The sequence below is a fragment of the Chryseobacterium kimseyorum genome (assembly GCF_025971945.1).
Lineage (GTDB): Bacteria > Bacteroidota > Bacteroidia > Flavobacteriales > Weeksellaceae > Chryseobacterium > Chryseobacterium kimseyorum.
Genome location: NZ_JAPDHW010000013.1, coordinates 1 through 87,672 on the forward strand (window position 1 = coordinate 1; position 87,672 = coordinate 87,672).

General features: G+C 35.0%; 96 protein-coding genes. 52 read left to right on the plus strand and 44 right to left on the minus strand.

Annotated features, from left to right (window positions below):
* Positions 1 to 1,418 precede the first annotated feature (1,418 nt).
* From asnS to OMO38_RS15865, 4 genes are all read right to left on the minus strand, one after another.
* On the minus strand, positions 1,419 to 2,867 hold the full coding sequence (gene asnS, locus OMO38_RS15850) for an asparagine--tRNA ligase (protein WP_264751163.1): 1,449 nt from the start codon (positions 2,865 to 2,867) through the stop codon (positions 1,419 to 1,421).
* A gap of 125 nt (positions 2,868 to 2,992) precedes the next feature.
* Positions 2,993 to 3,592 carry a CDP-alcohol phosphatidyltransferase family protein gene (locus OMO38_RS15855; RefSeq protein ID WP_264751164.1) on the minus strand — a complete coding sequence of 200 codons (600 nt, stop codon included), beginning with the start codon at positions 3,590 to 3,592 and terminating at the stop codon, positions 2,993 to 2,995.
* 21 nt (positions 3,593 to 3,613) lie between these two features.
* Positions 3,614 to 4,246, minus strand: coding sequence for a hypothetical protein (locus tag OMO38_RS15860; RefSeq protein ID WP_264751165.1), 633 nt, complete (start codon positions 4,244 to 4,246; stop codon positions 3,614 to 3,616).
* Between the two features lie 3 nt (positions 4,247 to 4,249).
* Positions 4,250 to 4,927: an LA_2272 family surface repeat-containing protein gene (locus tag OMO38_RS15865; RefSeq protein ID WP_264751166.1), complete on the minus strand. Its 678-nt coding sequence runs from the start codon at positions 4,925 to 4,927 to the stop codon at positions 4,250 to 4,252.
* A gap of 88 nt (positions 4,928 to 5,015) precedes the next feature.
* Here OMO38_RS15865 and OMO38_RS15870 point away from each other — a divergent pair, with 88 nt between their 5' ends.
* Entirely contained in the window at positions 5,016 to 5,963 is a 948-nt protein-coding gene (locus tag OMO38_RS15870; RefSeq protein WP_264751167.1) for a helix-turn-helix domain-containing protein, read from the plus strand.
* Positions 5,964 to 6,072: 109 nt separating this feature from the next.
* Complete coding sequence (locus OMO38_RS15875) at positions 6,073 to 6,474, plus strand: GlcG/HbpS family heme-binding protein (RefSeq protein ID WP_264751168.1); 402 nt, start codon at positions 6,073 to 6,075, stop codon at positions 6,472 to 6,474.
* Between the two features lie 67 nt (positions 6,475 to 6,541).
* Here OMO38_RS15875 and rimM read toward each other — a convergent pair whose 3' ends face one another.
* From rimM to OMO38_RS15915, 8 genes are all read right to left on the minus strand, one after another.
* Entirely contained in the window at positions 6,542 to 7,084 is a 543-nt protein-coding gene (gene rimM, locus OMO38_RS15880) for a ribosome maturation factor RimM (protein ID WP_264751169.1), read from the minus strand.
* Positions 7,085 to 7,245: 161 nt separating this feature from the next.
* Complete coding sequence (locus OMO38_RS15885) at positions 7,246 to 7,809, minus strand: 30S ribosomal protein S16 (protein WP_264751170.1); 564 nt, start codon at positions 7,807 to 7,809, stop codon at positions 7,246 to 7,248.
* Between the two features lie 93 nt (positions 7,810 to 7,902).
* Entirely contained in the window at positions 7,903 to 8,487 is a 585-nt protein-coding gene (locus tag OMO38_RS15890) for a hypothetical protein (RefSeq protein ID WP_264751171.1), read from the minus strand.
* A 1-nt stretch (position 8,488) separates the two neighbouring features.
* Positions 8,489 to 9,004: a nitroreductase family protein gene (locus OMO38_RS15895; protein ID WP_264751172.1), complete on the minus strand. Its 516-nt coding sequence runs from the start codon at positions 9,002 to 9,004 to the stop codon at positions 8,489 to 8,491.
* Positions 9,005 to 9,570: 566 nt separating this feature from the next.
* On the minus strand, positions 9,571 to 10,020 hold the full coding sequence (locus tag OMO38_RS15900; protein WP_264751173.1) for a hypothetical protein: 450 nt from the start codon (positions 10,018 to 10,020) through the stop codon (positions 9,571 to 9,573).
* An 84-nt stretch (positions 10,021 to 10,104) separates the two neighbouring features.
* Positions 10,105 to 10,305, minus strand: a complete 201-nt coding sequence (locus OMO38_RS15905) for a hypothetical protein (RefSeq protein WP_264751174.1) — start codon at positions 10,303 to 10,305, stop codon at positions 10,105 to 10,107.
* A 146-nt stretch (positions 10,306 to 10,451) separates the two neighbouring features.
* Positions 10,452 to 10,982: an SRPBCC family protein gene (locus OMO38_RS15910; protein WP_264751175.1), complete on the minus strand. Its 531-nt coding sequence runs from the start codon at positions 10,980 to 10,982 to the stop codon at positions 10,452 to 10,454.
* A gap of 191 nt (positions 10,983 to 11,173) precedes the next feature.
* Positions 11,174 to 11,524, minus strand: a complete 351-nt coding sequence (locus OMO38_RS15915; RefSeq protein WP_264751176.1) for a nuclear transport factor 2 family protein — start codon at positions 11,522 to 11,524, stop codon at positions 11,174 to 11,176.
* 269 nt (positions 11,525 to 11,793) lie between these two features.
* Between OMO38_RS15915 and OMO38_RS15920 the strand changes: the two genes are divergently transcribed.
* Positions 11,794 to 13,866: a M3 family metallopeptidase gene (locus OMO38_RS15920; protein WP_264751177.1), complete on the plus strand. Its 2,073-nt coding sequence runs from the start codon at positions 11,794 to 11,796 to the stop codon at positions 13,864 to 13,866.
* A 25-nt stretch (positions 13,867 to 13,891) separates the two neighbouring features.
* Here OMO38_RS15920 and xerA read toward each other — a convergent pair whose 3' ends face one another.
* Entirely contained in the window at positions 13,892 to 14,716 is an 825-nt protein-coding gene (gene xerA / locus OMO38_RS15925; protein ID WP_264751178.1) for a site-specific tyrosine recombinase/integron integrase, read from the minus strand.
* Positions 14,717 to 14,926: 210 nt separating this feature from the next.
* Between xerA and OMO38_RS15930 the strand changes: the two genes are divergently transcribed.
* The 31 genes from OMO38_RS15930 to OMO38_RS16080 all read left to right on the plus strand — a co-directional run bounded on the left by OMO38_RS15930 (position 14,927) and on the right by OMO38_RS16080 (position 37,984).
* Complete coding sequence (locus tag OMO38_RS15930; protein WP_264751179.1) at positions 14,927 to 15,922, plus strand: leucine-rich repeat domain-containing protein; 996 nt, start codon at positions 14,927 to 14,929, stop codon at positions 15,920 to 15,922.
* Between the two features lie 172 nt (positions 15,923 to 16,094).
* Entirely contained in the window at positions 16,095 to 16,592 is a 498-nt protein-coding gene (locus tag OMO38_RS15935; RefSeq protein ID WP_264751180.1) for a hypothetical protein, read from the plus strand.
* Complete coding sequence (locus tag OMO38_RS15940) at positions 16,592 to 17,275, plus strand: restriction endonuclease (protein ID WP_264751181.1); 684 nt, start codon at positions 16,592 to 16,594, stop codon at positions 17,273 to 17,275. Before OMO38_RS15935 ends, OMO38_RS15940 begins: the two co-directional genes overlap by 1 nt.
* 195 nt (positions 17,276 to 17,470) lie before the next feature.
* The gene (locus OMO38_RS15945; RefSeq protein ID WP_264751182.1) at positions 17,471 to 18,643 is read left to right on the plus strand and encodes a hypothetical protein; all 1,173 of its coding nucleotides are present in this window, start codon (positions 17,471 to 17,473) and stop codon (positions 18,641 to 18,643) included.
* A gap of 174 nt (positions 18,644 to 18,817) precedes the next feature.
* The gene (locus OMO38_RS15950; protein ID WP_264751183.1) at positions 18,818 to 19,573 is read left to right on the plus strand and encodes a DUF6348 family protein; all 756 of its coding nucleotides are present in this window, start codon (positions 18,818 to 18,820) and stop codon (positions 19,571 to 19,573) included.
* 183 nt (positions 19,574 to 19,756) lie between these two features.
* The gene (locus tag OMO38_RS15955) at positions 19,757 to 20,305 is read left to right on the plus strand and encodes a hypothetical protein (protein ID WP_264751184.1); all 549 of its coding nucleotides are present in this window, start codon (positions 19,757 to 19,759) and stop codon (positions 20,303 to 20,305) included.
* Positions 20,306 to 20,491: 186 nt separating this feature from the next.
* Positions 20,492 to 21,172, plus strand: a complete 681-nt coding sequence (locus OMO38_RS15960; RefSeq protein WP_264751185.1) for a hypothetical protein — start codon at positions 20,492 to 20,494, stop codon at positions 21,170 to 21,172.
* Positions 21,173 to 21,317: 145 nt separating this feature from the next.
* A complete protein-coding gene (locus OMO38_RS15965) occupies positions 21,318 to 22,166 on the plus strand; it encodes a hypothetical protein (protein WP_264751186.1) in 849 nt (282 codons plus the stop codon).
* Between the two features lie 271 nt (positions 22,167 to 22,437).
* Complete coding sequence (locus OMO38_RS15970) at positions 22,438 to 22,860, plus strand: glycosyl-4,4'-diaponeurosporenoate acyltransferase CrtO family protein (RefSeq protein ID WP_264751254.1); 423 nt, start codon at positions 22,438 to 22,440, stop codon at positions 22,858 to 22,860.
* A gap of 199 nt (positions 22,861 to 23,059) precedes the next feature.
* Positions 23,060 to 23,515, plus strand: coding sequence for a hypothetical protein (locus tag OMO38_RS15975; RefSeq protein ID WP_264751187.1), 456 nt, complete (start codon positions 23,060 to 23,062; stop codon positions 23,513 to 23,515).
* A 184-nt stretch (positions 23,516 to 23,699) separates the two neighbouring features.
* Positions 23,700 to 24,290 (plus strand): DUF6624 domain-containing protein, encoded by a 591-nt coding sequence (locus OMO38_RS15980; protein ID WP_264751188.1) that lies wholly within the window; start codon positions 23,700 to 23,702, stop codon positions 24,288 to 24,290.
* Between the two features lie 578 nt (positions 24,291 to 24,868).
* Entirely contained in the window at positions 24,869 to 25,561 is a 693-nt protein-coding gene (locus OMO38_RS15985; RefSeq protein ID WP_264751189.1) for a hypothetical protein, read from the plus strand.
* A gap of 36 nt (positions 25,562 to 25,597) precedes the next feature.
* Positions 25,598 to 26,380, plus strand: a complete 783-nt coding sequence (locus OMO38_RS15990; protein WP_264751190.1) for a hypothetical protein — start codon at positions 25,598 to 25,600, stop codon at positions 26,378 to 26,380.
* Between the two features lie 337 nt (positions 26,381 to 26,717).
* Positions 26,718 to 27,158 (plus strand): hypothetical protein, encoded by a 441-nt coding sequence (locus OMO38_RS15995; RefSeq protein ID WP_264751191.1) that lies wholly within the window; start codon positions 26,718 to 26,720, stop codon positions 27,156 to 27,158.
* A 152-nt stretch (positions 27,159 to 27,310) separates the two neighbouring features.
* A complete protein-coding gene (locus OMO38_RS16000; RefSeq protein ID WP_264751192.1) occupies positions 27,311 to 27,865 on the plus strand; it encodes an SMI1/KNR4 family protein in 555 nt (184 codons plus the stop codon).
* 138 nt (positions 27,866 to 28,003) lie between these two features.
* On the plus strand, positions 28,004 to 28,210 hold the full coding sequence (locus OMO38_RS16005; protein WP_264751193.1) for a hypothetical protein: 207 nt from the start codon (positions 28,004 to 28,006) through the stop codon (positions 28,208 to 28,210).
* A gap of 422 nt (positions 28,211 to 28,632) precedes the next feature.
* Positions 28,633 to 29,061 (plus strand): hypothetical protein, encoded by a 429-nt coding sequence (locus OMO38_RS16010; RefSeq protein WP_264751194.1) that lies wholly within the window; start codon positions 28,633 to 28,635, stop codon positions 29,059 to 29,061.
* A 179-nt stretch (positions 29,062 to 29,240) separates the two neighbouring features.
* The gene (locus OMO38_RS16015; RefSeq protein WP_264751195.1) at positions 29,241 to 29,570 is read left to right on the plus strand and encodes a hypothetical protein; all 330 of its coding nucleotides are present in this window, start codon (positions 29,241 to 29,243) and stop codon (positions 29,568 to 29,570) included.
* 104 nt (positions 29,571 to 29,674) lie between these two features.
* On the plus strand, positions 29,675 to 30,208 hold the full coding sequence (locus tag OMO38_RS16020; RefSeq protein ID WP_264751196.1) for a hypothetical protein: 534 nt from the start codon (positions 29,675 to 29,677) through the stop codon (positions 30,206 to 30,208).
* 107 nt (positions 30,209 to 30,315) lie between these two features.
* On the plus strand, positions 30,316 to 30,753 hold the full coding sequence (locus tag OMO38_RS16025; RefSeq protein WP_264751197.1) for a hypothetical protein: 438 nt from the start codon (positions 30,316 to 30,318) through the stop codon (positions 30,751 to 30,753).
* Positions 30,754 to 30,833: 80 nt separating this feature from the next.
* A complete protein-coding gene (locus tag OMO38_RS16030; protein ID WP_264751198.1) occupies positions 30,834 to 31,283 on the plus strand; it encodes a hypothetical protein in 450 nt (149 codons plus the stop codon).
* A gap of 23 nt (positions 31,284 to 31,306) precedes the next feature.
* Entirely contained in the window at positions 31,307 to 31,666 is a 360-nt protein-coding gene (locus OMO38_RS16035) for a hypothetical protein (protein ID WP_264751199.1), read from the plus strand.
* Between the two features lie 26 nt (positions 31,667 to 31,692).
* On the plus strand, positions 31,693 to 32,583 hold the full coding sequence (locus tag OMO38_RS16040) for a hypothetical protein (RefSeq protein ID WP_264751200.1): 891 nt from the start codon (positions 31,693 to 31,695) through the stop codon (positions 32,581 to 32,583).
* Between the two features lie 52 nt (positions 32,584 to 32,635).
* Positions 32,636 to 33,277: a hypothetical protein gene (locus tag OMO38_RS16045; protein WP_264751201.1), complete on the plus strand. Its 642-nt coding sequence runs from the start codon at positions 32,636 to 32,638 to the stop codon at positions 33,275 to 33,277.
* Positions 33,278 to 33,361: 84 nt separating this feature from the next.
* On the plus strand, positions 33,362 to 33,805 hold the full coding sequence (locus tag OMO38_RS16050; RefSeq protein WP_264751202.1) for a TonB C-terminal domain-containing protein: 444 nt from the start codon (positions 33,362 to 33,364) through the stop codon (positions 33,803 to 33,805).
* Between the two features lie 52 nt (positions 33,806 to 33,857).
* A complete protein-coding gene (locus tag OMO38_RS16055; RefSeq protein ID WP_264751203.1) occupies positions 33,858 to 34,364 on the plus strand; it encodes a hypothetical protein in 507 nt (168 codons plus the stop codon).
* A gap of 61 nt (positions 34,365 to 34,425) precedes the next feature.
* Positions 34,426 to 35,382, plus strand: a complete 957-nt coding sequence (locus tag OMO38_RS16060; RefSeq protein WP_264751204.1) for a DUF2157 domain-containing protein — start codon at positions 34,426 to 34,428, stop codon at positions 35,380 to 35,382.
* Entirely contained in the window at positions 35,372 to 36,448 is a 1,077-nt protein-coding gene (locus tag OMO38_RS16065) for a DUF4401 domain-containing protein (protein WP_264751205.1), read from the plus strand. The genes OMO38_RS16060 and OMO38_RS16065 overlap by 11 nt, the downstream gene beginning before the upstream one ends.
* Positions 36,435 to 36,923, plus strand: coding sequence for a GDYXXLXY domain-containing protein (locus tag OMO38_RS16070; protein WP_264751206.1), 489 nt, complete (start codon positions 36,435 to 36,437; stop codon positions 36,921 to 36,923). The genes OMO38_RS16065 and OMO38_RS16070 overlap by 14 nt, the downstream gene beginning before the upstream one ends.
* 27 nt (positions 36,924 to 36,950) lie before the next feature.
* Positions 36,951 to 37,511 carry a GNAT family N-acetyltransferase gene (locus OMO38_RS16075; RefSeq protein ID WP_264751207.1) on the plus strand — a complete coding sequence of 187 codons (561 nt, stop codon included), beginning with the start codon at positions 36,951 to 36,953 and terminating at the stop codon, positions 37,509 to 37,511.
* A gap of 41 nt (positions 37,512 to 37,552) precedes the next feature.
* Entirely contained in the window at positions 37,553 to 37,984 is a 432-nt protein-coding gene (locus tag OMO38_RS16080) for a GNAT family N-acetyltransferase (protein WP_264751208.1), read from the plus strand.
* A gap of 24 nt (positions 37,985 to 38,008) precedes the next feature.
* Here the strand turns inward: OMO38_RS16080 and OMO38_RS16085 are convergent, their stop codons facing one another.
* From OMO38_RS16085 to panD, 3 genes are all read right to left on the minus strand, one after another.
* Positions 38,009 to 38,584 (minus strand): TerD family protein, encoded by a 576-nt coding sequence (locus OMO38_RS16085; protein ID WP_264751209.1) that lies wholly within the window; start codon positions 38,582 to 38,584, stop codon positions 38,009 to 38,011.
* Positions 38,585 to 38,708: 124 nt separating this feature from the next.
* Positions 38,709 to 39,740, minus strand: a complete 1,032-nt coding sequence (locus OMO38_RS16090; protein WP_406567331.1) for a lysylphosphatidylglycerol synthase transmembrane domain-containing protein — start codon at positions 39,738 to 39,740, stop codon at positions 38,709 to 38,711.
* 3 nt (positions 39,741 to 39,743) lie between these two features.
* Positions 39,744 to 40,094, minus strand: a complete 351-nt coding sequence (panD, locus tag OMO38_RS16095; RefSeq protein WP_264751211.1) for an aspartate 1-decarboxylase — start codon at positions 40,092 to 40,094, stop codon at positions 39,744 to 39,746.
* A 398-nt stretch (positions 40,095 to 40,492) separates the two neighbouring features.
* Between panD and OMO38_RS16100 the strand changes: the two genes are divergently transcribed.
* Positions 40,493 to 40,783, plus strand: coding sequence for an HU family DNA-binding protein (locus OMO38_RS16100; RefSeq protein ID WP_129536153.1), 291 nt, complete (start codon positions 40,493 to 40,495; stop codon positions 40,781 to 40,783).
* A gap of 90 nt (positions 40,784 to 40,873) precedes the next feature.
* Here the strand turns inward: OMO38_RS16100 and pdxH are convergent, their stop codons facing one another.
* Complete coding sequence (gene pdxH, locus OMO38_RS16105) at positions 40,874 to 41,515, minus strand: pyridoxamine 5'-phosphate oxidase (protein ID WP_264751212.1); 642 nt, start codon at positions 41,513 to 41,515, stop codon at positions 40,874 to 40,876.
* 24 nt (positions 41,516 to 41,539) lie between these two features.
* Between pdxH and OMO38_RS16110 the strand changes: the two genes are divergently transcribed.
* Both OMO38_RS16110 and OMO38_RS16115 read left to right on the plus strand, forming a co-directional pair.
* A complete protein-coding gene (locus OMO38_RS16110) occupies positions 41,540 to 42,088 on the plus strand; it encodes a YqgE/AlgH family protein (RefSeq protein WP_264751213.1) in 549 nt (182 codons plus the stop codon).
* Between the two features lie 110 nt (positions 42,089 to 42,198).
* Positions 42,199 to 42,774 carry an N-acetylmuramoyl-L-alanine amidase family protein gene (locus OMO38_RS16115; protein ID WP_264751214.1) on the plus strand — a complete coding sequence of 192 codons (576 nt, stop codon included), beginning with the start codon at positions 42,199 to 42,201 and terminating at the stop codon, positions 42,772 to 42,774.
* Between the two features lie 77 nt (positions 42,775 to 42,851).
* Here the strand turns inward: OMO38_RS16115 and OMO38_RS16120 are convergent, their stop codons facing one another.
* From OMO38_RS16120 to OMO38_RS16165, 10 genes are all read right to left on the minus strand, one after another.
* Positions 42,852 to 43,667, minus strand: a complete 816-nt coding sequence (locus OMO38_RS16120; RefSeq protein WP_264751215.1) for an aminotransferase class IV — start codon at positions 43,665 to 43,667, stop codon at positions 42,852 to 42,854.
* A 77-nt stretch (positions 43,668 to 43,744) separates the two neighbouring features.
* Positions 43,745 to 44,131: an START-like domain-containing protein gene (locus OMO38_RS16125; protein WP_047444457.1), complete on the minus strand. Its 387-nt coding sequence runs from the start codon at positions 44,129 to 44,131 to the stop codon at positions 43,745 to 43,747.
* Positions 44,132 to 44,327: 196 nt separating this feature from the next.
* Positions 44,328 to 45,503, minus strand: coding sequence for an aspartate aminotransferase family protein (locus tag OMO38_RS16130; RefSeq protein ID WP_264751216.1), 1,176 nt, complete (start codon positions 45,501 to 45,503; stop codon positions 44,328 to 44,330).
* Between the two features lie 81 nt (positions 45,504 to 45,584).
* Complete coding sequence (locus OMO38_RS16135) at positions 45,585 to 46,250, minus strand: hypothetical protein (RefSeq protein WP_264751217.1); 666 nt, start codon at positions 46,248 to 46,250, stop codon at positions 45,585 to 45,587.
* Between the two features lie 150 nt (positions 46,251 to 46,400).
* Entirely contained in the window at positions 46,401 to 48,137 is a 1,737-nt protein-coding gene (locus OMO38_RS16140; RefSeq protein ID WP_264751218.1) for an OstA-like protein, read from the minus strand.
* Positions 48,138 to 48,140: 3 nt separating this feature from the next.
* Entirely contained in the window at positions 48,141 to 48,614 is a 474-nt protein-coding gene (locus tag OMO38_RS16145) for a Fur family transcriptional regulator (protein WP_047444463.1), read from the minus strand.
* Between the two features lie 77 nt (positions 48,615 to 48,691).
* A complete protein-coding gene (locus OMO38_RS16150) occupies positions 48,692 to 50,680 on the minus strand; it encodes a KUP/HAK/KT family potassium transporter (RefSeq protein ID WP_264751219.1) in 1,989 nt (662 codons plus the stop codon).
* Between the two features lie 106 nt (positions 50,681 to 50,786).
* Positions 50,787 to 51,770 (minus strand): pyruvate dehydrogenase complex E1 component subunit beta, encoded by a 984-nt coding sequence (locus OMO38_RS16155; protein WP_264751220.1) that lies wholly within the window; start codon positions 51,768 to 51,770, stop codon positions 50,787 to 50,789.
* 109 nt (positions 51,771 to 51,879) lie between these two features.
* Positions 51,880 to 52,299 (minus strand): DUF2147 domain-containing protein, encoded by a 420-nt coding sequence (locus OMO38_RS16160; protein WP_264751221.1) that lies wholly within the window; start codon positions 52,297 to 52,299, stop codon positions 51,880 to 51,882.
* A gap of 228 nt (positions 52,300 to 52,527) precedes the next feature.
* Positions 52,528 to 54,456, minus strand: a complete 1,929-nt coding sequence (locus tag OMO38_RS16165) for an LTA synthase family protein (protein ID WP_264751222.1) — start codon at positions 54,454 to 54,456, stop codon at positions 52,528 to 52,530.
* 320 nt (positions 54,457 to 54,776) lie between these two features.
* Here OMO38_RS16165 and OMO38_RS16170 point away from each other — a divergent pair, with 320 nt between their 5' ends.
* The 5 genes from OMO38_RS16170 to OMO38_RS16190 all read left to right on the plus strand — a co-directional run bounded on the left by OMO38_RS16170 (position 54,777) and on the right by OMO38_RS16190 (position 58,188).
* Entirely contained in the window at positions 54,777 to 55,505 is a 729-nt protein-coding gene (locus OMO38_RS16170; RefSeq protein WP_264751223.1) for a CDP-alcohol phosphatidyltransferase family protein, read from the plus strand.
* 105 nt (positions 55,506 to 55,610) lie between these two features.
* The gene (locus OMO38_RS16175) at positions 55,611 to 56,375 is read left to right on the plus strand and encodes a 3'-5' exonuclease (protein ID WP_264751224.1); all 765 of its coding nucleotides are present in this window, start codon (positions 55,611 to 55,613) and stop codon (positions 56,373 to 56,375) included.
* A gap of 3 nt (positions 56,376 to 56,378) precedes the next feature.
* The gene (locus OMO38_RS16180) at positions 56,379 to 56,780 is read left to right on the plus strand and encodes a DUF2007 domain-containing protein (protein WP_264751225.1); all 402 of its coding nucleotides are present in this window, start codon (positions 56,379 to 56,381) and stop codon (positions 56,778 to 56,780) included.
* Positions 56,781 to 57,080: 300 nt separating this feature from the next.
* Positions 57,081 to 57,686, plus strand: a complete 606-nt coding sequence (locus OMO38_RS16185; RefSeq protein ID WP_264751226.1) for a fumarylacetoacetate hydrolase family protein — start codon at positions 57,081 to 57,083, stop codon at positions 57,684 to 57,686.
* A gap of 64 nt (positions 57,687 to 57,750) precedes the next feature.
* Entirely contained in the window at positions 57,751 to 58,188 is a 438-nt protein-coding gene (locus tag OMO38_RS16190; RefSeq protein ID WP_264751227.1) for a universal stress protein, read from the plus strand.
* Between the two features lie 69 nt (positions 58,189 to 58,257).
* Here OMO38_RS16190 and OMO38_RS16195 read toward each other — a convergent pair whose 3' ends face one another.
* Entirely contained in the window at positions 58,258 to 58,491 is a 234-nt protein-coding gene (locus OMO38_RS16195) for a DUF6341 family protein (protein ID WP_264751228.1), read from the minus strand.
* A 42-nt stretch (positions 58,492 to 58,533) separates the two neighbouring features.
* On the opposite strand from OMO38_RS16195, the gene OMO38_RS16200 reads away from it, so the two are divergent.
* The gene (locus tag OMO38_RS16200; RefSeq protein ID WP_264751229.1) at positions 58,534 to 59,439 is read left to right on the plus strand and encodes a DUF6427 family protein; all 906 of its coding nucleotides are present in this window, start codon (positions 58,534 to 58,536) and stop codon (positions 59,437 to 59,439) included.
* 10 nt (positions 59,440 to 59,449) lie between these two features.
* Entirely contained in the window at positions 59,450 to 60,034 is a 585-nt protein-coding gene (locus tag OMO38_RS16205; RefSeq protein WP_264751230.1) for a DUF3109 family protein, read from the plus strand.
* Positions 60,035 to 60,472: 438 nt separating this feature from the next.
* Here the strand turns inward: OMO38_RS16205 and OMO38_RS16210 are convergent, their stop codons facing one another.
* From OMO38_RS16210 to OMO38_RS16220, 3 genes are all read right to left on the minus strand, one after another.
* Positions 60,473 to 63,325: a M16 family metallopeptidase gene (locus tag OMO38_RS16210; RefSeq protein ID WP_264751231.1), complete on the minus strand. Its 2,853-nt coding sequence runs from the start codon at positions 63,323 to 63,325 to the stop codon at positions 60,473 to 60,475.
* Positions 63,326 to 63,558: 233 nt separating this feature from the next.
* On the minus strand, positions 63,559 to 64,245 hold the full coding sequence (locus tag OMO38_RS16215) for a hypothetical protein (protein WP_264751232.1): 687 nt from the start codon (positions 64,243 to 64,245) through the stop codon (positions 63,559 to 63,561).
* A gap of 106 nt (positions 64,246 to 64,351) precedes the next feature.
* Positions 64,352 to 65,314 (minus strand): T9SS type A sorting domain-containing protein, encoded by a 963-nt coding sequence (locus OMO38_RS16220; RefSeq protein WP_264751233.1) that lies wholly within the window; start codon positions 65,312 to 65,314, stop codon positions 64,352 to 64,354.
* A gap of 352 nt (positions 65,315 to 65,666) precedes the next feature.
* Between OMO38_RS16220 and OMO38_RS16225 the strand changes: the two genes are divergently transcribed.
* Positions 65,667 to 66,851 carry a pepsin/retropepsin-like aspartic protease family protein gene (locus OMO38_RS16225; protein ID WP_264751234.1) on the plus strand — a complete coding sequence of 395 codons (1,185 nt, stop codon included), beginning with the start codon at positions 65,667 to 65,669 and terminating at the stop codon, positions 66,849 to 66,851.
* Positions 66,852 to 67,349: 498 nt separating this feature from the next.
* Here OMO38_RS16225 and OMO38_RS16230 read toward each other — a convergent pair whose 3' ends face one another.
* The 7 genes from OMO38_RS16230 to OMO38_RS16260 form a co-directional block, all read right to left on the minus strand.
* Positions 67,350 to 67,904: a hypothetical protein gene (locus OMO38_RS16230; RefSeq protein ID WP_264751235.1), complete on the minus strand. Its 555-nt coding sequence runs from the start codon at positions 67,902 to 67,904 to the stop codon at positions 67,350 to 67,352.
* Positions 67,905 to 68,095: 191 nt separating this feature from the next.
* Positions 68,096 to 69,430, minus strand: coding sequence for a trigger factor (locus OMO38_RS16235; protein WP_264751236.1), 1,335 nt, complete (start codon positions 69,428 to 69,430; stop codon positions 68,096 to 68,098).
* A 140-nt stretch (positions 69,431 to 69,570) separates the two neighbouring features.
* Positions 69,571 to 70,131 (minus strand): hypothetical protein, encoded by a 561-nt coding sequence (locus tag OMO38_RS16240; RefSeq protein WP_264751237.1) that lies wholly within the window; start codon positions 70,129 to 70,131, stop codon positions 69,571 to 69,573.
* A 28-nt stretch (positions 70,132 to 70,159) separates the two neighbouring features.
* Positions 70,160 to 72,544: a TonB-dependent receptor gene (locus OMO38_RS16245; protein WP_264751238.1), complete on the minus strand. Its 2,385-nt coding sequence runs from the start codon at positions 72,542 to 72,544 to the stop codon at positions 70,160 to 70,162.
* A gap of 421 nt (positions 72,545 to 72,965) precedes the next feature.
* Positions 72,966 to 73,322 (minus strand): hypothetical protein, encoded by a 357-nt coding sequence (locus OMO38_RS16250; RefSeq protein WP_264751239.1) that lies wholly within the window; start codon positions 73,320 to 73,322, stop codon positions 72,966 to 72,968.
* A gap of 497 nt (positions 73,323 to 73,819) precedes the next feature.
* Entirely contained in the window at positions 73,820 to 75,745 is a 1,926-nt protein-coding gene (locus OMO38_RS16255) for an ABC-F family ATP-binding cassette domain-containing protein (RefSeq protein WP_264751240.1), read from the minus strand.
* An 80-nt stretch (positions 75,746 to 75,825) separates the two neighbouring features.
* The gene (locus OMO38_RS16260) at positions 75,826 to 76,443 is read right to left on the minus strand and encodes a DUF5715 family protein (RefSeq protein ID WP_264751241.1); all 618 of its coding nucleotides are present in this window, start codon (positions 76,441 to 76,443) and stop codon (positions 75,826 to 75,828) included.
* Between the two features lie 233 nt (positions 76,444 to 76,676).
* On the opposite strand from OMO38_RS16260, the gene aqpZ reads away from it, so the two are divergent.
* Positions 76,677 to 77,393, plus strand: coding sequence for an aquaporin Z (gene aqpZ, locus OMO38_RS16265; RefSeq protein ID WP_264751242.1), 717 nt, complete (start codon positions 76,677 to 76,679; stop codon positions 77,391 to 77,393).
* Positions 77,394 to 77,442: 49 nt separating this feature from the next.
* Here the strand turns inward: aqpZ and OMO38_RS16270 are convergent, their stop codons facing one another.
* The 4 genes from OMO38_RS16270 to OMO38_RS16285 form a co-directional block, all read right to left on the minus strand.
* A complete protein-coding gene (locus OMO38_RS16270; protein ID WP_264751243.1) occupies positions 77,443 to 77,988 on the minus strand; it encodes a hypothetical protein in 546 nt (181 codons plus the stop codon).
* Between the two features lie 108 nt (positions 77,989 to 78,096).
* Positions 78,097 to 79,086, minus strand: a complete 990-nt coding sequence (locus OMO38_RS16275; protein WP_264751244.1) for a LuxE/PaaK family acyltransferase — start codon at positions 79,084 to 79,086, stop codon at positions 78,097 to 78,099.
* 197 nt (positions 79,087 to 79,283) lie between these two features.
* Positions 79,284 to 80,057, minus strand: coding sequence for a UDP-2,3-diacylglucosamine diphosphatase (locus OMO38_RS16280; RefSeq protein WP_264751245.1), 774 nt, complete (start codon positions 80,055 to 80,057; stop codon positions 79,284 to 79,286).
* Between the two features lie 24 nt (positions 80,058 to 80,081).
* The gene (locus OMO38_RS16285; RefSeq protein ID WP_047445211.1) at positions 80,082 to 80,528 is read right to left on the minus strand and encodes a 6-pyruvoyl trahydropterin synthase family protein; all 447 of its coding nucleotides are present in this window, start codon (positions 80,526 to 80,528) and stop codon (positions 80,082 to 80,084) included.
* Positions 80,529 to 80,624: 96 nt separating this feature from the next.
* Between OMO38_RS16285 and OMO38_RS16290 the strand changes: the two genes are divergently transcribed.
* Together OMO38_RS16290 and OMO38_RS16295 are read left to right on the plus strand one after the other, a co-directional pair.
* Positions 80,625 to 81,278, plus strand: a complete 654-nt coding sequence (locus tag OMO38_RS16290; RefSeq protein WP_264751246.1) for a ComF family protein — start codon at positions 80,625 to 80,627, stop codon at positions 81,276 to 81,278.
* Positions 81,279 to 81,388: 110 nt separating this feature from the next.
* Entirely contained in the window at positions 81,389 to 81,958 is a 570-nt protein-coding gene (locus OMO38_RS16295; RefSeq protein ID WP_264751247.1) for a DUF3267 domain-containing protein, read from the plus strand.
* Positions 81,959 to 82,128: 170 nt separating this feature from the next.
* Here OMO38_RS16295 and upp read toward each other — a convergent pair whose 3' ends face one another.
* Positions 82,129 to 82,779, minus strand: a complete 651-nt coding sequence (upp, locus tag OMO38_RS16300) for a uracil phosphoribosyltransferase (protein ID WP_264751248.1) — start codon at positions 82,777 to 82,779, stop codon at positions 82,129 to 82,131.
* 104 nt (positions 82,780 to 82,883) lie between these two features.
* Entirely contained in the window at positions 82,884 to 84,194 is a 1,311-nt protein-coding gene (gene der / locus OMO38_RS16305; protein ID WP_264751249.1) for a ribosome biogenesis GTPase Der, read from the minus strand.
* Between the two features lie 227 nt (positions 84,195 to 84,421).
* Here der and OMO38_RS16310 point away from each other — a divergent pair, with 227 nt between their 5' ends.
* The 4 genes from OMO38_RS16310 (at position 84,422) to murA (ending at position 87,400) form a co-directional block, all read left to right on the plus strand.
* Entirely contained in the window at positions 84,422 to 84,886 is a 465-nt protein-coding gene (locus OMO38_RS16310) for a heme-binding domain-containing protein (protein WP_264751250.1), read from the plus strand.
* 8 nt (positions 84,887 to 84,894) lie between these two features.
* Positions 84,895 to 85,308 (plus strand): thiol-disulfide oxidoreductase DCC family protein, encoded by a 414-nt coding sequence (locus OMO38_RS16315; protein ID WP_264751251.1) that lies wholly within the window; start codon positions 84,895 to 84,897, stop codon positions 85,306 to 85,308.
* Positions 85,309 to 85,424: 116 nt separating this feature from the next.
* On the plus strand, positions 85,425 to 86,093 hold the full coding sequence (locus tag OMO38_RS16320; RefSeq protein ID WP_264751252.1) for a DUF4290 domain-containing protein: 669 nt from the start codon (positions 85,425 to 85,427) through the stop codon (positions 86,091 to 86,093).
* A complete protein-coding gene (gene murA / locus OMO38_RS16325; protein WP_264751253.1) occupies positions 86,093 to 87,400 on the plus strand; it encodes a UDP-N-acetylglucosamine 1-carboxyvinyltransferase in 1,308 nt (435 codons plus the stop codon). Before OMO38_RS16320 ends, murA begins: the two co-directional genes overlap by 1 nt.
* Positions 87,401 to 87,672: the final 272 nt, after the last annotated feature.

The window sequence follows — 87,672 nt, forward strand, 5'->3', positions numbered from 1 at the left end:
TTAAGTAACCCTAATCTCCTTTTTCAACACTTAATCCATCCACTCCTGCGCTCCCCGTATCGGGACTGCAAAGATAAAAACTTTTTTTATTCCCACAAATTTTATTTGATTAAAATTTATTGGAATTTTTAAAGTTAATTCCTATTCAGAGTTTTTGTTCCTGCCTATCTAAAGGCTCTTCTGCGCTACTGACTGACTCTCGTTTTTCAGTGGGGCAAAAGTAGTACGTTTACCCCTCTACTTCCAAATATATTTAACATAATGTTTACTTTTAATTCATATTTGTTGGTAATTAACTGAAAGCGTGGGAGAAAAATTTTGGGAGGTTGAGTGGTGGGTGATCGGCGTTGGATGCTGGGTGAAGGATGCTAGATGATGGCTGGTCTGTGTGTGAGTTTGAGAGTGAACGTGTGGGATGGAGGTGTTTCATATTAAAAGATTTGTGACATACTGGGAAGCTTAGAGTTAGCAAGTGTGGTTCGTGCGCTATGAGTAATGGGTTTTATGTGTTGAACATGCGTTTGTAATTTGCTCTGCTCTTTGTGACGGTCTTACGGAGCTCTTTCTTATATACAGAATGATGATGCTACAAACATGGCGCTCCTATGGAGCTTTTTCTTCTCTCGGAAATCTGAAGCTACACACATTCCGCTCCTACGGAACTCTCTTTATATACAGAATGATTACGCTACAAACATGCCGCTCCTATGGAGCTATTGTGCAATGCGGAAAGATTTTGTACTTGACGTTTAGCTTTCTAAAGCTCTAGTAGTTACAACATCTTTAACCTGCAGACATTGTACCCCTAAGGAACTCTTATCAAATAAGAAATGATTGAGTTATTAATATTTCTCTTGCATAGAGCTATTTATACTTTTTGGAATTAATGGTAAAGACATCCCGCTTCCAACAATCTATAAACATTTGCGCAAAATCCTAATCTGTAAATATGCAGCTCCTACAGAGCTCTAACTTTTCTCGGGAATCTAAAACTACACACATGGCGCTTTTTATATTCAGAAAGATTATCCTGTAAACATAAAATAGAAATATTGAATACGAAAAAATATTATTAGACTGGAACTAAACAATTACAAACATATAATTGGGCAAAATAATGATCTACCGACCACTACCCTAGCCCAGATTGAACGGCATGTTTGAGCTCTTTTTGTAAGGCAGGGGAAGAAATGGCGCAAAAAAGCGAGTAGAGAAAGCTGGAATAAGCTCCTGATCGGGGTTTAAGTGTTTCAGGGCGAGATTATGCTCGAAAGTTGGAGTGATTGAGCGTTATAGTGGCAGAGTGTTAGAGTGTTAGAGTACAATTTTGCGTGATTATAATTCATCACACATCACATCCATATCACAAAAAAATACCCCTGAAAATTTCAGAGGTACTATATATTATATGATGCAGATTAAAATTCTGCGTTCTTTGGAGTTCTTGGGAAAGGGATGACGTCACGAATGTTGGTCATACCTGTTACGAAAAGAACGAGTCTTTCTAAACCAAGTCCGAAACCCGCGTGAGGAACCGAACCGAATCTTCTGGTATCCATATACCACCAAAGTTCGTGCTCGTCTACGTGCATTTCTGCCATTTTGGTTTTCAGGACGTCTAATCTTGCTTCTCTCTCTGATCCGCCAATGATTTCACCAATCCCTGGGAAAAGTACATCCATTGCAGCAACGGTTTTGTTATCGTCGTTCAGCTTCATATAGAATGCTTTGATCTCTTTTGGATAATCGAAAAGAACAACAGGACACTCGAAATGCTTTTCTACCAAGAATCTTTCGTGCTCAGACTGAAGGTCTGTTCCCCAGCTTTCAACAGGATATTGGAATTTTCCTTTTTTGTTTTCTTTTGAGTTCATAAGAATCTCAATTGCTTCGGTATAGCTCACACGTTTGAAACGCTTTGCGATAACATTTTCCAATTTTTCAATCAATCCTTCTTTTGCTCGGTCTTTTTCAGGTTTTGATTTTTGTTCTTCTTCAAAACGCTTGTCTAAGAATTCCAGATCGTCTTTACAGTTATCTAAAACATATTGAATCACATATTTCAGAAAATCTTCTGCCAAATCGATGTTATCTTCAAGGTTATTGAAAGCAACTTCCGGCTCAATCATCCAGAATTCTGCTAAGTGACGCGTTGTGTTTGAATTTTCTGCACGGAAAGTCGGGCCGAAAGTATAAATTCTTCCCAATCCCATTGCCGCAGTTTCACCTTCAAGCTGTCCGGAAACCGTTAAGTTGGTTTTTTTACCAAAAAAGTCCTGAGCAAAATCGATATCTCCCTGCTCGTCTCTTGGAATATTGTTTAAATCAAAGTTGGTTACGCCAAACATTTCGCCAGCTCCTTCCGCATCTGCTCCGGTAACAATCGGCGTGTTGATGTAAAAGAACTGGTTTTGGTTGAAAAAAGAGTGAATTGCAAAACTCACCGCGTGACGTACTCTGAAAACCGCTCCGAATAGATTGGTTCTGAATCTCAAATGCGCCTGCTCTCTCAACACTTCCAATGAGTGTTTTTTTGGCTGAAGAATAGTTTTATCTCTTTCTTCTGTAAAATTATCTCCTAAAATTATAATTTTTTTGGCGATAATTTCTACAGTTTGTCCGGCTCCCTGGCTTTCTACCACTTCACCTACAACTTTTAGCGAAGAAGCCGTACTGATTTTACTGATAATTTCAGCATCGAAATTTTCGAAATCAACAACAATTTGCAAATTATTAATCGTAGAACCATCATTAAGCGCAATAAAGCGATTTGAACGGAAGGCTCTTACCCAACCGTAAACTGTAATGTCATGATGTAATACTTTTTTGTAGTCTTGTAGGACTTCTTTAATCGTCTGCTTTTTCATTTGTTGATTGATAAATTTTTGTATAAAAATTAATGTCTGCAAATCTACAAAAAACAGTGTAATTTTTCTATGATTACACTGTTTGATTTAAAAATGATCATTTAATTCAGAAAATCTGTTTTAATTTAATTAAAAAGTGTACTCTTTTTTCTCTGTTTACCTTTCCTGATATTCCACGCGTGATAACAACTTGGTATATCGTATTGCCATTTTGGAAGAATTAAAATAATCAGGATGACATCAACGTGAGAAACAATCCCCAAAAATATTGCCAGATAAAATGCCCAGCCAGCCTGTTGAAAACCTATTAAGTAGGTAAAGGCAATCAGCAAACTCAAACCCCACATCTTCGAAAGCCATGCGTGAGTGCAGGTCTCTTTTTTAAATTTAATAATACTTATGATATAGTATAATGCTTCCATAATAAAAATCAGCGCTATACTCTGCCAATGATTTTTTATCACTTCAGGATTAATGAAATATGCTGCAAATCCCAATGAAAGCCAGAACACCAAATCTACCTGACTGTCTAATCTCCTCAGCTTTTCTGAAGAAACCCCTACTTTTCTGGCAATGATGCCGTCAAAAATATCTGTCAGTAATCCGATAAACATCAAAGTTAAAATTACAAATTGGGATTTTTCTCCATTAAAATAAGCTAAACTAAAAATAACCGGAGCAAAAATAAACCGTGTTGCGATTAAGAAATAAGGTATTGTTTTCATATTTAGAATTTTTGATCATGTTTAAAATTTAAAAATTAAGCTGGTTTCAACTGAAAAAGAATTAAATCCTTCCGGTGCAGTTTGTTTATACCACAACCTGTAAGGCACATAAGAAGCCTGAACACCAATTCCCACATTGTTTTTCCAGAACCGAATTCCCTGACCGATTTTCAGAGATGAAAATGTTTCACCTCCCAGATCAGTATAAAGTGTATTTTCATCATTGTTATCAGTATTCCGAGACTCATCTTTTGGGATATTTTGATCATTAAAAATCAAATTGTGAATACTTAATTCTGAAACCCATTCTATTGTAAGGTTTTTAAAATGATATTCTTTTACCATTTTTGCACCCACATTCCAAATAAATTCTTCTGTGCGAACAGGATAAAGCAAACCGTTTTTTCCATAATTAAATTCATAAAAACTTGTACTGTATCCTAAACTGCTTCCCAGTTCCAGATGAGTTTTGGTTTCGTCTGCCGGAAATCTGTACCAGTAACCAGCCGAAATACCTGCGTTGCTTTTTGTTTTAAATTTGTTGAAATTCAGAAATGATCCGACTTCAATCAGAGATCTCTCAGATTTTTCAGCGTTGACGTTTTGTGCAGAAAGATTCACACACAAAAACAGGAGTGTAATAAAAGTTCTCATGACTTAAAAATTGATTAATGGGAGTGCTCTCTTTCCGTTTTTATTCCAGAAGCCGATCTGAAGGCCTTTCATTCTCTTCGATTTGTTGACCAGCCCGATCTGCAAACCTTTTCCGTCTATATTATGATTGACCAATCCGATTTGTACACCTCTCAGAATTTCTGCATCATTGAATGCTGCTAAACTCAAACCTGTCATCTCTCTGGAAGAAACACCGAGTACTGCGACGAAGACTCCATTTCCTTTTTCGATATCAAAATTTGCAAGCGAGACCATCGCGCCATTCATTGTGTGACCATAGTTGTAAAGCGAAATACCCGCTCCGTTATGACTGATTCCTCTCAAATATCCTGCGGGAGAAATATTTAATCCATTGACCTGAACAGTTTCCACATTTTTAATTCTTGAGGGATCGTGAAAAAACCAAAACAAAATCCCCAGTGGATTAACCTCTAAATTAAGTCCGTTCACCTTCTGTAATTTTAAAGCAGTTTCTTCCTTAAAAAGATATTGTGAATCCAGACCCAAACCGAAAGCCAATCCGTTGACTGTGCTGACTTTATTATTTAAAGGTGTAACAGCAACCAATCTTGTTTTTTGATGGGTAATTTCTAAACTGTCCTGAGAGAACATAAAACTGCTGAACAAAACCGCAGCGATTAAAAATATTTTCGTTTTCATAACATTTAATTTTAAATTATACTTCAAAGCTAAATTTGAAAACGACTTTGACGAATGCGAAAAAAAATTAAAATAAATTGATACATTTGTGAAAATCGCAAAAACCATGAATCAGGAAATTCTACTGAAGCAGATTAGAAAAAAAATCGGAGACAAATCTTTGAATGACGAAATTGCCAATATCCTGAACATTAGTTACGATGCTGCACACAGAAGAACTTCGATGAAGGCGAAATTCAGTTTTGAAGAAGCCGTGGAACTGGCAAAATATTATCAGATCTCACTTGATCAGTTTTTAGGAACCGAGAACCAGCTTGTTGTGAAAAGAACAAAACCTGTAAAAACGCAGGAAGATTTACTGTATTTCTTTGAAAGTTCCCTGAAGATTTTAGACGTTTTTCAGAATATCAATCAATCGAAGGTGTACTATTCTGCGAAAGATATTCCGTTTTTTTATACCATTTCAAATACTATTCTTTCGAGATTTAAATTTTATGTCTGGATGAATCTCTTAAACGAAGATAAATTTCTCTGTTCTTTTGAAGATTTTGACCTTCCCTACCATTCGCCGAAAAATGAAATGCTCAAAGATCTCTATGAAAATCAGAATGTGACCGAAGTTTGGAATGACACCACTATAATGAGTATTCTGATGCAGATTTCTTTCTACTCAGAGATGGGACTTTTAAAATACAAAGACATCGAATTGATTTTAGAAGAAGTAAGAAATGTTCTGCAGAAAATTGAATTTAAAATTCAAAATAAACCTGACTTTAATTTTTATGTCAACGATCTGGTGATTTTAAGCAATAATATTCTGTTTAAAAATGAATATCAATCGTCATTTTTCATTCCCTTTAATATGTTTGGCTATATGATGACGAATGATGAAAATACTTGCAATGACACATTAACCTATTTTGAACATGAAATTAAAAATTCAAAATCATTAAATACGTCCGGAAACAGGGAGAGAAAAATGTTTTTCAATAAAATGTATCAGCAGATTGATGATTTGTTAGAAAAGTTAAAGTAACCCAAAACTACGGTTATTAATTATTCATTAATTTCAGTGCTGAAGCCAGTAAAAATTAATGCATCGGCATGATTTTATATAGATGTAGTGTATCATTAAACCAAATATTATGAACATTACATTAGAACAGGCTCAAAAAGCTATTGAAGCCGCACTTGAAAAATCAAAGGAATTAGGAGTAAAAATGAATATTGCTGTGATGGACAGCGGTGTAAATCTGGTAGCATTTGCAAAAATGGATGACGCCTGGCTCGGTTCGATCGATATTGCCCAAAAGAAAGCAAAGACTGCAAGATTTTTTAATATGAACAGTGGTGAAATTGGAAAACTTTCACAACCAGGACAGCCTCTTTACAACATTGAGCATTCCAACAACGGACTGATTACTTTTCCTGGCGGAGTTTTAATTAAAGATTCTTCCGGAACTGTCATTGGATCAATTGGTGTGAGTGGAAGTACCGTAGATGACGATCATGAAGTTGCCACTGCAGGAGCAGAAGCTATAAAATAAATTTAATTTAAATATTTTTGAAAGTTGGTTTTAAGAGCCAGCTTTTTTTGTGAAATTAATCGAGGAATTATTCGTCTTTCTTCGAAGGCACCAGAAAAACATCAAGCAAACCTTCAGGAACCTGCATTTTGATAAACCTTTCTTCACGGTTAACTTCAATAATCCAGTCTTTGATCAGAGGAATTACAACTTCTTTCCCTTCAAGATTGGTTACAAAATAATTCTGTGCGGTCTGATCATTTATAGATCTGATTACTCCACAATTATTGTCATCCTGATCAAGAATTTCGTAGCCGATCACTTCATGATAATAAAACTGATTACCTTTCAATTTTGGCAAACTCGTCAGCGGAAGGTAAACATCTTTATTCAAAGACTGATCTACCAGGGCTTCAGAAGAATTTTTAAATGCAATGTTCACAGCATCGAGTTTACTCCACGATGTTTTTTCAACAAAAAAAGGAACCAGCAAACCGTTGATTTCAACAAAAATAGAATCAAGGTTTCTGTAAAGTTCGGGCTGATCTGTATCTAATTTAAGGATTACATTTCCGGCAAGACCGTGTCTGCGGGTGATTTTTCCTAATAAATAGCAGTCTTCTTTTTTCATAATGTCAAAATTAGCAAATTTCCAATTAATTTCTTCTTCCGGGAATCTATAGAAAGGAAGAAAATGAATCTATTTCTTTAGGGACGAGAAACAAATTTATTTATTTTTAAAACAACAAAGACACGAAAAAATCGTGCCTTTGCTTTGTATTTTTAGAAGAACTAAGCCTGAGTTTCTTCAGTTCCTTCTGCATCAGCAGTTGGCTCTTCAGTAGTTTCAGTAACTTCTTCAGCAGGTGCGTTAGCAGCTTCTTCAGCAGCTTTAGCATCAGCTTCCAATTGAGCAGCCGCAGCAACTCTAGCTTCGTTTACTTTAACTTCAGCTTCTAAAGCAGCTTTTTTAGCATCAGCCTTAGCTGTAGATAAACCTTCTACTTTACCTTGTACTTTTTGTTCTTTAGATTCTAACCAAGCACCAAATCTTTTTTCAGCTTCAGCCTCGTCAAAAGCACCTTTAGCAACACCACCTTGTAAGTGTTTTTTGTAAAGTACACCTTTATAAGAAAGAATAGCTCTTGCAGTATCAGTAGGTTGAGCACCGTTGTTTAACCACTTTACAGCAGAGTCAACGTTCAAATCGATAGTCGCAGGGTTAGTAATTGGGTTGTAAGTACCTAGTTTCTCGATGAATCTACCATCTCTTCTAGCTCTAGCATCTGCAACCACGATATGGAAAAAAGGTTTTCCTTTTGATCCGTGTCTTTGTAATCTGATTTTTACTGACATAATGTATGAATTTTAAGGGAACTCGTCCCGATTAAATATTTAAGTGTGCAAAGATAGTAAAATTTTCACAATTAGTTTTTAAATAACAAAAATTTAGGTAAAAAAAACGAACGGTAATAAAGTCGAAATAATGACAGAAATAAAAACGGCCAGAAAAACAATCAAATTATCTCTGGTTTTGCCTGTTATCTGCCTAATTAAAAAATAGTTAATAATGTAGAGAGGAACAAGTAAAAAAAAGGAAAATACACCAGTGATTAAAATTGTTGTCAAAAAAAATAATAAACCAATAACTGATGAAATAAAAACTCCCAAAATACTTTTGAAAATTGTATCTCTATCTATATTCCTATTCACTTTGACTGAAGAAAATTCATTGAATTTTAAAATTATAAAATTTTCAAGTTCCTGATTATTTAGTACAGTTGAAGAAATATTTTCAAAAACAGAATCCAGATCTGAACCTTGTACTACCAGTTGATAAATTTCATACGATATCCTTCCCTTTTCTTTGACCAGCAACGTTTTATTATCTGCTTTACTTATAAAATCATTATAATTAAATTTTTGATTTATGGCTTCAGTCATCTCTTCATTTATTTCTCCAGTATGTTCCTTCATATAAAGATAAGCGGCAATCAAATCTTCTTCATTAAAATTTTTGTAAAAATTTTTCATCTTAAATATTAACCACTCCCATATAGAAAAGCCCCAAACACTTTTGGTTTTCCTCTATCGTTAGAGAGTTTTTCAGATGGTCAACAATTTTCGGTGAACTCCAATAGCACCCTACCCCATTTGCGGTACAGGTAAGATACATATTCTGAACTGCCATTGAAACGGCTGCAATTTCTTCCCATTCAGGAACCATTCCGCTGAAATTGACAACGATGGAAACCACAGCATCTGCTTTATTGATTTTAAAACCAATATCATTATATTTTTTCTCTAAAAAAACTTGGGGAGCCTGCGTCGACTTGTAGATTTCCTGCATTTCAAAAGCAAGATTTGCTTTTTCTTCGCCCTTGAAAACTTTAAAACGCCAAGGTTTTGTTCTCTTATGATTGGGAGCCAATGTGGCTGAATTCAGGATTTCTTCCATAATCTCCTGTGAGATTTCTGTTTCAGCATAATCTTTTGGAAAAATACTCCTTCTCTGTTCTATGATTTCTTTTAAAACTTCGGCTTTATTCATGTAGACAAATTTACGGAAAAAGCATGAAGATGGAAGCTTGGTAGTGAAGATTTTGGATGTATATTGTGATTGTGATTGGTGATTGGTGATGATGAATGATGAATGATGAATGATGAATGATAGATGATGGATGATGGATGATTGATGATGGATGATGGATGATGGATGCGTAGCAAAATTAATGATTGACGTATGATCTACTCTTTTTCTCTTGAAAATATTTAAAAATCAAAAATTTTGGATGATGAGATAAATTTTAGCTCAGCGACTGATTTTAAAATTTAACAATGTTTAGAAGGTTTTTTATAATATGCGACAATCAAGGAATTTCATCTATGATTATTTTAATTCAGCCACTTCGTGGCTGTTTCATGTTAGTTAGAAAATTAAAACGCTTTTGTGCGATTATCCATGGGTTTCACCCATGGCTACTTTTGTTCAGTTCCTGACTGTGATTACCGAAATTCTTTTCGATAATGACAATCATAAAAGCATTGATTTATTATAAATTTTCTGTTGAACCCGTCCACTTTATTCTTTAAACTTTTTAATTGCTCTTTCAAAACCTATAAAACCTCAACAATTTCCTGATGAATTTTATTTAAAGTAAAATCCTGCCCTGATTTCATCCCCATCATCTTTTTCGCCATTGGACTTTCTGCAGAGATGGCATAGAAACGGTCGCCTTCAAAAAAGAATTCGCCCAGAGAAACGGATATGTAAAATCTTGCTTTATTGGTGATAACCAATGAACCCAGCTGTACTCTTTCGGTAGCTGCCGGAAGCACTCTTGCCATATTGGTTTTCAGATCATTCAACGCAGCAAGCTGTCTTTGCATCTGGTAGATTTCCTCCTGCATCTCTTCGCGCATGCTGTCATATTTCGGCGTTTTCTTGATATCTCGGCTGGCTTCTAAAGTAAATTCTATAAAATTCTTAAGTTTTTCTATTTTTTCTGAAATCACGGTTTTTACATAATTTCTTATGTTATTTTTCTCAAATACTGTCTTCTCCATGTATCGTAATCTTTACATAAAGATAATATTTTTTTTAAATAATAAAATGAAAAAACCGTCTCATTACGAAACGGCTGTAAACTTTTATTTTGGTCTGAGATCTTTATAATCCATAACATCAATCTTTCTTTCATCAGCGTCACGTCTTTTTTCAAGCTGCTCAACATTTCTGTCTAAAGGGCTTTGCTTTCCTTCCATATAATTTTCATTCTGGTTGTCGGCATTTGTTTCTACTCCATACTTCGATGCACATGAGGTCAGCAAAAAGGTCAGAAAAACTGACATAAAGAAAAGCTATTTATTTCTCATCATTTTTTTTCAAAGATATATTTTTCTGATATTTCAGTTTGAAAATTTAACTAAAAATTATCAGTTTAAAATAGCTTACTAATATATCTCAACAGAAAAAATAGTGAAATTCACAAGTTTTTTTATTGTTCAGCTATCTTTTTGAGATCTCCAAAACCCTGCTCAAACATTTTACCCATCTGCATATCCATAAAGGGTTTCATTATTTTCATGGGAGTGGTTAATTCATTATCCATTGTCCAAGTTACTTTGGTTGAGTTTCCTTCGGAAGACATTATTAAATTTGAAGTTGCATCACCTTCCCACGGCTGGATAAAATGCAATTTGCTCGTCGCTTTTTGATAAGGAACAATCGCAACAATCTCCTGTTCGCCTTCTCCAACATCTTTATTTCCCCTCCAGTGATAACCGTCGCCGACTTCTCCCGGATCACCTTTGTAAGTGATTACGACACTTTTATCAGCCTTCGCAAAAGGATTCCAAACATTGAACGCTCTTGTCGAACTGATATGAGGCCACACTTTCTCTTTAGGAGCATCGATGACGACAGATTTCTCAATATGATAATCTTTGCTGAAAGCCAACATGGCAATAACAGCGTACACAATGATTAAAAGGATAATTCCCCCGATGAATTTTAAAATTGTTTTCATGATTAAGTTTTAATATTTTTTTAAATTAAGTTATAGGCTCTGAAATTCCTGTTTAAATATTTGCCAACTAGATGATTTCAGCGTATAATATTGAGTTTTTGTAAAATGTAAGATTATATATTAAATGCAGTTGATCGAAATTTACAGATGAGTACACAAGCCACGAGCAAGAACCACCTGCCAAAAGCCTTTTACTTTTTCTGCATTAAATAAGACACCAGCTTTTTAATCAATCCGTTTTCCATTTCGAAGACATCGCAGAAATCGGCGTTGAGAACATCTCCGTTTTTAAACTTTCCAATGACATTTCCTTCTGCAATGACCACATTATTTTCTTCCGTCATTCTGAAAACCGTAATTTTCGGCTTTCCGGTGAAGTTTTCATTTTCAATTTCCTTATCGAATTCTCCTTTTCCGTGGTGTTGATAAACTCCCGGCATTTCCCAGATGACGTCTTGGGTGAGACAGCTCAGGATTTTTTCATGGTCTGTTTCCTGAAAAGCATCCATGTACTTTTGCACTGTTTCTTTATTTGTAGACATGGCTATTTTTAATAATTTAGTTGTAAATGATTTAAACGCAAAGTTCGCAAAGATTTTTTGACTATAAACGGTTTTTAAGTTCGCAAAGGCGTTTCACTTAGCAAAGAACTCAAAGTAAAATTACTGAAAACCAAAATTAGCAATTTGAAATGAAGCAAATCTTTTCCTATGACAAGTTATTTGATGAATAAGCATTTTTGTCACAAATTTTCGCAAGGCATCGTTTTTGAGAATTAAATTCTAATTAAATTTAACCTAAAAATAATTCAATGTCTATTTTAACAGAAAAATTCAATACACCATATCATTCAGCGCCCTTTGATCAGATTAAAAATGAAGATTATCTTCCGGCTTTTAAAGAATTGATTCAGAAATCTGAAGCAGAAATCAATTCCATTGTTAACAATTCAGAGGAGCCGACTTTTGAAAATACGATCGAAGCCTTGGCTTTTTCGGGTGAGCAACTGGACAGAGCTTACAATATTTTTTTCAATTTAAATTCAGCTGAAACGAGTGACGAATTACAAAAAATCGCGCAGGAAGTTTCTCCAATCTTAACTGAATATTCTTCAAAAATTTCTCAAAACGAAGCCTTATTTAATAGAATTAAAAAAGTTTACGACCAAAAAGAAAAGTACATTCTGAACGAAGAACAGCAGATGCTTTTGGATGAGACGTATAAAGGTTTTGTAAGAAGCGGAGCCCTCTTAAATGAAGAAGACAAAGAGAAATTAAAGAAGATCAGCATGGATTTATCTTTAAAATCGCTTCAGTTCGGACAAAATGTGTTGGCTTCAACAAACAACTATTTTAAACACATCACCAACAAAGAAGATTTAGCAGGAATTCCCGAAGCGATTATCGAACAATACGCAGAAGAAGCCAAGGAAAAAAATCTCGAAGGCTGGGTGGTCACTTTGCAGTATCCAAGTTATATTCCGTTTTTGACGTATGCTGAAAACCGAGAATTGAGAAAAGAACTGGCTTTGGCCAATGGTAAAAAATCTTTCGACGGCGGGGAATTTGACAATCAAAACCTCATCAAAGAATTGCTGAATTTAAAACAGCAGAAGGCTGAGCTTTTAGGTTATTCAAATTACGCAGATTACGTTCTGGAAGAAAGAATGGCTAAATCTCCGACTAAGGTTCTGGATTTTCTGAATGAACTTTTAACGAAAGCAAAACCATACGCAGAAAAAGAGATTGAGGAATTAAAATCTCTGGCAAAAGGTGACGGAATCGAAGAAATGCAGGGTTATGATCATGCTTTTTACGCAGAAAAACTCCGTAAAGCAAAATTTGATCTGAATGATGAAGAACTGAAACCTTACTTTCCACTGGAGCAGGTTCAGGAAGCAGTTTTTGGATTGTCTAAGCAACTTTTCGGACTGACTTTCGTGGAGAAAAATGACGTTCCAAAATATCATGAAGATGTGAAAGTATATGAGGTCTTCGAAAACCAGGAACCAGGTGCAAAGAATCAAGAACCAACAATTAATAACGATCAGCCATCAACCAGCTTCAAAGCCTTGCTTTACGTTGACTATTTCCCGAGAAAAGGCAAAAGAGCCGGCGCCTGGATGACGAGTTATAAAAATCAGTATCAGAAAGATGGTGAAAATTCACGTCCGCATATTTCTATTGTCTGTAATTTCAGCAAGCCTACGAAAGATACGCCGAGTTTACTGACGTTTCAGGAAGTGACGACCTTGTTCCACGAGTTTGGTCATGCACTGCACGGAATGATGGCAAATACACAATATCCGAACCTGTCAGGAACGTCTGTAAAATGGGATTTTGTGGAATTACCTTCTCAGTTTCTTGAGAATTTCTGTTATGAGCCGGAATTTCTAAAAACATTTGCTAAACATTATAAAACCGGCGAAGTTCTTCCCGATGAAAAGATCGAAAAAATTGCTTTGTCTAAAAACTTTATGGAAGGTTACCAAACGATGAGACAGCTTGGTTTCGGGATTCTGGATATGAACTACCACACGAAAGTTGGAGATCTGGAGAATTTGAGTGTTAAAGAGTTTGAAGACTCTTACACAAAAGCGACACAGCTTTATCCTGTAAATCCTGAAACAGCAATGAGCCCGAGTTTCTCACATATTTTTCAGGGTGGATATTCTGCGGGATATTATTCTTACAAATGGGCAGAAGTCTTGGATGCCGACGCTTTCCAGTATTTTAAAGAAACCGGAATTTTCAATCCTGAAACGGCAGCAAAGTTTAAAGTACTTCTTTCTTCGGGCGGAACTAAAGATCCGATGGAACTGTATAAAAACTTCAGAGGAGGTGAACCGAAGGTCGAAAGTTTGCTGAAGAGGGCATTTGGGTAAAAACTAATTTCAAAGTTCCCAAGACTTACATATCAAGGGGACTTTGAATTTTTCTCATTTTTAAATCTGTAATGTGAGTGTAAATTTGAGTTGTAACAACACTGTTGTGACCTAAAAGCTCCTGAATATATCTAATATCTGTACCATTTTCTATTAGATGCGTTGCAAAACTATGTCTCAAAATATGAGGAGTCACTAACTTTTGTATCTCGGCTCGTACCGCAGCTTGCTTAACAATTTGCTGAACGCTTCTTGCCGAATATTTTTCATTTTCATTTCCTTCAAAAAGATATGTTTTTGGTGAACATTTTTTGAAATATTCTCTTAGCAATGGTAAAACTAACTGCGGAAGCATCACATACCGATCTTTTTTTCCGTTGGATTGTGAAATTGATATTCTGCCGGATTTTGAATCAATATCTATAATTCTCATATTAATCAATTCACTTACTCTGAGACCACAACCGTACAAAAGACAAATTATCGATTTGTGTTTAAGATTTTCGGTTAGATTAATCATTTTTAAAATATCTTCTCTGCTGAGATATTTTGGGAGTGTATGTTCTACCCTTTTCGGATAAAGATGAGAAAGTGATAATTTTTTATCAAACATTATTTCATAAAACAATCTGATACTGCCCAAGACATGCTTTCGAAATGATTGTGAAATATTCTTTTCTTTTATCTGATTATAGATATATTTTTCAACAATACTTTCATCAACATTTTCTATCTCAATGTGATTAATTGCTTTGAAGAATGTAGCCAAAGTAGAGACGTAAGTTTTGATTGTAGATTCACTATATCTGGCAATTTCAAGTTTCTGTCTGAAAATATAAGAATATTTCATTGCAGTGTGTTTTTATCAAAACTACAAAACATTCGTCAATCCAAAAAATGTTTATTAAAAATAATTTTGTAAACTCCATTTAATCAATCTAATCAAAGCAATAGTTAATCAATTCAGAAAAACAGCTTTGCGAAAGTTATATAACCTGGATTGACGCAATGCGTAAATTTGGAAGTTAGCCACAATAGCACAAGCGACACAACACAGACAATGAAACATCACTTTGGAGACTTTTTAGACAGAACAGGCGACTATTGGACGACAATTCCAAATAGAGAAAGATTTGCATTTATTGCCGACTTTGAAATAGTAAACAAGGAAGAAGTAAAAATATTGACAATAAGCAAAACCCAAGACAAAAATCATTGGGAACAAATTTTTGACTGTCCGAACCTTGAAGAACTGACACTTCACGACCCAAGCAAAGAACAAGTTCAAGCAATTCGCAGACTGACGAACGTAAAACGTTTAAGAGTAACTTTTTTCAGAGCAGCCGACATTGAGTTTATAGGCGACTTACATAATTTAGAAGAATTAATTCTCGAATATGTTTCAGGATTTTCCGATTTGACACCTCTTGCAAAACTGACTAAATTAAAATCGGTACATTTTGAAAATCTTCGCAAAGTTTCAAATTTTGACGGACTAAAAGGAACTAACAGTTTACGTTATTTATATATCAACGGGACACTTGATTGGAACCAACCAATCGACAATTTTGAGTTTTTAAGTGGACTTCCAAATCTTGAAGTATTCTCATTGGGTTGGATTATTAACAAGTCGCCATTCCCAGCACTCATATCTGTTTTGACTTTAAAAAAGTTGAAAAAAATTAGACTAATAAGCAAAACACTTCCAACCCAAGAGTTTGCATTTTTGGAACGGGCTCTACCAAATGTTCAAGGTGCTAACAATGAAATTTGTCGAAGATTTGCATATAGTAGTTCAAAGTTGACAAGAGATGATTATCGTTCTCAACTTTCGGACGAAGTAATCAAAGAAAAACATCCAGAAGTTAGAATAATTTATGACGGAACAAGAGAAATAAACGACCCAAGTACAGAATGGTTTGAGTTTATAGGAAAAGGAGCAGGACGTGTAAAATGTAATAGCCCAAAAGCAGACGAAAAAATTGAAGAATTTAGGCAAAAATATGAACAATATAAAATTGAAGCAGACAGAATTATCCAAAGCTACTGTGGCTAACATCGGTTTGGCAATAGTGGGGCTGAACTGCTAAATTTGAACTTCGGTAATTCTAATCAACTTCGGTGCTAATTTGAGCTGAAGTGCATCAAATTCCCCACCATCGCCAAGCCGTAAACCGTTAGCGGTCAGGCTATGAACGACCGTACTAAAACAAACTAACGGACAAAAAATGAACTTTAACAACATTGAAGACATCAAAAAAGCAGGGTTTACGGGCTTTAAGAAAATGAGTGAATTATTCATTGACAGTTCTTCTATTCCTAAATCTAAAGGTGTTTATCTCGTCTTAAATCCTAATTTTGAAAAAGCTGAATACTTACAAATTGGTACAGGAGGACACTTCAAAGGTAAAAACCCAAATGTTACACTTGATGAACTCAAATCGAATTGGGTTGACAACTCACTCGTGGTTTACATTGGAAAAGCAGGAAGCGAAACAAGTAGTGCCACACTGCACTCAAGATTAAAACAATATTTTGGTTTTGGTCAAGGCAAAAATATTGGACATTGGGGAGGCAGATTAATTTGGCAACTTAAAAACTCAGCCGATTTAATTGTTTGTTGGAAGCCTTTGCCAACTGATGATCCAAGAACTTATGAAAATCAGTTAATCAAAAAGTTCGTTTCCGAATTTTCTAAACGCCCATTTGCAAATCTTGCTGACTAATGAATCCAAGACAATTTGAAGAATTTGTTTGCGAACATTTTCGCCAACAGGGATATGAAACAGAACTTACAACTTATAGCAATGACTATGGTATTGACGGCTTTGCAATAAAGGGAAAAGAAAAAATAGCAATTCAATCAAAAATGTATGGACATACAACAAGAAAAATAAATAGACAAACGGTAATGGAACTTCACGGAGCAAAAGATTTCTTTGATTGTACTAAAGCTGTTATCGCTACTGACGGAGTTTTTCTACCTGACGCATTGACTGTTGCCGAAAAATTGAAAATTGAAATTCTGTACATTAATCATTTACAACCAAACAAGCTAAAACCAAGTTCAACGAACAAAGGTGATAAAAATTTTGAGCATATTTGGGAGAATTATATTATTCCGCTTCAAAACAAAACATTGACAAGAAATAACGGAGAAACAAACCAAATATTAAAAGTAGATTGGAGTGGCATTGAAAGACTTACATCAAATGGTAATAAGGGAAAAATAAAGATTGAAATATTTAAGCAAGCTGTAAATAAACTATTGACAGACGGCTCAATAACTCGTGATTATATAAACCAAAATTATGTTGGACGAGCATCATCAGGTATTATATTAGTTTTATCACAAGTTCCATTTTTCAAATTAACCGACAAACCAACAGGACTAAAATATGAGAAATGACGACAAACAAGAAGCCCGAACCGCTAACAAGGTATTGCCAAAAGCGGGGCTGAACGTCTTCGATTGGACATATGTACAAGGTTCAACATTTGTTCTTCGATTGAACTTTAGTGCTAAAAATCCCCGCCTTCGGCAATACCCAAACCGTTAGCAGAAATTTTAACTGCCGAACAAACAAACACTAATCCGAACAAAATGGACAGAGAAAAACCAATAAATATTTCGTTGACAAGTACAAATAGTCACATTTTTAAAATCCCTCCTGGACAAGGGAGCTTCTCAATAGGCCTAGTTGGTATGGACAAGAAAAAATTTGATGTTCTTGTCGAAAAAGATTTACCAATCAATTGGAATGCCTTCGACGAATTTACAACACCAGCAGGTGGACATTGGCCAAGGTTTTTCTATTATTGGGGTAATGATATTGGTTTTATTGAATGGTCAGAAAAGAGAGCAATAGAGGATTTTTTTTGGTTTCCTACGAAAGAACTTTCGATTAATTTAACTAATGTCCAAATTCGTAGCTTTTCCATTGAGGCAATTGAAAATCCAATAAAACTGATTTTAGGAAATCAAAGTTTTGAGAATCAATTCGGTTTGAAATCACTTAATTTATCAGGAAATATTGAGAATTTTGAAATAATCGATACAAATTCAAATCCATACATTAGAATTGAACCCATTACTCAAAAAGGAAAAACAGAATTACCATACAAACTTCCTACATTAAAAAACTTAGAAACAATTACTTCCCTTGATATAACAGTTGAACCATTAGGACAGCCTTTTGATTGTGAAAGCTTATTACAATTTCCAAATCTGAAAAATTTGAATTTAACAGGCAACATTACAAATGTCAATTGTTTAAGTGAGTTTTTGAATTTGGAACGTTTAGGAATTAGATACGCCCCAAACTTAGAAAATTTTCCATCCTTAAATTCTTGGAAAAACTTAAAATCATTTATTGGGTGGAATATTGACGAAATAACAGGAAAAAGTTTAAATACAGAATTAAAGCAACTAACAAAAGTAAAAGAGTTAGATTATTCTTCGGTTTCTAAATTGAGAAGTTCAATTTGGTTTACGACAGAATACGGAATTCCATTTACAAATTGGGAAACCAAAAATGCAAAAATTGCAACAAAAGCGTATAAGACGGCTTTGAAAGAAATATCAAAAGCCAAAACAGAAAATGAAGTAAAAACTTCTATTGTAAAACTTGTAGAAATCATAAATAAGTTACCAAACATAGAAACTGTTGAAAGAGAAGACTCAGGAACGGCAATTATTCAGTTAGTTGAAACATCTAAATTGGAAATATCTCACGAAACAGCAAATAATTGGTTTGACGAAATTCGAGACTTTTAAAAAAACTTCTGCTAACAAGGGTTTTGCAATAGTGGGGCGAAACTGCAAAGTTCAACGGTATTTCTTCGATTGAACTTTTGTGCAAAATTGAAGATTTGTGCTTCGATTGCCCCACCATCGCAAAGCCCCGAAACGTTGGCGGTAAGTTTAACAAAGTAACACAGACAAACACAAATGGGACTATTTGACTTTTTTAAGAAAAAAACTTCTGAAAACAAACAAGCAGACAGACAAAAATCAGAACCTATTGACAATAATTCGTATTTAATTGATGCGCTCAAAAATCGACTGATAGAATTAGGCTATAAAGTCGAAAAAAATCCTCAATATCTTGCTCTTATCGTTAATGATGAAATAGAAATTGCTACCGTCATTATCGACAATCCAAATAATCATCCAAGTATTTTACATTTGATGATTTTGACAATACATCCAAAATACTTTCCAAATGGCATCGAAGAAAATATCGTTGGTATTGGAGTAACAATTGAAGAAAAAGTAAAATCAGTAATAAGCAATTATATTGACACAACTTTTTCTCCAATCATTGACAGCTTCACGGACAGTCATAATCCGGACTTGGATTTTAAAGCAATAATGAATGATAAAGAAGTTCTTTGGCATCCAAAATTAGGAAATCTAACTTTTCAAGGACAATGGAATGAACATCCTCAAAACGAAACATTTTTTGAAATTATCAAAGACAAACTATCGAACAAACTGACATCTAACAAAATAAATTGGTTGAAACTTTACATTTCAAAACGTTCTGATGATACAATCATTGGAGAATGTCTTTTTAACAACGAACCTTGGGAAGACGGATTAAATGGAATAACCGAATATGCAAAATCTTGGAAAATGAATAGTGACTTTCAAGGTCTAAAGCAGTTTATTGTATTTCGAAAATGTGACATAAGCGATGAATAAAAAACCTACCGCCAACAAGGGTTTTGCAATAGTGGGGCGAAACTGCAAAGTTCAACGGTAGCTCTTCGGTTCAACTTTTGTGCAAAGTTGAAGTTTTGTGCTTCTTTTGCCCCACCATCGCAAAGCCCCGAAACGTTGTGCGTTATGCTAACCCGACATTACCCGAACTGAAATCATAAATTTATGGATATAGTAAAATACATTAAACAACATACAGAAAACTTGCAAAACGGACTTGCTCACACTTCGACTGAACAAAGGCAGGATTTAAAAGTGACTACTTTAGGTTTTTACGCTCTACTACCAAACTTTCAAGAAGTTGTTAGCAAGTACATCAAAATTGACTTTGACATTAAGCAGTTGATTTCTGACATTAAAAATGAAAATGTAGAAAATTACAGAAAACAGTGTGAAAAAAGTAACGCTGAAATTGACGTGTATTCAGAGGATTATGAAGAACCTGAACAATTAGAAATTTTCATATTAGACGCATTTGAGAACTCAGTTTCTGAGACAAAAAATATCGAAAGTTTAGTTGGACTACTTATTGGAGTTATTGACACGCTGGACTATTATGAAAATTTTTCAGACGAACCCGAATATTGGAATGATTTGTTAGAGAAAGAAGTGGGATTTCAGAATGAAATATTGACCATATTAAAAACAAAAGGCACTTTTAACACTTCAATTTATCAAAATCGATATGAAAATGTTGAATTTAGCGAGCTGTAAACAAGCACAAACGCACAACAAGGGTTTTGCGTCAGGCGGGCTGAAGTACAAAATTCAACAGCAGTTTTTCAATTAAACATTAGTAATAAAACCAACTTTTGTGCTTCGATTGCCCGCCCGAACGCAAAGCCCCGAAACGTTGTGCGTTATGCTAAACCGACACAACAGACAAAGAAAAACTTATAAATGGGAGTACAAACAATAGTTCACGGTCGAATTAGTTTAAAAGGAGACTTTGAGAAAAGCAGACAATTTATAAAAAGCCTTAGTAACGATGATAAATACCCTTGGATAAGGACAGAAATGTTTAGTATAGGTGCAAGTGAACGACCATATTTCTATGATGAACCCATAATTGGATTTGCTTCAAGCTACAAAGGACTTGAAAATGATTGGACTTCTTTTATTCTCAAATTTGAGAATGTTTTGAGAAATGTTGAATTCGACACAGCAAAAATTCAAATGGAAACAGAATTTTATGGAACGTATAATTTCTTTTGGAAGTCTAAGACGAGCAATGACAAGTTTGAAGAAAAAGAAAAGCTAATAGAAACTAATGAATGGTATTTTGGCTTTGGGTATAGGTGTCGTTGGGGACTTTTAGACGAAGACCTTAAAGATGAGCATATTTTTAGTATGGACTTTGATTATCCCATAAAATTTGACACTGAAACTTTGAATGAATTTAATGAAGCGACAAAGGAAATGGAAATTAATCAAACTATAGAACTTGGTAACAAAGTAAAAAACTACGATAAACTTTATTCAATTCTGACATTCGGCTACATAAACAAAATGTTTGACTATGGTTTAGAAAGTGGAAAAGGATACTGGATAAAAAAACTTAGGCAAATTGAAATAAAATAACGAACGCACAACAGTAGTTTGGCAAAATGGCGGGTTTAGTGCTAAATCCAACGGTAGTTCTTCGATTAAACTTTTGTACAAACCTGAACATTTGTGCTTCGATTTCCGCCACTTCGCAAAGCCCCGAACCGTTAGCACCAATTTTATGAAGACACGTATAGCAACAATATTCACGACATTAACTCTGACATTTACGACAGTTTATGGACAGAAATACGCACCACTTGACTTAGCAAAAAAAATATTTGCAAAAGAAACTTTACCAAACATTGAAAATTATATTTCTGGCGAATATGAAGGCAAACCAAACGGGAAAGATTTGCAAAACGGTTCAATTACAAAATTTGCGTTACTCGGACAAACAGACAAAACAGCAGTTGTAGGAATGACTGTGTTGGACTCAATTGGAAAAGGACTTGACACGTATTTGCACTTTGAAAAAGATACGTCTTGGAAAATGACTGCATTCAGAGCATTAGCAATGACAGGAATGATTGAGCAGATAAAAATTGAACTTGAAAAAATGACACCACAACAAGTGGACGAAATGATTGAAGAGTCAAAAAAGAATAAAAATGACGACTTTGAAATGTTTAAATCAAGAGAAGATTACCATTTTCAGTTAGGAAATACAAAACTAACACTTGAATTAGACGAAAATATAATAAACCATTTTCTGACAAACCAAGCAGAATTTGACCGTCTTAAAAACCTCGCTTTAACTCAACTTGAAAAAGAAAAAGTAGATGAAGAAAGAAGTTTGAAACTAATTGAAAGCTCTAAAACTGACTATAATAAACTTTTCATTTCCTCAGTTTCGACAGGTGGTTACGAATTAGGAAATTGCATTAATTTTTTAATTGGTGGAATGCTTGACAACTCTGTTGGATATTTGTATATAAAAGACAAAAAAGATTTACCCGAAATGAACCCAAGTAGAATAATTATGATTAAAGAAATTGGAAACGGATGGTATATTTACAAGACAACATAAAAAAAACTGGTGCTAACAAGGGTTTTGCAATAGTGGGGCGAAACTGCAAAGTTCAACGGTAGCTCTTCGGTTCAACTTTTGTGCAAAATTGAAGATTTGTGCTTCGATTGCCCCACCATCGCAAAGCCCCGAAACGTTGCCAGCAGTTTTGTGAAACCGACAGAAACCAATAGACTGAACAAGCACAAACCAACCATAATTATGAATCGATATGATATTTAAATATTTAAGTTTTAGTTTTTCAATTGTATTCCTTTCGTTTATTGTTGGAATGATTTTGACAGCATCAATAAGAAAGACGAATTTCTATAATAAAAATTTATCGAATCTCAATTTTGTTAAAAATGAAATGATAAATAAAATTATTGGAGTAGGTGTAGTTAAATGGATTGTCAAAAACACATTTTTTAAATTCTTAAATCAGAAACTAAAATTTGACCGTAAAATGAATATTTCAGACGTGAAAAATATCCGAAATGAAATGAATAAATCTGAAATTGACCACTTATTCGCATTTATTTTTGTTGTCATATTTGTTATTGTGCAACTTTACAACCAAAAATATTTACTTGCTTTTATAATATTATTCGTAAACATCATTATGAATTTATATCCATCTTTATTGCAACAACAAAATAAAAGGAGAATTGACAAATTAATTTTTAGATTTGAGAAATCAAAACCGACAAAATAAACTTAAATAAAAACTTCTGCTAACAAGGGTTTTGCAATAGTGGGGCGAAACTGCAAAGTTCAACGGTAGTTTTTCAATTAAACATTAGTAATTATATCAGCTATTGTGCTTCGATTTCCCGCCCGAACGCAAAGCCCCGAAACGTTGCCTGCAAACGTAGTGCTACCCATATCAAAACACAAGACTGTAATCAAGCTGTATGGACAAAGCAAAATTGAAGTCATTTTTAGAATTGGAAATAATTTGGAAAGACTATGATATGTTTGAATTAAAAGTTACTGCATCAAATGGTCGTTATTTTGGGACAACAGAAATATATGACACGACAGAATCATTATTAAGTTTTTCACAGACATTAATTGGTTTTCCAAACGACAATAAAACGACACTTCACGAAGCAGGAAATAAAGACGGTTATGCATATTTCTCTATGAATTTTTATTGTATTGACAACGTAGGACATATTGGAGTTGAAATAAATTTAGAAGATAACGTAGCGACAGAATTTAGACACGAAGAAAAAGATAAATTGAAACTTGAAATTATTGTTGAGCCAAGTGCTATTGATAATTTTCAAAAATCATTAAGCCAACTTGCAACTACCCAGAAAGGATTAGCAATTCCTTATGGTAGAGACAATAGGCTTGACAACTAATTTTAGCCCAGCGGACAAAAACGCCAGCAGGCAACATTGCGTTGGCAATATGGCGGCTGATGAATATAGGCTCAACTGTTGTGGTACTATTTAGCTTTTGTACTATATTCGGCTGACGGAATGCTATTTCCGCCACATTGCAAAGCCCCAAAAACATTATGTATAATATAAACCAAATATAGAAATGAAAATAAAAAAAATAGTATTCAGCATATTAGCTGCTCTTGTTTTAATAATATCAATATTCCTTTATATGAATAGAGATAAATTTGTCTATGTAGGTTCAGTAGATATTATTGAAGTTGATTGCAGTAAAAAACGTCAAATCTTAAGTGAAGTTTTAGAAAGTGACCAAAGGATTAGAAAATCAAATAAACCCATTAAATACGCTAAAGAAGATCATAGGAATCAAGAATTAGTGATTAGTATTATTGAAAAGTGTGGAATGCCAACATTAAAGGAGGTGGATCAAAGACAAATGGACGCAATCTGGTTGGGACTGCAACATAGTACAGAAGAAATCAGAAAAAAGTATTTTCCACAAATAGAGAAAGCGGTTAAAAATGGAGACTTATCTAAAGGACAGTACGCATTGATGAAAGATAGGATTTTAATGGACGAAGGAAAACCTCAAATATATGGTTCACAAATAGAAAATGGCAAATTGTATAAATTAGAAAATCCTGAAACTGTGAACGAAAGAAGAAAAGAAATGGGAATGCAACCAATAGAGGAATATTTAAAGAATTTCAATATTCAGTTCAATCCGAATTAAAATACTACACATAACTTAGTATTGGTAAAATGCGGGGTTCAGTCTGAGTTGAAATTGTCATTGTTTTATTCGCAACTGCTTTTCAACTGCGTATTTTTATGTAACTTTATTTCATTGAAAAAGCATTGGCTTCGCTGGGTCGAAATTGAACTTTCAGTCCATTTTTAGCCCGCATTTCTGCAATACTCGAAACGTTACCTGCAAGCTTAAAAAAAAGAGAATATTCGGCACGGGAAACGCAGATGACAAAAAAGATTTTTCTATTAAAGTTTATGATCACGAATACGGTGCCGACTTGGACGGTTTAAGCGAAAAGACAATGATATTGGCACTACAACATACATTCAACTTTATTTGTATCGCCCAAAGAATAGCGGGGAACTGCAAGCGTATTAAATAATACCGAAAAAGGGTTTGGCACCAGCAGGCGGAAAGTCTGAAATTCACATTTTGCTCTTCGGTAGAAATTTGTATTTTAGTTCAAGGTTTCTGTTTTGGTTTTGCCTACCATCGCCAAGCGGCAAAACGTTGGTGAAAATTTTATCAAACCGAACCGATAATTAAAGAACACATTGAATATGAATGAAGATTTTGAAGAGTTTAAGAAAAATATTTCTTGGTTTATTAGCCAATCTGACAAGATAGACTTTTTAAATACTGAAACCGAAATTGAGTTAACCGAAAAGTTTTGCAATACATTTCCTATTCTTTCAAATCTAATAAGCAAAGCCCGAATTTTGACATTGAAAATAAACAACCAGTTATACAAACTTTTCTCCTGGACAAATAAAAACGGTTTGAGTTGTGGTTGGCTAAACAAAATTGAACAGAATACAAGTTCTCAATTACCCATAATTGAAGAACACAAACTTTTACTAAATGAAATAGGAGGAATCCAGGAATCCTATAACCAACCCGAACCAAGTCTTTCTAACAACCAAAATTTTATGTTTATAGAATCGGAATGTTCACTTGGGATTAATGATTGGGATGATTATTATAAAGAGTTGTGTGAAGAAGAGAATGTAGAACCAATAAACTACAAAAATCTCGTTTGTTTTGTTGTAGAGGCAAATGGAGATGCTAATACTTATGATCCTAAAACAAAAGAAATACTTCTTTTTTCTCACGACCATTGCTTTGACAATGTTGAAGTATTAGAAAATCAGCCCGAATATACATTCCATACAATAAACGGTGTTGTGAATTTTGTAGATTATGTTGAAACGTTGGCAGCTGAATGGAAAAATGAAATAAAAAAGCACGGCTAAATCAATCATCTTTCAAAAAGAAAAACAGAAAACTATATGAAAAAAATAATTACGTTTCTACTATTAAGCTTAATGACTAGTTCTCTCTATTCACAAGGGAAAGTAATATTATCCCAAACATTGAAAATGTATAACGGAATTGAAGTAAGTTTAGAAGTTGAAAATAAGCCAAATGACAATTTTCATTTTATTAAAATTGACACTCTAACTTTAACAGATGATAAGGGACAAATACTTACGAAGAATTTAATTAAAAACATTTTCAGAAGAGCCAATGTCTTGGCACGATATGAAATTGATGAAAAGAAAAAATACAAATATTTTCATATTAAAGGTGTTATAAAGTATTTCAAGCCGTCAGAAAATAAAAATTCATATTTCAATTTGGGCAAAATCAAAAATTTAGAAAAAAATATCAATCTAATCGATAAAAGTATCACAATAAAAAATCCTAACCTTTTTTTTAGTATTGTTGATTCTGCAACGTTCGAAAAAGTATTTCCAAATTTTAAATATAGAACTAACGATAGAGATGAGTACAAAAAAATTGACCTTGGGTCTTATGATTTAATTTATGCTTACAGAAGTGACAAAAAACAAGATTTTATAACAGCAGTAAACGAAGAATTTGAGCACGGTTTTAATAATTTAACGTTGAATGATCATAAAACAGGAATTAATTACAAGCTTATAAAGTTGAAAAAAGGCATGACTGCTAGTGAAAAAGAAGAAATCAAAATCGAATTGATGATTGAAAATAAAAATTCAATCACGTTAATTCCTTTTGATTTCAAAAATATTGAGCCTAAAGCTTTGTGAGTAAGCAATTAAAAGCCTCGAAACATTAGAGGTAATTTTGCAGAATGACCGTAAATCAGAAACAATATAGATAACCTAAATTATGACCAGAATATTATTACTGTTAATTTTAGTGCTACATGTTACTTCCTGTAAAGGACAGGAATATGAAGACGAAAAATTCGACTTATCAAAATTGAATTTCAATTTAAACGCTGATAAGTTCTATTCAAAATCAATGAATCGGGAAAATATCAAATTTTCAAGCTAAAAGCAGTACGTCGAAAAGGATACAATTAATGAATATGATTTAGATTGGAATGGTGATAAAAATAAGATTTTTGGAGTCCAATTTAATGTGAAAAGTTATTCAAGAAAAGATACCGTTGCTCTTTATAAAAACTTAACTTTTTACAAGCTTGAAGCAATGACAACTGAAAAAGGAGATTTAATGTTGGTATCTGCAACCGGAATGTGTTCAGACCATGACTTTCAGGTTATAGCACAAAAAAACACTGGCGAATACGGAAAACCATTAATAGAACAAAAAGAATTTTCATATTTTAAAACATACCATTATACTTGGAAATTAAGTGATAGAATTATACAGTTAGTAAGTAAAGCAAAGATAGATTTTAACCAAACGCCTCATAATATCTTTACGGAACAAGATAAAAAAGTGATAAAAGAAACATCAAAAGACAGACTTGATGAAATACACCTCTTCATTTGTAAAACAGAATGTGAAAAAAAATTGAAAGGAAAAATGATCGCAGGAGATTGGTCTGACTTTAAATAAAAATTACAGCCACCAAGAAGCTTTCATTAGGCGGGCTGAAGTACAAATGAAACGGTAATTTTCAATTGAATTTCGCTAGTGGCTTTTGTTCCTCGAATTCTCCCTGTCAAAAGCAGCGAAATATGGGTCTTAATGCTATAAAACCGAAAGAAATGGAAGAAATAATTCAAAAATTAGACAAATATTTATCGATACAAAGACCTGATTATTATTCTGAACTTAATGAACCGTTGGACGACTCTCAATTAGACAAATTAGAAGAATATTATAAAATTGAAATACCAAAGGATTTACGAACCCTTTACAAGTGGAAAAACGGACAGAAGCCAACCTGTTATGAAGCTTTCGTTAATAATTCTTGTTTTATTCCTTTACATCAAGCACTTTACGACGCTTCCGAGTTGACATCAATGACTGGGTTAGACTTTGATATTGAAAATTGGTGGAATAAATACTGGATACCAATATTTCAAAATGGTGGTGGCGATAGTATTTGCTTCGACTTGGAGGGAATTTTTACAGAGCAAAAAGGACAACTAATAGAATTCTGGCACGCAGATAACGACCGAAATGTAATTTCACCAACACTTGAAACTTTTCTTTCTAAAATAATCGACCTTTATGAAACCAAAGATAAAGAGGACTTCGATGAATACTTTGAAATTGAAGAAATCGAAAACTATCCAAAGAAATTCTTTTTAGAATAATCCGAAAAAGAATTACTGCCTACAAGGGTTTCACAATGAATTCAACTAATCAGTCATTTTTAAATTTAAAGTAAAATCACTCCAACAATAATTAGCTAAAAGCGCGTTCACTATATATTGACATAATAAATAATAACTATGAAAAAGATACTCACCAATCTTCTGATTATCTCATTTATTCTCACCACTGTCGGATTTTTAATGGATGGCGATGTGAAAGAACCCAGCATGAGCATTAGGTTTACAGAATATTTTGCGATGACAGGAATGATTTTCACAGCGATTTCTCTGATTTATTTTTCAGTAACTTTCATTTTAAGAAAACTTCAGCAGACCCTTAGCTAATCCTTTAAAAATATTCAAAAAGCAGTTCTATACTTTAAGAGTAGAGCTGCTTTTTTGTTTAAACTGTTTTAAGAATTCAGAATAATTAATTATCTTTATTCTCGTTATGATGATTAAATCTCCTGTTCAATCTATTTAAAATCAAAAAGTTTCGGACTGGAATTTACAGGAAACTGGACCTGAAAATTATGGGATGATTAAAACGCACATAAGATTTAGATTGATCCGTAACTTAGCTAATAACTTAGGATTCGATAACGAATATGATGCAGATGTTGAAGATAAAAAAGCTGATTATTAATGACGGAAAAGAAAATATTGAGTCTTTAAAATTTGGTAAAGCCGAATTAGCAATTGTAGAAGCCAAAATATCGGATTATTAAAGTACACCGCATTATTTAAAAATCTAAGCAACATTTAGAATGAAAACAGTAGCACAAAAAATGGGCGTCAAAGCAGGCTCCAGCGCATATTTTCATGAAGCGCCTTCCGAAGCTGTTGCTTCGATAGAATTGCCTGAGATAAACTTAGCTGAAAGACTGTCTGGAGAATTTGATTACATTCACCTGTTTGTTAAATCACAAAGTGAGCAGGAAAGCATTTTTCCGAAATTAAAAGAGCATCTGAAAATAGACGGGATGCTTTGGGTCTCATGGCCGAAAGGTGGACAGCTAGGCACTGACCTCAGTTTACCGAAAGTCATCAAAACAGGATACGAATTCGGACTTGTAGAAAGCACCTGTTTAAGTATTAATTCTGTATGGTCGGCTATAAAATTTACTCATCCTAAGAAAGGTAAAACCTATAATAACAGCCATGCAGAACTGAAATCAAGAACAACAAACCGCTAAAAAAATCATCCATAAATAAACTTTACAGCAAAGCTCAATAGTTTTTTTCTTCATAGAAAAAGCTTTTCAAAATACCTTTTAAAATAAATTATTAGAGAATTTTATGTTTAGATCACTTTAAATTCTTTTTCATAATTTCGATCTATCCCTTTCATCGTCACTAAAATACACACACAACTATGTCTGAAAATCGTCCCGAAAAATTCACTCCAGAAAACCCACAAACTGGTCACACAAATACGCAAACCATCATAATCAGACAGGATGAAAGTAAAACCAATGGAATTGGAATTGCCGGATTTATCATTTCTCTCATCGGGCTTTTTGTCAGCTGGATTCCTTTTTTCGGATGGTCTATTTGGTTTGTAGGTCTTGTTCTGTCTTTTATTGGGCTATTCAGAGCTCCAAGAGGTCTGGCCATTGCAGGCCTGGTGATTTCATTTATTGGTGTGATTATCCTGATCCTTTTTGTAAGTGCTATTTTCGTTGCTTCTGAAATGAATCCGTAACAGCATAATTTGTGCTTCAGAAATTTCATTATTTATCGTGACATGATTTGTTGAATTTCACTTTAATATTTATAGTTAGCAATAAAATTAAAAGAAACAATCTGATGAAAACCTCCAAAACAAATTACATCAGGCCAAACGATGTCACTATTTATTTCATATTTTTTGTAGTTGCATTGAGCCTGTATCTTATTTTAATTGGAGAACATCGGGAGTTTCTCAACAAAATCTGGAATGACCTTCCGGCCACCCGAAAAACAAACATCCATAGATTTCCATTCTTTGCAATCTTTGCATTTATGGTACTTAATGGAGTGATCGCAAGTTTACTGTCAAATTATTTAGGACAGGTAAAATATATTAAGCTCCACCCTACTTTTATAGAAATAAGAACCGCTTTCTTACATAAAATACCTAAGTTAAAAATCACAGAAGTCAGTATTACCGAGAAAGATAAAAAACTTTTACAGATTGCTTTTAATAAGCGAAAATATATCTACCCCATACACCATCCTGATGAGGATACCGTCAACAAAATCAAAGATTATTTTTACTTACAAAAACCTGATAGAATAACTCAGGATGACAAAGAAATGACGGTTACAAAAACCTATAAAGTTAAAAATATGGGGCAGTGACTTCTTTAAATGGTGATCAAAATAAATTCTTTAATCTCTTTCTGATTGCTATTCTAATGTTTTATAAATTTATATAAACGAAATGATCAATTTAAGCTGAATACCAAATGAAAAAAATACTTTTTAAATACTGGCTTGCTAACTTTTTGCTGGGCTTTTTGCTTTACGCAGTCCACAGAACTATTATTTCCATAACTGACACGACAGCTGAAACCGATTTTAAAAAATTTCTATCGCTGTTAGAAATACTTCTGAATTTAGGATTTTCACTTCTCTATCTCGCAGTCGTGTTCGTTTCATCAATTACTTTATTCCTGAATCTTTTTGCAAAAATCAGAAATAATTTCTATGCATCACTGCTTACATTTTTGGGTATTCCTATGGCAGGATTAATTTTCCTGTTGTTTATTAATTTTCAGTTAGAACATGATTCACACTATCCTACCTCAACTCTGATCATTATTTCCGTAATTTATATACTGTTTACCGGTATACAGTTTCTAATGTTCAGAAAAAAAATTGGGTCGCAGGTATACCTGCAATAAATTTCTTACTTTTATAATAATTCAAAGAACAAGGATTCATTTAAAATAATGAACAAAGAAATATTATAAAGAACTAAAATATGACTCTCAATGAAATCGCATGGAGTTTCTCCTCCAAAGTTTATCGCAGCTCAGAAGAATTTAATGAAGCAGTGTCCAATTATCAGAAAACCATTTACAAAACAGATCAAAATTGGAAACCTGATGAAATTGTCTTTGATTTCCCTGAACTGCAAATTCAGTATGAAGCCTGGATTTCCGACGCCTCGCAGTTACTGGAAAACGAAACTCTTATCGACGAAGAAGACGCTTTCGACGAAGATAACAGTGACGAAGGAATGTATCAGGTAGAGATTTTATCGCATCTGAAAGCCGACAATGGCAGGAATTTTACGGCATTAGAGTTTTTATTTAAAACCCATAATCAGCAGGCCAACAAAGAACTTGGCGATCATACATTTTTCGAAGGCACAGATGAAAATAACCTAACGACTGTTTTGCCAACTTTTTTCATCGCTTGCGGAAGCTGATTTTTATAAAAAAATAAAATAATATGAGTTACAGCATTCATTTATACAGAAAAGAAACTAAAGAACGTGAAATAGAAAGTCACTCTGACAACTTCTTTGAAAATGAAAATAATTTAGAACCCTTCACACCAGAACAGTATAAATACCTGAAGAAGCGGTTGCTTGCGTATAAGTACATACTGAGTCGGGAAAATCATGATGGGTTGCAATTTGAGCATCCTGAACATTCTGTCATCGCACTCTTGACCGACCGTGGTTTATACTTCAGTGCCGGTTTTAAAGGCGACAGTATTTTTGAAGCCGGAATGACTGCTTCCGAGTTTACAGATACAGAAGAATTTGTAAAGTACGATCCACAAAACGGTGGTTGGGAAGAATTTTAAAAACAAAAAAATAAAATACATCTGATATGAAAAATATTGAAAACAGCTTAGGCGAATATCTGCACACTGCCGAAAAAACTATTCAGGAAGTTTTGTTTGTCCCAGTTGATGAACATCCGGTTTGGGAAGATCATTCTGACATTCTTGAATTGGCCAGTAAACAAATCTTACAGCCTGTAGGAATTCTTCCCGATGAAAATATTTTCGCTTACATTGGAGTGCATTCACAAACTATTATTACCGGAAAAAGAGATAGTGTAGGTTTCCTTATCACTAATTTCAGAATCCTCACGCAAACCGATTTTTCCATAATCGGAACGGCCGAAGTTGCAGAGCAGACACTTTTTACCCAAAATATTAATCCTCAGGAGCTGTTGCCAAAAGTTTGGGAAAGTTTTATTGCTAAAAATAAATTGTCAATTCCAGGTGAACAGTTATTGGCAATGCATTCTGCGTTAAAAAATGTTCTGGAAATTATAGTTCCTCAATTGCAGCAGCTTCATTATTTGCCTGGTGAAATTGTCAAATCTGATTATATTACCGGTAGAATAAAAGAACTCGGCCTGGAAAAATCATTGAAAGCCTATGAACAAGACGAGAAAAGACTGAAGAAATTTGCCGAAAAATATAATCTTTCAGATATCCTTTTTGGGATTGTAGACAAGCCTTTTTTCGGCGGAGTTTACGGTTTGGTGATAACGCAGAACGGTATTGTAAGCAGAGACCTGATGGAAGACAGCTTCTCCAGCACCTGGCAGGAAATAAAAAACAATCCCGCTACCCTCGGAGAAAAAAATGATGTTATTCTGGCAGGTGAAAAAAGACATATTATTCCATCCCATGCTGCAGATGCTGTACATTCTCTTATAATTCTGATGAATGAACTGGCCAATGGTGAAATTAAAATTCAGAAGTAAAATACGTTGATCAACAATCATTTTTGGTAGCTAAACCGACATCAATGAAAATTTGTCAAGAGCTTTAAGTGAGATGAGGAAAAATAAATTAAAAAAATATCCTTTTTACTGCGCTTTGATGATCTGTACTGCACTTTTCGGAAATTCCTGTCAGAAAAAAGATGAAGATTCTCTTTTGTATAATTTGTTTAACGCAAAATATAAGAACGATACGGTCCGTACGGTCAATATGCCCGACAATCTTTCTGTCATAAACAATTTAACGAGAGAACTGACAAGAAATCAGATGGAAATCAATGCTTATAATGTGGATAAAACAGAGCCCGAATACAATTTCCTTAATGACTGTGTAAATCTCGTAACATATTATATAGAAAGGACCGGAATGCGTATGTATGCTGTAAAAAGTGAGAAACAAAAAGTCAGTTACAGAAGGAGATCCCAATCAAACAAACGGATTCGGGGTTACTATCAGGAATTTAAGATCTGTGTTTATGAATTTGAAAATGAGGAAACAGCAAAAGTGAATTATGAAATACTGCAAAAAGCCGCCAGTTCTGGTGACGGAAAATGCAACAGTATATTTAATACTGAATTTATACTTAAGAAAAATGAGATTTTTGAATTCTGGACGATGGACCGCAAATCTTTAGGACGTATGAGGGAATATATCAATTTTGTTGACAGACAGTAATTCACGATCATTCAGATGTTTTTTATTTTAAAGCATTCGGCAGAAATTGTATATCTTTATTCTCAATCTGTTGATTAAAACCAAATGAGAAAATTATTAACCTTTTGTAGCCTCTGTATTTTTACAATAGTGGTTTCTCAAAAAAACAATATTGAAAAAAACATCAAAGAAGAACACGAGCTAAGACAGCCACAAGATCTTAGCGTTCCTCCTCCGCCCATCAATATATTCCCAGCTCAATATTCTGGCGGAAACAGACTGTTTCTCGAAAACGTAAAAAATAATTTAATAAAGTCCAATTTTAAAATAGCTGACAAGATTTTAAAAACTAAAATTATTTTAAAAATTGATCAGAAAGGAAATGTTCTGAATATCTCAACCTACGGGAATAATACCGATTTCAACAGTGCAGTGAAAAAAGCTGCTGAAACAACGACAATGGACACCCTGTGGGAACATGCAAAGAACAAAGACGGAACCGCTGTTATTGACATTGTGAATTTGCCTTTTGAATTTAAAAATAACTAATTCCGGTGAAAATTTTCGTACAAAACCCGATCTAAATCTTTAAACTGATACTATGAAATTCTTTTACTACTCACTGATCTTTTTTTCCTGTTTTTTATCCGCAAAATTCAATGCGCAGGCTCCAAATGATACCATTGCCAACGGAATGGCTTTTAAACTAGGTTCAAAATTAACCTTAAAACTGGTGAAAAATACTCAGAATTCTTTTGATTATAAAGTGATCAAATACTCGGAATTTTCGGAGCAGTTTAAAATTTTTGAAACAGAAAAATTATTTGATAAAAGTCCCGAAAAAGAAACCATTGAAGTTATTTTCGGAATTGGATATTACAGGGAAGGGAAAGAAGATAAAGATTACCAAACAGTGATGTTATCAAGAAACAATTACAGCTTTCCGCTACAGTTTGATGCTGAAATAAAAATCTGGAACAAAGAGGAATTTGAAAGAACCTCAGTCACTCCCTTAAATCCAGGCACCAGACATACGGAACTGTGGCCGTACAAAATAGATTTTCTGGCATTAATCAATTTCAGAAATTATTCTTATCAACCAAAATAACAACCAAACACAGGCAGATATTGGCTTTGAACTGCAGAACCGAATGATAAACAAAATACAAATGGAAGACATCCAACGGGAAGACATCCACATTATCAGCCGCCACAGCGACATCGATGAACAAGGAATTTCACAGGTCCTCACAGAAAACATCTATAATGACAGAGAAGCATGGCAAAAATTTCTGCGCTTATTTTTTGTCACGCTGGGCGTCGGGTTTACCGTTTCCGGAATTATATTCTTCTTCGCTTACAACTGGGCAAACCTCAACAAATTCGCAAAAATCGGACTTACAGAATTAGTGATTATCGCAACAACATCTGTCGTCCTGTTTGCGAAAACCAGCAAAATGACACGCAATATAATCCTTACCGGAAGTTCAGTTCTGGTGGGTGCACTGTTTGCGGTTTACGGACAGATTTACCAAACGGGAGCTGACGCCTATGATTTCTTTCTTGGCTGGACTTTATTTATCGCGCTTTGGGTTATCATTTCAGATTTCGCGCCGCTGTGGCTTCTTTTTCTTTTGTTGATTAATACCACATTTATACTGTACACCGAGCAGGTGGCCAAAGACTGGTCTGTAAATTTCGTCTGCACTTTTCTTTTTTTGGTGAACGCTTCTGCAGCGATTTCGGGAATCTTTATTTCAGAATCAAAAAAAGGCGTGTCAGTTCCGAGATGGTTTTTAAATATTGTTTCACTGGCCGCGATTTCTTTCGCAACCATGGGAATTGTGCATGGATTCTTAGATGAACCAGACGCTGATTTTCATTTTCTCCTCATTTCTGCAATAATCCTCTTCGGATTGGGAATTTGGCAGTCATTAAAAGAAAAAAACGGATTTTATCTGGCAGTCATTCCCTTAAGTATCATCATTATCGTTTCCACATTACTTTTTGAAATTTTGCAGGAAGACGCAAGCTTTTTATTGGTTAGCTTATTCATTATTACGAGTATCACCCTGGTCATCTGGAATTTAATATCACTTCAAAAAAAATGGAAAAATGAGAAGTAAAGAAAATATTGATGAGCTCCTTTCTTACATTCAGAAAAAGAGCAGCAGAGAACTTTTATTTAACAAAGAAAATATACAGAAAGCTTACATAGGTAAAGAAGATCACCAATCATTGGCGATAAAAATATTATCCGTGTTTGGTGGTTTGATGTCGGGTATTGCATTTGTCGGCTTTTTATTTCTTATTGATTTTTTCGATTCTGTTGAAGGGTTAATGCTTTTCGGAAGCTTCTGCATTATCGGATCGCTTTTTCTAAATAAAGTAGCCAACAAAATCATTATTGATACGATCAGTGTGACTTTTTACTTAATTGGTTTAGTTTTACTCGGAATTGGTCTTGTGGACTCGGTGGTTAATGACGAAAGTATTATGTGCTTCATCTTTATGCTGATTGCACTTTTTTCGCTGCTTATCGTTCAGAACTACATTATGTCATTCGTTTCAATCTCTCTGTTTAACATCAGTATCGCCGCAGTACTCACATTTAATGATCTAACCTCATGGATATACATTTATACAGCCATCGTAGCGGCCTTCCTCACTTTTCTTTTTCTGAATGAAGCCAAAATACTTTCGCTGAAAAATATGCTTTCTAAACTTTATGAGCCCGTTCGCTCGGCGTTTGTTTTTACTTTTCTATCGCTTTTTCTTTACATGGATGAAGCCAGATTCACCACTTTCTCCTACAGCTATTTAGTAGTTGCATCGGTCATGATTGTTCTATCGATACTTTGTATTGTATATTATCTTTTTAAAATTTTAAATATTACAGAAATCAGACACAAAGTAATCCTGATGGTTGCGACAACAGTTATACTGATTCCTACGGCCTATTCTCCTGCGATTTCCGGAGCGATACTGATTATTTTGCTGAGTTTTATGGCTAATTATAAAACAGGTCTGGGCTTAGGAATTATTGCTTTTGTCTACTTTATCTCTATGTTTTATTATGATCTGCAGTTTACTCTGTTAAACAAATCGATTATTTTATTTTCATCAGGAATTCTTTTCCTTGCCATCTATTTATTCACCCGTAAAAAACTGACATCTCATGAAAAAATATAAGTGGCTCATTATTCTGCTCAATCTTATTCTGCTTTTGGTTTATTTTAACTGGTCGGTTTTTAAGAAAGAAAAATTGCTGCAAAACGGACAGTTGGTTTTGCTGAAACTGGCTCCGGTCGATCCTCGTTCGTTAATGCAGGGAGATTATATGACTTTACGGTATGCGATTTCCGAAAATCTGAATATTGATAAAATGCCTAAGCGTGGCTATTGCATCGTTAAATTAGATCAGAAAGGCATCGCACAGAGAGTAAGGTTTCAGAAAGAACCAATTCCTCTAAAACCAGGTGAACATCTGATACAATACAATGCTCCTGACAGTTGGAATATCAATATCGGTGCAGAGTCTTATTTTTTTGAAGAAGGACAGGCTGAAAAGTACGAGAAAGCGGAATATGGCGGCATAAAAATAGACCAAAACGGCAACAGCATTCTGATTGGGCTGTATAATAAAAATTTAAAACCGATTAATTAGTTTCATCAAAATATTATTTTTGTCAACATGAAAAAACTCCTTTTGGAAACCGACAGATTGATCATCAGAAACCTGAATCCTAAAGATGTGGATGACTTCTATTTTTACCGCTCAAATCCTGAAGTGACAAGATATCAGAGCTTTGATGTGATGACCAGAGAGCAGGCTGAAAAATTCATAGAATCGCAGAAAGACAGAACTTTCGGGAAACCGGGCGAATGGGTACAGTATGCAATTGAAAAGAAAGAAACAGAAAAATTAATTGGCGACTGCGCCATAAAGCTCGACCATTATGATCAACGTATTGCAGAGATAGGCATCACACTTTCGCACACCGAGCAGAAAAAAGGTTTTGCAAGAGAAACCATGAATGCTGTATTACAGTTTTTGTTCAGTCTGGAAGACTTCCATCGTGTTGTAGAAATTGTTGATGCAGAAAATGAAAGTTCAGTTAAACTTTTAGAAAATTGTGGTTTTAAAAAAGAAGGTCATTTTATAGAAAATATTTTCTTTAAAGGCAAATGGGGAAGTGAATTTCAGTATGCGATGCTGAGAAAAGACTGGGAAGCTTTGGTTGCAGAAGATTAAATTATATTTCACAGAGTCGACATCATTTTAAAACAGATTGATTGAAAATAACATTTAGGAAAGCCACAGAAGAGGATATTGATTTTCTATTCAATTTAAGAACAGAAACAATGACCGAGCATTATGAAAGTTCACATCTTGCGACTGATAAAGAATCCACGTTAAAACGAATACAGTATAAGTTTGATAAAGCTCAAATTATTTTATTGGATAATCAGCCTGTCGGACTGTTAAAAATCAACAGAACAGAAAGCCTAATAGAAATTCTTCAGATCCAGATTAACCCTAAATTGCAAGGTAAAGGAATTGGCAGAAGGATTCTGACGGATATACTTCGTGAAGCAGCTTCGCTTCAGAAGAGCACCAGGCTCAGTGTTTTAAAAACCAATCGAGCAAAGAATTTGTACGCAGGTTTAGGATTTAAAATTACAGATGAAGACCAGCATTCATTTCATATGGAAATAGTTCACTGAAAAAAAATTTGTCAACATTTCCCCTTACTTTATGATCTGTCCGTTATAATATTTCTCTAAAAAGAAACCTAAATCAGCGCGATAGCCAATACCTGAAGCTTCAAATTTCCAGTTGCCGTTTTTTTTATAAAGTCTTCCGAACTCAATTCCTGTTTCAATAGAGAAATCTTCGTCAAGTTCATACTTTGCAATTTCCTGATTATTGTTCTGATCAACAATTCTGATGTATGAATTTCTTACCTGCCCAAAATTCTGTCTTCGTCTTTCAAAATCTTCAATGGTTACCACAAAAAGAATTTCTTCAACTCTCTGATCTACTTTTTCGAGATCGATCATAATGGCTTCGTCGTCATCGCCATCACTGTTTTTCCCACTCGGATCGTCACCGGTATGCGCCAGGGCTCCGTCCGGGGAATTCAGGTTATTGTAAAAAACAAAATAATCTTCACTTACCAGTTTCCTTTGAGAATCGATCATAATGGCAGAAGCATCAAGATCAAAATCGTAGCCTGTTCCTTCGTTGGGATCCCAACCGAGGCCGATAGTCATTTTCGTGAGTCCGATATCAATTCTCTGTCCTTTCTGTAAGTTGATTGCCATAGTTCTGTACTTTATGCCTAAGATAGTTTTGATTTGTCACTTCTCCAAATATTCAGATTAAAAAAACATTAAAAAAGCCCGATCCATAAGATCGGGCAGTATATTTTAATTAAAATTCTAAAATTTAAACAGATTTTACTTCCGTGTCCTCTGCCAGTTGAGTTCGTGCCTTGGCCAGCATTGGGATAGACAGCAAACCGGTCGTCAACATAATGACAATTTGTAATGGGAGCGAAATAAATGAATAGGTCAAACCCATTTCGCCGCCAAATTCCGCGCTTTTTCCCATTGAGATAAACAGTGCCATAAAGCCGTACTTCATCGCCAAATTAAATGCTCCAATACCTCCACTCGCCGGGACAATCATACCCAAAGTTCCTACTACGATAATGAAAAAACCATCAGCAATGGTAAAGTCTGAAGTTTCTGGCAGAGCAAAACACACAAGATATGCTGCCATATAGTAACAAATCCAGATTCCTATGGTGTAGAGAATGAAATTTACTTTTTGTTTTAGCTTAAATATCGAAGTTAAACCTTGAAGAATTCCATCAATAAACCCGATAATTTTTCCTAATACAGGTACTGTTGCCAATTTCTTTTTAAATACAAAAAAGAGAATCGCACATAAAACCAACAGGGAAACTATTAAGATAACTTTATTCGGATTAAATTTGATTCCTGAATTTTCATAAAATGAAAGGATGGCATCATATTTAAAAACAAAAGTTAATCCTAAAAATACCATCATACAAACCAAATCTACTACCCTTTCTAAAATAATCGTTCCGAAAGACTTATCTACAGGCACTTTTTCCACACCGTATAAAGCTGTCGCTCTAGCAACCTCACCACTTCTCGGAATTGTTAAATTCATTAAATATCCAAAAGAAATTGTCCAGAATGCGTTAGAATTTGAAATATGGTATCCCATTGGTTCCAATAGCAGATTCCAGCGAACCGCTCTTAACCAGTAAGCCAAAACACCGAACACTGCAGCGATTGCTACCCAGAGATAATTCGCTTTTGACAGGGATTTCTGAACTTTTTCAAACTCAAAACCCTTCAATGCCAGCCAAAGAAAAAAGCCTGCAAATGCAAGCGAAATAACAATGGTAAGAATTGATTTTAAAGGACTGTTAGATTTCTTTTCCATCAATTAGGTAAGAAGATTAGTTTTCTCGTCCGGGAAAACGATTTTTGGCTGAAACTCTCTTGCTTCCTCAGGCGTCATCTGCGCGTAGGCGATCACGATAATAATGTCGTCACGCTGAACTTTTCTTGCCGCAGGGCCATTCAGACAAACTTCTCCGGATTTTCTTTTACCTTTGATCACATACGTATCAAAACGTTCTCCGTTGTTTACATTAACGATATAAACTCTCTCTCCCACTACCAGTCCTGCTGCATCAATAAGATCTTCATCTATGGTAATACTTCCGATATAATTAAGGTCTGAAGCTGTAACTCTTACCCTGTGAATCTTCGATTTGAATACTTCTATTAACATGGTGCAAATTTATTAATAATATTTAATAAATTGATTTTAAAATTGATTTAAGAACATGACTTAAAGACCAATTTTTATTTCATACAAATTAATATAATTCCTTACTGATTATCAAGTCAATAAGCATATTAGGAAAAAAATATAAAGTAAGCATTAAATTTAGGATTTAATAAATAGCAAATTGAATATTAATTTTTCAACAAAACCAATAAACATAAGCAGTTGGCATGATTTTAGATGCTCAAAACGTAGGTTTTTCGTGAAAACTTGAATTATGATATATTGATTGATTTCAGGGTAAATCAAAAAAAATTCACAAGTTTTTAGAAAAAATTTGCACAATTTGAAAATTGTTTTATATTTGCTACAATTACTAACTAACTTTTAATATAAAAATTATGAACAAGTCTGAATTAATCGACGCAATCGCTAAAGATGCAGGAATTACTAAAGTTGCAGCAAAGGCTGCTTTAGAATCTTTTATTTCTAACGTTACAACTACTCTAAAGGCAAAAGACGGAAAAGTGTCTCTAGTAGGGTTTGGAACTTTCTCAGTATCTGAGAGAGCTGCAAGACAAGGGATCAACCCTGCAACAAAAAAACCAATTAAAATTGCTGCTAAAACGGTAGCTAAATTTAAGGCTGGTGCTGATTTGGCAACTGCGGTTTCAGGTGTTAAAAAGAAGTAATCAATCTGATTATAAAAATGCAAACCTCATCTTTCGATGAGGTTTTTTATTTCCTGTATATTTAGTTAGTTATGATAAGAGCTACTATGATTATGGCGCCAAACGTGAAATTTCCCAGTCCATACCTTTCAGGGTATAAATAATTCGGTCGTGTAATCTGTTGGGTCTACCCTGCCAAAATTCAATCTCGTAGGGCTTAGCAATATAACCGCCCCAATTTTCAGGCTTAGGCACTTCAATATTTTCAAATTTTTCTTCTAATTCTTTTAATTTTACTTCCAAATATGCTCGGTCAGGAATCACTTCGCTCTGTGGGGAAACTGCCGCGCCAAGCTGACTTCCTTTAGGTCTTGAATGAAAGTATCCGTCACTCAGATTTTCAGCAATTTTTTCTAAATCGGCTTTAATGATAATCTGCCTTTCTAATCCCGGCCAGAAAAAATGCAGACAGGCTTTATGCGTTTTTGCAATAGCTTTCCCTTTTCTGCTGTCATAATTGGTGTAAAAAATAAATCCTTCATACGTATATTCTTTCAGCAAAACCATTCTTGTTCTAGGACAACCATCATCCTCTAAAGTGGAAACCGCCATAGCATTAGCCTCAGAAACGGTAGGATTTGATGACGCGTCCAAAAACCAATCTCTAAATTGCTCTAAAGGATTCTCTTTAATCTCACTTTCAATAAGTTGAGATTTTTCGTAGATTTTTCTCTTGTCATGAAGGTTTTCCATAAATAATTTTTATTAAATTTGAGTATGAATTACTCATACAAAGGTAAAATATTAATTTCCACGCCTGATATTTCCGGAGATATTTTTTCCAGATCAGTAGTACTTATCATAGAACATAATGAAAACGGTGCTTTTGGTCTGATCCTGAACAAGAAAAATTCTAAGATGAGTAGCAGATTCAAAAACTTTTTTGACTTTAAAATAGAAGTCTATGATGGCGGTCCCGTAGAAAACGAAAAAGTATTTTTTATCATCAAAGGAAAAAAAGTATCAGAAGTGGATACCGAAATCAATCAGGAGTTTTATCTGACCGAAGATGTGGAAAAAGTAATTAATTCTGTCCTAAGTGCTGAAATAAGCATCGATGATGTTAAAATTTTCTCAGGATATTCAGGATGGGGCGCATTGCAGCTTGACAGTGAGATCAAACGTAAGGTGTGGACGGTTGTTGATGTGTATAACCTTGACTATACCCTGCCTAACGACCAGACTCTGTGGAAATCAATTATGCAAAACCTTGGCGGTGAATATCTTCTGTGGGCCAATGCACCTGAAGATATTTCTCTAAATTAATCATTACTTCACAACGAAGCGATATACATTTAACAAATTTTAAGTATTCTTTACATAATTTTTAACATACTTTTCACGTTCTTTGAAAAACTAAAACCAAAGTTATGAATATGAAAAAATTATTTTTTGCTCCCCTTCTAGCAGTTCTCTTTTTATCCTTCAAACCTTCTGATAAAAAAATCATCGTTATAGACGCCGGTCATGGCGGCAATGACAAGGGCGCAACTTATGAAGGTATTTCAGAAAAACAGATTGTTTTAGCAGTCGCTTCCAATATCAAACAATACAACAGCTCTCAGGATGAATTTGAAATCGTTCTCACGAGAGATTCTGATCAAAATTCAACTTTGACAGACAGAACTGATATGATCAATAAGCTGAATCCGGAAATGGTGATTTCGCTTCACATCAATACCAGTACTTCTAAAGAATCAGCAATCAAGGGACACGAAATTTTCACTCAAAAATCTGAAGCTTCAAAAGCTTTGGCAGACAGAATTTCGAAAAAATTAGGAACATGTAATATTGAAGAGAAAAATCTTCACATTTTAAGAGCATCGAACGCTCCGGCAGTTCTGGTAGAGTTAGGATATCTTAATAATACAGAAGACCGTAAATATCTGACGAGTGAAAAGGGACAGAAAGAAGTCGCTCAGAAATTCATTGAAATTATTGCCGAAAAATAAAGAAAAATACACTTTTCTGATTGTATCAGAATAAAACCCGGTAAAGGACGTTATTGTTGTTTACCGGGTTTGTCAATTTAATTCGAAAAACTACTCTTCCAGCCCTCTACCAATGCGGTAAAGCGGGCGTTTTCAAAAGTTTTATTTCTAATCTTTCCAACAGAGAAAATTCCTTTCTCGTCAGAAATCATTAATATCTCTTCAGCTTTCTGAGATTCAAAAGCAATAATTTCATGCTCCTGAATATCGGCGAGATTATTTTTATGCAGATAAGTCACAAAGTTTTCGAGCAAAGGCGAAATATATGCTCCCTCCGAATGTTTTGGAACTTTAATAATATTCCCTTCCAAAAACAAAAGATTACCTGAAGTAGAGCGTGCAATTCTCTTATTTGGATTTAAAAGAATCACATCATCCAGATCATTTTCCTGTGCGTAAATTCCAGCATAGATATTCTCCGGGCAATGCACTCTTATATTGCTTAATAAGTTATTATTGACATTGATCTCTTTAATTAAATCTAATTCCAAAGGTCGTTGATGTACATTCAGAACATCATCCATCTCATCAACTTCAAAGAAATAGGAAATGGTTGACTTCGACAACGTGATTCCATCTGAATTCCGGTAAACCAAGAAATTGATAATTCCGTCTGTAACACCCTTTTGCTGAATTACCTTTTCGTTAAAAAGAGTCTGAAAAAATTCTAAAGTATAGGTCAGAGGAATATTCATCCTCATTTTTCTCATCGAAGCCATTAGAAAGAAGTAGCATTCTTCATCCATGATTAGCCGAGAATTTCTTACAAAAAATGAAACCTTCACAGCATCTCCCAAAAGAAATGCTCTGTTTTTTAACTCAAGCTCTTCTGAAGTAAAATATGTTTTGTCCAAAGTATGATTGTTTATAAAAAAATAATGAACGATAAATCGTCCATCAGTTTTACCATTAAGTCAGTACCGCTTACTTATTAAGCTGCACCTAATTTTATTCTAAGGTTTTCGATTAGATTCTCCCAGTACAAAGCATTTTCTTCTTCGTCACCTTCTTCACAGAAATCTGTAATGTTAAGAGCTAAATCTTCCGTGATATCGTCAATCGTGATGGTCATTTCAAAGAAGTTTTTGGTACCTTCATCTTCCTCCCATCTGAAACGCACGAAACCTTCAGGCTTATATCTGATCAAAGTCGCTTTTTCTTCAGAACCGCCGCCCCAACTAAAATAGAAATCGTCACCTTTCTCTATCACATCATCTGCAAACCATTCGGATAATCCCTCAGCACTAGCCAAATATTCATACAAAATCTCTGAAAGACAATGCATTGGGAATTCGTAATGGACTTTATGTTTCGCCATATAACTTATTTTTAACGTGACGCAATATATAAATTAATTTTTTTATTACACAAAAAACTAAATAGATTTTTATGCAATATGAATGATATTTATCAGAAAAATAAATTTAAATTTTCTCGCCTGGGTTTTTGTTTTTAAATTGATGATATTAATAAAAAAACCTCTTTCTCAAGAGGTTTCTGTTTATTTAAATATTTTAGTTTTCGTTTAATACATCAAGAATAATCTGGCAGCCTTCTGTAATTTCTTCTTTTGAAATCGTCAATGGTGGTGAAATTCTTAAATATTCGTTTCTGTACAGTTGCCAGAATACAATTAATCCTTTCTCCATGCATCTCTTGGCGACATCTAAGGTAAATTCCGGTGATCCGAGATTCACGGCTAACATCAAACCTTTACCATTGATATTTTTAATTTTTGGATGTACCAGAAGCGTTCGGAACAGTTCTTCTTTTTCGGCAACTTCATTCATCAAACCGCTGTCTAAAACTTCCTTTAAAGTAGCATGAGAAGCGGCAGCTATTAATGGATTTCCTCCGAAAGTCGTGATGTGTCCTAATTTAGGGGAATGAGATAATGTTTCCATAATTTTTTTTGAACTCATAAAGGCTCCTACAGGAACTCCGCCACCCATTCCTTTTCCCATCACCAAAATGTCAGGTACAATCCCGAAATGTTCAAAAGAGAACAGTTTACCCGTTCTTCCGAAGCCCGGCTGAATTTCATCTAAAATTAAGAGGGCGCCGACTTCCTCACATCTCTTTTTCAGTTTCAATAGATAACCATCATTCGGAACTAAAAAACCTGCCGCTCCCTGAATGGTTTCCAGGATAACACAGGCTGTTTTTTCTGTGATTTTTACGAAGTCATTTTCATTATTAAATTCAATAAAAGAGACCATCGGCAATAAGGGACGGAATTCTCTTTTATGAAACTCATTTCCGGAAACACTCAAGGCTCCATGCGTATTTCCGTGGTAGGAATTTTTGAACGAAACAATCTCTTCTCTGCCTGTATATCTTTTGGCTAATTTTAAACTTCCGTCGATGGCTTCTGCACCACTGTTCACTAAATATGTAATTTCTAAAGGATCAGGTGTAGCCTCTGCCAGTAATCTGCATAATTCTACCGGTTTTTCCTGAGCATATTCCCCATAAACCATCACGTGAAGATATTTGTCGGCCTGCTCTTTAATCGCAGTGACAATTTTGGGATGAGAATGCCCCAGTGTATTGGCTGAAACTCCTGCTACAAAGTCCAGATATCTCCTGCCGTCTTTTCCGAAAATATAGCTCCCCATTGCCTTTTCTACTTCAAAACCTGCTGCAAACTGCGTGGTCTGTGCCTGATATTTAAAAAAATCTTTTTGCATTTCTATAGATGAAAATTTAGGCAAAGCTAAAAAAGATAAGTCAGATAGGGAAATTTTATAAAGCTGAAAATTGAATTGCAATTAATATTCAAATAACTTTCTGTCAGCATTCCAGACATATCTTTTTTCTCTAAACTTAAGATACTTTGCATAGTTTTTTTCGAAAAAATCGGGTGAAGACATTCCATTTTCTTTGAATGATATCAGTAAATCTCTACCATTTTTAGGAAGCTCAATCGTGAATTGTGCATAAATTAAATCATCGATAACCGATTGCTTTACATTTTTATTGGTGAATTCACGAACAAGACTGTTCATAAAAACATCAAAGTTTGAACTGTAGCTTTTTAAATATCCGGTTTTCAATTCGGTTAAGACATTATTTTTATGTTCAAACAGTTTAAAATTATTTTGGAAAAAACCTCCGTTACTTCCTCCTACACTCGAAAGTGCAACTAATTTTTTGTTTTCCAGACTCCAGTAAGCCATTTCAAAAATTTGATATCCGGACTGACCTTCGGTGTAATACTGTTCCAATCTTAGATATCCATTTTTCTCATCAATTTTCAGTGTATAAGAAATATCATCATTAGTGAATGTTTTAGTTTTTACTAACTCTTTTCTTTCCAAAACACTAAGATTATCTGTATATTCAGACGGCATATTACAGAAAATATTTGCCATAGTCTGAGCATTTAAAATTCCTATTGAACTCACAACGATGATTATTAAAAGAATTCTTCTCATTATAAAACGACTTTTTTTTTAGACATTCAAAGTTCAAATACACAGACCATTAAACGCTCACTATAATGAATTAACGATCAAGAATTTTAATCACTTTCTTTAAAACACTCAACAAAAAAAAGACCAGCTTTACAACTGGTCTCTTTATATTTATTTCCTAACCCTTTTAGGTTTCTTAGCTTCTTCAGCAGCTCTCTGCTTATCGATGATTTCCTGAGCCTGATTAAACAGTGCATCTCCAGATTCATATTTGATCTCCTCATAATTCGGAGTATCGACGAGGATATCCTGCCACTTCCGTATCCGGTCTTTGGTATTCCAGTTGAAGTCGGGGAATTTCTTTTTATCGGGACCAATCTTACTCATAGGATATGTGGAAGACAGCGCTCCAATACTGCAGGAAATAATCTGCATCTCCTGTTGCTCGAAAAATGCTCCAATAATACCGCATGAGGAAAGTGTAATTCCTAATCTTTCATTCTGCTTGGTCTTTTCGTTGTAATCATCATCAAAAGTGATTGCCTGTGCATTTCCTATTACTTTGATGTCTCTGATGTTTTTACCTTCGTAGTAAACCGCCATAAGCTTACCTTTTACCTGGTTAAACTCGTCTTTCATATTCAGAGAATCTGCTTTGCTGATAGCAAAACCATTCCCGATGACTTTTATAGAATCTATATTTTCAGTCTGTGTATTTGAATAGAGCTCAACTTTATCTCCGGTTACCTGCTTTTGACCGCTCCAAAGAATTGGATCTTTATACATATGCATCACACCGTCGGTTTCGTTGAAAGCAATAGAATCGGCTCTACCCTGAGCATTAGACTTATAAATTCTGGCTTTTTTAAATGCTCTTAAATAACTTTTTTTAATGTTCACAGAATCTAATTTCTGATAAGAAAGAATTTTTTCAGCAGCAAAATATATAGAATCTTTCTCAAGAATTTTAACTGCGTAAGGACTTTTCGTCATCATCGCCGAATCTTTCTTTTCAAAGATTTCACCGTAACCGCCTTTAAGATATCTCTTCTCAAGAGGATCATCTAAAGTAACATTTCCGGTGGCAGTACCAAAACCGGTAAGCTGATTAAAGTACATTACATCCCCCGTAAGAATCTTGTCATTATAATTGATTCGTGAATTTTTATTTAAGAAAGATTCTTTGGTGTTCAGGTTGTGCGTTCCTTTTTCGGTAAAGATTCTGTTTTTAGGATTCTTTCTGTTCGTTATCGTAGTCGGGCCATTGATGTCTACAATATTGGTGTTCTGATTCTGCACAACATTAATTCCGTCAAGGATATAATCTTTGTCTTCAATTCTTACGTTATCAGTCAGATTGATCGTTCGGTTGGTCAGATTATACGTAGCAGATTTTGAGTAGGTTGTACTTTTTCCATCATTGATGGTTCCTCCAGTATTGTAGTAGGCAAGATTTGAACCTCTGTCATAATACATAGTTTCTGTTTTTATCACCGTACCTTTAGGATCGTTCAGCACTACATTTTTTCTGGCAACACCTTTCTGAGTGTTTCCGTCATACTCCATTTCTGAAGCAGTAATTACCGAACCATCTGTATTCTGAAGTCTTGTATTTCCAACTGCTTTCACAAAGTTTTCCGCATCATACATAACCACCAGGTCAGCTGTAAGAATAGAACCCTGATGCTCAATCTGTACATTCCCCACTAAATATCTGTTTCCGTCATACTTGGTGTCTTTTTTAATCTCATCAGCATTGATGATTTTCACCTTGTTATTAAGATTCGATTTCTGTGGTTGATTTTTAACGGGATTCTGTAAAAATGGATCCCTCTGCACAGGTTTTGGATTATCCTGCGCAAATGTAAGTGTAGAAAGAAAGAGAAATAGAAAAAAAAATATTCTCATTGATTAGTCATTCTTTGTGCCATAAAAATACAGCGAATGAGAATCAATTTTTACGCCAAAAGCCTCTTCAATTGCCTCTTTAATCCCCTGAATTCTAGGGTCGCAAAACTCTATAATCTCTTCAATTTCCTTGTCTGAACCTTTTTTGTAGATCACCAAATGGTCATGCTGCTTATCAAAATATGATTTCTCATAAGAAGATGACGTCAGCGTTTTTTCGCCAAACTGGTGCTTACGGATTAAACCGGCATCTAAGAAGATCTCTATGGTGTTATAGATTGTTGCTTTAGAAACATGGTATTTCTTCTGCATCATCAAAAGATACAGGTCATCTACATTAAAGTGGTGATCCATATTATAGATCTCCTCTAAAATAGTGTATCGTTCAGGTGTATTACGAAAGCCTTTCTCTAAAAGGTAATTTCTTAAAACATCTTTAATTAAAGTAATATTTTTTTCTTTTTGTAAAGTATCCATCAAAAAATTTATACTACAAATTTATCGATTTTTATTTAAATACAATATACCACTTCAGAGAGTGTACGGCTGATCTGCTAAAAATTATATCCCTTAAAATTAGACTGCTGAATTCGGTTTGCTGAAATAGTCTCTTCAGTCAAAGGTGCAGATTCTACCTCTACGTTGTGCATCGTGACACCCCACGCTTTGAAATCATCACTTCCGATATACTTCACAAAGTTGTATAAACTTAGGGTAATTTTCTGTTTTACCGTTAAAAGAATATCGTTGATATAGGTGTTATCAATAATCACATACTTCAAATCCGGCGGAATATTGTGCGCTCTCAGAGAAGGGTGACTGCTTCGTGAAGGAATGGTACCTTCTGCCATCAGATCTTTCAGAACCATGTTGAAATAATCATTGATTCTGCGGTCTACTTTAAATCCTAAAAGGAAATTTACTTTATAGATAGTCCCCGGCAAGATTTCGTCGACACTGTATTTAAAAGTATAAGGATCTTCCTGATTCACAATACTTAAAATAAAATAATGATCAGCTCTCTTAGGCTGTTTTTTAATGATCGAATAAATAATTTTCGCCTCGATCTCATCATTTCTCTTTGCACGGCTTAGGTAAGCAAGGTTTGTACAGTACTTCGGAATGGTTTCATCCAGTTTCATGTCTTTGATGATAGAAACGTACTTATCAATTTTAACGAAATTAATGAAATTCGCCTTAATCATTCTGCCGTTATACCAAGCGTACATACACACTGCGATAAATCCTCCCAATACCATGGTCAGCCATCCGCCATCCATGAATTTTATAACATTGGCATAGAAGAATCCTGATTCTAAGAAAATATAAACCATCCCAAAACCGATGATGAAAATTCTGTTGACACGGCTTCTGCTTAACCAATAGATCAATAATATCGTGGTCATTAACATCGTAATGGTGATCGTAAGACCATAGGCAGCTTCCATTTTACCGGATTCCTTAAAGAATATTACCACTCCGAAACACAAGGCCATTAATCCCCAGTTAATCCTTGGAATATACATTTGCCCTTTGATCCCTGAAGGATATTCAATATGTTGGTTTGGCCAGAATGAGATTGACATAGCCTCGGAAAACATGGTAAACGAACCGGTAATTACCGCCTGACTGGCAATAATTGCTGCCAAAGTTGCCAGGATTACGCCCGGTAAAACTGCCCATTCCGGCATAATTCCGAAGAAAGGATTAACTCCTGTAAAAACCTGTTTATAATTGGTTAAAAGCCAAGCACCCTGACCTAAATAATTTAAAATCAACATTAATTTTACAAAAATCCAGCTTACTCTAATGTTTTTTGCACCACAGTGTCCTAGATCTGAATACAGCGCCTCGGCTCCCGTTGTACAAAGGAAAACGGCTCCCATAATAACAATGGCACTTGGCGAATGGGTAATCAGATTGTAAGCGTAAACAGGATTGAATGCTTTTAAAATTTCAATATGCTCTACAATATGTACAGATCCGAAAATTCCTAATGCAAGAAACCACGTCACCATAATAGGCCCGAAAAGTTTACCGATAGATGCCGTACCAAATTGCTGAACGACAAATACAATAAATAAAATAAAAATAGTAATAACGACAACCGGAGTTTCGGGATTGTAAATTTTTAGACCTTCAATGGCAGACATTACAGTCAGAGACGGCGTAATAACACTATCGGCAACTAAGGTTGAAGCACCAATGATAGCGACGACGTATAGCCACTTTTTCTTGAGTTTTTTGACGAGTGAATAAAGAGCTAAAATCCCACCTTCACCTTTGTTGTCAGCCCGTAATGCAATAATAACATACTTGATGGTGGTTTGCAGGGTAAGCGTCCAGATAATACACGAGATCGCGCCTTCGATATAAGCATCAAAAGGCATCGTAGAATCTTTGCTTGCATTCACAATCGCTTTCATTACGTAAAGCGGTGAGGTACCGATATCACCGAAAACAATTCCCAGTGAAACAAGAACTCCCACAAATGAAAGTTTTTTCAGGTCTATATGATGACCTCCTTCTGTAACTTCTGCCATGTCAGCTAATTATTTTGAAAGCGCAAATGTATACTAAATTTATGACCCTCAGCTCAAATAGTGATACATTGTATAAATGAAAAAACTTCCTTTCGGAAGTTTTTTTCTATGATTTAACGTACATTGCTTTTTTAATTTCCTCTTTCACTTTTTCAAGTTTCGGGAACCAATCTGCAAATAATGCTGCTGAATAAGGTGCAGGAGCATCCGGAGTCGTAATTCTCTTAATTGGAGCATCTAAATAATCAAATGCTTTTTGCTGTACCATATAAGTAATCTCTGAAGATACTGAACCAAATGGCCAAGCTTCTTCTAAAATAACCAATCTGTTTGTTTTCTTTACTGAAGCTAAAACGGTATCGAAATCTAAAGGACGAACTGTTCTTAAGTCGATTACCTCAACAGAAATACCTTCTTTAGCTAAATCTTCAGCTGCCTGAATTGCTAATTTCATAATCTTTCCGAAAGAAACCAAAGTTACATCTGTACCTTCTTTTTTGATATCCGCTTTTCCTATTGGTAAGTAATATTCTTCTTCAGGAATTTCCATTTTATCTCCATACATCTGCTCAGATTCCATGAAGATTACAGGATCATTATCCTGAATTGCAGTTTTCAATAACCCTTTCGCATCATAAGGATTTGAAGGAACTACTACTTTAAGACCAGGAATGTTTGCATACCAGTTTTCAAAAGCCTGAGAGTGTGTTGCTCCCAGCTGACCTGCAGAAGCTGTAGGACCACGGAAAACAATCGGACAGTTCCACTGACCACCACTCATCTGACGGATTTTTGCAGCATTGTTGATGATCTGATCGATCCCAACAAGGGCAAAGTTGAACGTCATATATTCTACAATTGGTCTGTTACCATTCATTGCAGCACCCACAGCGATCCCTGTAAAACCAAGTTCAGCAATAGGTGTATCGATTACACGTTTAGCACCAAACTCATCCAACATTCCTTTAGAAGCTTTGTAAGCACCGTTGTATTCTGCTACTTCTTCTCCCATTAGAAAAATGGATTCGTCTTTACGCATTTCCTCGCTCATTGCCTGCGCAATCACTTCACGAAAAGTATATTCTGCCATATTTATTTGAAAAATTTAGAGTACAAAAATAGTAATTATTTATTATTTACATCATAAAAAAGACAACTCATTGCTGAGTTGCCCAATATTTAATATTATTTTAAATTGATTAGTTAACTTTCTGCCAAACCTGAGTTCTGCCTAAAAGAGAAACTCCCATATAACCTCTTACATTCAGCTTATCACCAGATCTTGTGATGGTACATTTGTAAGTTTTACCGGTTTTAGGATCTGTAATGGTTCCGTCAGTAAATTCATCGCCGTCTTTCACCAAGCCTCTGATGATTTCCATCCCCATAATTGGCTTTCCTTTACGGTCATCTTTACAGCCTACGCAATTTGGATTTGCCGGTCTGATTAATAACTGAGAAACTTTACCGTAGTATTTACCATCAGATTTTTTCCAGATTTCAACAATAGATTTTGCCTGTTTTGTTTCGTCATCAATGGTTTTCCATTTTCCTTCGATTTGTGCAAATGACATCACGCTGAATAGAGAAAGTACGAATGTTGCTAATAATTTTTTCATAAGTAGATTTTTATTTATTTTTTGACATCTGAAATCACTGTACTTTAAAAGTATTTTAAACTTATTAAGTCCCGCGATTTTATATTATATAAGTTTAATTTTATTTATAGATTGTTTAAATGTTGATTAGTTAAAAATAGAAATAATTTTTAAAAATGCAAGAATTTTTATTATCCAAAGCATAGATATTAGTCTGAGGACTGATTTGAAGAGTTGGCGACCTTTAAATTAATTAAGCTTTCTATTCATCACCCTGTTCATATAATCCTGATACCAGGCTTTTGCAATAAGTTTTCCTTTTTCGGTTTCAGGAGTTTTCACTTTGTCGATTACATTATTTTCGAAGCCCAAATCATTTTTATCATAGATTCCAATAATTTCTTTACCGTCGAAGCGATAAATATAGTTTCCGATAATGAACTGCTCCGAAGAACCGTCAGAATTAACGATCAGTGGAGAATACTTTTTTTCACTCACCAGACTTCTTCCCCAGCTTCTTATCTGCCTGTTGTAGCCGATTAAATCTGCTAATGTCGGATAAATATCAATCTGCTGTGCAACTTCATTATTCACACCTTTTAAATTTAATTGAGGATTCGGAGAATAAAAAATCAACGGCACGGCAAAGCGGTTCATGGCTTTCTCATACTCCGGATAATAAATCTGGTTGGGATGATCTCCTGTGAAAACAAATATCGTATTATTGAACCAGGGTTGCTTTTTAGCTGTTTCAAAATATTTTTTAATTGAATAATCGGTGTACTGCATCGGTTCATGCATCTCAATATTTCCTTTTTTAAATTTTCCATTATATTTCGCAGGAATTTTGAAAGGATGATGCGAAGAAGCCGTAAATACCGTTGCCATGAAGGGTTTCGTTTTTCCTACATTTTTAGCAAAGTACTGAAGAAACGGATCGTCCCAGATTGCCCACATTCCATCGAAATCTTCGTTGTGATTGTACTCGTCTTTCCCAAAATAGTGTTTGAAACCCAAAATATTTCCGAAGCCCAAAAACCCCATTGATCCATTCGGTGCACCATGATAAAACGATGTATCGTAACCCATTTCGTTGCAAACCGAAACGATCGACTGAATTTTCTGGTTAGAATATGGCGAACTGGTAAAAGCATCCGTTAAACTCGGAATTCCCGCCAATATACTGCTCATCCCATGAATCGACTGTCTACCGTTGGCAAAAGTGTTCGGAAAAATCAGACTTTCGTTGGCTAAACTGTCGATAAAAGGAGTGTAAGAAACATAATCTTTAATGTTTTTATCTTTATTAAAAGCACCGGAATATTCCCGGCCGAAAGATTCTACAATAAAAATTACAATATTAGGTTTATCCGGAACCTGTCTGTCATAGATTTTATAAGGCTCAATATTTTCAGTGATAAATTTCTCATCAACAAAATGTACCTCTTTGAAATTATTGCTTCCCAACGTTCTGAAAAACGAAAAAGTACTGTTCAGAACAACATTGCCCTGAAGCGGAGTTTTTACAAATTTGTTGGCATCAACAAGGTTAATCGGCCGCGTACTGTGTTTGAAATCACCACGGATTCCTCCTACGATTAATACTGCGGAAAGGCAAATCGTCAGCACAGAAAGAATAAAATATGGAATGAGTTTCGCCGGCTTTCTTTCCTCAACTTTAAATCTTTTATACAGAAAAACCCACAACACCATCAATGCAATGAACCAAAAAATCACAAATGGATGTTCTTTGGTAGAAACTGTAAACACTTTTAAAATATTGGTTTCATGTTTTGCGACCTGAAAAGCGGCAGAAGTCAGTCTGGTCTGAGAAAATTTGTAATAAATAAAATCTCCGAAATTCATCATATATGCAATTCCGTTGGTGATAAAGTACAGCCAGAAAAGAATTTTCTGGTAAACTTTTTTCGTATTAACAATAACCGGAATTAAGCTCAACAGAATAAACAGTGAGTTGACATACAAAATAGCAGTAAGGTCAAACGCAATCCCATGGAAAGCCAGACTCAGGTAATCAGCAACACCATCTATTTTTATTAAATCTTTATTAAAAAACCAAAACAGAAATCTGGCAAACTGATAAAAAACAAAAGCCAAAAAAATCCTGTAACATAAAATCAGGACTTCCTGCTTTCTAAATTCTTTAAAAAAATTCATTTTAGGTATTGATGTTTTTTTATTCAAAATATTTAGAGCCTTTTCAAAGTCTTTTAAAACAAAAAAAAGTCAAAACAGTTTATTAAGAGATATGAGAATGCTTTGAGGCTCAAAAAAGGAAGTCTTTGCTATAAACCTTTTTTGAAGTTTAAAGAGATTTTCCCTTCACTATTTTCTTTTGCGACTTTTGTGGTTTATTATTTTTCAGTGCTTTTAACGAGGCTTTATTGGTCTGCAAATTTAAGTTAAATTCACAGTATTGTAATTTTTAGTTCATATTAATTAAGGTTAAAATTTTTAAAAAATGTAATTTTGCTTTCATGAATTTCATTAAAAACAATCTGGCAAATGCCATTACTCTTGGGAATTTATTTTCAGGCTGCGTCGGAGCTGTCCATTTACTTAATGGCGATTATCAGACGACTGCGATCTGTATTATCCTGTCATTGATACTTGATTTTTTCGACGGATTTGTTGCGAGAGCTTTAAAAGCCAATTCCAATTTAGGAACACAACTGGATTCTTTGGCGGATATGGTAAGTTTTGGTTTCATTCCGGGTCTTGCGATGTTTAAAATGCTAGAACCTTTCGGGAATGAACTTTTAGGGATGCAGCTTCCTTTCGAAATCAAGTATTTTGGATTTCTGATTACGCTTTTCTCATGTTTAAGACTGGCAATTTTTAATCTGGATGAAGATCAGAAATATTATTTTAAAGGTTTAAATACGCCGAGTAATACAATTTTGATTTTTGGAATTTATTACGTTATTCAAACTCTACAATCAGGAAATCAGTTTGGAACACTAAGCATCAATTTTAGCGTTGAAATTTTGTTACTTTTAACTGTAATTTCTTCCTGGCTTCTAATTTCACCAATTAAAATGATTGCCATGAAATTCAAATCAATGAAACTACAGGATAACTATCCAAAAATAGCACTATTGATTGGCGTAATTCTTATTTTAATTATATTCAAAACTGTCGGTATTCCTCTGGTGATTTTATATTACATTTTAATTTCAATGATCTTTCAAAAACAATTAAAGTAGAAAACTGGAAGTTTTCCCATTTTCAAATTAACACATTTCAAACTATAAAATAAACATAGGTGAAAAAGCCAGAAGCCAATCGCCAGCAACAAAAAGCAATTTAAAATGAACTTAAAACTCCATAAACCTCTCTGTATCTTCGATCTTGAAACAACCGGAATCAACGTCGGGAAAGACCGAATCGTTGAAATCTGTATTTTAAAAGTAAATCCTGATTCTTCAAGAGAAAGCAAAACCTGGCGTGTAAATCCTGAAATGTCCATTCCTTTACAATCCAGTGAAGTTCACGGAATTTATGATGAAGACGTGAAAGACGCTCCAACTTTTAAAGAAATTGCCTCTAAAGTGGTAGAAATGATTTCTGGCGCAGATTTGGGTGGTTTTAATTCTAACCGATTTGATGTTCCGTTATTGGCGGAAGAATTGCTCCGTGCAGATTTCGATTTTGATTTGAGTAAATTCAAATTAGTCGATGCACAGACTATCTACCATAAAATGGAACCTCGAAATCTGGGTGCAGCCTATCAGTTTTACTGTGGGAAAAATTTAGAAAATGCACATTCGGCGGAAGCTGATGTTTTGGCAACTTTCGAAGTTTTAGATGCCCAGGTTGGTAAATATGATGATGTTCCGAAAGAGATTAATGCCTTAAGTGAATTCAGTTTTCATAATAAGAATGCTGATTTGGCAGGTTTTATCGGATTTAATGATAAAAATATCGAGGTTTTCAACTTCGGAAAATATAAAGGTCAGGGTGTGAAAGATGTTTTCAAAAAAGACCTTGGGTATTACGGATGGCTTCAGAATGCTGATTTTCCGCTATACACGAAGAAAGTCTTCACCAAAATTCAACTGTCAAGTAAATTTTAAATTATGAATGATTTAGTTAAGTTCAAATTTTACGAAACCGCTCTCGAAGCCAACAGAGATAAACAGATCTTAGCTGAAAACGACATTCAGAGTTTCATTGCCAACGAGCAGACCATTCAGTCAGACTGGCTTTTATCTCAAGCATTGGGCGGAATTCAACTGCAGGTTTTTGAGAATGATTTTAAAACCGCCGAGAAAATTCTTATTGATTATCATGAAAACAATAAGTTCTCTCTGAAAGTTGAACACACCGTTGAAAATCCGAAGTTTGATTTTGTCTGCCCGAAATGTGGCTCGAATCATATTTATAAAGATGACAGCTCGACGAGTTTCTTTGGGATTTCTCTGCTTTCAAGCGATAAATACGTTTGTTATTACTGTGAGAACGAGTTTACGCATGAGTAAGTAAAACATACTTTGTCATTCTGAAAGAATCTAAATAGTGTTTTAAATATACGCTCAGATTCCTACGGAATGATAAACTTGAATGGTTATTCACAAATGTGAAAATAACAGACAAAACCCCTAGCCCAGATCGCAACGGCATCCTTTTTTGTTGAGGACAGAGCGAAGCGGAGGCCTTCCCAAAAAAGATATAGTGGAGAGCTGGAAATAGCTCCTAAAAATAATAATGCTCAATAAATTGTTCCCAGGTATTTCAGTTAATATTTCTGAATTACCATCGACAAAAATAAAAATATAACAATGAAAATAATCTGCATCGGAAGAAATTACAGTGAACACGCAAAAGAGCTGGGTAACGCCATCCCAGACAAGCCTGTAATTTTTATGAAACCTGACACTGCGGTTTTGAAAGGAAATGACTTTTATATTCCGGAATTTTCCAATGACGTTCATTACGAACTGGAAATTGTGGTGAAAATCTCAAAAGGTGGAAAGTACATTCAGAAAGAAGCAGCGAACAAACATTACGAAGAAATTGGTTTGGGAATCGATTTTACTGCAAGAGATTTGCAAAGCGATTTAAAATCTAAAGGTCTTCCGTGGGAACTGGCAAAAGGTTTCGACGGTTCTGCTGTGGTAGGAAACTTCTTCAGAAAGGAAAATTTTGACCTTAAAAATCTTCAGTTTTCATTATTAAAAAACAAAGAAAAAGTACAGCACGGAAATTCAAAAGATATGATGTTCAAGATTGATGATATCATCGCATTCGTATCTCAGTATTTCACGTTAAGAGTTGGTGATTTGATTTTCACCGGAACTCCTGAAGGGGTAGGAAAAGTTTATGAAAATGATATTCTGGAGGCTTATCTTGAGGAAGAAAAGGCTTTAGATATTCGAATATTATAAATTTTTAACAGTTTTTTTTTATATTATTTTCATATCTTTAAAAGACAAATTAAAATATAAAAATATGATCAATATAGTACTGCCAGTAGATTTTGGCGAAAAAACAGATCAGCTAGTAGACGGAGCGATAGAATTTGCGAAGAAAGTCAACGGAAAGCTTAATTTAATACATGTAGCGCCTACAGATATTGGTTTTGCAATCGGAGATATGGGTTACCAGTATTTTCCCGAGGTTGAAGAAAACGAAATCCGGGAAGAACTTGTGTTGCTCAACAAGATTAATCAAAAAATTCTTGCTCACGATATTGATTGCGAACACCTGTTGAAACAGGGCATTGCCAAAGATATTATCTTGGAATATGCAGACACCAAAAATGCAGACTTTATCGTAATGGGTTCTCACGGTAGAAGCGGAATTTACGATGTCTTTGTAGGAAGCCTAACCAAAGGAATTACAAAAAATTCTAAAGTACCGGTTTTGGTTTTACCAATTCATGACTAGACAAATTATAAGCATAAAAAGACCGATCAAATAAAACTTTGATCGGTCTTTTACTATATAACCAATTAATTAACCTTCTTTTTTGTAGATCGTAGGATCGTAATAAGGGTTTTTACCCTCAGTCGGAGAATAATACTCTTTGTCTTTGTCCCCTCCAAGCGTCACCACCAAGACATAGCACCAATATGTAAATAGTACGCAACAAACTAAGAATAAAATCCAGTTGAGTACGTTTCCAAAGTTTTCGAAAAAACCAAAAGACCATTTGAAAACCCTACTTAAGAATAGAAAGAAAGACGTCATTATTTTCCTTTTTTAAATTAACTTTGCACAAATTTATAAAAAATGTTTAGATTACTTTCAAAAGAAAGCAATATTTTTTCAATTCCTGTTTACATTGGTTTTCTTCTTTTAGTAGTAATTATATTTAATATACTGAATTTCAACTCGTACGAAGCAATAATTGCGGTTATTACGTTTTTAGGAATTGCGTTAGGTTATTTCTGTTTTAATACTATTGCGCTGAATTATCAGACGCATCTGCCGTTATTTCTGTATACATTTTTTATTTTCGGACTTTATCCCGGGAAATCCGATATCGGAATTGCGGTTGCTTTGCTGACAAATTCTTTTCTTTTGCTTCTTCTTACAAGTACTGATGAAGATTTAAGAAAAAAATCATACGTGCTGGTAGGATCTATTTTAGCGCTTAATTTCGTATTTCTGCCTACAACATGGCCGATGATTTTCTTTGTGCTGATTCACCTGATCGTAACCTCAGAGAGAATTGGTCTGAATATTTTCAGATTCTTTTTAGGAATGTCTTTGATTGCGTTAAGTTACTTTTCACTGATGTTTTTTATGAGATTCAACGACTGGAATATTGATTATCTGCCGTTTGGAAAAATGAGGTTTATTACCGATTACGCAGAACTTCTTCCTTTGATTCCTATTTTGCTGATGTTGATTTATGCAATTTATGATCACTTTAAACATTATAATAAGAAAAGCCCGGTAAGCCGGTACAAATATACTTTCCTTCTTGTATTCTCATTTGCACAGCTGGTAAGTATCGTCATGTACATGAATACCAATTATGAATATCTGCTTCTTCTGGCATTTCCGGCAACGATTATTATCAGCAGAATGCTCAGATTCTTACCGAAGTACTGGATGCAGGAGGTCAGTCTTTGGGTGATCATCGCAAGTCTGGTTGGTTTTAAGGCAGGTACCCATTTCAATTTATTTTAAAAAAAAGATTATGATTCAAATAGACGATAAATTAATTTCTGAAGATATTTTCTCTGAAGAATTTGTTTGCAACCTTACCAAATGTAAAGGTGCATGCTGTGTGGAAGGTGATGTAGGAGCTCCGTTGGATAAAGACGAGCTGGTAATTTTGGATAATATTTATGATAAAATCAAACCTTATCTTACTGCTGACGGTATAAAAGCTTTGGACGAACAGGGAACGTGGACCACTGATCCCATGGACGGAATGTACGTAACCCCTATGATTGAAGACGCAGAATGTGCCTATGTAACTTTTGATGAGCGCGGAATCACAAAATGCGGAATTGAAAAAGCCTATGAAGACGGTGCTATCGACTGGCAAAAGCCTATTTCTTGTCACCTCTACCCAATCCGTGTTACAGAGTATTCTTCGTTTTCAGCATTAAACTATCATGAATGGCCGATCTGCAACGACGCCTGCACACTGGGCAAGGAACTTCAGGTTCCTGTCTACAAGTTTCTAAAAACACCCCTGACAAGAAAGTACGGTGAAGAATTCTACTCCACTTTAAGCGAAGTCGCTGAGGAATGGAAAAAGGAGTATGGAAAATAGACGTTGGGTGACAGATGATGAATGATAGGTGATGGGTTATGAATGATCGGTGTAGAATAGTAAACAGACATAGTTTACTTTTTGATATGTGAAATTTGTTTGAGTCCCAACGGGACGATTTAGCAAAGGATAGGATGTAATCCTATTAATTGTAAATTTCAATTCAATTTCAATTCAATTCAATTCAATTCAATTCAATTCGTTCATTCTTTCATTCTTTCATTCTTTCGTTGAATCATCGATTGACAATAAAAGTTTTCTCGTTACGACAATACTTGACAACAGTCTTAACGGGACGATTTTATTAGGATAGAAGATAATTCTCGTTAAGAAAACTTAATCAATACATTTACTTAAAATGTAATTTTTAAAAAAAGCAAAACCACCGCAGAAAAATTTCTACGGTGGTTTTTATTTAATCGACTAAGATTATTTGAATTATTTTACTACAGTGGCTTTTACTGTTGCAGTTTCAGCCTTTTTTGGTGCATTTTCCCAGCCGTCTTCCGGCATCAAAGTAGCAACAATTCTGTTTTTATTAAGATATTTTTTAGCCACATCCTGAAGATCTTTTACAGTCAGGGCCTTCACTTTCTCCTGATAGTTTAAGATTTCATACTTATCAGTTCCATCCATCTGGTTTTTAGTCAATGAGTTCATCCAATACATATTGTCTCTCATATTGGTTTTATCGTCATTGTATTCACCTTCCTTGTATTTGTCAAGATCTTTCTGCTCAGGACCTTTATCAATCAGCTTCTGAAGTTCAGCAATAGCACTTTTTGTCAGCTTATCTGCATTTTCAGGTCCACAAGGGAAGCTGATGCTGAATGAGTAGCTGTTGTAAGGTACTTTTCCCATATAACCTCTTGCTCCACCACCATAAATTCCGCTTTCATCCTCTCTTAGTTTTTCTATGACTTTAATGGTTGCCACTTCACCTAAAGCTTCCAAAGCGATTGCCTCTTTCTCATTGTAAGGAGCTTCTCCTGCATAGACGATCTGCACCATACTCTTAGGATCTTTTCCTTTTTTGTAAACTTTGGTAAAGTCACCCATCATCTGTCTGTATCCAGTATCTTTATACTTGGTCTCTTTTCCGGTAGAAGGAAGACTTCCGATATACTGCAGAACTTCTTTTTTAAAGGTAGCCTCATCAATGTTTCCTACAAAATAGAAATGGAAATTCCCTGCATTGGCAAATTTCTCTTTATAGATATCATAGGCTTTTTTATAATCAGTCGCTGCCCAATCTTTTTCCATAGGAATAATACCAATAAATCTCGGGTTTTTCTGATTTAAAAACTTAGCGTGCTCACTTGAGAAGTAGAATTGTGGATTTGAAAGCATATTGTCCAACATCGCAGACTGCTTGGTTTTGAATGCATTAAACGCTTCCGGACTGTAATTTAATCCTGTGAAATACGCATAGATCATTTCCATCGCAGTACCAAGATCCTTTTGGCTTGTTCTACCGTTAATCCCTTCTGTTAATGGGCCAATAAAAGGATTTACATTTACCTGTTTTCCTGCCAGATAATTGGTAAGATCTGCTTTTGAAAAACCATTGACACCTGCTTCAGACAGGGCCGAATAAGCAAACTGTGTTTTGTTGTATTCTGCATCCGGAATGATTGAGTTTCCTCCCAAGCTTCTTGCAGTGAAAACAATCTCATCATCTTTAAAGTCAGTTTTTTTGAACGTTACTTTTGCGCCGTTTCCTAAAGTCCAGGTTGTAGTACCTAGCTTAGCATCCGTTTCTGTTTTAGCAATTTTACCTTCAGATTTGAAACTCTTGACAAGATTTTTAATCGCTGCTTTTTCTTCGTAAGGTTTAAGATCAGCCATTTTCACATTATCGAAAGTCTTCAGAACCATCGCTTCTGTAGGCATCGTCACGTTATCTTTTTTAGGACCAGTAATTACAATTACACGGCTGTCCTCTTTCACCATTTTCTTAATTACCTCATTGGTCTGAGCCAGTGTTACAGACGGTAAGAATTTCTTAGTATCTTCATATTCCCATGCGATTCCCGGCATTGGTTCCTGCTCAAGGAAGTTTCTTACATATTCGTCTACCAACATATCGCTTTCTGTCTTATCGCGGTTGTTGTAAGATCTTTCTAAGTTTGATAGCACCTGAGATTTTGCTCTGTCTAATTCACTTTGAGTGAAGCCGAATCTTTTCGCTCTTTCTGTTTCCTCTAAAAGAACATTCAGCGCGCTCAGCTGGTTACCTTCTTTTACCATTGCAAATCCCTGGAATGCTTCCTTAGTTCTTGCATAAGATCCGCCATGATATACAGATCCGAAAGTGAACGGTGGATTATTTGAGTTCACCAGTTCTCTCAATCTGTTGTTAAGCATCGTCGTCGCAAGATTCTCAACAAGACTCTGATTGTACTGCTCTACCGTAACATCCGGCGTATAGGCTTCAGAATCTTTCATAACAAACTGAACCATTGAACTTGTAGCATCCGGATCAGTTTCTATAGCAACAAGAGTCTCCTGGTGATTTGGTAAATCAAAAGTTTTTCTTTCTCTTGGCTTAGATGGATTTTTATATTTCCCGAAATTATCTTTAATTTTTTTCTCGACCTCATCTACATTGATATCTCCTACCACAACAATCGCCATCAGATCCGGTCTGTACCAGTCTTTATGAAACTGTCTGATCACGTCTGGTTTAAAATTTTGCAATACCTCTTTCGTCCCGATCGGAAGTCTGTTGGCGTATTGAGATTTATAAAGAAGTTTAGGTAAATATTTGTCAGACATTCTTTTGTCTGCTCCTAATCCCAGTCTTAATTCTTCCAAGACAACACCTCTTTCTTTATTAATCTGCTCATCCGTAAGCAAAGCATTAAATGCCCAGTCTTCCATTACTTTAAGACCTGCATCAAGGTTTCCTGGTTTGTCTAAAGGTACCGGAAGCATATAGACGGTTTCATCAAAGCTTGTGTAGGCATTAAGGTGCTGACCGAATTTCACCCCGATTGACTGTAGAAAGTCTACCAATTTGTTGTCCGGGAAATTTTTGGTTCCGTTAAAGTTCATGTGCTCCATAAAGTGAGCAAGACCTCTCTGGTTTTCATCTTCAAGAATAGATCCGGCGTTGATCGCTAAACGGAAGTCTACCTTTTTCTCTGGCAAAGTGTTTTTTTTGATGTAATACTTCATCCCGTTCGGAAGAGTACCTGTTTTTACAGAAGCATCCATCGGGATATTCTGCGCGAATGCATTAGCGGATGCCATTAAGACCATCCCTAATGACAGTAGAACTTTTTTCATACAGTTGTTATTAAATTTTGCGTGATAAAAGTATAAATTAATCACAGTTACAAGAAATTTTATCCCTAAGATTTTAGTTAAAGTTGAGTTAAAGTTTATTTCACAAACAGTTGTTTAATTATTGTAGCCTAAATCGAGCTCTACCCTGATGATTACAAATCCAATAGCAGCAGGTTATCAAACAAAAAAAGACCGGATAAATTCCGGTCTTTTCTTTCTTAAAGATTTATCATTTATTTGAAATCTGCGTCGCTTACTCCAGAGTTCAAGGTTACTTTATTGGTTTTGATGGTAACTTTCTGCCCCTGACCTTCTGCTTCTATCAGCTCAGGAAACTTGATACCGTCTACTGTAATATAGCTTTTCATAATCGCATCTCCCTGCCCTGTTCCTGCTTTATAAAGCAATCCTGTAGCAGCGTCGAAATAGAATTTACCTTTATCTGAAGACAGTACGTTGTAGTCTTTACCGTCAATTTTCTCAACGGTTACCGTACTAAATTTTGAAGCATCGTATCCTAAGGCATCGATAGTTGTGCTTTTTTTAAGCTCCTCTATCTGAGCAGCAGGAATCTCAGTTTTAGCTCCCATTTGATTCATGAAACCCTTTTCACCGTCAAAAACCTGAGTCATCTCCTGTCCCATTACGGTCTGCACAGATTTGAATTTATTCCCCATTTTTTTTGTAGTAGAACTGATCTCCATGCCCTGAGCGGTAATTGTATTTTCAATGATGGTAGATTTTACAGACTCCAGTTTTGCTTTTCCTCCCAATGCGGTAAGATAGTTGTCAACAACCTGTTTTGGAGTGATCTGCGACGTTGATGCAGCTGTTTTTACGGTAGCCGTAGATGTTTTTTGTGCTACTGCTGATGTAGAAAACAATACAGCGCAGAAAAACGGAACGATTATCTTTTTCATATGATTTAAATTTTAGTGATGTAAATATAAGAATTTTGAACGGTACAGGAGTATCAACAATTATTCCATAAAAGAATATTTATCCACTACCGACATCAGACTGCATTTATTGTTTAATAAATTTTGTAGAACTCGTGTTTCCATTTCTGTCAATGATCTGCAGAATATAATTTCCTCTCGCAATATTGCTGACATCCAACTGAGAGGTTTTTCCTGTATTCTTCTGAGAGAAAATCTTCTGACCTGCCATATTAAAGATATTGAATTCTGCCACCTCTTTAGCCGATTTCACAAAAAGATAATCCGTTACCGGATTTGGATATACAGATAAGCCCCCATCTATTTCCACAGATTTTACGCCCAGTGCATCGAGTGAATTGATCTTTACATAAGAGAAGTTAGCATTCATCACATTTCCTGTACTTGCCCAACATGAGGTGAAAAGTGTTCCGTATCCTGCAGTAGAAGTTCCCGCGGCATGAGTGGAAGCAGAAGTACCATCACTACCGGTATGGCGGATTTCTATTAAAAGATTGGTTCCGGTGTACAGATAGGGAGTATTAAACACGATATCGAAAGTAAAAGCGTTTGGCGCGCCTCCTGCGGTAAGTGATCCAGCCGGAATGAGCAAACTGCCTGCCCGCACCTGAGTCTGAGTTCCCACTACATTCGCAGTGAAATTCAACTGTCTGTTTGCCGGGTCTACACTGTTACTCAGATAAACTTCATAGCTTGGAAACGTTGTATTGGCAGCCGGCCAGGAAACAGTTGCCGTGGTCGGCAGCCTGAAGGAAATAGAAGTAAGATACTTCCCTGATAAAGTAGTAAGCTGAGAATCATCAATAATCAGCTGATTGGTTCTTGCACCGTTGGTTAATGGACCTATAAAAGCTCCGGTTACACTGATATCCGGGATTACTTTGGAAGTTTGTGAATTTAAAGAAGCTGTAGTCGATATCATTAAAAATGAAATGAACAGACATACTTGCCGTATTGAGTTCACTGCTGTCTGAGCTGATTTTTTCAATACTACATCCTGTACTTGATTAAAAAGTAAAATTGTTTTCATAATGTAATTTTTTGATTATCATAAAGATAAGATTTTATTCTAAACAAAATATTAATATTTTCTGCATACTAAAACCGCTTGCCAACAGCGAAAAAATTCGCCTCCTGCCAGCTTTTTTTGTAGGTTGAAATACATCTAAACAAAAGGATTTTCCGATGACTTCGAGGTTGCGGATGCCGAACTGTCTGTCCGGTGCTCAAATTCTCCCGAACAAATTATATAGCACAGATTTTAGCCTGTGTTTTTTTTCTTCAGACATCATATTTGTAAATTTGAGAAGACATATTACGAAAGAAAGACGCAAAGTCAGGAGATTTCGTAGGTGGGTTAAATGTTTTTTACAAATTTCCTAATGGTTAAATTACTAATTCTGACAATTTTTTCTTCGCTGCTGTTATCGTGTACGAAAAATATTTATCAACAAAAAAAAGAATCCATTAAATTCAAAAATAATGGAAGACATATTTATATTAAACTAAAAGCTAACGAATATGATGAAGGAAATTTCTATTTTGATACAGCATCTGGTTGGTTTATTATAGACAGTACCTTTTATAAAAATAAAAGAATGTCTTTTAATCATTTTTCTGAATCAGAAAATATAGGGACTGGAAACAGTCCGGCGAAAATGATTCAAATTCTTGATACGATTAAATTTTCTGTAAGTAACAATACATTTTCTTCAAAGTATACTATGATTCATAATCTGAAAAAATCTTTCGGCAGGAATATCGACGGAATTGTGGGGTTTGTAAATTTTGGCAATATACCGTTTGAAATAAATTATATCAAACAGAAAATTATTTTAAACCCTGAAATAAAGGATAACTATCAAGCAATTCCTGTTAAATATGATGGAAACTACATGTATCTTCCCATGGAACTGGTGCTGAATAACGGAACAGTGAAAAAAGGAGATTTCATAATTGATACCGGTTCTTTCAAAACAATCTTAACAAGTGAGTTTGCTAAAAATGAAGATATTATTAACAGTAAAAAAGTAACTTATATCAACAATGGCGGAGTTAGCGGATTACATATGGGATATTCTATGTTTGCATCTGAAATAAAAATTGATAAATTCAAACTGGTCAACCACCAAATAGATGTTAGCAATGACAGTATTGGAGCTCTATCGAAAAACAAAAATTACATCGGTATTGTCGGCAACGATTTATTGGATCATTTTGATATCATCTATCATCCCACTCAGCAAAAAATTTGGGTAAGACCAAATAAAAATATCAATAAACCATCAGATGATTTATACAAGGCTTTTGTTTTAATAGAAACAAATGATAATGACAAACAGTGGCTCGTTGGAAGTATTTATGAAGAAAGCGATGCTTACAAAAGAGGAGTGAAACATAGAGACGAAATTGTAGCAATAAATAACGTTTCTGTTAAAAAATTAAATCTTGAAAAATTTGACCGACAGCTTACACCAAACGAGAAATTAAAGCTTAAAGTAAAACGAGGAGATCAATATTTTGAGATAGATACTTATCTTAATGTTTTCTTACGGAAAAATGAGTAAAGAGAAGTAACGTAAAAACAAATCTTTTAAATAAAAACCTACTAATAGCTGGTAAGAAGCAGGCTAAATGTACACTTAAATATTCTGCATAAAAAAACCCAGCCGAAGCTGGGTAAAAACTAATAACCATGAAAACTCAATTAAACTTGAGAATCGATTCTATTAGAAGCAATAACTATACCTAACAGTGTTAATAAATACTTAACAAAAGTTATTTGTTTGTTAAAATTACTTCCAAAATGAGATTGTTTTCACATTCATCGTAGGATTTCTGAATTAAAACAAAGTTATTGTTCTCACGATAGGTCAAAGGCGTTTTTTAAATTTGTTCAACGCCATGACGTACTGGACTAAGTGGATTTTTTCAGTAGGTCCATTTTTCTATTAGTCTAAAAAACATATTATAGGGTATAAAACAAAGAAAGCCGGATTAGATCCGGCCTTGTATAATCAGAATGTCAAATTTTAATTCAAAAATTGTGCTTCTGTACTTATTGTTTATAATCCAACGTTGATTTTGAAAGAAGGATTGATCATTAAAGTAAATTCGTCAGCCAAAAGCTTCTGACCTTGAATCTCCATAATTAAAGAGTTTTTCTTTGATCTTAAATACTCGATCAGTTCAGCGTCTTCAGTTGCAAAAACTATTTTATCAGTACTGGTGTTGTTCATTACCGTTGCAACTAATTTCTTTTCAAGCTCAGGAGTTTTAATGTAAAGTCTGGCATTTTTGATTGCATCAAGTTTTCCGTTTAAGGTAGAACTTTTTAATACTATCTCTAAAGATTCCAATTTTGCAGATGTCAGGTTATCAATAGAAAGACTGCTGTATTTCTCCTTGATTTTTGCATCAACATCAAGATCCAATGGGATTTCAGGGTAAGTAAGATAGCCGGTTGTGGTAACAGATGCAAACGGTACCGTAGTTTCTACTGATAATGGTATTGCAAATGGAACTGGAACACCGTTGTCATCATCACAACTTGTGAATGTTGTAAGCACAACAAATAACGAGAGCATCATCAAGCAAGACGAGTAGATTTTTTTAATCATAATAATAATATTTTTTTAATTTCAAATCTAACCTTACAAATATGGAACCACAAATTATTTTCCTATCATTAAATTGAAAAAAGGTGTAGATAAAAATAAAATTTCACCGTGATGTATCTGCAGATTCCCACCTCCTGCAACAAGAAAACCCACCGATTTGGTGGGTTTTAATTGTATATTTAAAAAGAAAATTACTTCTTCAATTCTTCTAAAAATTCGTCGTGCGAAATTGCAGTTTCTTTTTTAGTAGCTTTTTCAAGAATTACATCTTTCAGTTTTGCCATAGCAACTTCAGAAGAAATTTGTCTTACCTGCTCTTGGTCTTTCAACATTTCAGCAGCATATTTCTGAACTTCTTCATCTCCTAAATGGTGAATTCCGTAGATCGCCAATTGATTTCTTACCAACTGCTCAGCCTGAGCTAAAACATCAGCGTAATCTAATTTGATATCGTTATCTGACATCAATTTTCCTTCGATGATCTGATATTTCAATTGAGTTTTCTCAGCTTCAAGAATTTCTTTAGCCTGCTCTTCAGACTGGATGTTCTGATTAGAGAATACCAACCACTTCGTCAGGAAAGACTCAGGAAGTTTAACTTCTTCTTTTTCAGAAACCTGCTCCAAAACTTTGTTTACAAAGTGTACGTCTGCATTTTGCTGGAAGTATTCGTCTAACTCAGTTTTCACTTTTTCTTTAAGTTCATCCTCAGTTTTGATGTTTCCTTCTCCGTAAACTTTATCGAATAATTCTTCGTTAAGTTCTGCTAAGTTTAGGCTGTAGAAATCTTTTACTTTTACTTCAACTTCAGCGTGGTGTAAGTGCTCAGCTTCTTCTTTAGTAAATCCTAATTCTTTCGCTAAGTTTTCGTCAGAAGCTAAAGTTTCCTTAGAAACTTTCACAGACTCATCCATTTTAAGACCTTTTACCAATTTGAAAGCATCTTTGTTTTCAGCAGTAATGGTAGCATTTTTTGGATGGTGGTGGTGCTCACCTTCAGCATCTTCTTCCACAACCTGAGAAATCTCCAAGTTGATATAAGAATCTTTAGTGATTTTGTCTTGCGGAACCTGCTCTGCAAAACGTTTCTGCATGTTCTCGATGCTTTTGCTGATTTCTTTATCAGAAGCTTCTACTTTGTAGTGAGGAGCCTCATATTTAGCCAAATCTATAGTAAATTCTGGTTCGTAACCTACTTCGAAAGCAACTTCCAATTTCTCAGCATTGTGGTTGAAATCATTCACCGGCTGAGGTACTGGCTGACCTACAAGTCTTAGTTTGTTTTCGTTGATATAGTTATTCAAAGCATCAGAAACTTGTTTGTTGATTTCTTCGAATGCAATCCCTGCTTCATATTGCTTTCTAACCATACTCAAAGGCACTTTTCCTTTTCTGAAACCAGGAACCTGTGCGTTTTTAGCATAATTAATCAATTGCTTTTCTACTTTTTCTTTGTAGTCAGATTTCTCCAATGTTACTGTAAGCAATGCACTTACATCATCATGGTTTTTTGCGGTAACCTTCATTATTGATTAAAATTTTAGGTTGCAAAAATATGAATTTTTTATTAAAATAAGCCATTCCTTTTGTTATAATACGTTAAAATAAAAAAGACACTATAGAATAGTGTCTTTCAGTCTTATTAAAATTTTGTTCTCTAATAATTTTAATGTGCGTCAACCGTAATATCAACATCAGTTTCACCACCTGTAGTCTGCCCTAACTGGTTGGTTGCAGAAGGATAGTTCTGGTTAACAGTTGCCGGACCGTGGATTAATTTGATATTCATTTTTCCTGTTGTCTGTACAGAATTTACAGTCCACTCACTTCTTAAACCTAATTTTTGACCGTCTGTTCTTACAATATCATTGGCTGTTCTCAGTACGTTAATATCTGCATTAGCAGGATTAAATACAATAAAGTGGTGATCTTTTTCCTCTTCAATCTCATCTGAAGAATGATAATGATCTTCATGCGCAATCTGGAAATCCAATTCCGCCAAATACGTATCACCAGCGTGTAAATGCAAGTGCCCGTCTGCCTGACCTGCAATAACATTCACAGTCTGAATATCTGTAGCATCCGCTTTATTGGTCAGTTTTAAAACCACCTTCCCAATCTCATCATGCTCGTGAACATCTTCTGGAATACTGTCATCATCTGAACGACAAGAAAATACTAAAAATGCTGCTAAAAGAACTAATGTAATATTGAATAATTTTTTCATTTTAATTTTAAATTTTAAGTTATAATAATTAGAAATTGTACTTCAGAGTCACGACGAAATTTCTTCCCGGCTCATACATGTAATATCTGAGTCTGTTCAGATATTCGCGGTACTCTGTGTTAAATACATTGTTGATTCTGAAATTGACATTCAGATTTTTAATAATATCTGCTCCTACTGAAGCATTAAATAAAGTGTAAGCAGCGGGTGTCGAACTAAAATCGACAGTTTCGCTTCTCTCCACTCCATCTTTGATAAATGTTACGGGAAGATCTCTGATTGGGAAACGGTTCTGTTTAAAAGCATTCTCGTTCTCCAGGGTCACATAAAAATGAGACGGCTTACTCAGATTAAGCTCAATTGAATTTCTCAGCTTTGCCGGCATCATTAAAATCAGAGGTTCATTATTCGAAAGATCGTCACCTTTCAGAATACTGAATCCTGATTTCCATTTCAGATTATCTAAAATATTGAGTTCCGCATCGGCATCCAACCCGTAAATCCTTGCTTTGATCTGCTGATAAGTCCAAACCGGGAATACTCCTCTGTTGGTACTCATCACGCTTGTCGGAATCTGATTCACAAAATTATCAGACATCATTAAATAAGGATTCACCTCCAGATGAAGACCTTTTAAAACATCAAAATGACCTGCCACTGAAAGATTCACATTATAAACCGTTTCTTTTTTAATATTTAAATTTCCCTCTTCCATAATTGCAGCAGAGTGATGAAGTCCGTCTGAGAAAAGCTCTGCAGGATTCGGCGTTCTGTCTGCTCTAGAAAGATTTAATTTAAACTCAAAATTCTGCGTTGGCCTGTAATCTAAACCAATATTGGCAGAGAAATTATGATAATCTAAAATAGGTCTCGTCAGAATTCTGCTTCCCGATTCGTTCACAAAAAACTGAGGAAAAGTATCCGCGTAATTCGCATTCCACTTATCTGAGTCGTAATATTTGTAAGCGTCATATCTGCTGAAATCATATCTTGCTCCGGCTTCAACATTTAACTGGGTATTCAGACGGTATTTAAATACAGAAAATGCTCCTGCATCATATCGGTAGTAATCCGGAATTAAACGTCTAGCCTTTGTAGAAGGATTGGGATAGTTATCCTGAAAAGTTCCGGAAATTCCACTTTCTAAGCTCCAGTTTGAGCGTTCGATCAAATGAACCAAACTCGCAGAATGCGTAATCAATCTCAAATCCATTGACGGAAGATCATTAAATTCGCCCCGTCTGATGTCATATTCTTTTCTGCGGTTCAGCTGAAAGCTGTACTGGAACGTTAATTTCCCAAAATCCGCAAAACGTCTGTATGCAGACAGCTTGGCAATATGATGTGCCACTTCCTGCTTCGGGTTATCAATATCGTACATAAACTGATCCAGATAATAAGACTGACCGAAGTTTACTGCATTATAAAAGTCTTCAGGACTTGCCAAATGCGCGCCTCTGTAAATCCCGAATTCCTGATTGATTCCGCTGTAAGAAACATCAAAGCCCTGCATAAAACTGTGCTTCCCGAAAGAGAAGTTAAAAGAGTTAACCTCAGCTCCTGTATTCTGCAATGTATGATGCGGAACATACAGATCGCCAAGCTTCTTATAACTGCCACCGGTTTTTACAAACCATTCGTTTTCCCATGATTTTAAAACGTTAGTGGAAATCTCAGCACCTTTCCCATTGGAAATCCCTGAAAGTTTAATGTTTCCCATGAGTGTATCTCTTTTTGGAACCGTGGCTGGCTCAAGAACGACCACTCCGCCTACGCCTTCGTTTCCGTATTTTAATGCTGATGCTCCTTTAATGACATCAATGTGTTCGAAATCATTGGTATCAACATTTGGTGCATGCTCTACACCCCACTCCTGTTCTGCCATCTTTACGCCATTATTCAGAATAGAAATCCGGCTTCCGTACAAACCGTGAATTACAGGTTTCGAAATATTATTCCCTGTCTTTAAAGCTGTAACACCCGTCATTTTCGAAAGTAAATTTCCTAAATTCTCAGTAGAATTTCTCTCAATATCGGTATGGTTCAGCGTCTGCATAATCACCGAACCTTTGGTTTTGTGACTTCCATGAATAGTGACGGTTTCTATTTCACCAATATGGTGTTCTAAAGTAATGGCTAAATGAACATCCTGTGTAACTCCTACATTTTCAGTATAATCATTACAATCAGGATGCTTTGCAATGAGTGTGTAATTCCCTGAAGGAATTTTATTGAAAGAAAACTTTCCGCTTTTATCTGTTCTCGCAGTGAAATCTCCCAATTTTACCACAGCATTTTCGAGCATGGTTTTATCGTGGAAATCCTGAACTGTCCCCTGAACAGTGAAAGTTTTCTGTGCATTCGTAAACACCAATCCACAAAGGATCAGCATTACACTATAAATCAGTTTCATTGTAAATAGCTTGATTGTATACTTTTTTGCCATTGGCTATCTGCTTTTCGCTTATAGCATTGAATCAACATCAATGATGATTCGTCGCAACTGTAAAGTATTTTTCGTTAAAATAATTGATTGGATTTTCTTTAATAGTTTAGGCAAAGAATTCATCTCCGAATGCTCTGATTTTAGAAAATGAAGAATTAATCGGCTTAAATGCAAAGCATCAATATCTTTCTCAAGAAAATTTTGAAAGGAAATTTGCTTCGAATGTGAATTCTAAATGTAAAATATTTTTGATTACACTAAAATTCAATTCCTTAATTCTCCTTATCGCTTTAAACATAGTATGGTTTTAAACAAAACATCACGCATTTAAAACTCATTTAAATTCTAAAAATTTAAACTAAAAAAAATCCGGTAAGTAAACTGGTAATTAAGAAATGGTGGGTGGACCCCGAAGTTGGAAGGTGAATTTAGTCTGAGACCAGATTCTCTCCTGAACAGCGATTATTTGTTCTACCTCATGCGTATAGCTTTCGAAAGCAAAACTAAATTCTTCAGGAACCAAAGTATTTCCGGTTGCTAAGAAATGACAGGCCAAACAGTCGCCGGCTTTTTCTTTAGCATCAGATTTTGAAATATTGTTCTCTGATTTTTTAAGATTAAAACCTATAAAAACATCAGCAGATTCATGACTGTGAAAGCTTGAAGAAAACAATGCAAAAAAGTATATCCCAAACATCAGTTTAGAGATAAAGCTTTTTAATTGTCTGCTTTCTTTGAAAATCATTTGGCAAAAATAAGAATAATATTTTAAAGGATTTTAATTAAACATTAAATTATGGTTATTTAATGATGATTTGTTGCGAACAGTGTTGCTCCTACAGAGCTTAGAATTTTTAACGTCATCTTATTCTACAGACAGACCGCTCCTACGGAGCTCAAAATATATTCTAAAAACATGTTGCTATTAACAGATCGCTCCTACGGAGCTAAAAATTCTTCCTCCACTATTTCTCATACACGAAGCTTCTACGAGAATCAATATTCGGCGGATTTTTAACTACAAATATTGCGCTCCTGCGGAGCTCAAAATTTCATAAGAGAATGTTTTTTCTACAAACAAAGCGATCCTATGGAGCTCACAAACTTCTGATCTACACACATAGCGCTCCTACGGAGCCTACAAGCTTAAGAAATACGAAAATTGGTTTGCAGGATTTTATGTTCACAAAAAAAGGATGAGCCAAAAACCACCCATCCTTATCTTTTACATTTCGTTAAAAATCAATCTAACTGTGTTCCCAAATGCTCCCACTCCTGCAATGCAAGATCAAGATCTTCTTTGGTTTTATTGTATTTTTCTAAAGTTTCTTCAGAAGGATTTTCTTTGGTGAAAGAGGCTTCGTAGTTTTCGATCTCAGTTTCCAGTTCTGAAATTTTCTCTTCCACTTTTTTCAGTTTATTCTGAATACTTTTTTGTTCTTTGCTTACGATGGTTGTGGAGGGAGCATCAACTTTAGGTTCAGATTTCACTTCAACTTTCACCTTTACATCGTCGCTGTGAAGTTTTGCTTTTTCAGCAGAAATTTCACGGATGCTTTCTTTCTGTCTGAACTCAAGATATTCGTTGATATCACCTAAGAATTCTTTCATATGCCCATCACGGAATTCGTAGATTTTATCACAAAGTCCCTGCAAAAATTCTCTGTCGTGAGAAATCACAATCAAAGTTCCTTCAAATTTCTGTAAAGCCAGCTTGATAATCTCCTTAGACTGAATATCCAGGTGATTGGTAGGCTCATCCATAATCAAAGTATTGAACGGACGCAATAATAATTTACAAAGTGCCAGACGGTTTCTTTCACCTCCTGAAAGTACTTTTGTCTTCTTATTCACCGCTTCACCCTGAAACAGGAAAGATCCCAAAAGATCTCTAACTCTCGGTCTTGTTTCTTCGGTTGCTGCATCTTCTGCCTCTTCCTGAACAGTTTTGTTTGGCGTTAAAACTTCTTCCTGGTTCTGAGCAAAGTATCCAATATTGACGTTGTGACCTAAGTTCCAGTTTCCGGAATAGTCTTTAATATCTCCTGAAAGAATTTTCGCCAAAGTTGTTTTCCCCTGTCCGTTCTGTCCAAGAAGTGCAATTCTGTCGCCTCGCTGAACGATAAAGTCTACATCGTCAAAAATCTGCTTCTGACCGTAAGCTTTCCCAAGATTTTCAGCCTCGAAGATCACCTTCCCGGGAACCTGAGACTGTACGAAACGGATATTGAATTTAGAAACGTCTTCGTTATCCACTTCAATACGCTCGATTTTATCTAATTTTTTAATCAAAGACTGCGCAAAAGAAGCTTTGGTAGCACTCGCACGGAATTTGTTGATGTTATCTTCCATCTGCTTGATTTCCGCATCCTGATTTTTCTTAGCCTGAATCAGTTTTTCACGGCGGTCTTCACGCATTACCAAATATTTAGAGTAGTTGGCTTTATAATCGTCTACTTTTCTGTTGTTGACATCAAAAGTTCTGTTACAAACCGCTGTCATAAACTGTTTATCGTGACTTACCAAAAGAATTCCTCCGGGATAATCTTTCAGGAAGTTTTCCAGCCAGATAATAGATTCCATATCCAGGTGGTTGGTGGGCTCATCGAGAAGCATCAAATCGTTCTTCTGAAGAAGCAGTTTTGCCAGTTCGATTCTCATTCTCCAACCTCCGGAAAATTCATCAGTGATTTTTTGGAAATCATCAGCTTTAAAACCCAGTCCAAACAATACTTTTTCAATATCACCTTCCAGATTATAAGCATCATGATGCATCAAAAGATCATTCAGATCAGTCATTCTGTTGATGAGATCTGTATAAGCATCACTTTCGTAATCGGTTCTTACCGTTAATTGGTGATTGATTTCCTCCAGTTCTTCTTTCCACGCATTGATTTGCTCAAAAGCCTGCATGGTCTCGTTCCAGACAGTTCGGCCTTTGACGAAATCAAGATCCTGCTTTAGAAATCCGATGGTAATATTTCCTTCCGGAACTATGTTTCCTTCGTAGAAAGTAATTTCGCCGGAAAGCATTTTCAGAAGCGTAGATTTCCCCGCTCCATTTTTACCAACCAAACCAATTTTATCATCCTTTTTAATGGTGAAATTCACGTTTTGAAACAAGTAGTTTCCCGAATGATGTAAGCCTAAACCTTGAACCGAAAGCATCTTTATGAGTAATTAATGATGAATAATGTGTACTGAATATTTTTCGGGTGCAAAAATACGCAAAATAAAGGACTTTAAATTTAATAATTCCTTACGGTGATATGAAAACAGCTTTGCTGGCGTTCTTTGATATAATAAATCCTTCCGGCATCGGCATAGTATCTTAACACTTTTTCTAATGCAACCTCCAATTTAGGGTTTGTTTTAAGCTTATTATTAAACCGCACGTAAGAAATATCGAAAGAATTTCCATAATTGTGCGAACTTATTCCCAACGATGCATTGGCATTAACTTTTCTTAATCTGCACTGATCTTCCAGTGTTCTGGTGATCGATGAAACCGTAAATGTATGTCCTTTGGTTTCCTTACTGAATCTTGCACCTATTTTCTCTAAAGTCGCCTTGGCTTTAGAAACTAAATACGCTCTGCTGTAATCTAATTTCTGAACCCTGTACCCTTTTCCAGTTTTCTTGACTGTATGAAATTTTCCTTTGTTGATGTATTTCTGAACTTGCGAAGTATTTTTAAGAATATTTACATTAAAACTTCTCGACGCGTCTAAATGTGGCTTGTACAGCGGAGTCGGCTCAACTTTTAAAACCTCGGAAAAATCGTAGCAGGGTATCTTTTTTTTTGACATCTGACAGGATAAAATCTGATAAAAAAAGAATAGAATGATGTACAGTAGCTTCCTCATTAAATACTATTTTGAAACTTTAAACGCAAAAATACAGTTTTTGTTACTCAGATACTGATCGTTGGAATCAGTACATAAACATTTATCACTATAAATTAATTCATAATTTTTGTTAATAATTCATATTAAAAATAATCAAAACCCTAAATACTGACACAATATTTATTTTATTTCGGTTAATTTTGAATAATTAATTTTTGTAAGTTTGCCACTCAATTAAAATACAAAAAAAGATGATTACAAAAACTTCAAAATTTGTTGCCGAGATGCTCGGCACAATGGTACTTGTTCTAATGGGCTGCGGTAGCGCAGTAATTGCAGGCGCAGACGGCACTACAGGCGTAGGATTTCTGGGAATTTCTTTCGCTTTTGGTCTCAGCGTTGTTGCAATGGCTTATGCAATTGGGCATATTTCAGGATGTCACATTAATCCTGCTATTTCTATAGCAATGGTCGCAGCAGGCAGAATGAAAATGGATGAGGCAATCCGTTATATTATCGCGCAAATTATCGGTGCCATCATTGGTGCAGGAATTCTTTACGTACTTTTCATCAATCATCCAGGCGGTGTAATGAAAGAATGGGCTCTAGGTTCAAACGGCTGGGGAACAGGATATTTCGACGCTTATAATATGACCGCGGCTTTTGTCGCTGAATTTGTGTTTACATTTATTTTTCTGATGGTAATTTTAGGATCAACCTCTACTAAAAACATCAACGGTGGTTTTGCAGGTTTAGCTATTGGTTTTTCGCTGGTTTTAATTCATATTGTTGGAATTAAAATAACAGGAGTTTCAGTAAATCCTGCAAGAAGCATAGGCCCGGCAATTTTCGCACAGGGCGCTGCACTTTCACAGTTGTGGTTATTTGTTGTGGCACCGGTTTTAGGCGCAATCTTTGCCGCTTTCACTTACAATTTATTGATGGAAAGACCGGAACAGGCAAAATAACGATTACAATATTATTCAAAAAAAAATCCTGTCTCTCGGCAGGATTTTTCTATTTTATCTTTTTGATTTCGAAAGGATTTCTGAAAATAAGCTCTTCATGTCTTCCTTTGATTTCTAATTTTCTCTGCAGTAAATTCAAAGCCATTTTCCGGATGAAAAGATCTTTATCATTTAATTTCCAGTAAGAATCTTCATGTACTTTTTTAGGTTCTCTGATGAGATAAAATTCAGTATCCCAAGTGTCTGCATTGTGATAAAATTCGATAATTCCGCAATGTTCGGGAATCTGAGAGTGCTCAATCATCCCCATCGGAAGCAGAAAACTGAAGGCATTGCAGACATAGTCTCCACAACAGATTTTGTCGTGTTTTAAAAATTTTTCGCCGGTTTTTGTATTGATATATGACTTTTTAAAATCATTTTTAAAATCACTTTTCGAAAGTTTGATTTCAATCTCATGACTGAAACCTTCGGAATCTATGACCAACATATCAGCTTCCCAATCTGAATGGAAGTGATTACTCAATACAATTTCCTTTTCAAAATCGCAGTTTGCATGAATGTATGCATGAACGAGTTCTTCTATCTTTAACACTTTTTTTGATGCTTTATTTTTAACGCAAAGTTCGCTAAGTTTTTTAAAAAAATTACTATCTACATTTTTTTTAGAAAGGCGCTTCACTTAACGTAGACCGTAAGTTTTTTAACTTACTAACAGGCTACAGCCGCGGATGTCCGAATGATCAATCCTTCCCAACACCTGAAATTTCTTTTCATCTTCAGTCAACAGTTTCCCTAAATCCTGCGTGGCAATAAACGAACAGGAATGAATATTTGCCAGATCAATTATATTGATCGCACCTGTTTTTCCCGCAGTTTCGTAGCTCAGAGGATCCTCCACATTTCTGACCAAAACGCGCATCCATTCGGGACATTCATATGTATTTTCACCTAAAGAATATGCCTGTGAAAGCAGTTCGGTCATTGAATATTCTGAATAAATCTTTTCGGTCTGAAAACCCTTCTGAAGAATTTTCAGGAGTTCATCTTTGGTCATTTCTTCTTTCCGTCCTTTCATTCCGCCAGTTTCTATAACTGTCAGAGCGTCGGAATTTTGAAATACTAATGAGTTTGAGTCACAAAAATCCAGAAAATCTAAAAGCGCAAACGAAACTCCAAAAAGAATAACTTTCTGACCTTTTATTTCATTCAAAAGTTTAAATAAATCTTCGTGATTGTAGAGAAAATATCCGTTTTCAGGCTTGTCTGATTTTTTCATCAGATAATCTACCATATAGATCAGTGACGAATTTTGTTTCTCCAGGTAACTCGGTAGCAATCCTAAAAAAATATAATCTTCAGGTTTGCCAATAAAAAGCTCGAAGCTTTTGTAGATGCTTTCCTGATAGATATTTTCGTTCGCAATATAATGTTTAGACAAATTCATCTGCGTGGTTCCCGAACTCTGAAAATACAGATCAGTGGAAATATTTTTGTCTAAAATCTGATGATTTTTAAACATTTCAATCGGCAGAAAAGGAATCTTTTCTATAGACCTTACCGCTTCTACGTCGATATTGAGATAATCCACAAATTTTTTGTAAACCTCAATGTTTCTGTATTGGTACCGAAAAGTAGTCAGCGCCACATCCAGAAATTCTTGTTCGGTCTTTATGTCAAATATACTTTTCAATTTAATTAAGAATAATTTTAATGCCTTATTGATTCATTCTGAATCATTTAGGAAGCCTGAAATCTTTTTTAATGTTAATTTAATATGTAAAACTAAAATTTGGTCAGGTTATTGTAATTCAATCTGCGGAATATGGATTAGATATAACAGCCGTAGAAACTGTTATTCAGGAATTACCTCTTTGGAGGTAATTTTTTTTATTTCTGCTCAAAAGTTTTCAATTCAAAATCATTCTGAAAAACACCATACGTGAAGTAAGAAATCCAGTCTCCAAGATTGATATATTTTGACTTTTGTTCTAAATCTAAAACCATCGGCAAATGGCGATGACCGTAGATAAAGTAGTCGATCTTTTCGGTTTTCAGCTTTTCTTTAGAATAAATAATCAAAAACTCTTTGTCTTCTCCCAAAAAAGCTTTGTCTTCATCTCCGGAAATCATTTTGTTTTTCTGAGACATATACAGTGCAATCTTCATCGCAATATCCGGATGCAGCCATTTGAAAAACCATTGTGCAACAGGATTGGTAAAGACTTTTTTCATTCTTTTGTATCCTTTATCACCAGGTCCCAAACCGTCACCGTGAGCCAGCAGAAACTGTTTTCCTGCAATTTCGAAATATTGCTTTGTGTAAAATACCGTGCAGCCAATTTCTTCCTCCAGATAATCTTTCATCCAAAGATCATGATTTCCCACAAAAAAGTACACGTGAATCCCACTGTCTTTCAACTCAGCAATTTTTCCGAGAACACGCACATATCCTTTCGGAATTACGTGTTTCCATTCGTGCCAGAAATCAAACAGGTCGCCCATCAAAAACAAAACCTGAGCATCTTCTTTGATCTCATTCATCCAACGGATAAATTTTTCTTCCCGAATTTTACTCTGTTTCGTATCAGGCGCACCAAAGTGCTGATCTGAAGCAAAATATACTTTTTTTCCGGGTTCTAAATGAATGGTCGTCTTTAGCACTTTTCTATATTAAATTCGGAAATTTTATTGATTATCTTCTGCAAACCATTCTCCATAAGAGTTTTCAGTTTCGTGAAGCTTTAAATATGCTAAAGAAACATCAGCAGGAAGTTTTGATTTTATTTTTGCAGCGATGGCATACAACATATTTTCGCAAGTCGGCTGAAAGTTGCAGTAAATAACTTTCTGACCTTTATTTTCTAATTCTTCACCCATTTCTCTGTGCGGAGAAACACCGTTGATCAATACAGAATGATCCCAGACATCAACAATTTCAGCTTTCACGATCGCCTTAATATCTCCAAAATCTACCACCATTCCGTTCTTAGGATTTTCCAGATCATTGATTGGTTTTCCCTTTACCGTAACGAAAAGTTTATAGGAATGTCCGTGCATATTTTTACATTTCCCATCATAGTTGTACAGAACGTGAGCAGTCTCGAATGTAAAAATTTTTGTAATACGTATCATAGTGCAAAGATAGAGATTTTGATTAGAAAATTGGAATTTCATCCGCACCGCTTTTGTATTGAATTTTTTATTACATTTATATTCAAACACACACAGATGATTTTAGATTTACTCTTCCCCAACCGTTGTATTCACTGCAACAGAATCATTGATGGACATCTGATTGTCTGTGACATCTGCTTTGAACAGATTCACTTTACCCATTTTGATTATTCTTCAGAGAACAGCTTAAAAGAAAAATGTAAACTTCTGTTTCCTATTGAGAATGCTTATGCTTTGATGCAGTTTGAACAGGAAAATCTAAGCCGCAAAATCATTCATCAATTAAAGTACAGAAGTCGGGAGAAGACAGGAAAGATTCTTGCAGATTGGGTAACAGAAAATTTAGATTTCAAAAACAAAAAACCTGATTTGTTGGTAAGTGTTCCACTCCATCCAAAGAAAGAAAAGGAAAGAGGCTACAATCAGCTGCATCTGTTTACGAAAACTCTTTCTGATTTTTATGGAATTCCTTTTGAACATCATTTGCTGAATCGAAATCATTATTCAAAAGCACAGGCATTAAAAGATAAAAAGCACCGTTTGGAAACTCAAAATACTTTTTCCCTGACCAAAAAGATTTCAAATCAGCACATTCTGCTGATCGATGATGTTTTCACGACCGGAAATACTTTAGCAACGATTGCGTGGGAAGTTTTAAAAGAAGGGAATAATAAAGTGAGTATTTTGGTAATGGCAGTTGATGAATAATAATCTAATCTACGTTTTGATTTTATTCAAAATCTAAGTTTAGAGAAATAAATCTTTTGAAAATTGTATTTTTAGCGTTTTCAAAAAAAAATAGACAAAATAAACACACCATGAATTTTGAAAATTATACTAAAGAAGCAAAAATTATCGATTTAGTTGTCGCCAATAAAGTTGCTCTGAAATATTTTTCTGTTTTCAGTTTGGTTTTCGGGCTCCCGTATTATCTGCTGTGGGGATTTAATTTATCTTCATTCCTGATGAAAAATCATTTACTAAGCGCTATCCTTCCATTCCTGGTATTGCTTTTAGGCATCATTGTTCATGAGTTAATTCATGGAGTTTTCTTTTCAATTTTCGCTTCAAAGGGTTTCAAATCAATAAAATTTGGAATTCTGTGGAAAATGCTGACACCTTACTGTCACTGCAGAGAACCCTTAAAAATAAAACAGTACATCATCGCTCTTTTGGCACCACTGATTATATTAGGAATTGTTCCTGCCATAATAAGCTTATTCATCGGTAATTTACCGCTACTGGTTTTTGGAATCTTCTTCTCAGGAGCCGCCGCTGGTGATCTAATGATCTACTCTTTAATTAAAAAAGAAAATCATGAAGATTACGTTCTGGATCATCCGTCAGAAGCTGGTTACTATATTTTCAGGAAGAAAATAAGTACATAACTTTAGAACCTGCTTAAATTTCATCAAAATTATTTCCCCGACCCTTAAGTGAGTAATTTTGATGAAATTTTCAAGGCGTTTTTACACCTTTTAGGGTGGAAAAAAAAAAAAAAAATGCTTTGAAAATTTTATTTTTTAATCATTTTTAAACAGCCTCTTAAATTGGTAATTTATCGCTGCAGTTTTTCTCCGTAGCTCAAATCTCCGGCATCTCCTAAACCTGGAGTAATATATCCTTTCGCCGTTAAATTTTCATCGATAGCTCCAACCCAGATTTTTGCCTGTGGATAGGCTTTTTCAATTGTTTCAACACCTTGTTTTGACGCGATCGCCGCAACGATGTGCAGTTGGGAAGGAGTTCCGTTAGTCAGTAAATCTTTGATCGCTTCAATCAAAGAAGCTCCGGTCGCCAACATGGGGTCTGCAACAATCAAAGGTCGTCCGTCAATATTCGGACAGGTTAAATAATCCTGTTTGATGGAGAAATAATCATTTGCATCATGCTTTCTGTACGCCGCCACAAAACCGCAATCTGCTTTGTCGAAATAATTTAAAATTCCTTCAAACAAAGGAACTCCGGCTCTTAAAATCGTGGTGATTACTGGCTGAACGGCAATTCCCTGTACTTTTATCGTATCCAAAGGAGTCTGAATTTCAATTTCCTTTGTTTCTAAATCTTTCGAGATTTCAAAAGCCGCAATTTCTCCGATGCGCTCCATATTTCTGCGGAACCTCATTCGGTCGTGCTGGATTTCTACGTTTCGAAGCTCGTTAATCCATGAATTTACTAAAGAAAAAGTTTTAGAAAGCTCTAGAGTCATAATATTGATTATTCTGATAACAAAACTATGAAATTTAAAATAAAATCCCTCTCAGAAATTTTCTGAAAGGGATCGTTTTATCATCTTAACCGTGCTTATTACGATTATTTCTGTCTGAAATATATTTCGATAGGAACTCCGGTGAAACCGAATTCTTTTCTCAGCTGATTTTCTGTAAATCTTTTGTATGCTTCTTTCACGTACTGCGGAAGATTACAGAAGAATACAAATTGCGGCGACGGCGTCGGCAACTGTACACAATATTTAATTTTGATATATTTTCCTTTGTTTGCAGGCGGTGGTGTACGCTCGAAAATAGGGAGCATTACTTCATTTAACTTTGAAGTTTTGATTTTCTTCTTACGGTCTTCATATACGACCATTGCCATTTCCACGGCTTTTAAGATTCTCTGCTTCGTTAAAGCGGAAACAAAAAGAATTGGAATATCGCTGAACTGTCCGATTTTATCTCTGATCGACTGCTCGAAATCTCTTACAGTATTGGTTGTTTTATCTTCAATCAAATCCCATTTATTGACAACGATCACGATTCCTTTTCTGTTTTTCTGAGCCAAACCGAAGATGTTCATATCCTGAGATTCCCAGCCTAAGGTTGCATCAACCATAATGATGACAACATCAGAAAATTCGATTGAACGAATCGATCTCATTACGGAATAGAATTCCAAATCTTCATTTACTTTAGACTTACGGCGCATTCCTGCTGTATCAACCAATACAAACTCATGTCCGAATTTATTGTAAAGCGTCTGAATACTGTCTCTTGTAGTTCCTGCAACATCTGTTACAATATTTCTTTCTGCATCAAGCAAAGCATTCGTCAAGGTAGATTTCCCCACATTTGGACGACCTGCAATGGTGATTTTAGGAAGACCTTCAAACGGATCTTTGTAATCTGTCGTCGGGAAATCATTAATTACAGCATCAAGAATTTCTCCCGTTCCTGAACCTGTAGCTGATGACAAAGTGTAGTATTTTTCAATACCTAACTGATAAAATTCTGTAGCAGCCAATTCCTCTTTTGAAGAGTCTACTTTATTAATTACATGATAAACCGGCTTATTTGACCTTCTTAACATTTCGTGAATCTCGTAGTCGGTGTCTGTAAGACCTTCCTCAACGTTCATCATAAAAATAATTGACGTTGCCTCATCAATAGCCAGCTGAACCTGTTTTGAAATTTCTTCCTGAAAAACGTCTTCGCTGTTTACTTCATAACCACCTGTATCGATAACGGTAAAGTCTACTCCGCTCCAGTCAGATTTCCCGTAATGACGGTCTCTGGTAACACCGGAAGTAGAATCTACGATAGCTTCTCTTCTTTCCAGTAAACGGTTAAAAAGTGTGGATTTTCCTACGTTGGGACGTCCAACGATTGCAACAATATTTGACATAAAAAATGTTTAATAACCCTTGAGAGTGCACTCAGGATCAGATTATCAATGGGTTACTCCAACTATTGGAGCCCAATTTTTTTTGCAAAGATAAGGTTTTAAAAATTAAAACACCTATTCATCTTACCTAAACAGTTAATTCACAAACAAATACTCACTATTTTTTACTAAATTTAAGCTTTAGGCACGAGATGTGATTTAATTTAATGTCTTTTAAAATTCATGGTATGAAGAGAATACTTATTATTGTTTTGGTTGCTTTTGTCATCATTCAGTTTTTTCCTATTGATAAAACAAATCCACCTGTAAATGAGGGAATGGATTTTCTGAGAATTAAAAACACTCCGGAAAATACAGCAAATATGATTAAGACTGCCTGTTACGACTGTCATTCCAATGAAACAAAATATCCCTGGTATTCCAGTATTGCTCCATCTTCATGGTTTTTAAAGAACCATATCAACGAAGGACGACAGCATTTAAACTTTTCTATTTTTGCAACCTACGAACCCAAAAGACAGATTCATAAAATGGAAGAATGTATTGAGATGATTGAAAAGAAAGAAATGCCATTAGAATCTTACTACATCGGTCATCAGGATGCGAAGCTGACAGATCAGCAAAGACAGGAACTCATTACCTATTTTAAAAGACAGATAGAGGACACGCAGATAAAAAATGCAATAAAATAATTGAAATCATGGAGGAAAACTGGAAGGACAAACACATTGTATTTTTTGACGGCGAATGTGGCGTCTGCAACTTTTGGGTACAGTGGATTTTGGAAAGAGATCAAAAAGACCAGTTTATGTTTGCATCACTGCAGTCAGAATTCGGGCAAAAATTTCTTTCAGAGCGTGGTCTTGAAACCAAGCAGTTCAATACCATGTATTTGTGGAAGCCTAATTCCTATTATCTTATTAAATCACACGCTGTTTTGAAAATCGCCAATTTATTAGGCGGAATCTACAAATTGTCTGTGCTGGGAAAAATTTTCCCTTCATTTTTTAGAGACAAGATTTACGATAAAATTTCTGAGAACAGGATGAAAATGGCCAATCAGAAATGCTACCTGCCAACTCCTCAACAGAGGAAGAAGTTTATTGAAATTTAATTGGTTGATCATTTAGTGGCTGAAATACAGTAAAAAGCTTTAATTTTTCATTAAATTATGACAAACATTTAAGTTTTTCTGACTGATTTTTTTATTAATCCATATATTTGCACATTATGGAATATAACACTCAAAGAACTCAGCTTAATATGCCGGAATACGGCAGAATCATACAACAGTTGGTTGAGCGTTGCAAAGAGCTTTCTACAAAGGAAGAAAGGAACGAAATGGCAATGGCAATCATTGATTTTATGGGTCAAAGAAACCCACAACTACGAGACGAAGAAAATTACAAACATAAACTTTGGGATCACTTATATATTTTGGCTAAACACGATCTTGATATCGATCCTGTATATCCTTTCCCAACCAAAGAAGAACTTGAGGAAAAACCAAAAAAAATGGAATATCCGAAGCTTCAGGGTGATTTTAAATTTTACGGAAAAAGTATTCTCCAATTAATAGAAAAAGCAATCGAACTGGAACCGGGAGACGAAAAAGAAGCTCTGATCGAAGTGATTGCCAATAATATGAAGAAGTCTTACAATGTTTATAATAAAGAACATGTAACTGATGATGTGATTTTCCGTCATCTGAAAGAACTGTCATCCAACAGGCTTGATTTAACTAATATTGAATCTCTTGAAAAAAGTAAGATCTATTACGCAACCGCAAACCGTAACAATCTGAACAAGAGTAATAACAACAGAAATCAAAGCAATACTAACAACAATATTAACAAAAGAAGATTCACAAATAACAACAATAATAAGAATAGAAGATAATGAGTGGGACATTTCAAATAAGAGGAGGAAAAAGACTGCAAGGTGAAATTACTCCACAAGGGGCAAAAAATGAAGCTCTCCAAATCTTATGTGCGGTTTTGTTAACGGATGAGGAAGTAAGAATTAAAAACATTCCGGATATCCATGATGTCAACAGATTGATTGAGATTTTAGGAGATTTCGGGGTAAAAGTGACTAAAAACGGTCATGGTGACTTTACATTCAAAGCAGACAGTGTCAATTTTGACTATATAAAATCTGACGAATTTAAAAAAGACGGTGCCAAACTTAGAGGTTCGATTATGTTGATGGGCCCAATGTTAGCACGTTATGGTGAAGCGTATATGCCGACTCCGGGTGGTGATAAAATCGGAAGAAGAAGATTAGACACCCATTTCCAGGGATTGGTTGAACTGGGAGCAGAATTTAATTACGATGAAGAAGAATATTTCTATTCATTAAAAGCAAAAGAACTTAACGGAAAATTTATTCTTTTGGAAGAAGCTTCCGTAACAGGAACTGCCAACATTGTAATGGCAGCCGCTTTGGCAAAAGGAAAAACAAGAATCTACAACGCAGCGTGCGAACCTTATCTGCAACAGCTCTGTAAAATGCTGAACAGAATGGGAGCACAGATTTCAGGTATCGGCTCTAATTTATTAACGATTGAAGGAGTTACCCAACTGAACGGAACAGAGCACACGATGCTTCCTGATATGGTGGAAATCGGTTCCTGGATTGGTCTTGCAGCCATGACAAAATCTGAAATTACCATTAAAAACGTGAACTGGAATCAGCTTGGTGTGATCCCGAATACATTCAGAAAACTGGGAATTCAACTTGAGCAGAGTGGAGATGATATCTACATCCCATCTCAGGAACACTATAAAATTCAGAAATTCATTGACGGATCTATTCTTACGATTTCGGATGCACCTTGGCCAGGATTTACACCTGATCTACTTTCTATCATTTTGGTAGTGGCTACGCAGGCGAAAGGAAGTATTCTGGTTCATCAGAAGATGTTTGAATCAAGATTATTCTTTGTTGATAAATTAATCGACATGGGTGCACAGATTATCTTATGCGATCCGCACAGAGCAACCGTAATCGGTTTAAATCAGGAATCGCCACTTCGTGGAACTACGATGGTTTCTCCGGATATCAGAGCCGGAAATGCACTTTTGATCGCAGCATTATCAGCCGAAGGAAAATCTATCATTCATAATATTGAACAAATTGACCGTGGTTATGAAAATATCGACGGAAGACTGAAGGCGATTGGAGCGGATATCGAGAGAATTTAGAAAAAAGCAAATGGGAGCTGGATGATGGAAGTTTTTTGAAGTCTACAGAATCTTAAGAACCTTTAAAAATATTAAAAAGCGTTTGGAATTAATTTTCTGAACGCTTTTTTAATTTTAATTTAAAAATTCAAACACGAATGTCACGGATATTTTTCACGAATAACACAAATAAAATTTCGTTATCAGATGAAGATCTTTTTAAGCTTATTACATCTGTCTTCATATTTTGCTTTGATTGAAGTAATTTTAAAGAGGACAGATCTTAAATAATC

Bases quoted from the DNA above. Each gene is read 5' to 3' on its own strand.
- OMO38_RS16225 (WP_264751234.1), top strand. From the start codon at position 65,667: ATGGTTAAATTACTAATTCTGACAATTTTTTCTTCGCTGCTGTTATCG.
- murA (WP_264751253.1), top strand. From the start codon at position 86,093: ATGAGTGGGACATTTCAAATAAGAGGAGGAAAAAGACTGCAAGGTGAA.
- OMO38_RS16230 (WP_264751235.1), bottom strand. From the start codon at position 67,904: ATGATTAAAAAAATCTACTCGTCTTGCTTGATGATGCTCTCGTTATTT.
- OMO38_RS16215 (WP_264751232.1), bottom strand. From the start codon at position 64,245: ATGAAAAAGATAATCGTTCCGTTTTTCTGCGCTGTATTGTTTTCTACA.
- OMO38_RS16135 (WP_264751217.1), bottom strand. From the start codon at position 46,250: ATGAGAAGAATTCTTTTAATAATCATCGTTGTGAGTTCAATAGGAATT.
- OMO38_RS15915 (WP_264751176.1), bottom strand. From the start codon at position 11,524: ATGTCTACAAATAAAGAAACAGTGCAAAAGTACATGGATGCTTTTCAG.
- OMO38_RS16205 (WP_264751230.1), top strand. From the start codon at position 59,450: ATGATTCAAATAGACGATAAATTAATTTCTGAAGATATTTTCTCTGAA.
- OMO38_RS15920 (WP_264751177.1), top strand. From the start codon at position 11,794: ATGTCTATTTTAACAGAAAAATTCAATACACCATATCATTCAGCGCCC.
- OMO38_RS16180 (WP_264751225.1), top strand. From the start codon at position 56,379: ATGAATGATTTAGTTAAGTTCAAATTTTACGAAACCGCTCTCGAAGCC.
- OMO38_RS16040 (WP_264751200.1), top strand. From the start codon at position 31,693: ATGAAAAATATTGAAAACAGCTTAGGCGAATATCTGCACACTGCCGAA.
- OMO38_RS16075 (WP_264751207.1), top strand. From the start codon at position 36,951: ATGAAAAAACTCCTTTTGGAAACCGACAGATTGATCATCAGAAACCTG.
- OMO38_RS16065 (WP_264751205.1), top strand. From the start codon at position 35,372: ATGAGAAGTAAAGAAAATATTGATGAGCTCCTTTCTTACATTCAGAAA.
- OMO38_RS15960 (WP_264751185.1), top strand. From the start codon at position 20,492: ATGGGAGTACAAACAATAGTTCACGGTCGAATTAGTTTAAAAGGAGAC.
- OMO38_RS15905 (WP_264751174.1), bottom strand. From the start codon at position 10,305: ATGTCAGTTTTTCTGACCTTTTTGCTGACCTCATGTGCATCGAAGTAT.
- OMO38_RS16130 (WP_264751216.1), bottom strand. From the start codon at position 45,503: ATGCAAAAAGATTTTTTTAAATATCAGGCACAGACCACGCAGTTTGCA.
- OMO38_RS16290 (WP_264751246.1), top strand. From the start codon at position 80,625: ATGATTTTAGATTTACTCTTCCCCAACCGTTGTATTCACTGCAACAGA.
- OMO38_RS15900 (WP_264751173.1), bottom strand. From the start codon at position 10,020: ATGGAGAAGACAGTATTTGAGAAAAATAACATAAGAAATTATGTAAAA.
- OMO38_RS16210 (WP_264751231.1), bottom strand. From the start codon at position 63,325: ATGAAAAAAGTTCTACTGTCATTAGGGATGGTCTTAATGGCATCCGCT.
- OMO38_RS15890 (WP_264751171.1), bottom strand. From the start codon at position 8,487: ATGAAAAATTTTTACAAAAATTTTAATGAAGAAGATTTGATTGCCGCT.
- OMO38_RS16085 (WP_264751209.1), bottom strand. From the start codon at position 38,584: ATGGCAATCAACTTACAGAAAGGACAGAGAATTGATATCGGACTCACG.
- OMO38_RS16035 (WP_264751199.1), top strand. From the start codon at position 31,307: ATGAGTTACAGCATTCATTTATACAGAAAAGAAACTAAAGAACGTGAA.
- OMO38_RS16220 (WP_264751233.1), bottom strand. From the start codon at position 65,314: ATGAAAACAATTTTACTTTTTAATCAAGTACAGGATGTAGTATTGAAA.
- OMO38_RS15965 (WP_264751186.1), top strand. From the start codon at position 21,318: ATGAAGACACGTATAGCAACAATATTCACGACATTAACTCTGACATTT.
- OMO38_RS16015 (WP_264751195.1), top strand. From the start codon at position 29,241: ATGTCTGAAAATCGTCCCGAAAAATTCACTCCAGAAAACCCACAAACT.
- OMO38_RS16295 (WP_264751247.1), top strand. From the start codon at position 81,389: ATGAATTTTGAAAATTATACTAAAGAAGCAAAAATTATCGATTTAGTT.
- OMO38_RS16165 (WP_264751222.1), bottom strand. From the start codon at position 54,456: ATGAATTTTTTTAAAGAATTTAGAAAGCAGGAAGTCCTGATTTTATGT.
- OMO38_RS16050 (WP_264751202.1), top strand. From the start codon at position 33,362: ATGAGAAAATTATTAACCTTTTGTAGCCTCTGTATTTTTACAATAGTG.
- OMO38_RS16175 (WP_264751224.1), top strand. From the start codon at position 55,611: ATGAACTTAAAACTCCATAAACCTCTCTGTATCTTCGATCTTGAAACA.
- OMO38_RS16010 (WP_264751194.1), top strand. From the start codon at position 28,633: ATGAAAACAGTAGCACAAAAAATGGGCGTCAAAGCAGGCTCCAGCGCA.
- asnS (WP_264751163.1), bottom strand. From the start codon at position 2,867: ATGAAAAAGCAGACGATTAAAGAAGTCCTACAAGACTACAAAAAAGTA.
- upp (WP_264751248.1), bottom strand. From the start codon at position 82,779: ATGACTCTAGAGCTTTCTAAAACTTTTTCTTTAGTAAATTCATGGATT.
- OMO38_RS16255 (WP_264751240.1), bottom strand. From the start codon at position 75,745: ATGCTTTCGGTTCAAGGTTTAGGCTTACATCATTCGGGAAACTACTTG.
- OMO38_RS15945 (WP_264751182.1), top strand. From the start codon at position 17,471: ATGGACAGAGAAAAACCAATAAATATTTCGTTGACAAGTACAAATAGT.
- OMO38_RS16100 (WP_129536153.1), top strand. From the start codon at position 40,493: ATGAACAAGTCTGAATTAATCGACGCAATCGCTAAAGATGCAGGAATT.
- OMO38_RS16170 (WP_264751223.1), top strand. From the start codon at position 54,777: ATGAATTTCATTAAAAACAATCTGGCAAATGCCATTACTCTTGGGAAT.
- OMO38_RS16125 (WP_047444457.1), bottom strand. From the start codon at position 44,131: ATGGCGAAACATAAAGTCCATTACGAATTCCCAATGCATTGTCTTTCA.
- OMO38_RS15970 (WP_264751254.1), top strand. From the start codon at position 22,438: ATGATTTTGACAGCATCAATAAGAAAGACGAATTTCTATAATAAAAAT.
- OMO38_RS16235 (WP_264751236.1), bottom strand. From the start codon at position 69,430: ATGAAGGTTACCGCAAAAAACCATGATGATGTAAGTGCATTGCTTACA.
- OMO38_RS15885 (WP_264751170.1), bottom strand. From the start codon at position 7,809: ATGTCAGTAAAAATCAGATTACAAAGACACGGATCAAAAGGAAAACCT.
- OMO38_RS15855 (WP_264751164.1), bottom strand. From the start codon at position 3,592: ATGAAAACAATACCTTATTTCTTAATCGCAACACGGTTTATTTTTGCT.
- OMO38_RS16190 (WP_264751227.1), top strand. From the start codon at position 57,751: ATGATCAATATAGTACTGCCAGTAGATTTTGGCGAAAAAACAGATCAG.
- OMO38_RS16195 (WP_264751228.1), bottom strand. From the start codon at position 58,491: ATGACGTCTTTCTTTCTATTCTTAAGTAGGGTTTTCAAATGGTCTTTT.
- OMO38_RS15860 (WP_264751165.1), bottom strand. From the start codon at position 4,246: ATGAGAACTTTTATTACACTCCTGTTTTTGTGTGTGAATCTTTCTGCA.
- OMO38_RS16055 (WP_264751203.1), top strand. From the start codon at position 33,858: ATGAAATTCTTTTACTACTCACTGATCTTTTTTTCCTGTTTTTTATCC.
- OMO38_RS15955 (WP_264751184.1), top strand. From the start codon at position 19,757: ATGGATATAGTAAAATACATTAAACAACATACAGAAAACTTGCAAAAC.
- panD (WP_264751211.1), bottom strand. From the start codon at position 40,094: ATGTTAATAGAAGTATTCAAATCGAAGATTCACAGGGTAAGAGTTACA.
- OMO38_RS15930 (WP_264751179.1), top strand. From the start codon at position 14,927: ATGAAACATCACTTTGGAGACTTTTTAGACAGAACAGGCGACTATTGG.
- OMO38_RS15935 (WP_264751180.1), top strand. From the start codon at position 16,095: ATGAACTTTAACAACATTGAAGACATCAAAAAAGCAGGGTTTACGGGC.
- OMO38_RS16285 (WP_047445211.1), bottom strand. From the start codon at position 80,528: ATGATACGTATTACAAAAATTTTTACATTCGAGACTGCTCACGTTCTG.
- OMO38_RS16240 (WP_264751237.1), bottom strand. From the start codon at position 70,131: ATGAAAAAATTATTCAATATTACATTAGTTCTTTTAGCAGCATTTTTA.
- OMO38_RS16310 (WP_264751250.1), top strand. From the start codon at position 84,422: ATGAAGAGAATACTTATTATTGTTTTGGTTGCTTTTGTCATCATTCAG.
- OMO38_RS15980 (WP_264751188.1), top strand. From the start codon at position 23,700: ATGAAAATAAAAAAAATAGTATTCAGCATATTAGCTGCTCTTGTTTTA.
- OMO38_RS16005 (WP_264751193.1), top strand. From the start codon at position 28,004: ATGAAAAAGATACTCACCAATCTTCTGATTATCTCATTTATTCTCACC.
- OMO38_RS15865 (WP_264751166.1), bottom strand. From the start codon at position 4,927: ATGAAAACGAAAATATTTTTAATCGCTGCGGTTTTGTTCAGCAGTTTT.
- rimM (WP_264751169.1), bottom strand. From the start codon at position 7,084: ATGAAAAAAGAAGACTGCTATTTATTAGGAAAAATCACCCGCAGACAC.
- OMO38_RS16110 (WP_264751213.1), top strand. From the start codon at position 41,540: ATGAATTACTCATACAAAGGTAAAATATTAATTTCCACGCCTGATATT.
- OMO38_RS15950 (WP_264751183.1), top strand. From the start codon at position 18,818: ATGGGACTATTTGACTTTTTTAAGAAAAAAACTTCTGAAAACAAACAA.
- OMO38_RS16025 (WP_264751197.1), top strand. From the start codon at position 30,316: ATGAAAAAAATACTTTTTAAATACTGGCTTGCTAACTTTTTGCTGGGC.
- OMO38_RS16090 (WP_406567331.1), bottom strand. From the start codon at position 39,740: ATGGAAAAGAAATCTAACAGTCCTTTAAAATCAATTCTTACCATTGTT.
- OMO38_RS16030 (WP_264751198.1), top strand. From the start codon at position 30,834: ATGACTCTCAATGAAATCGCATGGAGTTTCTCCTCCAAAGTTTATCGC.
- OMO38_RS15895 (WP_264751172.1), bottom strand. From the start codon at position 9,004: ATGAATAAAGCCGAAGTTTTAAAAGAAATCATAGAACAGAGAAGGAGT.
- aqpZ (WP_264751242.1), top strand. From the start codon at position 76,677: ATGATTACAAAAACTTCAAAATTTGTTGCCGAGATGCTCGGCACAATG.
- OMO38_RS15975 (WP_264751187.1), top strand. From the start codon at position 23,060: ATGGACAAAGCAAAATTGAAGTCATTTTTAGAATTGGAAATAATTTGG.
- OMO38_RS16245 (WP_264751238.1), bottom strand. From the start codon at position 72,544: ATGAAACTGATTTATAGTGTAATGCTGATCCTTTGTGGATTGGTGTTT.
- OMO38_RS16145 (WP_047444463.1), bottom strand. From the start codon at position 48,614: ATGGATACTTTACAAAAAGAAAAAAATATTACTTTAATTAAAGATGTT.
- OMO38_RS15985 (WP_264751189.1), top strand. From the start codon at position 24,869: ATGAATGAAGATTTTGAAGAGTTTAAGAAAAATATTTCTTGGTTTATT.
- OMO38_RS16140 (WP_264751218.1), bottom strand. From the start codon at position 48,137: ATGAGAATATTTTTTTTTCTATTTCTCTTTCTTTCTACACTTACATTT.
- OMO38_RS16260 (WP_264751241.1), bottom strand. From the start codon at position 76,443: ATGAGGAAGCTACTGTACATCATTCTATTCTTTTTTTATCAGATTTTA.
- OMO38_RS16155 (WP_264751220.1), bottom strand. From the start codon at position 51,770: ATGGCAGAATATACTTTTCGTGAAGTGATTGCGCAGGCAATGAGCGAG.
- OMO38_RS16250 (WP_264751239.1), bottom strand. From the start codon at position 73,322: ATGATTTTCAAAGAAAGCAGACAATTAAAAAGCTTTATCTCTAAACTG.
- OMO38_RS15910 (WP_264751175.1), bottom strand. From the start codon at position 10,982: ATGAAAACAATTTTAAAATTCATCGGGGGAATTATCCTTTTAATCATT.
- OMO38_RS16185 (WP_264751226.1), top strand. From the start codon at position 57,081: ATGAAAATAATCTGCATCGGAAGAAATTACAGTGAACACGCAAAAGAG.
- OMO38_RS16320 (WP_264751252.1), top strand. From the start codon at position 85,425: ATGGAATATAACACTCAAAGAACTCAGCTTAATATGCCGGAATACGGC.
- OMO38_RS16060 (WP_264751204.1), top strand. From the start codon at position 34,426: ATGGAAGACATCCAACGGGAAGACATCCACATTATCAGCCGCCACAGC.
- OMO38_RS16020 (WP_264751196.1), top strand. From the start codon at position 29,675: ATGAAAACCTCCAAAACAAATTACATCAGGCCAAACGATGTCACTATT.
- OMO38_RS15990 (WP_264751190.1), top strand. From the start codon at position 25,598: ATGAAAAAAATAATTACGTTTCTACTATTAAGCTTAATGACTAGTTCT.
- OMO38_RS15875 (WP_264751168.1), top strand. From the start codon at position 6,073: ATGAACATTACATTAGAACAGGCTCAAAAAGCTATTGAAGCCGCACTT.
- OMO38_RS16315 (WP_264751251.1), top strand. From the start codon at position 84,895: ATGGAGGAAAACTGGAAGGACAAACACATTGTATTTTTTGACGGCGAA.
- OMO38_RS16160 (WP_264751221.1), bottom strand. From the start codon at position 52,299: ATGAAAAAATTATTAGCAACATTCGTACTTTCTCTATTCAGCGTGATG.
- der (WP_264751249.1), bottom strand. From the start codon at position 84,194: ATGTCAAATATTGTTGCAATCGTTGGACGTCCCAACGTAGGAAAATCC.
- xerA (WP_264751178.1), bottom strand. From the start codon at position 14,716: ATGAAATATTCTTATATTTTCAGACAGAAACTTGAAATTGCCAGATAT.
- pdxH (WP_264751212.1), bottom strand. From the start codon at position 41,515: ATGGAAAACCTTCATGACAAGAGAAAAATCTACGAAAAATCTCAACTT.
- OMO38_RS15940 (WP_264751181.1), top strand. From the start codon at position 16,592: ATGAATCCAAGACAATTTGAAGAATTTGTTTGCGAACATTTTCGCCAA.
- OMO38_RS16200 (WP_264751229.1), top strand. From the start codon at position 58,534: ATGTTTAGATTACTTTCAAAAGAAAGCAATATTTTTTCAATTCCTGTT.
- OMO38_RS16150 (WP_264751219.1), bottom strand. From the start codon at position 50,680: ATGGCAGAAGTTACAGAAGGAGGTCATCATATAGACCTGAAAAAACTT.
- OMO38_RS16000 (WP_264751192.1), top strand. From the start codon at position 27,311: ATGGAAGAAATAATTCAAAAATTAGACAAATATTTATCGATACAAAGA.
- OMO38_RS16070 (WP_264751206.1), top strand. From the start codon at position 36,435: ATGAAAAAATATAAGTGGCTCATTATTCTGCTCAATCTTATTCTGCTT.
- OMO38_RS16115 (WP_264751214.1), top strand. From the start codon at position 42,199: ATGAAAAAATTATTTTTTGCTCCCCTTCTAGCAGTTCTCTTTTTATCC.